113 protein-coding genes, 1 tRNA gene and 3 pseudogenes (1 of these 117 running past the window's edge) are annotated in these 112,207 nt (G+C 66.8%); 44 read left to right on the plus strand and 73 right to left on the minus strand.

Translation table 11 applies throughout. The annotated features are described in order from the left end of the window. The 18 genes from TX79_RS10630 to pstB (TX79_RS10715) all read right to left on the minus strand — a co-directional run. Positions 1 to 504: the 5' end (the start) of an ABC transporter permease gene (locus tag TX79_RS10630; protein WP_049927420.1), read on the minus strand. The gene continues 630 nt to the left of window position 1, outside the view; only the first 504 of its 1,134 coding nucleotides appear in the window; its start codon is at positions 502 to 504; the stop codon falls past the left edge of the window. Then, entirely contained in the window at positions 501 to 2,090 is a 1,590-nt protein-coding gene (locus TX79_RS10635; protein WP_049927421.1) for an ABC transporter ATP-binding protein, read from the minus strand. The genes TX79_RS10630 and TX79_RS10635 overlap by 4 nt, the downstream gene beginning before the upstream one ends. Positions 2,091 to 2,143: 53 nt before the next feature. Beyond that, positions 2,144 to 3,241 (minus strand): BMP family lipoprotein, encoded by a 1,098-nt coding sequence (locus TX79_RS10640; RefSeq protein ID WP_049927422.1) that lies wholly within the window; start codon positions 3,239 to 3,241, stop codon positions 2,144 to 2,146. Positions 3,242 to 3,599: 358 nt separating this feature from the next. Beyond that, entirely contained in the window at positions 3,600 to 4,967 is a 1,368-nt protein-coding gene (locus TX79_RS10645; protein ID WP_049927424.1) for a TIGR00366 family protein, read from the minus strand. Positions 4,968 to 4,971: 4 nt separating this feature from the next. Further along, the gene (locus TX79_RS10650) at positions 4,972 to 6,492 is read right to left on the minus strand and encodes a short-chain fatty acid transporter (protein WP_049927425.1); all 1,521 of its coding nucleotides are present in this window, start codon (positions 6,490 to 6,492) and stop codon (positions 4,972 to 4,974) included. A gap of 240 nt (positions 6,493 to 6,732) precedes the next feature. Next, positions 6,733 to 7,806, minus strand: a complete 1,074-nt coding sequence (locus tag TX79_RS10655; RefSeq protein ID WP_049927426.1) for a methionine synthase — start codon at positions 7,804 to 7,806, stop codon at positions 6,733 to 6,735. Next, positions 7,803 to 8,804 carry a 5-methyltetrahydropteroyltriglutamate--homocysteine methyltransferase gene (locus tag TX79_RS10660; RefSeq protein ID WP_049927427.1) on the minus strand — a complete coding sequence of 334 codons (1,002 nt, stop codon included), beginning with the start codon at positions 8,802 to 8,804 and terminating at the stop codon, positions 7,803 to 7,805. The genes TX79_RS10655 and TX79_RS10660 overlap by 4 nt, the downstream gene beginning before the upstream one ends. Positions 8,805 to 8,954: 150 nt before the next feature. Continuing rightward, positions 8,955 to 9,230 carry a DUF3006 family protein gene (locus tag TX79_RS10665; RefSeq protein WP_049927428.1) on the minus strand — a complete coding sequence of 92 codons (276 nt, stop codon included), beginning with the start codon at positions 9,228 to 9,230 and terminating at the stop codon, positions 8,955 to 8,957. A 26-nt stretch (positions 9,231 to 9,256) separates the two neighbouring features. Beyond that, positions 9,257 to 10,327, minus strand: coding sequence for a ComEC/Rec2 family competence protein (locus tag TX79_RS10670; RefSeq protein WP_049927429.1), 1,071 nt, complete (start codon positions 10,325 to 10,327; stop codon positions 9,257 to 9,259). A 237-nt stretch (positions 10,328 to 10,564) separates the two neighbouring features. Next, complete coding sequence (locus tag TX79_RS10675; protein ID WP_049927430.1) at positions 10,565 to 11,143, minus strand: HemK2/MTQ2 family protein methyltransferase; 579 nt, start codon at positions 11,141 to 11,143, stop codon at positions 10,565 to 10,567. After that, entirely contained in the window at positions 11,140 to 12,354 is a 1,215-nt protein-coding gene (locus TX79_RS10680; protein WP_049927431.1) for a mechanosensitive ion channel family protein, read from the minus strand. The genes TX79_RS10675 and TX79_RS10680 overlap by 4 nt, the downstream gene beginning before the upstream one ends. Positions 12,355 to 12,437: 83 nt before the next feature. Beyond that, positions 12,438 to 13,274, minus strand: coding sequence for a 16S ribosomal RNA methyltransferase A (locus TX79_RS10685; RefSeq protein WP_049927432.1), 837 nt, complete (start codon positions 13,272 to 13,274; stop codon positions 12,438 to 12,440). A gap of 46 nt (positions 13,275 to 13,320) precedes the next feature. After that, positions 13,321 to 13,854 carry a hypothetical protein gene (locus TX79_RS10690; RefSeq protein WP_049927433.1) on the minus strand — a complete coding sequence of 178 codons (534 nt, stop codon included), beginning with the start codon at positions 13,852 to 13,854 and terminating at the stop codon, positions 13,321 to 13,323. Between the two features lie 218 nt (positions 13,855 to 14,072). Beyond that, entirely contained in the window at positions 14,073 to 14,933 is an 861-nt protein-coding gene (gene pstB, locus TX79_RS10695; RefSeq protein ID WP_049927434.1) for a phosphate ABC transporter ATP-binding protein PstB, read from the minus strand. A 3-nt stretch (positions 14,934 to 14,936) separates the two neighbouring features. Then, the gene (pstA, locus tag TX79_RS10700) at positions 14,937 to 15,839 is read right to left on the minus strand and encodes a phosphate ABC transporter permease PstA (protein WP_049927435.1); all 903 of its coding nucleotides are present in this window, start codon (positions 15,837 to 15,839) and stop codon (positions 14,937 to 14,939) included. After that, the gene (pstC, locus tag TX79_RS10705) at positions 15,839 to 16,762 is read right to left on the minus strand and encodes a phosphate ABC transporter permease subunit PstC (protein ID WP_049927436.1); all 924 of its coding nucleotides are present in this window, start codon (positions 16,760 to 16,762) and stop codon (positions 15,839 to 15,841) included. The genes pstA and pstC overlap by 1 nt, the downstream gene beginning before the upstream one ends. Beyond that, positions 16,759 to 17,730: a PstS family phosphate ABC transporter substrate-binding protein gene (locus TX79_RS10710; protein WP_049927437.1), complete on the minus strand. Its 972-nt coding sequence runs from the start codon at positions 17,728 to 17,730 to the stop codon at positions 16,759 to 16,761. Before TX79_RS10710 ends, pstC begins: the two co-directional genes overlap by 4 nt. Positions 17,731 to 17,909: 179 nt before the next feature. After that, complete coding sequence (pstB, locus tag TX79_RS10715; protein ID WP_049927438.1) at positions 17,910 to 18,773, minus strand: phosphate ABC transporter ATP-binding protein PstB; 864 nt, start codon at positions 18,771 to 18,773, stop codon at positions 17,910 to 17,912. Positions 18,774 to 19,173: 400 nt separating this feature from the next. On the opposite strand from pstB (TX79_RS10715), the gene TX79_RS10720 reads away from it, so the two are divergent. Next, positions 19,174 to 20,169 carry a phosphate uptake regulator PhoU gene (locus TX79_RS10720; protein WP_049927439.1) on the plus strand — a complete coding sequence of 332 codons (996 nt, stop codon included), beginning with the start codon at positions 19,174 to 19,176 and terminating at the stop codon, positions 20,167 to 20,169. An 83-nt stretch (positions 20,170 to 20,252) separates the two neighbouring features. Here the strand turns inward: TX79_RS10720 and TX79_RS10725 are convergent, their stop codons facing one another. From TX79_RS10725 to TX79_RS10750, 6 genes are all read right to left on the minus strand, one after another. After that, a complete protein-coding gene (locus TX79_RS10725; protein ID WP_049928358.1) occupies positions 20,253 to 21,023 on the minus strand; it encodes a class I SAM-dependent methyltransferase in 771 nt (256 codons plus the stop codon). 254 nt (positions 21,024 to 21,277) lie between these two features. Beyond that, positions 21,278 to 22,177, minus strand: coding sequence for a phosphogluconate dehydrogenase (NAD(+)-dependent, decarboxylating) (gene gnd, locus TX79_RS10730; RefSeq protein ID WP_049927440.1), 900 nt, complete (start codon positions 22,175 to 22,177; stop codon positions 21,278 to 21,280). Positions 22,178 to 22,584: 407 nt separating this feature from the next. Beyond that, positions 22,585 to 23,019, minus strand: a complete 435-nt coding sequence (locus TX79_RS10735; protein WP_049927441.1) for a hypothetical protein — start codon at positions 23,017 to 23,019, stop codon at positions 22,585 to 22,587. A 107-nt stretch (positions 23,020 to 23,126) separates the two neighbouring features. Next, complete coding sequence (locus TX79_RS10740) at positions 23,127 to 23,591, minus strand: hypothetical protein (protein ID WP_049927442.1); 465 nt, start codon at positions 23,589 to 23,591, stop codon at positions 23,127 to 23,129. An 84-nt stretch (positions 23,592 to 23,675) separates the two neighbouring features. After that, entirely contained in the window at positions 23,676 to 24,230 is a 555-nt protein-coding gene (locus TX79_RS10745; protein WP_049927443.1) for a hypothetical protein, read from the minus strand. 100 nt (positions 24,231 to 24,330) lie between these two features. Beyond that, positions 24,331 to 24,813: a deoxyuridine 5'-triphosphate nucleotidohydrolase gene (locus TX79_RS10750; protein ID WP_049927444.1), complete on the minus strand. Its 483-nt coding sequence runs from the start codon at positions 24,811 to 24,813 to the stop codon at positions 24,331 to 24,333. 253 nt (positions 24,814 to 25,066) lie between these two features. Between TX79_RS10750 and TX79_RS10755 the strand changes: the two genes are divergently transcribed. After that, positions 25,067 to 27,043, plus strand: a complete 1,977-nt coding sequence (locus TX79_RS10755) for an aconitate hydratase (protein WP_049927445.1) — start codon at positions 25,067 to 25,069, stop codon at positions 27,041 to 27,043. A 134-nt stretch (positions 27,044 to 27,177) separates the two neighbouring features. Continuing rightward, positions 27,178 to 28,107, plus strand: a complete 930-nt coding sequence (locus tag TX79_RS10760; RefSeq protein ID WP_049927446.1) for an LLM class oxidoreductase — start codon at positions 27,178 to 27,180, stop codon at positions 28,105 to 28,107. Between the two features lie 106 nt (positions 28,108 to 28,213). Here the strand turns inward: TX79_RS10760 and TX79_RS10765 are convergent, their stop codons facing one another. The 4 genes from TX79_RS10765 to TX79_RS10780 all read right to left on the minus strand — a co-directional run bounded on the left by TX79_RS10765 (position 28,214) and on the right by TX79_RS10780 (position 31,100). After that, the gene (locus tag TX79_RS10765; RefSeq protein ID WP_049927447.1) at positions 28,214 to 28,861 is read right to left on the minus strand and encodes a DUF7344 domain-containing protein; all 648 of its coding nucleotides are present in this window, start codon (positions 28,859 to 28,861) and stop codon (positions 28,214 to 28,216) included. A gap of 154 nt (positions 28,862 to 29,015) precedes the next feature. After that, the gene (gene solA, locus TX79_RS10770) at positions 29,016 to 30,143 is read right to left on the minus strand and encodes an N-methyl-L-tryptophan oxidase (protein WP_049927448.1); all 1,128 of its coding nucleotides are present in this window, start codon (positions 30,141 to 30,143) and stop codon (positions 29,016 to 29,018) included. Between the two features lie 52 nt (positions 30,144 to 30,195). Further along, complete coding sequence (locus TX79_RS10775) at positions 30,196 to 30,600, minus strand: hypothetical protein (protein WP_049927449.1); 405 nt, start codon at positions 30,598 to 30,600, stop codon at positions 30,196 to 30,198. Between the two features lie 71 nt (positions 30,601 to 30,671). Then, entirely contained in the window at positions 30,672 to 31,100 is a 429-nt protein-coding gene (locus TX79_RS10780) for a DUF5807 family protein (protein ID WP_049928359.1), read from the minus strand. A gap of 316 nt (positions 31,101 to 31,416) precedes the next feature. Here TX79_RS10780 and TX79_RS10785 point away from each other — a divergent pair, with 316 nt between their 5' ends. Further along, positions 31,417 to 31,908 (plus strand): helix-turn-helix transcriptional regulator, encoded by a 492-nt coding sequence (locus TX79_RS10785; protein WP_049927450.1) that lies wholly within the window; start codon positions 31,417 to 31,419, stop codon positions 31,906 to 31,908. 113 nt (positions 31,909 to 32,021) lie between these two features. On the opposite strand, the gene TX79_RS10790 is transcribed toward TX79_RS10785, so the two are convergent. Both TX79_RS10790 and TX79_RS10795 read right to left on the minus strand, forming a co-directional pair. Then, positions 32,022 to 32,468: a DUF7112 family protein gene (locus tag TX79_RS10790; protein WP_049927451.1), complete on the minus strand. Its 447-nt coding sequence runs from the start codon at positions 32,466 to 32,468 to the stop codon at positions 32,022 to 32,024. A 16-nt stretch (positions 32,469 to 32,484) separates the two neighbouring features. Next, on the minus strand, positions 32,485 to 32,883 hold the full coding sequence (locus tag TX79_RS10795) for a 30S ribosomal protein S6e (RefSeq protein WP_049927452.1): 399 nt from the start codon (positions 32,881 to 32,883) through the stop codon (positions 32,485 to 32,487). A gap of 331 nt (positions 32,884 to 33,214) precedes the next feature. Here TX79_RS10795 and TX79_RS10800 point away from each other — a divergent pair, with 331 nt between their 5' ends. Further along, complete coding sequence (locus TX79_RS10800; protein WP_049927453.1) at positions 33,215 to 33,496, plus strand: hypothetical protein; 282 nt, start codon at positions 33,215 to 33,217, stop codon at positions 33,494 to 33,496. A gap of 48 nt (positions 33,497 to 33,544) precedes the next feature. Here the strand turns inward: TX79_RS10800 and TX79_RS10805 are convergent, their stop codons facing one another. After that, positions 33,545 to 34,606 carry a M48 family metalloprotease gene (locus TX79_RS10805; protein WP_230198567.1) on the minus strand — a complete coding sequence of 354 codons (1,062 nt, stop codon included), beginning with the start codon at positions 34,604 to 34,606 and terminating at the stop codon, positions 33,545 to 33,547. 142 nt (positions 34,607 to 34,748) lie between these two features. On the opposite strand from TX79_RS10805, the gene TX79_RS10810 reads away from it, so the two are divergent. The 12 genes and pseudogenes from TX79_RS10810 to TX79_RS10865 all read left to right on the plus strand — a co-directional run bounded on the left by TX79_RS10810 (position 34,749) and on the right by TX79_RS10865 (position 46,334). Continuing rightward, a complete protein-coding gene (locus tag TX79_RS10810; RefSeq protein WP_081655542.1) occupies positions 34,749 to 35,384 on the plus strand; it encodes a TetR/AcrR family transcriptional regulator in 636 nt (211 codons plus the stop codon). Positions 35,385 to 35,440: 56 nt separating this feature from the next. Further along, the gene (locus tag TX79_RS10815; protein WP_049927455.1) at positions 35,441 to 36,319 is read left to right on the plus strand and encodes a hypothetical protein; all 879 of its coding nucleotides are present in this window, start codon (positions 35,441 to 35,443) and stop codon (positions 36,317 to 36,319) included. Then, positions 36,312 to 36,650, plus strand: coding sequence for a hypothetical protein (locus TX79_RS10820; RefSeq protein ID WP_049927456.1), 339 nt, complete (start codon positions 36,312 to 36,314; stop codon positions 36,648 to 36,650). The genes TX79_RS10815 and TX79_RS10820 overlap by 8 nt, the downstream gene beginning before the upstream one ends. An 87-nt stretch (positions 36,651 to 36,737) precedes the next feature. Further along, complete coding sequence (locus TX79_RS10825) at positions 36,738 to 37,142, plus strand: hypothetical protein (protein ID WP_049927457.1); 405 nt, start codon at positions 36,738 to 36,740, stop codon at positions 37,140 to 37,142. 98 nt (positions 37,143 to 37,240) lie between these two features. Further along, positions 37,241 to 38,505, plus strand: a pseudogene (locus TX79_RS10830) (MBL fold metallo-hydrolase). A 51-nt stretch (positions 38,506 to 38,556) separates the two neighbouring features. Beyond that, complete coding sequence (locus TX79_RS10835) at positions 38,557 to 39,756, plus strand: ArsA family ATPase (RefSeq protein ID WP_049927458.1); 1,200 nt, start codon at positions 38,557 to 38,559, stop codon at positions 39,754 to 39,756. Between the two features lie 86 nt (positions 39,757 to 39,842). Further along, positions 39,843 to 40,733, plus strand: coding sequence for a helix-turn-helix transcriptional regulator (locus TX79_RS10840; protein WP_049927459.1), 891 nt, complete (start codon positions 39,843 to 39,845; stop codon positions 40,731 to 40,733). Between the two features lie 302 nt (positions 40,734 to 41,035). Beyond that, positions 41,036 to 42,226 carry an ABC transporter substrate-binding protein gene (locus TX79_RS10845; protein WP_049927460.1) on the plus strand — a complete coding sequence of 397 codons (1,191 nt, stop codon included), beginning with the start codon at positions 41,036 to 41,038 and terminating at the stop codon, positions 42,224 to 42,226. Between the two features lie 6 nt (positions 42,227 to 42,232). Beyond that, a complete protein-coding gene (locus tag TX79_RS10850) occupies positions 42,233 to 43,345 on the plus strand; it encodes a FecCD family ABC transporter permease (RefSeq protein ID WP_049927462.1) in 1,113 nt (370 codons plus the stop codon). Further along, the gene (locus TX79_RS10855) at positions 43,345 to 44,340 is read left to right on the plus strand and encodes an ABC transporter ATP-binding protein (protein WP_081655543.1); all 996 of its coding nucleotides are present in this window, start codon (positions 43,345 to 43,347) and stop codon (positions 44,338 to 44,340) included. Before TX79_RS10850 ends, TX79_RS10855 begins: the two co-directional genes overlap by 1 nt. A gap of 164 nt (positions 44,341 to 44,504) precedes the next feature. Beyond that, complete coding sequence (locus tag TX79_RS10860; protein WP_049927463.1) at positions 44,505 to 45,986, plus strand: MATE family efflux transporter; 1,482 nt, start codon at positions 44,505 to 44,507, stop codon at positions 45,984 to 45,986. Positions 45,987 to 46,103: 117 nt separating this feature from the next. Beyond that, positions 46,104 to 46,334, plus strand: a complete 231-nt coding sequence (locus TX79_RS10865) for a helix-turn-helix domain-containing protein (RefSeq protein WP_049927465.1) — start codon at positions 46,104 to 46,106, stop codon at positions 46,332 to 46,334. Positions 46,335 to 46,350: 16 nt separating this feature from the next. Here the strand turns inward: TX79_RS10865 and TX79_RS10870 are convergent, their stop codons facing one another. From TX79_RS10870 to TX79_RS10880, 3 genes are all read right to left on the minus strand, one after another. Further along, on the minus strand, positions 46,351 to 47,340 hold the full coding sequence (locus tag TX79_RS10870; RefSeq protein WP_049927466.1) for an SDR family oxidoreductase: 990 nt from the start codon (positions 47,338 to 47,340) through the stop codon (positions 46,351 to 46,353). 81 nt (positions 47,341 to 47,421) lie between these two features. Continuing rightward, on the minus strand, positions 47,422 to 48,255 hold the full coding sequence (locus tag TX79_RS10875; protein ID WP_049927467.1) for an endonuclease V: 834 nt from the start codon (positions 48,253 to 48,255) through the stop codon (positions 47,422 to 47,424). 44 nt (positions 48,256 to 48,299) lie between these two features. Then, positions 48,300 to 49,283, minus strand: coding sequence for a rhomboid family intramembrane serine protease (locus TX79_RS10880; protein WP_081655544.1), 984 nt, complete (start codon positions 49,281 to 49,283; stop codon positions 48,300 to 48,302). Between the two features lie 180 nt (positions 49,284 to 49,463). Between TX79_RS10880 and TX79_RS10885 the strand changes: the two genes are divergently transcribed. The 3 genes from TX79_RS10885 to TX79_RS10895 are packed head-to-tail and all read left to right on the plus strand — an operon-like array spanning position 49,464 to position 52,206. Further along, complete coding sequence (locus tag TX79_RS10885; RefSeq protein WP_049927469.1) at positions 49,464 to 49,904, plus strand: DUF5788 family protein; 441 nt, start codon at positions 49,464 to 49,466, stop codon at positions 49,902 to 49,904. After that, positions 49,905 to 51,656 carry a DNA polymerase/3'-5' exonuclease PolX gene (gene polX / locus TX79_RS10890; protein WP_049927470.1) on the plus strand — a complete coding sequence of 584 codons (1,752 nt, stop codon included), beginning with the start codon at positions 49,905 to 49,907 and terminating at the stop codon, positions 51,654 to 51,656. Positions 51,657 to 51,699: 43 nt separating this feature from the next. Then, positions 51,700 to 52,206, plus strand: coding sequence for a Mut7-C RNAse domain-containing protein (locus tag TX79_RS10895; RefSeq protein ID WP_049927471.1), 507 nt, complete (start codon positions 51,700 to 51,702; stop codon positions 52,204 to 52,206). Positions 52,207 to 52,254: 48 nt separating this feature from the next. On the opposite strand, the gene TX79_RS10900 is transcribed toward TX79_RS10895, so the two are convergent. From TX79_RS10900 to glpK, 5 genes are all read right to left on the minus strand, one after another. Beyond that, positions 52,255 to 52,461 carry a dodecin family protein gene (locus TX79_RS10900; RefSeq protein ID WP_049928362.1) on the minus strand — a complete coding sequence of 69 codons (207 nt, stop codon included), beginning with the start codon at positions 52,459 to 52,461 and terminating at the stop codon, positions 52,255 to 52,257. Between the two features lie 91 nt (positions 52,462 to 52,552). Continuing rightward, a complete protein-coding gene (locus tag TX79_RS10905) occupies positions 52,553 to 52,957 on the minus strand; it encodes a DUF7344 domain-containing protein (protein WP_049927472.1) in 405 nt (134 codons plus the stop codon). A 93-nt stretch (positions 52,958 to 53,050) separates the two neighbouring features. Continuing rightward, positions 53,051 to 53,734: an HAD-IIB family hydrolase gene (locus TX79_RS10910; RefSeq protein ID WP_049927474.1), complete on the minus strand. Its 684-nt coding sequence runs from the start codon at positions 53,732 to 53,734 to the stop codon at positions 53,051 to 53,053. A gap of 75 nt (positions 53,735 to 53,809) precedes the next feature. Continuing rightward, positions 53,810 to 54,910: a hypothetical protein gene (locus tag TX79_RS10915; RefSeq protein ID WP_081655601.1), complete on the minus strand. Its 1,101-nt coding sequence runs from the start codon at positions 54,908 to 54,910 to the stop codon at positions 53,810 to 53,812. 11 nt (positions 54,911 to 54,921) lie between these two features. Then, complete coding sequence (gene glpK, locus TX79_RS10920) at positions 54,922 to 56,466, minus strand: glycerol kinase GlpK (protein ID WP_049927476.1); 1,545 nt, start codon at positions 56,464 to 56,466, stop codon at positions 54,922 to 54,924. A gap of 332 nt (positions 56,467 to 56,798) precedes the next feature. On the opposite strand from glpK, the gene glpA reads away from it, so the two are divergent. The 5 genes from glpA (at position 56,799) to TX79_RS10945 (ending at position 64,652) form a co-directional block, all read left to right on the plus strand. Then, positions 56,799 to 58,529, plus strand: coding sequence for an anaerobic glycerol-3-phosphate dehydrogenase subunit GlpA (glpA, locus tag TX79_RS10925; protein WP_049927477.1), 1,731 nt, complete (start codon positions 56,799 to 56,801; stop codon positions 58,527 to 58,529). Position 58,530: 1 nt separating this feature from the next. Beyond that, complete coding sequence (gene glpB, locus TX79_RS10930) at positions 58,531 to 59,928, plus strand: glycerol-3-phosphate dehydrogenase subunit GlpB (RefSeq protein WP_049927478.1); 1,398 nt, start codon at positions 58,531 to 58,533, stop codon at positions 59,926 to 59,928. A gap of 91 nt (positions 59,929 to 60,019) precedes the next feature. After that, positions 60,020 to 61,354 (plus strand): anaerobic glycerol-3-phosphate dehydrogenase subunit C, encoded by a 1,335-nt coding sequence (locus tag TX79_RS10935; RefSeq protein WP_049927479.1) that lies wholly within the window; start codon positions 60,020 to 60,022, stop codon positions 61,352 to 61,354. Then, the gene (locus tag TX79_RS10940; RefSeq protein WP_049927480.1) at positions 61,351 to 62,511 is read left to right on the plus strand and encodes a Cdc6/Cdc18 family protein; all 1,161 of its coding nucleotides are present in this window, start codon (positions 61,351 to 61,353) and stop codon (positions 62,509 to 62,511) included. Before TX79_RS10935 ends, TX79_RS10940 begins: the two co-directional genes overlap by 4 nt. 65 nt (positions 62,512 to 62,576) lie before the next feature. Then, positions 62,577 to 64,652, plus strand: a complete 2,076-nt coding sequence (locus TX79_RS10945; RefSeq protein WP_049927481.1) for a hypothetical protein — start codon at positions 62,577 to 62,579, stop codon at positions 64,650 to 64,652. Between the two features lie 56 nt (positions 64,653 to 64,708). Here the strand turns inward: TX79_RS10945 and TX79_RS20010 are convergent, their stop codons facing one another. From TX79_RS20010 to TX79_RS10955, 3 genes are all read right to left on the minus strand, one after another. Continuing rightward, a complete protein-coding gene (locus TX79_RS20010; RefSeq protein ID WP_268257985.1) occupies positions 64,709 to 64,843 on the minus strand; it encodes a DUF7503 family protein in 135 nt (44 codons plus the stop codon). Between the two features lie 393 nt (positions 64,844 to 65,236). Continuing rightward, positions 65,237 to 65,521, minus strand: coding sequence for a translation initiation factor eIF-1A (locus tag TX79_RS10950; protein WP_081655545.1), 285 nt, complete (start codon positions 65,519 to 65,521; stop codon positions 65,237 to 65,239). 72 nt (positions 65,522 to 65,593) lie between these two features. Beyond that, entirely contained in the window at positions 65,594 to 66,388 is a 795-nt protein-coding gene (locus TX79_RS10955; RefSeq protein WP_049927483.1) for a helix-turn-helix transcriptional regulator, read from the minus strand. A 239-nt stretch (positions 66,389 to 66,627) separates the two neighbouring features. Here TX79_RS10955 and TX79_RS10960 point away from each other — a divergent pair, with 239 nt between their 5' ends. Beyond that, complete coding sequence (locus TX79_RS10960) at positions 66,628 to 67,611, plus strand: DMT family transporter (protein ID WP_049927484.1); 984 nt, start codon at positions 66,628 to 66,630, stop codon at positions 67,609 to 67,611. A 49-nt stretch (positions 67,612 to 67,660) separates the two neighbouring features. Here the strand turns inward: TX79_RS10960 and TX79_RS10965 are convergent, their stop codons facing one another. Both TX79_RS10965 and TX79_RS10970 read right to left on the minus strand, forming a co-directional pair. After that, on the minus strand, positions 67,661 to 68,053 hold the full coding sequence (locus TX79_RS10965) for a RidA family protein (protein WP_049927485.1): 393 nt from the start codon (positions 68,051 to 68,053) through the stop codon (positions 67,661 to 67,663). A 45-nt stretch (positions 68,054 to 68,098) separates the two neighbouring features. Further along, the gene (locus TX79_RS10970; protein ID WP_049927486.1) at positions 68,099 to 68,518 is read right to left on the minus strand and encodes a Rieske (2Fe-2S) protein; all 420 of its coding nucleotides are present in this window, start codon (positions 68,516 to 68,518) and stop codon (positions 68,099 to 68,101) included. A gap of 106 nt (positions 68,519 to 68,624) precedes the next feature. Here TX79_RS10970 and TX79_RS10975 point away from each other — a divergent pair, with 106 nt between their 5' ends. Together TX79_RS10975 and TX79_RS10980 are read left to right on the plus strand one after the other, a co-directional pair. Next, positions 68,625 to 69,608: a class I SAM-dependent methyltransferase gene (locus TX79_RS10975; protein WP_049927487.1), complete on the plus strand. Its 984-nt coding sequence runs from the start codon at positions 68,625 to 68,627 to the stop codon at positions 69,606 to 69,608. Positions 69,609 to 69,769: 161 nt separating this feature from the next. After that, a tRNA-Thr gene (locus tag TX79_RS10980) sits at positions 69,770 to 69,844 on the plus strand. A 446-nt stretch (positions 69,845 to 70,290) separates the two neighbouring features. On the opposite strand, the gene TX79_RS10985 is transcribed toward TX79_RS10980, so the two are convergent. Next, positions 70,291 to 71,145 (minus strand): hypothetical protein, encoded by an 855-nt coding sequence (locus TX79_RS10985; RefSeq protein ID WP_049927488.1) that lies wholly within the window; start codon positions 71,143 to 71,145, stop codon positions 70,291 to 70,293. A gap of 261 nt (positions 71,146 to 71,406) precedes the next feature. Further along, entirely contained in the window at positions 71,407 to 71,865 is a 459-nt protein-coding gene (locus tag TX79_RS10990) for a response regulator (protein WP_154660502.1), read from the minus strand. A gap of 844 nt (positions 71,866 to 72,709) precedes the next feature. Between TX79_RS10990 and TX79_RS10995 the strand changes: the two genes are divergently transcribed. Then, positions 72,710 to 73,468 (plus strand): DapH/DapD/GlmU-related protein, encoded by a 759-nt coding sequence (locus TX79_RS10995; RefSeq protein ID WP_049927490.1) that lies wholly within the window; start codon positions 72,710 to 72,712, stop codon positions 73,466 to 73,468. A gap of 9 nt (positions 73,469 to 73,477) precedes the next feature. On the opposite strand, the gene TX79_RS11000 is transcribed toward TX79_RS10995, so the two are convergent. Genes TX79_RS11000 through TX79_RS11010 form a run of 3 tightly spaced genes read right to left on the minus strand, consistent with a single transcriptional unit; the run spans position 73,478 to position 75,499 of the window. Further along, on the minus strand, positions 73,478 to 74,182 hold the full coding sequence (locus TX79_RS11000; protein ID WP_049927491.1) for an energy-coupling factor transporter transmembrane component T family protein: 705 nt from the start codon (positions 74,180 to 74,182) through the stop codon (positions 73,478 to 73,480). Positions 74,183 to 74,189: 7 nt separating this feature from the next. Beyond that, complete coding sequence (locus tag TX79_RS11005) at positions 74,190 to 74,906, minus strand: energy-coupling factor ABC transporter ATP-binding protein (protein WP_049927492.1); 717 nt, start codon at positions 74,904 to 74,906, stop codon at positions 74,190 to 74,192. Continuing rightward, complete coding sequence (locus TX79_RS11010; protein WP_049927493.1) at positions 74,906 to 75,499, minus strand: biotin transporter BioY; 594 nt, start codon at positions 75,497 to 75,499, stop codon at positions 74,906 to 74,908. Before TX79_RS11010 ends, TX79_RS11005 begins: the two co-directional genes overlap by 1 nt. A 342-nt stretch (positions 75,500 to 75,841) precedes the next feature. Between TX79_RS11010 and TX79_RS11020 the strand changes: the two genes are divergently transcribed. Continuing rightward, on the plus strand, positions 75,842 to 80,080 hold the full coding sequence (locus tag TX79_RS11020; RefSeq protein WP_154660503.1) for a DUF7282 domain-containing protein: 4,239 nt from the start codon (positions 75,842 to 75,844) through the stop codon (positions 80,078 to 80,080). A gap of 78 nt (positions 80,081 to 80,158) precedes the next feature. Here the strand turns inward: TX79_RS11020 and TX79_RS11025 are convergent, their stop codons facing one another. From TX79_RS11025 to TX79_RS11050, 6 genes are all read right to left on the minus strand, one after another. After that, entirely contained in the window at positions 80,159 to 80,449 is a 291-nt protein-coding gene (locus tag TX79_RS11025; RefSeq protein WP_049927495.1) for a DUF7545 family protein, read from the minus strand. A 130-nt stretch (positions 80,450 to 80,579) separates the two neighbouring features. Next, positions 80,580 to 81,047, minus strand: coding sequence for a DUF5799 family protein (locus TX79_RS11030; RefSeq protein WP_049927496.1), 468 nt, complete (start codon positions 81,045 to 81,047; stop codon positions 80,580 to 80,582). 218 nt (positions 81,048 to 81,265) lie between these two features. Beyond that, positions 81,266 to 81,541 (minus strand): hypothetical protein, encoded by a 276-nt coding sequence (locus TX79_RS11035; protein ID WP_049927497.1) that lies wholly within the window; start codon positions 81,539 to 81,541, stop codon positions 81,266 to 81,268. A gap of 163 nt (positions 81,542 to 81,704) precedes the next feature. After that, entirely contained in the window at positions 81,705 to 82,205 is a 501-nt protein-coding gene (locus TX79_RS11040) for a gamma carbonic anhydrase family protein (protein ID WP_049928364.1), read from the minus strand. Positions 82,206 to 82,467: 262 nt separating this feature from the next. Then, positions 82,468 to 82,863 carry an OsmC family protein gene (locus TX79_RS11045; protein ID WP_049927498.1) on the minus strand — a complete coding sequence of 132 codons (396 nt, stop codon included), beginning with the start codon at positions 82,861 to 82,863 and terminating at the stop codon, positions 82,468 to 82,470. Between the two features lie 95 nt (positions 82,864 to 82,958). After that, positions 82,959 to 83,660, minus strand: a complete 702-nt coding sequence (locus tag TX79_RS11050) for a metal-dependent hydrolase (RefSeq protein ID WP_049927499.1) — start codon at positions 83,658 to 83,660, stop codon at positions 82,959 to 82,961. A 507-nt stretch (positions 83,661 to 84,167) separates the two neighbouring features. Here TX79_RS11050 and TX79_RS11055 point away from each other — a divergent pair. Further along, complete coding sequence (locus tag TX79_RS11055) at positions 84,168 to 84,431, plus strand: hypothetical protein (protein WP_049927500.1); 264 nt, start codon at positions 84,168 to 84,170, stop codon at positions 84,429 to 84,431. A gap of 81 nt (positions 84,432 to 84,512) precedes the next feature. Beyond that, a complete protein-coding gene (locus TX79_RS11060; protein WP_049927501.1) occupies positions 84,513 to 86,660 on the plus strand; it encodes a DHH family phosphoesterase in 2,148 nt (715 codons plus the stop codon). 89 nt (positions 86,661 to 86,749) lie between these two features. On the opposite strand, the gene mnhG is transcribed toward TX79_RS11060, so the two are convergent. The 7 genes from mnhG to mbhE all read right to left on the minus strand — a co-directional run bounded on the left by mnhG (position 86,750) and on the right by mbhE (position 92,951). Beyond that, a complete protein-coding gene (gene mnhG, locus TX79_RS11065) occupies positions 86,750 to 87,112 on the minus strand; it encodes a monovalent cation/H(+) antiporter subunit G (protein WP_049927502.1) in 363 nt (120 codons plus the stop codon). After that, a complete protein-coding gene (locus TX79_RS11070) occupies positions 87,109 to 87,402 on the minus strand; it encodes a monovalent cation/H+ antiporter complex subunit F (RefSeq protein ID WP_049927503.1) in 294 nt (97 codons plus the stop codon). Before TX79_RS11070 ends, mnhG begins: the two co-directional genes overlap by 4 nt. Next, positions 87,395 to 88,018, minus strand: a complete 624-nt coding sequence (locus TX79_RS11075) for a Na+/H+ antiporter subunit E (protein WP_049927504.1) — start codon at positions 88,016 to 88,018, stop codon at positions 87,395 to 87,397. The genes TX79_RS11070 and TX79_RS11075 overlap by 8 nt, the downstream gene beginning before the upstream one ends. Continuing rightward, the gene (locus TX79_RS11080; protein WP_230198591.1) at positions 88,015 to 89,652 is read right to left on the minus strand and encodes a complex I subunit 5 family protein; all 1,638 of its coding nucleotides are present in this window, start codon (positions 89,650 to 89,652) and stop codon (positions 88,015 to 88,017) included. The genes TX79_RS11075 and TX79_RS11080 overlap by 4 nt, the downstream gene beginning before the upstream one ends. A gap of 62 nt (positions 89,653 to 89,714) precedes the next feature. Further along, positions 89,715 to 90,068 (minus strand): sodium:proton antiporter, encoded by a 354-nt coding sequence (locus tag TX79_RS11085; protein ID WP_049927506.1) that lies wholly within the window; start codon positions 90,066 to 90,068, stop codon positions 89,715 to 89,717. Then, positions 90,065 to 90,514 (minus strand): MnhB domain-containing protein, encoded by a 450-nt coding sequence (locus TX79_RS11090; RefSeq protein ID WP_049928365.1) that lies wholly within the window; start codon positions 90,512 to 90,514, stop codon positions 90,065 to 90,067. Before TX79_RS11090 ends, TX79_RS11085 begins: the two co-directional genes overlap by 4 nt. A 70-nt stretch (positions 90,515 to 90,584) precedes the next feature. Then, on the minus strand, positions 90,585 to 92,951 hold the full coding sequence (mbhE, locus tag TX79_RS11095; protein WP_049927507.1) for a hydrogen gas-evolving membrane-bound hydrogenase subunit E: 2,367 nt from the start codon (positions 92,949 to 92,951) through the stop codon (positions 90,585 to 90,587). Positions 92,952 to 93,149: 198 nt separating this feature from the next. Here mbhE and TX79_RS11100 point away from each other — a divergent pair, with 198 nt between their 5' ends. Beyond that, a complete protein-coding gene (locus TX79_RS11100) occupies positions 93,150 to 93,776 on the plus strand; it encodes a DUF411 domain-containing protein (RefSeq protein ID WP_049927508.1) in 627 nt (208 codons plus the stop codon). A 41-nt stretch (positions 93,777 to 93,817) separates the two neighbouring features. Here TX79_RS11100 and TX79_RS11105 read toward each other — a convergent pair whose 3' ends face one another. After that, complete coding sequence (locus TX79_RS11105) at positions 93,818 to 94,282, minus strand: hypothetical protein (RefSeq protein ID WP_049927509.1); 465 nt, start codon at positions 94,280 to 94,282, stop codon at positions 93,818 to 93,820. A gap of 167 nt (positions 94,283 to 94,449) precedes the next feature. Between TX79_RS11105 and TX79_RS11110 the strand changes: the two are divergent. The 3 genes and pseudogenes from TX79_RS11110 to TX79_RS19315 all read left to right on the plus strand — a co-directional run. Continuing rightward, positions 94,450 to 95,856: pseudogene (locus tag TX79_RS11110) on the plus strand (tRNA uridine(34) 5-carboxymethylaminomethyl modification radical SAM/GNAT enzyme Elp3); the annotation flags it as partial. A 108-nt stretch (positions 95,857 to 95,964) separates the two neighbouring features. Further along, positions 95,965 to 96,237 (plus strand): annotated as a pseudogene (locus TX79_RS20100) (GNAT family N-acetyltransferase); the annotation flags it as partial. 121 nt (positions 96,238 to 96,358) lie between these two features. Further along, on the plus strand, positions 96,359 to 96,688 hold the full coding sequence (locus TX79_RS19315) for a hypothetical protein (protein ID WP_154660504.1): 330 nt from the start codon (positions 96,359 to 96,361) through the stop codon (positions 96,686 to 96,688). 68 nt (positions 96,689 to 96,756) lie between these two features. Here the strand turns inward: TX79_RS19315 and TX79_RS11115 are convergent, their stop codons facing one another. After that, the gene (locus TX79_RS11115) at positions 96,757 to 96,978 is read right to left on the minus strand and encodes a hypothetical protein (protein ID WP_049927511.1); all 222 of its coding nucleotides are present in this window, start codon (positions 96,976 to 96,978) and stop codon (positions 96,757 to 96,759) included. A 79-nt stretch (positions 96,979 to 97,057) separates the two neighbouring features. Next, a complete protein-coding gene (locus TX79_RS11120; protein WP_049927512.1) occupies positions 97,058 to 97,723 on the minus strand; it encodes a lactate utilization protein in 666 nt (221 codons plus the stop codon). A 249-nt stretch (positions 97,724 to 97,972) separates the two neighbouring features. On the opposite strand from TX79_RS11120, the gene TX79_RS11125 reads away from it, so the two are divergent. Beyond that, positions 97,973 to 98,206 (plus strand): DUF2061 domain-containing protein, encoded by a 234-nt coding sequence (locus TX79_RS11125; protein WP_049927513.1) that lies wholly within the window; start codon positions 97,973 to 97,975, stop codon positions 98,204 to 98,206. Positions 98,207 to 98,321: 115 nt separating this feature from the next. Here the strand turns inward: TX79_RS11125 and TX79_RS11130 are convergent, their stop codons facing one another. Further along, a complete protein-coding gene (locus TX79_RS11130; RefSeq protein WP_049928366.1) occupies positions 98,322 to 99,170 on the minus strand; it encodes a ZIP family metal transporter in 849 nt (282 codons plus the stop codon). Between the two features lie 163 nt (positions 99,171 to 99,333). Further along, the gene (locus TX79_RS11135; RefSeq protein ID WP_049927514.1) at positions 99,334 to 99,903 is read right to left on the minus strand and encodes a hypothetical protein; all 570 of its coding nucleotides are present in this window, start codon (positions 99,901 to 99,903) and stop codon (positions 99,334 to 99,336) included. 144 nt (positions 99,904 to 100,047) lie between these two features. On the opposite strand from TX79_RS11135, the gene TX79_RS11140 reads away from it, so the two are divergent. From TX79_RS11140 to TX79_RS11150, 3 genes are all read left to right on the plus strand, one after another. Further along, a complete protein-coding gene (locus tag TX79_RS11140) occupies positions 100,048 to 100,422 on the plus strand; it encodes a translation initiation factor IF-5A (protein ID WP_049927515.1) in 375 nt (124 codons plus the stop codon). Continuing rightward, complete coding sequence (gene speB / locus TX79_RS11145; protein WP_049927516.1) at positions 100,422 to 101,276, plus strand: agmatinase; 855 nt, start codon at positions 100,422 to 100,424, stop codon at positions 101,274 to 101,276. Before TX79_RS11140 ends, speB begins: the two co-directional genes overlap by 1 nt. A gap of 206 nt (positions 101,277 to 101,482) precedes the next feature. Next, positions 101,483 to 103,414, plus strand: a complete 1,932-nt coding sequence (locus TX79_RS11150) for a hypothetical protein (protein ID WP_049927517.1) — start codon at positions 101,483 to 101,485, stop codon at positions 103,412 to 103,414. Between the two features lie 113 nt (positions 103,415 to 103,527). Here TX79_RS11150 and TX79_RS11155 read toward each other — a convergent pair whose 3' ends face one another. Beyond that, positions 103,528 to 104,445 (minus strand): acetamidase/formamidase family protein, encoded by a 918-nt coding sequence (locus TX79_RS11155; RefSeq protein ID WP_049927518.1) that lies wholly within the window; start codon positions 104,443 to 104,445, stop codon positions 103,528 to 103,530. 118 nt (positions 104,446 to 104,563) lie between these two features. On the opposite strand from TX79_RS11155, the gene TX79_RS11160 reads away from it, so the two are divergent. From TX79_RS11160 to TX79_RS11170, 3 genes are all read left to right on the plus strand, one after another. After that, entirely contained in the window at positions 104,564 to 105,553 is a 990-nt protein-coding gene (locus TX79_RS11160; RefSeq protein WP_049927519.1) for an arsenic resistance protein, read from the plus strand. A 72-nt stretch (positions 105,554 to 105,625) separates the two neighbouring features. Continuing rightward, positions 105,626 to 106,393: a Nif3-like dinuclear metal center hexameric protein gene (locus TX79_RS11165; protein ID WP_195892517.1), complete on the plus strand. Its 768-nt coding sequence runs from the start codon at positions 105,626 to 105,628 to the stop codon at positions 106,391 to 106,393. 61 nt (positions 106,394 to 106,454) lie between these two features. Next, positions 106,455 to 107,537 (plus strand): deoxyhypusine synthase, encoded by a 1,083-nt coding sequence (locus TX79_RS11170; RefSeq protein ID WP_049927521.1) that lies wholly within the window; start codon positions 106,455 to 106,457, stop codon positions 107,535 to 107,537. A gap of 46 nt (positions 107,538 to 107,583) precedes the next feature. On the opposite strand, the gene TX79_RS11175 is transcribed toward TX79_RS11170, so the two are convergent. The 3 genes from TX79_RS11175 to TX79_RS11185 all read right to left on the minus strand — a co-directional run bounded on the left by TX79_RS11175 (position 107,584) and on the right by TX79_RS11185 (position 109,453). Beyond that, positions 107,584 to 107,901: a nucleoside triphosphate pyrophosphohydrolase gene (locus tag TX79_RS11175; protein ID WP_049927522.1), complete on the minus strand. Its 318-nt coding sequence runs from the start codon at positions 107,899 to 107,901 to the stop codon at positions 107,584 to 107,586. A gap of 56 nt (positions 107,902 to 107,957) precedes the next feature. Beyond that, on the minus strand, positions 107,958 to 108,839 hold the full coding sequence (locus tag TX79_RS11180) for an MBL fold metallo-hydrolase (protein ID WP_049927523.1): 882 nt from the start codon (positions 108,837 to 108,839) through the stop codon (positions 107,958 to 107,960). A gap of 113 nt (positions 108,840 to 108,952) precedes the next feature. After that, positions 108,953 to 109,453 carry a small multi-drug export protein gene (locus TX79_RS11185; protein WP_049927524.1) on the minus strand — a complete coding sequence of 167 codons (501 nt, stop codon included), beginning with the start codon at positions 109,451 to 109,453 and terminating at the stop codon, positions 108,953 to 108,955. Positions 109,454 to 109,627: 174 nt separating this feature from the next. Between TX79_RS11185 and TX79_RS11190 the strand changes: the two genes are divergently transcribed. Continuing rightward, a complete protein-coding gene (locus tag TX79_RS11190; RefSeq protein ID WP_049927525.1) occupies positions 109,628 to 110,722 on the plus strand; it encodes an NAD(P)/FAD-dependent oxidoreductase in 1,095 nt (364 codons plus the stop codon). Between the two features lie 39 nt (positions 110,723 to 110,761). On the opposite strand, the gene TX79_RS11195 is transcribed toward TX79_RS11190, so the two are convergent. Next, complete coding sequence (locus TX79_RS11195) at positions 110,762 to 111,148, minus strand: pyridoxamine 5'-phosphate oxidase family protein (protein WP_049927526.1); 387 nt, start codon at positions 111,146 to 111,148, stop codon at positions 110,762 to 110,764. Positions 111,149 to 111,227: 79 nt separating this feature from the next. Continuing rightward, the gene (locus tag TX79_RS11200; protein ID WP_081655546.1) at positions 111,228 to 111,965 is read right to left on the minus strand and encodes a glycosyltransferase; all 738 of its coding nucleotides are present in this window, start codon (positions 111,963 to 111,965) and stop codon (positions 111,228 to 111,230) included. Positions 111,966 to 112,207: the final 242 nt, after the last annotated feature.

Here is a 112,207-nt window from a genome sequence, read left to right on the forward strand (position 1 = left end):
CGTCGTGATGATCTCGTTGGCACCGCCGTAGGCCTTCAAGACCCCTGGCAGTGCGGCGTAGAGTCCGCCGGCGACGACGGCCGCGAGCGTCCCGAGCAACAGTAACGCGAGGCCGCCGAGCGCGTTCTCGGGGAAATATGGTGAGAGTTCGACGATCGCCACGACGGTCGTAAATCCGCCGACGACGAACTGTCCCTGAACGCCGATGTTGAACACGCCGGCCCGGAACGCGACGGCGACGGCGACGCCTGTAAGCACGAACAACGTCGAGTACCGGAGCGTCCGAGCGATCGCCCGTCCGCTGCCGAACGAGCCGACGACGAGCTGGTTGGCGAACCGAAGCGGATTGTGGCCGGCAGCGGCGACGATCACGAGTCCGATGGCGAGCGCGAGTACCGTCGAGGCGAACGCGATCCCGATCCGCTCGAGCACCGTCGCCTCCAGGAGTTTCGCGGCGGCGGCGTCGAGCGCGCCGCGAGCGCGTCCCGGTCCGTCGTCCGTCACGTCGGGACACCTCCGTCAGTGTCGTCCAGTTCGGGCCGTTCCTCGGGATCGGCGTCCTCGGGACGCGTACCCGCCATCAGCAGCCCGAGTTTTTCCTCCGTGACCGTCTCCGGATCGACGACGTCGATGAACTCACCTTCGTACATGACCGCGATCCGGTCCGAGAGCTTTTGAATCTCCTCGAGTTTCGAGGAGACGACGAGAATCGCCAATCCTTCGTCGCGAAGTTCGATCAGGCGATTGTGGATGAACTCGATCGAGCCGATGTCGACACCCCGGGTCGGGTGGGCCGCGACCATCACGTCCGGATCGTGCCCGATCTCGCGGCCGACGATGAACTTCTGTTGGTTCCCGCCGGAGAGCGACCCCGCCGTCGTCTCGGGGTTCGGCGGATTGACGTCGAACTCCTCGATGATCTCCTCGGCGTGTTCCGTGACCGCCGCCCAGTCGACGACCCCACCGTTTGCGTACGGTTCGATCGTCTGGTTTCCAAGCAGCGCGTTCCGAGCGAGGGAGTACTCCTGAACGAGCCCCTCTGCTTGGCGGTCCTCCGGAATGTACGCGATCCCGTCCTCGATGCGCCGACGACGGCTCCGTCCGGTGATGTCGTCACCGTGGAGTCGCACTGTCCCGTCGTCGACGGACCGCAATCCGGTGATGCTCTCGACGAGTTCCGTCTGGCCGTTACCCTGCACGCCGGCGATGCCGAGGATCTCCCCCTCTCGAAGCGTAAACTCGACGTCGCTGACCTGTTCGCGACCGCGATCCCCGTCCACGCGAAGGTTCTCGACTTCGAGCACGGGATTGCCGGTCGTCGGCTCGCGCTCGATCCGGTCGAACAGCACCTCGCGTCCGACCATCAGTCGGGCTAGCTCCTGTTCGGTCGTCTCGGCGGCGTCGACGGTGCTGACCGCCGTCCCGTCGCGCAGGACGGTGATCCGGTCGGCGATCTCGAGGGCCTCGTCGAGTTTGTGTGAGATGAAGATCAGCGATCGGCCGTCGTCGCGGAGGTCCGCCATCACGTCCATCAAACTCTCGACTTCCTGGGGCGTCAGCACTGCCGTCGGCTCGTCGAGGATGAGTACCTCCGCGCCACGGTAGAGGCTCTTGACGATCTCGACGCGCTGTTGGGCACCGAGATCGAGTTCCTCGATCGGGGTGTCCAGATGCTGGTCGGTGTCGAACCCGTAGCGCGAGCAGATAGCTTCGATCTCCTCGCGGGCGGCCGACTCGTCGACGACCCCGTTGGTCGTGGGTTCGTGGCCGAGGATGACGTTCTGGAGTACCGTCATCGGTTCGACCAACTGGAAGTGCTGGTGGATCATGCCGATCCCGGCGTCCATCGCGTCCCGCGGCGAGTCGAACGCGCGCTCCTCGCCGTCGACGTAGATCGAGCCCCTGTCCTGATCGTACAGACCGTACAGGACGCTCATCAGGGTCGTCTTTCCGGACCCGTTCTCGCCGAGCAACGCGTGAATCGAGCCGCGCTCGAGCGTGAAATCGACGTCGTCGTTCGCAACGACGTCGCCGAACCGTTTCGTGATTCCCTCGAGACGGACGGCGGGTTGCGCGTCACGTGTTGTCATAGTGGTGTGAAATAACCGTTCTCATACATATCACCGAAGAAACGAGCGATCGCTCAGCAGCTGGTCGGGCCGCAGCTGAGTTCGATTTCGTCGTTCTCGAACGCCAACTTCGCCTCGTCGAGGCTCTCGTGGACCGCGTCGGGGAGTTCGTCTTCGAACGCCTGCCCGACCACGAAGTCGATACTGCCTTGCTCGATGCTGAGGTTCTGTTCGCCGACTACGCGCTCGAAGTCGTCGTCAACGACGGCCTCGGAGACCTCGTAGGTCGCTTCGTTGAGCGCTTTGACGGCCGATCCGAGGATGACGTCCTGGTACTGGTCCTCGGTGAGCGACTGGTCGACGTCGACGCCGAGGGCGAACCGGTCGTGGTCCTGTGCTGCGGAGAACACCCCTGCACCGGCAGCGGACGCAGCGTGCCAGACGACGTCGGCACCGTCGTCGATCTGTGATTCGGCGACGTCGTTTGCAGCACCCGTATCCGAGAAGCTCCCGCCGTATCCGGTTAGCACCTCCACGTCCTCGTTTACCCACTCGACACCCTCGATATACGACTCCTCAAAAGCCTTGATCAGCGGGATCTGTTCGCCGCCGACGAAGCCGACAGTGGACTCGCCGGGGTCGGTGCTGCTTCCCTCGTGCTCGAACTCCTCGTTCGTCATCACGCCGGCGACGACGCCCGCGAGGAACGACATCTCGTTGTTCATCTCGATCCAGCCGGAGACGTTGTCGGCACCGTCGATCATGTTGTTGATGAGCATCCAGTTCTGGTCCGGATACTGGTCGGCGTTCGTCTCCAGCGCGTCGGTGTGGTTGTCCCCGACGCAGACGATGAGATCGTAGCCGCTCTCGGCGGCGTCGGCCTGGGTCGACTCGTACTGGGCCTCCTCGGTCTCCTCGATGGTCGTGTAGGAGAGATCGAAGTCGTTCGAGGCCTCCTCCAGCCCCTCGACCGCGTTGTCGTTGAACGCGTTGTCGTCGAAGCCGGCCGGACTCGAGATGATCGCGACTTCCGTCCCGGCGCTTTCGCCGTCGTCACCGAGACACCCGGCGACGGCACCCGTGACGATCGCAGCTCCCGACGCGAGTACCGTTCGTCGGTCGATGGTCGCCCGTCCCCCGTACGTTCGTGCATCCGTGCGGTTTCCAGCCATGTGTCTATACAGGACGGTCATCCACCATATATTTACTCATATTATTAGTACTATTTTTCTTTGAGTATATTTAGGGTATCTATCACTAATCGGGATCGGATCGGCCAGAGGAGGACGCGTCCGATCACACAAACGGGTATCAACGTAGGTAACTACTTTCCGAGGTGAGTCGGCGAGTTCCGCATTATATGTAAGATATATTTTCCCAACCCCAGACAATAAATAAAACAACATACCGTACCCACCGCCGAAAGACAGAAACTGGAACAGGAACCGCAGACGAACTGCCGGAACGACGTCTCGGTGCGACTCCCGTTCAGGTCCCGGATCCACCGGAAATGACCCACGGGTAACCGTCTCAGACGACGACCAACAGCCCCACCACCACGACTGTCACGTAGACGGTGACGACGGCGGCGTACCGGACGAACTCGCGCCAGTCGAAGCCGCGAAGCGAGAGGACGCTCGCGAAGAGGAACGCGAGCCAGAGGTTCGAAACGCCGGCACCGTACATCGTCGCGATTAGCGAGGGGACCAGATCGACCTCCGCGGCGGCGACGGCCGGCCCCTGGAGCACCCACAGCGAGCCCGGATCGGGGACGAACAGGCCGAGGACGAACGCGACGACGTACGAGACCACCGCGGGAAGCCCGGTGCCGGCGATCGCGTCGCCGATCGTCCCGTACAGGTTCGCCTCCCCGAGCAGCGCCCAGACGGCCGCGTACAGCAGGAACGGGATTGCAACGTGGGTGGCCCACCGGGTCGACTCCTCGGTCTTCTGGCGGAAGGCCATCGGCGGCCCCTGGGTCAACAGCCCGAGAATCATCAGCGTAAACAGCAGCCACGGCAGGGTCAGATCGCCGCCCGTGGCGTAGTACCAGCCGAACGAGATCACGCCGATGACGACGGCGATCATCGTGATGACCTCTGAGTTTTCGAGGCGGTCGCCGAGTTCCCAGTCGGCACGCGGAACCGCGGGCGCGTAGTGATCGAACGTCTCCGCGATCGATCCCTCGAGGACGCTGTCCCGCCGCTCGAGCGGCCTGACGTCGTCGGACGACGGCGCGAGCAGGACGAGCACCAGCGGGAGCGTCACGAGCAACAGGGCGCTCGAGAGCAGGTTGACGGGGTGGAGGACGAACTCCCCCATCGCGATCGAGCCGACGTCGTCGACCAAGACGTTCGCCAGGCCGCTCTCGTCGGCCATCATCAGCCCGCCCGGGCTCGAGAGCCCCTGGTTCATCACCACGAGCGCGAGCAAGCCGCCCATCAGGACGGCGGGGTAGTGGACGGCCGTCCCGTTCTCGCCGGCGCGACGACAGAGCCGCTGGCCGATCAACACGCCGCCGATCAGGCCCAGCGCCCAGTTGAACCAGCCGAACAGCAACGAGACGAAGGCGGTCGTATAGACGATCCCCGCCTGGCTCGTCGGGACGAGGGCGGCGATCCGGTCGAAGATGACCCCGACGCGGGGCGATTCGACGACAGACGCGCCGAGCACCCAGTAGAGGATCAACAGCATCTGGACGGAAAAGAGGTCGAAGAAGCCGGTGCTCAGCAACTCGAGTTGGGTCATCGGCTCGAGGAACGGAATCGTGACGAGCAACGCGACGATCGCGAGCAGCAATGCGTTGACCAGCGACTCGGGGAAGTACCGGCCGAGCGCGGGGACGAACGACTCCTCGTCGCGGCGGGCGTCGGTCGGGGATGCGGGTTCGCCGGCCATGGGATCACCCCAGCACCCCGATCAGGAGCGCGCCGGTTCCGAGCACGATCCCGCTGAAGACGAACAGGACGCCGACGTAGCCCATCATGTCGCGGATCGAGAGGCCGGCGATGCCCAGCACCGGCAGCGCCCAGAACGGCTGGATCATGTTCGTCCACTGATCGCCCATCGCGAACGCGATGAGCATGTGGTTCATCTCCGTGCCGGCGATCTGCTGGGTCGCCGTCGCGTAGATCTCGCCCATGACGACCCACTGGCCGCCGCCGGAGGGGACGAAGAAGTTGACGATGCCGCCGGAGACGAACACGAACACGTACCACGTCGTGTCGGTCGCGTAGGCCGCGGCCGTCTGGGCGATCAGCTCGACCAGCCCGGAGAAGACCATGATCCCCATGATTCCGCCGTAGAACTGGAACTGGACGATGATCTGGCTGGCCCCCTCGATCGCGTCGTAGAACACCTCGGCGTAGCTCCGCAGCGTCGTGTGCGCCAGGAAGCCGAGACCGAACATCACCGTGATGAAGACGTTGATGTCGAAGACCTCCATGAACGGCTCCGTCGCGAACAGGTAGGCCAGGTAGATCCAGATGAGCAGTCCCGCGCCGATACAGACGAGCCGGCTGTCCAGCAGGAACTCCTTGTACAGCGACTCTCGAGCGCGGTGGGGATGGGCGACCTCACCGCCGTCGGAGCGAGGTTCCGACGAGTCTCGCGAACCCGCGGTTCGCTCACCGCCGTCGGAGCGAGGTTCCGACGAGTCTCGCGAACCCGCGGTTCGCTCACCGCCGTCGGTGGCCATCTCCGTGACGCCGGCCGAGCGGAGTTTCTCCTCGGGCACCGTCGTGATGTTCTCGGATTTCGGCGACATCAGCGGCATGATGATCACCGTGACGAGGACGACGCCCGCGACGATAACGAGGTTGTACGGGTGGAAGATCGTCTCGGAGACGGGGATGGTCCCCATCGTCTCCTCGGCGAAGTGACCCTCGGTCGCCGAGAGCAACAGCGACGCCCCGGACAGCCCCTGGTGCCAGGGCAACAATCCGGCGTAGGCGGCCGCGACCAGCAGCGGGTAGTGGACCTCGACGTCCTTCTCGGCCATCGCGATCCCCACCTCGCGGGCGAGGATCGCGCCGGCGATCAACACGACGCCCCAGTGGAACAACCCCAGCAGTTGCCCACAGAGCGCGACGACGAAAATCGCCTGGAGCTGGCTGGTCGGCACGTCGGCGATCCGCCGGAGGACCCGCTTCACCGGCGGCGAATCGGCGAGCGCCCAGCCGGTGAGCAACGCCAGCGACGCCTGCATCGAGAACTCGATGACCTCCCAGAAACCGGCACCCCAGTGGGTCGCGACGTCGGCCGGCCCCTCCGGTGTGACCGCCACGGCGATGATCATCGTCAGGAACGTCAACAGCAGGGCGAAGATGAACGCATCCGGAAGGTACCGCCGTACCAGTCGGCTCGAGAGGTCCCCCAGTGCCGTAAAGAAGGCGCGTAACGTTCCCGGATCGCTAGCGCTCATCGTACGTGTCGGTGCCGACGACGGACCCAGTCGTACGGCGAGTCTACGATCTGACGACTCCTGATACCCTCAGTCATTGTATTCGTACACGATAGTTCCATCCAGACAGAACGAAAAGGGCGGCCTTGTTGCACATTCAGGCCGTTTACACTGTCGGCGATCGCGCGATCGCTCGTTCGCTACTCCGAATTCGATCGACTCCGCGTCGAAGGTCGCGAGAAAGGAGGGGTGACGGCCCGATCAGTCGTCGGCCGGCGCGGGCGTCTCGCGTTCGACGTCGATGGTGCCCTCGTCCAGTTGCTCCTCGACGTTTCGGGCGGCCTCGACCATGTTGGCCATCTTGCCGTAGGCGACCTCGCGGGGCAACAGCTTCACGCCACAGTCCGGCGAGAGGACCAGTTGCTCGGGCGGAACGACCTCGAGTCCCCGCTTGATGTTCTCCTCGATCTGTTCGACCGATTCGGCCTCGGCGACGTGGACGTCCGTCACGCCCAGCGCGAGGTCCTTCGTAAACGCCGGATCCTTGAAGACGTCCAGCTGGTCGTAGTCGCCGTTGGCGAGTTCGAGGTCGAACTCGTCGACGGGGAACTCGAGGATCTCGGGATAGATGCGGGAGTAGTCGCCGTAACAGACGTGGAGGCCGATGCGGACGTCCTCCGGAATGTCGTCGACGATGTGCTCGAGCGCTTCGCCGACGATGGCGTGGTCGTCGGGCGTCGTCGCGAGGGCGGGTTCGTCGATCTGGATGTAGCGCGCGCCGGCCTCGACGAGCTTCTCGATCTCCTCGTTGACCAGATCGGCGAGGTCGTACGCCAACTGTTCGTCGTCCTCGTAGGCCTCGTTGAACGACCAGCTCGCCAGGGTGTACGGCCCGGTGATCGGCACCTTCACGGGACGGTCGGTCGCCGCGGCGGTGAACTCGTACTCGTCGACCAGCCAGGAGTCGGTGTACTCGACGTCGTCGACGACCGACGGCTTGTCGAAGTAGTTGTGTCCCCAGACCTTGACGGGCCCGTTGAACTCGTAGCCCTCGATGCGGTGGGCAAAGAACTCGACCATCTCGTTGCGCCGCATCTCGCCGTCGACGACGACGTCCAGGCCGGCGCGTTCGTGTTCCTGGGCGATCAGCCGCGCGGCGTCGTCTTTGGCTTCCCGCCAGTCGTCCTCGTCGAAGTCGTGGTCGGGGTCCTCGTAGAGTTCCTTCGCACGGTTGAGCCACTTGGGCTTGGGGTAGCTGCCGACGACGGTCGTCAGCAGGAAGTGGTCGTTCTCGTGGTCGTCCGGTCGGAACTGGTCTTTGTTCGCGTTCGTCATGCTGGAGTCACCTCCGCGAGTTCCGCGGCCTCGGCAAGGACCGCGAGTTTCTCCTCGAACTTGCTCGAGGGCAGGTAGAACGTCTCCGTGTTCGTGGTCAGGTAGACCGTCTCGAACTCGGTGACCTGTAGTTTGTCCTCGACCCAGTCGACGCGGTCGCGAATCGCCTCGGGGTCCTCGACGAGCGTGCTCTGGCCGTCCGCGAGCCCCAGCGCCACGTCGTCAGTCGTTCCGTACTCCTGGATGTTGTAGACGTTGTCGTCCTGCTCGGCGACGAAGTCGAAGCCGACGGCATCGACGTCAGCGTCGAGTAGGTGCGCGTAGACCTTCTCCTCGAGCGCGCCCCAGTAGGGCTGAACGACGACGTCCGCGTCCGTGGCGTTCGCGACGGTGTCGATCGCCTCGCTGGCGCGTTCGTCCGCGCCGTCCTCGGGAGCCGACTCGACCAGCGACGGTTCGAGCAGGAACAGCGTCTCGTGCTCGGGGAACGCCTCGAGTTCGCCGGCGAGGAACTCCGCGATCGCGCCGAGGAAGTCGGCCTCGTCGTCGTAGTACTCGTCGGTCGCGAGGTCGGCGAGCGAGTACGGACCCGGGAGGACGGCCTGCAGGTCGCCGTCTGTCAGTTCGGCCGCGGCCTCGAGTTCGTTCGCGACGTCGCCGGAGAAGTTCAGTTCGTCCTGGACGACGGGTTCGCGGTAGAAGTTGTTGTTGTCGTAGTAGCGGACGATGCCGCGGGTCTCGACGGCGTCGTGGACGGCGAGCGGGTGCGCGAGCATGTCGTCCCAGCGCAGTTGTCCCTCGACGATCCGGTCGAGGCCCGCCTCCCGTTGCAGGTCGATCACTTCCTCGCGAGCCTCGTCGTAGGCCGCCGCGATCTCCTCGCCCTCGTCGCCGCTGATGAGATCGTGTTTCTGGTGACCTTTGAGGTCCGACAACTCGTCTTTCGCCCAGTCCGGGAGCGGATACAGCCCCGGCGTGGTCGATACGTACTCGGTCATCGTAGCACTGGCTAGGCTATACCGACGCTTAATATTTTCCATACGGACAAATGCCCTGTAGTAATCCTAGCTAGTTTCCACCGGTGACGGCGAACGCGAGACGGTCGCCGTGAGTCCGCCATCCCTGCGGACGGGCCGCTGATCGATCGCTCAGGACGAATCCGACAGCCGTTCCGACAGCCGATCGTACCGTTCCCGGACCGCCTCCCGCCGCCGTTCGGTCTCCGCGGCCAGATATTCCGCGTCGACGTACGCCCCGTCCTCAAGGGTCACCCGCAGGACGCCACCGTCTTCGCGGGCCGGTTCCGGAAGCGCCGCCGCCTCGACCTCGAGTTGCTCGGCGACCTCACCGTCTTCCTCGAGCAGGAGGACCGCCGTCTCGCCGTCGACGATCCGATCGACCGTCGCCGTGTAGGTCTCGGTCATCGCGGGGACGTAGGCGGTCCAGCTACTTAGCCTGCCGCCGCGCCCGTCGCCACGGGGACGATCGACTGCGAGCCGACGACCGTGCTCGAGGGAGCGGCCGTCGGGACGTGCGGTGACGCGTCCGTATCGGGGTTCGCCTCGAGCAAGTCTTCGGGATCGCTCGAGTACGATTCGGCGGTTTCGACCTCGATCGTCTCGCCGTCGGTGACCAGTACCACGTCGCCGTGGACGGCCGTCCAGTAGGTCTCGATCCCGCGGTCGGCGAAGCGCTCGAGGACCTCCTCGTGGGGGTGGCCGTACTGGCTGTCCAGGGCGCTCGAGATCACCGCGAGGTCCGGATCGACGGCCTCGAGGAACGGCTTGCTCGAGGACGTCGAGGAGCCGTGGTGGCCGGCCTGCACGGCGTCGGCCGCAAGGTCCGCGCCGTGGTCGTCCACGAGACGGGATTCGACGTCGGTTTCGGCGTCGCCGGTCGTCAGGTAGCGAACGTCGCCGTACTCGATCGCGAGCGCGACGCTGGCCTCGTTCAGGTCCGTTGCGGATTCCCCCTCGGTTGGATTGAGTACCGTCGCCGAGACGGCGTCGTCGGCGAGCAGGAGTTCGTCCCCCGCGCGCACCTCGAAGAGGTCGACGTCGTGGGCCTCGATCGCGTCGAGGTAGTTCTCGAAGGTCGCCGAGTCGTGAACTACGCCGGGGTCGTAGGCTACACCGACGCCCTCGCCGTCGGTCTCGAAGTGCTCGATGACGGCCGCGTGGCCGCCGATGTGGTCCGCGTGGGGGTGGGTCGCGACCAGGTGGTCGATCCGGTCGATTCCCCGCTCCTCGAGGGAATCGATGACCCCCGCACCGTCCGCTCGCCAGTCGCCGGTGTCGATCAGGATGGACTCGCCCGCGGGCGTCACGATCAGCGTCGAATCCGCCTGTCCGACGTCGAGGTGGTGGATCTCGAGGTCGCCATCGGGGGCTAGCCCGGTGGATTCGTCCCCGCTCCCGTCGCCATCGCCGCCATCGATCGAATCGGTGAACCCGTTTCCCCCAACGCAACCCGCGAAAACGAGCATCGCGACGACCGCAACGACGAGCGTCGTGCGTCGCATAGAACCGACGTACGACGTCGCGCTGTATCAGGTTGTGGGCCACGACGGAAGGCAGTGTTCGGAGTGCAATCCTACACTATCGAAAGGAGTGTAACTACCACGAAAGCGCCACCCCCTTTCATTCCCACCCTTCGGTAGCTTGACCGGTCAGCCGATACGGGTGGGAATGAAAGGGGCTTTCGTGGTGTTTCGAACCACCGCAGAAAACTCACAGTAGCCTCTCCCGACGAAGACCACCTATCGGAACAACTCGAGGACGGAAAGCGTCTCGAACGGGAACGACTCGTCGGCGACGGCGACGGCACTGAAGCCGTGTTCGCCGGCCTCTTCGACCACGTCGTCGACGCCCGTGAGACTGCTGACCAGCAGGTAGACGGCACCGTCGGGTGCCAGCACCCGGCCGACGGCCGCGAGGAACGGATCGATCACGGCCCGACCGTCCTCGCCGCCCGAGAGGGCCCGTTCCATCCAGTCGTCCCACTCGTTCTCCGGATCGGTCGGGAGGTACGGCGGGTTGAAGACCACGGCGTCGAAGACGTCGTCCGCGAAGGGGGATACCAGATCGGCGCGGACGGTCTCGAGGCCCTCCTCGCGCGCCTGCCGGACGGCGTGGGGGTTCACGTCCGAGGCGATCACGCGGGCCGGCAGTTCCTCGGCCAGTCGTCCCGCGACGTAGCCCGACCCCGTCCCGACCTCGAGGAGGACGTCGTCCGATTCCGCCTCGAGGCGATCCACGACCGCCTCGGCAAGCAGGTACGAGTCCTCGGCCGGCTGGTAGACGTCGGTTTCCACGTCGCGTCGGTCTTCGAGCGTCATCGGTTATCGGTCGAGTGGCTGATCTCCTGTTCTCGGTGCGCTCCCGTCGGGGAGTCGTCGGTCGATGCCTCCTCGCTGTTCGGACGGGCATCGCTGCTACGCGTGGAGGCGTCCGGTTCGGGCGATCCGGCGACCCGAAGCCCGCCAGTCTCGGCGCGGCCGGCCAGTTCCCGCTGGGGGAACGGGATCTTGATCCCCTCGGCCTCGAAGGTCCGTTTGATCGCGTTGATCGCGGCCGTGCGTGCCTCCCAGCGGCGTCGGGCGGTCGGATCGTCGATCCAGAAGCGCACGCCCAGCACGACCGCCGAGTCGCCGAACTCCTTGGTGACGACCTGGGGCGAGGGGGCGGGCTCGGCGTGCTCGAGTTCCGAGACGGCCGATTCGGCCAGCGCCGAGGCGTGCTCGAGGTCGGTCTCGTAGTCGACGCCGACGTCGATTTCGACGCGCAGGCGGCCGCGCCGCGACCGGTTCGTCACCGTGCTCGAGGCGACGACGTCGTTGGGGATCATGATGTACTCGCCGTCGAACGACCGGATGCGCGTGTTGACGATCGAGATGTCCGTGACGATCCCCTGCTTGTCCTCGACGACGATCCAGTCGCCGATCTCGAACGGGCGGGCGAACATCATGACGAAGCCGGCGAGGACGGTCCCCAGCGTCTGTCGGGCGGCCATACCGACGACGATCCCGAGGAAGCCGGCCCCGACGAGCAGGCCGCCCAGGTCGTCGATCCAGAAGCCGAGGACGACCACGAGCGCCATCGACCAGACGATCACCTGCGCGATCCGGTGGGTGATCTCGCGCTGGTGGGCCGTCACGGCCGAGGCCGACCCGAGCACCTCGTCGATCACGCGTTTGATGACCCGCGTGACGATGAGCGCCCCGATCACGAGAACGACCGAGGCGACGGCGTTCGGGAGAAACTGGCCGTTGAGTTCGTGATCCGCGAAGACGCTCCAGATCGTCCCCGTCTGGCTCCAGACGCCGAGGACGACCGCGAGGGTCCCGACGCAAGTCACCACGAGCAGCGTCGCCGCGGTGAGGTCGCCGTACACCGGCCGGGTGTGCTCGCTGATCCAGGCCTGCAGCCGTCGATACGTGAGCGAAGCGGCCACCAGCAGGCCGATGGCCAGGCCGGAGATCATGAGCCGCAGTTCCGTCGACTCGACGACCCCCGCCAGCCAGTCGAGTCCAACCCCCGTCTCCGTCATGCGCGATCCTCTCGAGACGGATCGTCCGCGCAGCTTTGAGTATTCGTCGGTCGAGCCCCACCCGACGGTCAATCAGCAGGAGTTCAGCCGTCGGTCTCGGGACGGCCGACCCGCATCGCGAGTTGCGCGAGCGACGCGAACTCCGCCGGAGTCACCGAATCCGGCCGTTTCCCGAGCAAATCCTCCTCGGCCGCGTCGACGACCGCGTCTGGCTCCTCGAGCCCCGAGATGTGGGCCGTGTTCCGGATCGCGTTCCGGACGGTCTTCCGACGCTGGGTGAACAGCGCCTTCACGAACCGCAGGAAAAACGCCTCGTCGTCGACCGAATACGCCGGCTCCCGCGGGACGGCCCGGATCACCGCGCTTTCCACAGCGGGCGGCGGCGAGAACGCCTCCTTCGGCACCGTCTCGACGAGCGAGACGTCGGCGTAGTGCTGGCTCGAGACCGACAGCCGGCCGTACTCGGAGGTCCCGGGCTCGGCGACCATCCGCTCGGCGAACTCCCGCTGGAACATCAGCACGAGCGGGCGTTTCTCGGGAAACAGTCGGAACGCGATCTCGCTCGAGACGCCGTAGGGGAGGTTCGAGACCGACGCCGTGAACGCGGGGAACCCCACCTCGAGCGCGTCGCCCTCGATCACGGACAGGCGATCGGCCTCGATCTCCTCGCGGAACTCCTCGCGGAGGAACGCGGCCAGTTGCGGATCGCGCTCGACGACGGTCACCCGGTCGCCGACCGCGAGCAACCGATCGGTCAGCGCACCGGTCCCGCCGCCGATCTCGAGCAGGTGGCCGGTATCCGCGTCCTCTAGATAGGTCGGCAGTCGATCGAGGACGCGATCGTCGACGAGGAAGTGCTGGTCGCGATCGGGGTCGCCGCGGACGCCCGCTCGAGCGAGCAGCGCGTCTGGATCTCTCATTGGCGGCGATTCGGGGCGGCCGCGTTAAAACGCACCGTCTCGGCGGTTACAGGGGAGCCTCCCCCTCGGGAGCGGGGAACGGGGTCCGCGTGACGGCCTCGTGGGCTGGCGGCTCCCCGGCACCGCCGTGGATCTCGCGCACCTCGAGGTCGGTTCCGGCGACGCGGGCGTCGACGAGGTCGTCGAACTGGACGTCGTCGAACTGCTCCCGCGAGACGCTTCCGAAGGCGCTCGCTTTGCCGTCGCGTTCCTCGAGTGTGATCTCGTACGCGACCGTCTCGAACGCGTCCTCGAGTCGGTCCGCGACGGGGTCGTCGACGCGAACCGTCCGCGCCGAGCGGACGACCCCCTCGAGGTCGGTCACGACGACGCCGGCGAGGTCCCCGTCGTCCCTGTAGACGTTCGCCACGGCGGTGCGAACCGTCCGCCCGTCTTCGTCGGGGTGCCACTCGACGTCGATCCGTTTCGTCCGGAGGCGCGCGTCGGACAGCGACTCCGTCCCGCGACGCGCGACGAACCCGGCGGCGACGCTCGAGGCGACGATCGCCGAGCCCGCACCGAGAACCGTCCGACGGTTCATCGTTCATATCACTCGTCTAACCCGAGCGAGTTAATATTTCCGATTCGAATGGTCTCGAGTTATCGGTAGCAGTGACGCACGGCTTGTCGCCGGTTCTACAGGCGGGGCAGGCCGAGTGCCTCGGGGTCAAGCCCGAGGCGGTTCACCAGTGAGAACCCGGCTATCGAGAGGGAGAACGAGTCTCGAGCCGGCGGACGGGCCGGCGTCGGCGGGTCGGGCTATCCGAACTTACCGGTGATGTAGTCCTCGACGCGGTCGTGTTCGGGGTTCTCGAAGATCTTGTCCGTGTCGTCGAACTCGACGAGCCGACCGCCCGTGAGGAAGACGGCGGTCTTGTCGGAGATGCGGGCGGCCTGCTGCATGTTGTGGGTGACGATCACGACCGTGTACTCCTCGGCCAGTTCCTCGACCAGATCCTCGATCTTCGAGGTTGCGACGGGATCCAGCGCGGAGGCTGGTTCGTCCATCAAGATGACCTCCGGATCCGGCGCGATCGCCCGGGCGATACAGAGGCGCTGTTGCTGGCCGCCCGAGAGGTCCAGCCCGCTGGTGTCCAGCTGGCCTTCGACCTCGTCGAGCAGTGCCGCACGCTCGAGGGCGGTGTGGACTTTCTCGTCGAGGTCGCCGTCGTCTTTCCCCTGGACGCGGAGACCGTACGCGACGTTGTCGTAGATCGACTTCGGGAACGGGTTCGGCTTCTGGAAGACCATGCCGATCTTCCGCCGAAGGGCAACGGGGTCGACGTCCTCGTCGTAGACGTTCTTCCCGCGGAAGTAGAGGTCGCCCTTGACCCGGGCGACGTCGATCAGGTCGTTCATCCGGTTGATCGAGCGCAGGAACGTCGACTTCCCACAGCCGGAGGGACCGATCAGCGCCGTTACCCCCTGTTCGGGGATCCCCATGGAGATGCTCCGGAGCGCCTGATCGTCGCCGTAGTAGACATCCAGGTCGCGGGCTTCGATCACCGGATCGGCGACCGAACTGACGGCCGCCGACTCGGCGTCCATCGACCGGTCGCGGGTGGGCTGTTCGTCGTCGGTGCGGTTCGTCGTGGTCGTTGGGGTCGGTTGCTGGGTCATGGGTCAGTCGCGTTTGGTCTGGTAGCGGTTGCGGATAACGATCGCGATCGAGTTGATCGACAGCAAGATCACGAGCAGCGTCACGACGCCGGCCGCGACGACGCCGTACTGGAACTCCGTCTCGGGGAGGTCCGCCCACGTGTAGATCTGCATGGGCATCGCGCTGATCTTGCTGAACAGGCTATCGGGGACGCCGAAGACGGCCGTCGGCGCACCGATCATGATCAGCGGCGCGGTCTCGCCGATCGCTCGCCCGAGCGCGAGGATCGTCCCGGTGAGGATGCCGGGCATCGCCCGCGGGAGGACGACGTTGCGGATCGTCTGCCACTTCGTCGCGCCCATCCCGTAGCTGGCCTGGCGCTGGGAGTCAGGGACGGAGCGGATCGCCTCCTGGGCCGAGATGATGACGATCGGCAGGATGAGCAAGGAGACGGTGAACCCGGCCACCAGCAGCGTCCCGAAGCCCAGATCCAGCAGGCTCACGAACAGCCCCAGCCCGAGCAGTCCGTAGACGACCGAGGGGACGCCCGCGAGGTTCGCGATGTTCAGCTGGATGAACCGGGTCAGCGGGCCGTCGCTCGCGTACTCCTCGAGGTAGATCGCCGCGCCGACGCCCAGCGGGAAGGTGATCAGCGCGATCAACAGCATCAGCGCGATCGAGCCGACGATCGCCGGGAAGAAGCCGGCGTCGTAGGGGTTGCTGAAACTGGGCATCCCGGTGAGGAAGTCCCAGGTCAGCCAGCCGACGGCGTCGACGGCGACGTTCGCCAGCAGCGCGGCGAGCGCCACGATGCCGACCAGTGCCGCCGCGAGCGTGAGCCAGCGGAAGGCGACGTCCTTGGCCCGACTCACTCGGCCGAACTCCGGTTCGGCCGGCTCCGTCAGCTCCGATTGTTCCGAGGCCATCAGCGGTACACCTCCCGGTAGCGCGAGGAGACCCACTCGCTGAAGAGGTTCATCGCGAACGTGATGACGAACAGCGTCAGTCCGACCGCGAAGAGGCTCTTGTACTCGGTCGACTGGCCGACGACGTCGCTGGCCCCGATCTGGACCATCGCCGCGGTCATCGTCTGGACCGACTCGAGGAACATCCCGCCGGGATCGGTCAGATCCATCATGCGCGGGGTCATCCCCGCGGCGATGGCGACGATCATCGTCTCGCCGATGGCCCGCGAGAGCGCGAGGATGTACGACGAGAGGATCCCCGACAGCGCCGCCGGCACCACCACGGAGGTGGAGACGGTGAACTTCGTCGCGCCGAGGCCGTAGGAGGCCTGCCGGAGCGAGTCGGGGACGGAACTCATCGCGTCCTCGCTGATCGAGGAGACCATCGGGATGATCATGATCCCGACCATGATCGAGGCCGACAGCGCGTTGAACGTGCCGATCGGGAAGATCCGGTCGAGCGCCGGCGTCACGTAGACCAGCGCGAAGTAGCCGTAGACGACCGTCGGGACGCCGGCCAGCACCTCGAGCGCGGGTTTGAGGACGGCTCGTCGGCGCTCGGAGGCGTACTCGGAGAGGTAGATGGCGGTCAGCAGGCCGATCGGCAGGGCGATGGCCGCCGAGCCGAAGGTGATGACGAGCGTGCCGGAGATCAGCGGCCAGACGCCGTAGACGTGGTTCGCGGGCGTCCACTCGGTGCCGGTGAAGAATTCCAGCGGCGAGACGGCCGCGAAGAAGTCGACGGCGTCGTACAGCAGCGTCGCGACGATGGCGAGCGTCGTGAGAATCGAGAGGAACGCACAGATCGCGAAAAACGTCTTGAACGCGACGCCGCGGACGGTTCGAGCGCCGTCGTTCGTGAGGTCCGGTGCGCCGGTGCTCATGCGTCGGTCACCTCCGCGACGGCCTCCTCGAACCGCTCGAGGCTCTCCTCGCGCTGGGCGTCCGAGACCGGGACGTAGCCGACTTCGTTGACGAGGTCGGTCGAACTCCGCTCGAGGTAGAAGCGAACGAACTCCCGCACGTCCTCCCGACGGAGCGCCTCCCTGGCGACGTAGATGTACAGCGGCCGTGACAGCGGCGTGTACTCGCCTTCCCGTGCCGTCTCGAGGGAGGGTTCGACGCAGCCGTCGCCGTCGTCGATCGCGACGGCCTTGACCTGCTCGGGATTCTCGTCGTAGTAGGCGAAGCCGAAGTAGCCGATCGCGTACCGGTTGCCCTGGATGCCCTGCACGATCGTCCGGTCGCGCTCTGTGGCGTGGTAATCGGTCCGGTGGGAGTCCGATTCGTCGAGGATCGTATCGGCGAAGTAGTCGAAGGTACCGGAGGTCGTGTCGGCACCGAAGAACTCGATCTCCTCGTCCGGCCAGTCGTCGCGCACGTCGCTCCAGGTGTCAGCGCCCCCCTCACGCCAGAGTTCCCGGAGTTCTTCGACGGTGAGACAGTCGATCCAGGACGCCTCCGGGCTGACGACGACCGTCAGCGCGTCGGTTGCGACGGTGAACTCGATCGGGTCGATCCCGTTCTCGCCGCACTGTTCGCGCTCGACGTCGGCGATCTCCCGACTCGCGTTGTTGATATCGGTCATTCCCGGACAGAAGAAGTTCGAGAAGCCGCCGCCGGTCCCAGTCTGGCTGATCGAGACGGTGGCCCGATGCTCCTCCGAGAAGGCCGACGCGACCACCTCGGTGATGGGGAACACCGTCGAACTACCGGCGACGTTCACTTCTCGTGCCCGGTCCGCAGCGCCGATACAGCCGGAAACGCCGATCCCGGCTGAGACGGCGGCCGCGGCCAAAAAGTGCCGCCGTCCGACTCCGGACGACGGTTCTCCGCTGGCGTCTCTCGACATCACTAGTGGATCGCCGACTGCCGGATAAGTACCATGCTATGATGAATATATAGAGAAACGTTGGCATGGATACGAGCACGGGTTCGCCCGTCGACACGTCCCTGCCGCTCGTTCCACTCGTGGGCACTCGTCGGCTCGAGAGTAGCCGACGGATCGGAGTCGATCGAAGACGAAGCGGCCTAGCCGAACTTGCCGGTGATGTAGTCCTCGACGCGGTCGTGTTCGGGGTTCTCGAAGATCTTGTCCGTGTCGTCGAACTCGACGAGTTCGCCCCCGGTAAGGAAGACGGCGGTCTTGTCGGAGATGCGGGCGGCCTGCTGCATGTTGTGGGTGACGATGACGACCGTATACTCCTCGGCCAGTTCCTCGACCAGGTCCTCGATCTTCGAGGTCGCGACGGGATCCAGCGCCGACGCTGGCTCGTCCATGAGGATCACTTCGGGGTCGGTCGCGATCGCTCGAGCGATACAGAGGCGCTGTTGCTGGCCACCCGAGAGGTCCAGGCCGCTCGAGTCGAGTTGGTCCTCGACTTCGTCCAGGAGTGCCGCCCGCTCGAGGGCGGTGTGGACCTGTTCGTCGAGGTCGCCGTCGTCTTTCCCCTGGACGCGCAGGCCGTAGGCGACGTTGTCGTAGATGGATTTGGGGAAGGGATTGGGCTTCTGGAAGACCATGCCGATCTTCCGTCGGAGGGCAACGGGGTCGACGTTCTCGTCGTAGACGTTCTTCCCGCGGAAGAAGAGCTCACCTTCGACCCGGGCAACGTCGATGAGGTCGTTCATCCGATTGATCGACCGCAGGAACGTCGACTTTCCGCAGCCAGAGGGGCCGATCAGCGCCGTCACCTGCTGTTCGGGAATGGCCATCGAGATACCGCGCAGCGCCTGATCGTCGCCGTAGTAGACGTCCAGATCGCGGGACTCGATGATCGGCTCCGACGCGTCGGGACCGTCCAGCGCCGGTTCGCGCCGTACCTCGGTGCTCGACTCGGCTCGACCGGACTCGGACGTCGACACGGATCGTGAGCCGCTGCCGTTCGCGGTCATTGGAGACACGTAGGCCACGCTCCGGCGACGGTTACTTGTTCCGGGTCGCTCACAGGCTGTCCGGAGACGGTGTCCGAAGTCGATCGACGGATATCTGCCATCGGATGCCCGATCGAGCGTCCCGGACAAAGATCCCACTATGACAGCTACGTCTTCCCACCGAGAGATACGTATCCCTACGTAGCACACCTGGACGAGAATCACCGTCGCTCGAGCCAGACCGGTTCCGCAACCGTCGCCGAACGGAAGCGGGTACGTACCGGCAGACCAATCGATATGGCGGGACGACGCGGACGGCTGACAGTCCCGCGTTCGGCCCCATCGCCTGGCGAGCGTCGTCTGGGTCCGGGCGAGTCTATAGATGGGAGCGAATTTACGTTCGGCCTCCCAACCCCGGCGTATGGAGACGCGCAAGGTCCAGGTGACGGGTGGGTCGACGTATACGGTCTCGCTCCCGAAGGAGTGGGCGACCGACAACGACGTGAGTTCGGGGTCGACCGTCGAACTCTACCCCGAGGACGACGCGTTGCTGTTGACGCCTCGAAGCGAGTCCGAACGCCAGGAAGGGACCCTCGACGTCTCGGACCTCGAGGGCGAGCGACTCACCCGCGCGGTGATGACGATGTACGTCAGCGGCTTCGACATCATCCGCCTCGAGGCCGCCCGGATCACGACGGACCAGCGACGGGCGATCCGCGACGCGACCCAGAGCCTCGTCGGCGTCGAAATCCTGGAGGAGACGAACGACAGCGTCGTCATTCAGGATCTGCTGGACTCCTCGGAGCTGTCGATCGTCAACGCCGTCTCCCGGATGCGGCTGATCGCTACCTCGATGCTCGCCGACGCCGTCACCGCGCTGATCGAGAACGACGACGACATCGCCTACGACGTCATCGAACGCGACGACGACGTCGACCGCCTCTGGCTGGTCGTCTCGCGGATCTTCCGCGCGACGCTGCGCTCGCCCCGCGCCGCGGAGGAACTCGGCGTCCCGCGCGAGGACTGTTTCGACTATCACTCGAGCGCCCGCCAACTCGAGCGGGTCGCCGACCACGCCGCCAAGATCAGTAACCTCGCACTGAAACTCGACGAGATTCCCGGCGACGTCGCCGACGCGCTCGCAGCGCTGCGCGAGGACGCCTCGGACGTGCTCGAGAAGGCCATGGACGCGCTGTACGCCGCGGACGCCGACGAGGCGAACCGACTGGGCCACGCCGCCCGGGAGGCCGTCCTCGAGATCGACGAGCACACGCGCCACATCGACGACATGCTGCGGGACCTCGAGCCAGTCCAGGCCCAGTCGCTCGGGCTGATCGTCGACTCGCTCTCTCGGAGCGCCGACTACGGCGGAAACATCGCCGAGACGGCGTTGCAGAAGGCAGCACCGCGTCCCTGACCCTGGAGCTGGCAGCCAGCGGTCCGGACGAGGAGGGGACAGCGACCCGGTGCCGTGTTACCGGCGATCGTCCTCGAACCGAATCAGGGTTTCTCGGCGATCAGTGCGATCGCGTTCATGTGCCGTTCGTGAGCGGTGAACGCGCGACGGAGGTCCCGAACCCGTCGCCGCGCGCCGGGGTGGGTCAGGACGTTCACCCCGAACCGAACCGCTCCGACCAACCCCTCGTCGTCGAGTACGCGCCGTGGACGCAGGAGATGCATCGGTGCCGTCGCCTTCCACACGACGTCGAAACCGGCGTCCTCGAGCAACGAGATCCACTCGGAACTCGTCTGCGGCCGAGCGTTTACCTTCGTCGCCGCCGCGAGGTCCCGCCGAATCGTCGCTTTCGTTTCGTCGTCGAGATCGTTCGGTTCCAGGGCGAGTTCGTGGACCCCGTACCGGCCGCCCGACCGCAGCAGCCGATGGGCCTCCTCGACGATCGACGCCTTTCCGTCGTCGGGATGCATCGTCAACATCGCCTCCCCGTAGACGACGTCCGCAACGCCGTCGTCCAGTTCCGTGTTCGCCGCGTTTCCGACGACGATCTCCCGATTAGGACCGTCGAATCGACGCTCGAGATCGGCGGCAGCGTCCCGATCTAACTCGATCGCGGTGTACGACTGCGGGGTTCGCTCGAGCACTCGCTCCGCAGTGAACCCGACTCCGGGGGCGAACTCGACGACGTCGTCCGCCGGCCCGGCGTCGAGCGCGTCGAGTAGTTCGAGGGTGAGTTCCTTCCCACCGGGACGCAACACCCGTTTTCCCATCTCCGCGAGCAGCCAGTGGGCCGGCTGTTCGGTCACGTCGGTCATCCGGACCACACCCGTTTCGATCGCCGTTTTGTGGCTCGCTTCGGACCGGTAACGCCTCCGTTCGAGCATGTCAGGATCGATCCGCCGCTCGGCCGTCGAACGCGGTGAACGTAGCGACACATGCTTTAGGCCTACCTAAACCAAGCTCGAGTTCCGAACGGAAACGTATCCCAGTTGTGCCGAATATGTTTGCTTACCGAAAAACGACCGAAGGGAGAACCCCGGCGGCATAGGCGTCCCGCGACTCGGTTCGCTCACTCCCGTCGAGGGACCTCGTGGCGACCGAACCCGTACCGCAGGCGATTGGCGAGCCGTCGCGAGAACCGGCCGTCGTCGGCCCGTGAGCCGAACCGCTCGGCCAGTGCGGTGTAGATCAACGGCAGCGGTACCTCCTGCTCGAGGGCTTCCTGGACGGTCCAGGTGCCGGTCGAGCCGCCCTCGACTCGGTCCGCGACGGTGCCGAGGTCGGTGCCCTCCTCGCGGAACGCCTCCTCGCAGAGTTCGAGCAGCCAGGAACGGATGACCGCGCCGTTGTTCCAGACGGAGGCGACCGCCTCGAGGTCGAGGTCGTACCGCCCCTCGTGAAGCAGTTCGAACCCCTCGCCGTAGGCCTGCATCAGCGCGTACTCGACGCCGTTGTGGATCATCTTGACGTAGTGGCCCGAGCCCGACGGCCCCATGCGCTCGTGGCCGTCGGGTCCGGTCGCGACGGCGTCGAACACCGGCTCGAGTTCCGCGTAGGCCCACTCCGGGCCGCCGACCATCAGGGAGAAGCCCAGTTCCGCGCCGGCGGGGCCGCCGGAAGTGCCGCAGTCGAGGTAGGCCGCCGGACAGGACTCGGCGCGGCGCACGGAATCCTCGAAGTAGGAGTTGCCCCCGTCGACGACGACGTCGTCGGCATCGAGGTGTGGCTCGAGTTCCTCCAGGGTGGCGTCGACCGCGTCGCCGGCGGGGACCATCAGCCAGATGCGCTTGTCCTCGCCGAGGCGGTCGGTCAGATCCTCGATCGAGTCCGCGGGTTCGGCCCCCGCGTCGGCCGCCGTCGCGACCGCCTCCGGCTCGAGGTCGAAGGCGACGACGTCGTGGCCCGCCTCGAGGGTGCGGTCGACGACGATCTGTCCCATGCGTCCCAGTCCGATTACGCCCAGTTGCATAGCCGTCCCTCGGCGGGCCCGGGAGGTAGTGGTTGTGATTCCGCGCTGGCTCCGTTCTCCGATGGATCGCGATCGAGACAACCGCGTATTGATCGGGGCATTCGTTGGGACTTCCGGTGAAACGATGCGTTCTGCTATCGTGGACACGAGGAGCAGCCACGCCCTCCCCAGCCGATTCGCTCCCGTTGGTCGCTCATCCCTCGCACGGTTTCGGTCGAGCGGCCTCCCATTCGGTCGGCCGCTCGACAGCGCGCGCCACCGCACGTGGTTGGCCAGATGCGGAACGGTAACTTCACAACCTGGAGTTATCGTAGAGATGCGACCACGAGACGTTCGTATCGGGTGCAGAATCAGTAGCTATCGACGGGTCGGTGGGCACTCCTAGGTGGTGGTCGCCGTGATCGCGATCAGTACAGCGGGTCCTCGAGTCGCGCCCAGCCGATCGCGTCGAGAACGACGATCCGATCGTTACACCTGACGAAGACGCCGTTGTACTCGTCGTCCTCGCCGTCGTAGTACGGTAGCGAGTCGCGGATCGCGTCGACGACCGACCAGGCACCGTCGCGATCGAGGGTCACGTGTTCCCACTCCTCACGGGCGTCGTTCCGGACGGCTCGCTTGATCGCCCGGCGAGCACCCGGAATCTCGGCGAGTCGGCTCGAGGAGGCGTCGACGACCGTCGCGTCGATTGGCACCTCGTCCCGGCCGACGATGCGTGCACCGAGGTCGGCCTTCGAGCGTCCGGTTCCCTCGCTCCCGCGGCGTGACCGAAGGACGTAGCCGGCGGCTGCAGCCGCCCCGACCACGAACAGCGACACCGCCAGGTCGTTCCGCCTGAGCATAGTGGAGTACGTTACAGTAACCGACTAAGTATCTTTCGCAAGAACGTTCGATTCCGAACGAGTCACCGCCGCAAAACGCGAATTTGTGGGATCAGTGACGAGACCGTTCACAGGCTCGCCGCGAGCCCGGTCGTGATCGCCCCGCCGACGACGAGCAACGCGATACCGACGACGGCTGCAACCCGGTACAGTCCGAGGACGTTCGCCGCCGGTTCCCGGAGTTTCTTGCCGTTGAGTCCCGACTCGAGTCGTTTCGCGCCGATCTCGACGAGCGCGGCGAGGAGCAGCCACAGCGCGACCATCGTGAGGACGAGGTGGCCGTTCGCCGATCCGAGTAGGCTGTCGACGGTGTAGCCCGTCTGCGCCAGGCGAGCGCCGGTGAGCAACAAGACGAGAGCGCTGACGCGGGAAATGGTCGTCAGTTTCCCGGAGATCGCTTCGAGCGGTTTCGTCGTGTTGAACTCGCCGTCTCGAGCCAGCGGGAGAACGACGAACGCAACGTAGAAGACGCTGCCAGCCCAGATTGCGGCGAATAGCAGGTGGGTCGTCCGGACGACGAATTCCTCGACCATACCGAACGTCCGGATGCCGATGATATCAGCGTTCCGACTCGGCCCGGCAATCGCAAGCCAGCCGGGTATTCGAGCGGGATCAGCTCACTCGAGCCAGTCGGGGAGCCAGGCGACCAGCCGCCGACGGAGGGAGGCATACCCGAGCGAGACCGCGAGTCCGACGAGCACGATAGCCCGGATCCAACCGTCGAAGACCAGCAGCGTCGGCACCGCGAGGACGACGGCGAGGGCTGCGTCTTCGGGCGCGCCGTCGTACCTGATCCACCGACGGGGACGGACCCACCGACCACGGACGTGGTCGTAGACGGCCCGCTCGCTGCGGTCGTTCCAGGGATCCATCTCCGGGCCGCCACCGATGGCGTCGCTCACGGCGTGGAGCCAGGCTGCGACGGCGAACGCGGCGACACCGACCGTGAGCTGTGAGGGGACGGCGACGCCGAGGGCAACCCCGGCCCCCGCAACCACGGCTCCAGCCACGGGAAAGTGGAAACTCCGACGGTGCTCGAGGACGAGGTCGAAATCGGGGGCGAGCCCGCCGAGGATCGCTCCGGCAACAAGCGGCGACGCCAGTTCCGGGACGGCGTACGCGACGGGGGCGACCACGGCGAGGCCCGCGAAGACGTGGGTGGTCGCCATCATCGGTTCGACTCACCGATCATGGTACGTCCTCGGGACAGGTGCCTAAAAGTTCGCCTGAAGCGGCTCCGGTCCCTAGCCGTCGCCGCACGTTCAGTGCTGCTCACTCGAGGTTCTCGCCCTGGTAGCTGCCCTCGTAAACGTCCTCGTGGTTGGCTTCGGCGAAGACGAGTTGCGCGATGCGGGCCCCCCGTTCGATTTCGACGTCGTGGTGGACCTGCAGGAGTCCCTCGCCGCGGCCCTCGTAGCCGGCGTCCCAGACGGCCGTGTTGAGCATGCAGGAGTTGCGCATCAGCGACGAACGCGGATAGACGAAGCCGACGTGGCCCTCCGGGATGCGGATGCGCTCGCCGTACCGGGCGACGTAGGCCCCCTCGGGCAGGTAGTACGTATCGGGGTCTTTCTGCTCGAGTTCCTCCAGCGGTCGGGCGACTCGTTCGCCGATCGTCTTCCCGTCGCGACCGATCCGGCCGGGCTCGAGTTGCTCGAAGACGACGTCCAGCGTGAGGTCGACGCCGTTGGGCTGGACCTGCTCGTCGGTCGTCGGCGAGACGTGCTCGGCGACGAACGCACCGGAACGGAACATACCAACCTCTGGAGAGAGGATCGAAAAAAGGGTATCGCTTGGGGGTATTACTCGATCATCCGACACGTCTCGGAGACGGCATCGAACGGGATCCGACCAACTGGTCGACATCATCCCACGACACGGAGTGTACGATCGTTCAATTGTCCGGCAAGAGTTGCCCGTTCAATGCTACAGTGTCCGAAAGTGGAACTACCAATCCACATGGGAACACGCTGGATTTATCACGCCGGGAAGCCGAGTTGCGCGTGCTATGGGACAAACTCTCACCGAGAAGATTCTCGACGATCACCTCGTCGAGGGCGACCTCGAGACCGGCGAGGAAATCGGGATCGAGATCGACCAGGTACTGACCCAGGACACGACTGGGACGATGGTCTGGCTCCAGTTCGAGGCGATGGGACTGGACGAGGTCCAGACCGAGATCGCCGCCCAGTACTGTGACCACCAGACCTACCAGTTCGACTTCAAGAACACCGACGACCACCGCTTCCTCCGTTCTGCAGCCGGCAAATACGGCGCGTACTTCTCCCGTCCCGGCAACGGCATCTGTCACAACGTCCACCGCGAGAACTTCGCCGCCCCCGGCAAGACGCTGCTCGGGTCGGACAGCCACACCCCGACTCCCGGCGGGCTCGGTCAGCTGGCCATCGGCGCGGGTGGTATCGACGTCACCGTCGCCATGGGCGGCGCACCCTACTACATCGAGATGCCCGAAGTCGTCAACGTCCGCCTCGAGGGCGAACTCCCCGAGTGGGCCACGGCGAAGGACGTCATCCTCGAACTCCTGCGACGCCTGAGCGTCAAGGGCGGCGTCGGCAAGATCCTCGAGTACACCGGTCCCGGCGTCGAGTCGCTGACCGCGCCCGAGCGGATGACCATCACCAACATGGGCACCGAACTCGGCGCGACCTCGTCGATCTTCCCGACGGACGAGCAGACCAAAGACTACCTCGAACGGCTCGACCGCGGCGACGAGTACGTCGAACTCCAGCCCGACGACGACGCCGAGTACGACGACGAGATCGTCGTCGACCTCTCGGAGCTGGAGCCGCTGATCGCCCAGCCCTCGATGCCCGACAACGTCGTCCCCGTCCGCGAGGTCGCGGGCCAGGACGTCGACCAGGTCATCGTCGGTTCCTGTACCAATGGCGGCTACGAGGACATCCTCCCCGCCGCCAAGATGCTCGAGGGACGCCAGGTCAACCCCACCACGGAAATGATCGTCGCGCCTGGTAGCAAGCAGGCCTCCGAGATGCTCGCCCGCGAGGGCTGGGTCGCGGAGATGATGGCCGCCGGCGTCAACTTCTCCGAGGCCACCTGCGGTGCCTGTATCGGCATCGGTCACGTGCCGTCCTCGGACTCGGTCTCGCTGCGGACCTTCAACCGCAACTTCGAGGGCCGCTCCGGCATCGAAGACGACAACGTCTTCCTCTGCTCGCCGGAGGTCGCCGCCGCCGCGGCGATCAAGGGCGAAATCGTCGACCCGCGCGACCTCGCCGACGAACTCGGCGACCTCGAGGCACCGGGCATCGAACTCCCCGACGAGTACGACGGCTCGAAGGCGGACCTCATCACGCCCGACGAAGCCCCCGACGACGAACTCGTCAAGGGGCCAAACATCGGCGACGTGCCGCTGAAGGATCAGCTCGACGCCGACATCGAGGGTGAAGCCCTCCTGAAGATGGAGGATAACATCACGACCGACCACATCATCCCTGCGACCCAGGACATCCTGATGTACCGGTCGAACATCGAGAAACTCTCGGAGTTCACCCTCTCCCGCGTCGACGACACGTTCGCCGAGCGCGCCAAGGAAGCCGACGGCGGCGTCCTCGTGGCCGGCGAGAACTACGGCCAGGGCTCCTCGCGCGAACACGCCGCGATGTGCCCGATGTACCTCGGCATCGAGGCCGTCCTCGCCCAGAGCTTCGCCCGGATCCACCGCGCGAACCTCTTCAACTTCGGCATCGTCCCCCTGACGATCGACGAGGAGACCTACGAGGACATCGATCAGGGCGACGAGATCGAGATCGTCGACGACGTCTACGAGGCCGTCACGAGCGGTCAGGAAGAGTTCACCATCCGCGTCAACGGCGACGAAGAGTACACCGCCACGCTGGACGCCTCCGAACGCGAGCGCGACATCCTCGCGGCCGGCGGCAAACTCTCCTGGACCAAGGAACAGGCCGAAGAGAGCGGCTCCGGTGCCGCGCCCGCCGACGACTGATCGACGTCGTCACAGCCGACCCGGTCGACTACTGACGATTCGGTTTTCTTCGCGTTCCCGACCGATCAGCCGCTCGAGTAGCGTCACGATTCGGACCATCACCGTCATCCGGGAGGAGGCAAAAGCGCGAACGAATGTCGACCGGTGACCGCGGCCACGAGAACGAGGGGTTTCGACGCCTGTTCGAACCCGACGGGTTGACGTTCGGTCTCGGCTTCCCGTTGACGAGCACACGGCGCTCGCGGCCCGACGTAGAGCGGGAACTCGAACTGGCTCGCCGCGCCGAGACCCTCGGTTTCGACGGGCTCTGGGCGCGTGACGTCCCCACCTACTGGCCGACGTTCGGGGACGCGGGCCAGACGTTCGACACCTGGCCGTGGCTCTCCCACGTCGCGGCTCACACCGACGCGATCGCGTTGGGAACCTCGAGCGTCGTCCTGACGCTCCGCCATCCGCTCCACGTTGCCAAAGCGGCCGCGACCGTCGATCGCCTCTCGGACGGCCGCCTCGTCATGGGCGTCGCCTCCGGTGACCGCGACCCCGAGTACCCCGCCTTCGACGTCGATCCGGCGGACCGCGGCCGACTGTTCCGCGAGGCGGTCCACGCGATCCGGACCGCCTGGCGCGAGGAGTTTCCCGAACTCGAGGGCGAGTGGGGTCGCCTCGAGGGAGATATCGACGTCGTCCCCAAACCGACCGCGGAGACGGTGCCGCTCTTGCCGACCGGTCACGCCCGCCAGCGCCGCGAGTGGATCGCCGACCACGGCGACGGCTGGCTCTTCTATCACCTGCCCGAGCGGACCCTCGAGGACTATCTCACGAACTGGCGGGCCGACGCGGGCGGGAAGCCGTTTACCATCGCGGTCCGTGTGGAGTTCACGGACGATCCCGAAGCCGATCCCGAACCCCTGCATCTGGGCTTTCGGGCCGGCGTCGAGTGGTTCCGGGAGTACTTTCGGCGACTCGACGAGTACGGCCTCGATCACGTCATCGTGGGGCTGGCAAACGACGACGAGGAGCGGGCGCTGGAGACGTTCGCCGAGGAGATCCTGACGGCCCCCTGATCAGGACTCGAGTACTCAGGAGGGAGCGTCTCGCTGGTGGGCAGATCGAGGCCGGGCAGTCAGGTGAAACGGTGGAACGATCGGCGGTGGCTATTCGAGAGGGACGTCAGCGATCACCGCCGAGACCGTCGTACTCGAGTTCGACGGCTGGCGAGTCGTCCTCGATTCCGAGTCGGTTCCGACGGGCGTAGTAGCGGTGTACGAGCGCGAAGGTGCCGAACGTGACGATGGCGAAGACGCCCCAGGCCTCGAGCGAGAGGGCTGCGAACGGTCCGGGACCCGTCACCGCGAGGACGAACGAGAGGGCGATCAGCGCCGTCACGCCGAGGTAGTAGTCGCTCCAGGGGATCCCGCGTCCGTGCACGAGGTCCATGTAGATCTCGACGTCCTCGAGCGTCGCCGTCGGTTCGACCGTGCCGCGGTCCCGATCGAACTCCACGAGTCCCGTCTCGTCGAGCTTCGGTAGATGAGACTGGTGAAGGGCCGTGTAGACGCGTTTGCGATCGCTGCTCGAGACCTCGTGGAGTTCGAGGCCGTCCTCGTAGGCGGCGATCTGCTGTGACAGCGTGCCGATGTCGATCCGGTCTCCCTCGCGGATGAGTTCCTGTAATACGTATCGACGACGACGGTTCGACAGGACGGTAAACAGTTCGTCCTCACTCAACGCGTTCCGCGTTGTCCCGTCGCTCTCGCCGTCCGCATTCACCACCGACGTCTCGTTCCCCCCGGACGGTTGAACGTTCGTTCCCCCCATTTCGACTAACGCGTACGACTACTTTCATTAAAAACGTTTGGTGTGGACAAATACGAGGCCGGCGTCGGCTTCACTCGACGACCAGTGCGAGGGGCGTGGACGACGTGGAACGCGAGTGGGATCTCGAGTCGCTTGCCGGGGCGACGACCGAGAATCAGAAGCGATCAAGCGAGAACGGGTCGACGTCGTACTCGGTCGTCCCCTCGAGTGCGAGGTCTGCGAGTACCTCACCGATCGCAGGTGCGAACGCGAACGCGGAGTCGGAACAGCCGGTGCCGACGACCACCTCGGGGCGGTCCGGGAGGGTATCGAGGACGAACCGGTCGTCGGCCGTCGTCGCGGAGAGGGAGGTCGACAGGCGCATTGTCGGCCCAGCAGCGGTCGGGACGTACTCCTCGACGATCGATCGAAGGAGCCGTTCGTCGGCCTGTGTCGGCTCGCGCTCGAAAGCGTCTGGGTCGACGGACTCCTCGCGGGTGCGACGACGGCCAACTGTACAACCCGGTACGTCGTGGACCGGCGTCCCGAAGTAGCGGCCCTCGTCGGTCCAGAGGGTCCAGACTGGGAACCGATCGGGACCGAACCGGTCGGGGTTCCCGGGCTGGAACCAGCCGAGGAGTTGCCGTTCGGGGACGACGACCCCCTCGAGTGGTTCGACCAACTGCGGGATCCAGGGACCCGCGGTAACGACGAGCGCCTCGCTTTCGTAGGCACCGTGGTCGGTTTCGACCCGGACGCCATCGCTCACGGAGCGCCAGTCGACGACGCGTTCGCGAGCGCGGATCGTCGCGCCCGCGCGGTGGGCTTGCGTTACCTGGGCGACGATCCCGACGTCGGGCACGAGAACCCCGCCTTCGGGCTGGTAGATCCCGGCGTACGTTTCGGGGACCGCGAACGCCGGGAACCGCTCGGACAGGTCCGCGGACGAAAGGCGGTCGTACTCGAGGCCGGTGGCCTCGCAGATGCGTCGCGCGTCCTCGAGCGCGTCGCCGTCGGCCGGCCCGACGTCGATCGATCCGGTTCGGTACAGCAGTTGCCGGTCGACGTCGGCCTCGAGGTCGCGCCATCGCTCCAGGCCACGCTCGAGCAACGTCGCGGACGCCCGGTCCGTGGCGTCCGGACGCCGAACGATCCGGCTGGTACCGTGTGCGGAGCCGTAGTCGTGGGGGACGTCGTAGCGCTCGAGACCCAGCACGTCGACGCCACGGGCGGCGAGTTCGGCGACCGCCGCACTGCCCATCCCGCCGATCCCGACGACGATGACGTCGTACCGGTCACGCATAGACGGCGCTACGATCCCGCCGTCGAAAAGGTTGGGTCTCGCGGCTCGCGGGCTACTCCTCCTCCCCGCGTGCCCGCTCGCGGAGGTGTCGGTGATAGCGGCGTTCGGTGACGTGACCGGTGCCGTCGGCGAGGTCGTCGCGAACCGCCGCCTCGAAGCCGGTCAGATCCGCGAGAAAGCCGTCCTCGAACTCCTCGACGAGTTCGTACGACCACTGATCCTCGATGGCACCCGCGGGGAGGTGATCGTCACGCAGTTCGTTCGCCCAGCGCTCGTGTCCGGCCTCCCGGAGGGCGCTCTCGGCGTCGGCCATCCGGTTCATCGCCCGCCCGAGGTGGTGGTGGAAGGCGAGCAACGAGCCGTAGGCCCGATTGACGTACTCGATACCGAGTTGGCACTCGTGCAGTGCCGCCCGTTCGGCCTCGCTCAACTCGAGGTCGTCGGAATCGGTCGGCATACCGCTCCACCCAACGAACGAACGGAAAGGCGTTGGGGGCCACTGCCGGACGACCGCTTCCACAGCGCGGATCAGGATTCGGTGACGACCCACCGATCGGAGTAGGCGGTGCCGCAGGTACACTGGGCGTAGGCGTGGATCACGTCGCCGTCGGCGTAGATCCCGCCGACGTCCTCGTTTTGCTCCTCGGCGAAGGCGAAGACGAACTGGACCGCGTGGTCCTCGTCGGTCGATGCCTCCGGACACTGTCCGCCGGTGAGGTCGTCCTCGATGACGCCCTCGAGGCCCATGGCGTTCTTGGCGAACGCCATCGCGTCGGTCCCGGTAGCCGCCTGGAAGGCGTTGCGACCGCGTTCGCCGTCGACGACGATCAACACGCCGTTCTCGACGGCGTCGCCGAACTCCGCGAGTCGGTCGTCCGAGACGTACGAGTCGGCGAGAAACAGCGCCACGTCCTCCGGTCGCTCGCCCGCCAGAAACTCCTCGCGTGGATCGCTCATGTCACTGGTTCGCGGTCGAAACGGAAAAAGCGCGTCGTTCGAGACCGACGCGAACGATCCGGGACACCGCTTCCCCATCGCTCACATACCGATCCGGAACAGCGGGGCCGTGGACGGCCCTTCGGCACAAGTAGGTAATATTTACACTCACAGGTGTTGATTTATCCGATTTCGGTTCGGTCGGTTCCCTGTCGTTTAATAGCCGGTAGTTCCAGCACTTGACTAGCCGTGACTGGGGCCGGCTACGAGACGCCGACGGCGGAGCGCCGTCGGTCGGGGCGGGACCCCACTCACGTAACCCCCACAGTGATCGGCAATGCGTGATAACGCGACTAACACCGAGTCCGTGCTGGACGAACTCTCGAAGGCGGCATCGGGCGACGCGTCGGACTCCCACGAACCGGGCGGAACTGATCGAACGACCGACGACGTCGAACGGGAACTCGAGTCACTCCTGGAGCACGTCGCCGAAACGCTCCCCGTCGAGGACGTAACGCTCGACGAACGACTCGTCAAGGAGAACCTCGACGAACTCCTCCTCGTGCTGATCGCCATGCACGAGGGGACCCACGGCGACGAACTCCTGACGACGATCGAACGGGCCTTCGAAACCCGACTGAGCCCCGGGACGGTCTATCCACGTCTCCACGACCTCGAGGAAGCGGACGTGCTCTCGATGCACGCGAAGGTACGAACCAAGGAGTACTCGATCGACGACCCCGAATACGTCCAGGACCGTCTCGAGGAGACGATGATCCAGCATCTCGCGTTCGGGATGTTGCTCTACGCGCTACACCATCGGCTCTGACCGTCGCCGTCCGGGTCGAACGCCACACCTTCCCCGCCCAGTCACGCCGTTCCCGCTCGCTTCTCGCCGCATCGCTCCCTACTCGAGCAGCGCCTGCCGGTGCTGAGGGGCCGTCAGCGATCCTCGTCGTTCTCGAGCGACCGTGCGATGTCCTGCAGGCCCTCGTTCGGCGGTTCGGTGGCGTCGTAGTAGACCGTCGACCCCGGTTCGCGGAGCCCGTAGAGGAAGTCGGGTTCGACGACGTCGACGAGGACGGAGCCGCCGACGCGCACGTCGCTTTCCGCGACCCAGGACGAGAGACGATCGGTCGCTCCGCTGGGATCGCGCGCCGCGTCGGGCGTCTCGTAGACGCCCCGGATCCAGCGGCCTTCGCCGGTCATCGCGCGTTCGACGCGCGCGAACAACTTGTCGCCGTCCACGACGACGCGGATCACGTCCTCGAGCGGAACGGCGTCGTGGTCGTCCGGCGGCACCTCGAGTCTGACGCCGGTCGTCGTCTCCGCACAGGTCGCGCGGATCGTCCGGACCGACGGATGATCGCTGGAGATTCGGTCTGCCATCGAACGGAGAAGGGTGTTACTCGTCGCCGTCGTCCTCGCCGAGCAGTTCCTCGACGTCGGCGTCGCCCCGATCGACGATCGAGGCGTTGATCTGTGCGACGGCGTCGGAGATCTCGCTGCCACGGACCGTGATGCGGCGGCGCTCGCCGTCACGCGAGGGCTTGTAGCCGACCTGTCGACCCTCCATCAGGACCTCTTTCAGGTTCGGTCCCTGGACGTCCGGGTTCAGCGGTCGGCCGGCGTCGTCCGAGCCGCCCGTGATCTCGAGCGTGTAGCCGTCCAGCCCCACCGCGGAGCCGTCGACTTCCTCGCCGATCGACTTGCCGATGAACCGGTTCGCGTCCTGTTCCTCCGCCTCGAGCTGGTGGGTCGACCCGGACTCCGGGTCGCCGACGACGACAGTGAAACTTGCCATGCCCGACGGAAGACGGTGCCCGGTCAAAAGAACATCGTTTCAGCACGACCTTTTTTCCGTTCGGGTCGGCCTTCGGCCGACCGCTCACGCAAAAAATCTCGACCAAAAAAGGCCGCTCACGGTTCCACCGTTCGCGGTGCCGAGACGGAACGGCACCTCGCTTCGCTCGGCGAGTAGCGGGTGGCGGGCCTGCCCTCCCCCGGGTCGCCTGCGCGGCGGATTCCACCGCGCACGCTCCCGGCCGTCGACCGACGGTCAGCCCACCGGACGGTTCGTCACTGCTGGAACCCGGCGACGAACAGTCAAGTGGGTTGCCCGCGTACCGGCACCCGTGTTCATCGATCCCGAGCGGCTCGAGACGCGACTGTGCGAGGAGTTCGGCGGCTCGAGCGACGAGGCGCGCGTCGTGGTCCGCCAGGCCGTCGACCTCGCGGATTCGGGGCACTACGAAGCGACCGCCGGGACGCCGCTGACGACCGACCTCGTGCTCTCCGAACTCGGGGACGCGCCCGACGGCACGCCCGCGGACCGCTGGAACTGGTGGATCGGCTCGCTCGAGATCGCGTACGGCGAGTACGAACGGTTCGGCATCCGACAGTACCGCGCGGAGTGATCGGCGTATCGCGGCCCTCGGTCGGCCACGCGTCAGTTCGTCCCTCGCTCAGGCCGACGCGACCGTCCGCTCGCGTTGCATGGCCCGCAACCGCTCGATGCGCTCGGCGGTGTCGGGGTGGGTTTCCGGGAAGAGATCCTTGCTCAACAGCCCGTCGTCGCCCTCGTCGGTGAACTGGGCGAAATCCAGCGGGGCGACGTACAGCGCCTCGACGCCGCCGTCCAACTCGCGGAGGTCGCGATCCGGCGTCCGGGTGAGTTCCTCGTCGATCGTTGCCAACGCACTCGCGAGCGCGGCCGGATCGCCCGTCAGCCGGGCCGCCCCCCGATCGGCGGCGTGTTCGCGGTATCGACAGAGCAGCCGGTAGAGGAGGAAACTCCCGATCCAGAACAGCGCCGAAACGGCGATCGTCACGAGCGTCGTGGTGACGACGACGACGATCACGGCCGCCAGTGCACGCGCGTCGTCGTCGTGGGACGTCCCGAGGTACTCGAGCGAGCGAAAGACCGTCCGAAGGATGGTGTACGCGCCCGTCGCGACGAGGTACGTCAGCGTCGGCAACAGGTACGCGATCGTCATGACCGTCACGTCGCGGTTCTTGAGGTGGGCGATCTCGTGGGCCAGCACCGCCTCGAGTTCGGCCTCGTCGAGGCGCTCGAGCAGGCCATCGGTGACGACGATCGTCGCGGACCCCTGGGAGCGACCGGTCGCGAACGCGTTCGGCGCGTCGGTCTCGATCACGGCGACGTCGGGCCGCGGCAGATCCGCCTGTTGGGCGAGTCGGGCGACGGTCGCCTGCAGCGCCGGTCGCTCCTCGCGCTCGAGCGTCCGCGCGCCGACGCTCGAGAGCGCGAGCCGATCGCCGACGGCGAACTGGGCGACGAGCCCGATCCCGACCGCCGCCGCGAGCAGTCGGCGATCGATCGCGAACGAGACGTCGAGTTCGACGCCGGTCAGCGCGGCGGTCACGGCGGGAACGATCGTCGACAGCGCCCACTCGAGCGCCACGGCGAATGCGAACGGGAAGACGACGACCAGGAACAGTCCACCCGCCATCCGGGCCTGGAGCCCCCGGTCGATCTCCCAGTCGGCCGATCCTGTCGACGACATCGCTACGGTGTGGAAGCGGTATCGGAGAGCCGACCGATAACTCTTCTCAATCGCCGACGGAGTCGGCAGCCGACTCGCACTGAAAGTGACAAGTGGTGATAACGAAACGCCTTTTACCCGCTCCTGACCAAGTGGTCAGGTAGTGACCGACCCAGACGTCCGCGAATCGATCATGAACGCGACCTACGAAGCCCTCTGTGAGCACGGCTACACCGAGCTCACGGCCCAGGACATCGCCGACCGGACCGACCGGAGCAAGTCGGCGCTGTTCTACCACTACGACTCGAAAGAGGAGTTGACGGTCGACTTCCTCGAGTACCTGCTCACGTGGCTCGACGATCGGGTCGAGGAGACGGCGTCCCTGCCGCCGGCCGAGCGGCTGCTCCGGGTCGTCGACTGGTTCCTCTACGGCGAGGATACGGACCAACACGAGTCGTTTCACACCGCTATGCTGGAGCTTCGAGCACAGGCACCCTACAACGAACAGTACCGCGAGAAGCTCCGCAAGAGCGACGAACGACTCCGCACGACGTTCGAACGCATCCTCGAGGACGGCATCGACGAGGACCAGTTCGTCGCTCACGACACCGAACGGATGGCGGCGCTGTTGATCGCGGCGCTCGACGGCGCTCGCACCCGCCAGCTGACCTTCGACAACGACCGGTATCCCGAGGACGTCCGCGCCGGCATCGTCGGAGCTATCTTCGAGCAACTGCTCACCGACGAGGTCGCGACCGATCGACGTCTGGAGACGGCAGGTGAGACGGATGACGACTGAACGTCCACGGAACGCGTCCGATCGACGCTACTCGCCCATTACCTACCCTATCCGACATGAGTGAACGAACCACTACCTACGATCAGCCAGGAGCCACCGACCGACAGTTCCCGGGACTCTCCCCGACCGTTCGAGGCATCGTCACGGATTCGATCCGCTCCCGGGATCGGTCCTTCGCGGTGGCGTGTTGTACTGTCGCCGGCGAAATCGCCGCCGCATCGGCGGACGAAAATCGACGCCAGTCGATCGACAGCACCCTCGCGGACCTCGGCGACGCCGTCGCCTGTTTCGAGGCGTACGTCTCGATTCGCCGCGCGCTGCTGACCGGCGACCGGTTCGACCGCCCGGTCGACCGTGACGCCGCCATTCTAGGCAGCGACTACCTCCACGCCGCCGCCTACGCCGGGGTCGCGGCTGCCGTGGAGTCGGTCGAGCGGACCCTCGAACTGTACAGCGTCCTGGCAGAGGCCTCGACCACGCTCGCGACCGAGTTCCTGGCGGCGGCGAGCGACGAAGCGACGCCGGGGTCCGACGATCGATATCCACCGGAAGCGATCCTGGCGGGCACGGCAGCGACGGTCGGGGCGACCGCCGCCGGCGCGACCGACGAGGTCCGCGCCGCGTGTGATCGGTACGCTCGATCGCTTCGCGGAGCCATCGCCGCAGCAACGCCGTCCGCCGAGGAACCGCTCGAGACGGCGACGCTGATCCTCACGGGCGAACACACCCGCGATACGATCGCGGGGGAGGTCGACTGGGCCGACGACCACTCCGACGCGGTCGCCAGCCACCTCGAGCGCGCCAGGGACGCGATCGCGACCCTCGAAGGCGAACTCGAGGGCCACGTCGACGCGGGAACCGACCGAACGCCGCTGGCCCGACTCGAGAGGGCAACACGGATTCCGTTCCAGCACGTAGAGTCGGGCAATGAGTGAACGCAGTCGACCGATCTGGCCATCGTACGTGCTTACGATCCTTCTCGCCGGCCTGGGGCACTGGTATCTCGGCCGGTGGAAACGCGGCGGCGCGTGGCTCGGCCTGTTCGTCGTCGCGCTCGCGTTCCTGAGCGCCCGGACGCTGCAGGACGTGGTCGAGGCCGGCGAACCGTTCGTCGTGACGGCCCTGCAGTTCGACGCCGTCAACTACGTCGACGTGGCCGTGCCGCTGGCCGTGCTGGTCGTCTGTCTGCTCGACGTCTACCTCATCGGCCTGACCGAGCGAACCGACTCGTCACCGGCGGCCGGTCTCCAGTCGAACGGCTCCTGAGTCGGTACGTCGACCGAAATCCCGGCGTGGGCCGCGAAGCGCCCGCCGCCGCGATCCATTTTTGTGTCTGCTCGTACAAGTTCGACTATGGGTCGTCTCGGCACACTCGCCCTCAAAAGCCTCGGCCTGCTCGTCCTCGCGTTCGTCGCGTTTAGCGTGATCGCCACCATCGTCGGCATCGTTCTGGGAATCGTAACCGCCGTCGTCTCGCTCGTCGTGTCGGTCGCCGTCCTCGGACTGTTGATCCTCGGCGGCATCAAACTCGCGTCGATGCTCGGCGACGACGATCCCACTCCCGAGACGTTCGGCACTCCCACGGGAACCGAACGTAGCCGCGATCCGAAGTCACAGCTTCGCGATCAGTACGTCTCAGGGGAACTGAGCGAAGCCGAGTTCGAGCGCGAACTGGATCGACTGATGGACTCGAGCGACCGGCCCGGGAGCCGTTCCGGGTCCACTCGCTCCTCGGACCTCGAGCGGGATCGTCGGTAACGGCTCTCGACCGACGACGCTCGACCGATCGTCTCGGTGGGAGAGCCCAGCGAGCCGAACCGACGAACGCAAGCCGCTCGAGTCGATACTCTCCCCGCATGGAGGTCGCGTTTCTCGGCGGCGTACGCGAGATCGGGCGGAGTGCGCTGCTGATCGACGATCGGTTGCTCGTCGATTTCGGGATGGATTCGGGCAACCCGCCGTCGTTCCCCATCGAAGACGTCGACCCGGAGGCGGTGGTCGTCAGCCACGGCCACCTCGACCACGTCGGCACCGTCCCCGCGTTGCTCTCCGGGGACGCGCGGCCGACGGTCCACTGGACGCCCCCGACGTACGACCTCGCGATGACCCTCGCGCGCGACACGCTCGACCTCCACGGCGGGAGCTACGACTGTCCGTTCACCGAGGCCGAACTCGCCCGCCTGACGCAGGTCTCCGAAACCCACGGCTACCGCGAGCCGTTCGAGGCGGCGGCTACGAGATCACCTTCTACGACGCCGGACACGTCCCCGGGAGCGCACACGTCCTCGTCGACGACGGCGAGACGCGCCTGCTCTACACCGGCGACTTCCACACCGAGGACCAGCGCCTCGTCTCCGGCACCGACGCACGGCCCGACGCCGACGTCGTCGTCTGTGAGAGCACGTACGCCGACACGAGCCGTCCGCCTCGCGAGGAGATCGAGGCCGCCTTCGTCGAGAGCCTCCGGACGACTATCTGGGAGGGCGGCACCGTCGTCGTCCCCGCCTTCGCCATCGGCCGCACCCAGGAGGTGCTCTGTCTCTGCGAGCGACACGACCTCGAGTGTTACGTCGACGGGATGGGCAAACGCGTGACGGAACTCCTGTTGCGCGAGCGGAATCGGCCGTTCCTGCGAGACCCCGACGAGTTGCGGCGAGCGAAGGGCAATGCCCGCTTCGTCGACGGTCGAGACGGCCACCGCCGACGGATTGCCGAGCAAAATACGGTCATCGTGACCACCAGCGGGATGCTCCACGGCGGCCCGGCGATGACCTACGTGCCCGCGATCCGGTCCCACCCGGCGAACAAGATCGCGCTAACGGGCTACCAGGTCGAGGGCACGCCCGGTCGGGACCTGCTCGAGACGGGAAGCGCCGAAATCGACGGCCGCGTGATGCCCGTCAGCGCGCAGGTCGAACAGTACGACTTCTCGGCCCACGCCGATCGGGAGGGGTTGTGCGACTTTCTCGACGCGTACCGGGACAGCGAGGTGCTGATCGTCCACGGCGATCGCTGTGAGGCCTTCGCCGGGGAGTTGCGCGCCGACGGCTTCGACGCGAGCGTGCCCGAACTTGGCGAGCGCCGCCGACTCGGGGAAGAGCCGGACGACGGGGCCGCCTGATCGCCGCCGGCAACCGACGAATACTCGTGTCGGGGCGGGCAACGGCCGGGCATGAGCGGACTCGACGTCGAGCCGGCCGACGACGGCGACGGCACGGCGACCGACGACAACACGATCGAGGTAACCCCGACCGACTCCGTCGGCGACGAGCGCGAAACGATCGACGTCGAGCCCTCCGACGAACCGCTCGAGGGGCCCGACTACGTGCTCTACGGCGGCAAAGGCGGCGTCGGCAAGACGACGATGGCCGCGGCGACGGCGCTGGACAGCGCCCGCGGTGGTACCCGGACGCTGGTCGTCTCGACCGATCCGGCACACTCCCTGTCCGACACCTTCGAGCGACCGATCCCCTCGGAACCCGAGCGCATTCGGGAGGACGTCCCGCTGTACGCCGTCGAGATCGATCCCGAGGCGGCGATCGAACGCGGCCAGGCGACGCTCGTGGGCGAACCCGGCGGCGAGGAACCGGGCGACGGCGTCGGACTCGGCGAAGGCTCGGCCGACCTCGGCGGACTCGGCGAGGGCGACGCCGCTGGCGGTCTCGGCGAGATGCTCGGCGGCGGCAACCCGATGGACGCGCTGTTCGGCGGCGGCGCGATGCCGGGCGCGGACGAGGCCGCCGCCATGCAACTCCTGCTCGAGTACCTGGACGACCCGCGATTCGAGCGCGTGGTCGTCGACACCGCACCGACGGGCCATACCCTCCGTCTGTTGCAGCTTCCGGAGGTCATGGACTCGATGGTCGGGCGCATCCTCCAGTTCCGTCAGCGGATCAGCGGGATGTTCGAGAGCGTGAAAGGGATGTTCGGCGGCGACGACGCCCCCGAAGACCCCGAGGCCGGTCTCGAGGACCTGGAGGAACTGCGCGACCGGATCGAGCGCCTCCGCGCGGCGCTGCAGGACCCCGCGCGGACGGACTTTCGGATCGTGATGGTGCCCGAGGAGATGAGCGTCCTCGAGTCCCGACGGCTGCGGGAGCAACTCCAGGAATTCGACATCCCGGTCGGAACGGTCGTCGTCAACCGCGTGATGGAGCCGCTGTCGGACGTCACCGACGACGTGGAGGGCGAGTTCCTCCAGCCGAACCTCGACGACTGCGCGTTTTGTCAACGACGGTGGGACGTCCAGCAGTCGGCGCTGACGGAGGCCCAGGAACTCTTCCGCGGCACCGACGTTCGCCGCGTCCCACTGTTTGCCGAGGAGGTCCGCGGCGAGGGAATGCTCGAGGTCGTCGCCGCCTGTCTGCGCTGACGCGTCGACCGGCCGACGGCGTCGGCACTCGAGCGTTCGTCGACGATGTAGAAACTGTTTTAGGCCGCCCTAAACTAATCCGAGTAATGACGCTCGTGGAACCAGAGGACGGACTCGAGACCGACGAGAACGTCTCCAGGGGAGCGATCGAGTCGGTCGCGTTTCTCGCCCGCTCGGAACATCGAGTCCGCGTGCTGTCCCTCTTGGACGGCGGCGCGCGCACTCGAGACGAGATCAGCGACGCCGTCGGGGCGACCCGGGTCACGTTGAGTCGAATCCTCGGCGATCTCGAGGATCGGGGGCTGATCGCCCGCCGGCCGTCGGAGAACGCGTACGAGTTGACGCGGTACGGCGAACTCGTGCATCGTGATTTCTCCCGATTACTCGGGACGGTCTCGATCGGGCAGGAGTGTCCCGACGTGGTGGAGCGGTTACCGGCGGATTGGCTGGGATTCGATCTCCGATATCTCGCCGACGCCGAACTGGTCTCCGACGACGGTGCCGACCTGATGTCCGCCGCCCGGGTCGTCGCCAACGCCATCCAGCACTCGTCGTCACGCAACGCGCTGCTCGGAACGTTCCTTTCCGTGCCGCTGTACACCTTCGAAGAGGCCCTCCGGGAGGGAAAGGCACCCGATGGTGCCGTCGTGTTCGATCCGGACGTCGCCGAGACGATACTTACCGATCCGGATCTCCGGGAGCGGTGGCGAACGATCGAGTCGATCGCCGACTCCCCGGTGTACTACCGGACCGACGAGCGCGTCCCCTGTGCGGTCAGCGTCCTTGACGACGAGGAGGTGTTCCTGACGGTCGAAGGAGAGCGAAACGGTGACTTCGACGTCATCAGGTGTACACATCCCGAAGTCGTCGACTGGGTAGACGGCGTCGTCGAGGCGCATCTGGAAACGGCGACGCCGCTCCGACAGTACGTCGACGAACAGCGTGATCGAACCGTGGCTGAACGCGACCCGACGTGACCGAACCGGTCGAATCCTACCCAGTGGAACGCTCCCGATTCGTTTTCGATCCCTGCCGAATCGTGGGGATGATCGATCCGTCCGAGCCAGCGTGTCGCGGTAGCCGCGTGGTTCCCGCGAGGCGACTCGCCGAGTCCTATTCCGCTCTTGTGCCGTCCCTCCGGGTTCGGCGTCCGTTTTGTCTCGTCACCCTCTCCCGAAGGTACCGAGCGTGATATCCGTAACACGGTCTGAACATCTAACAGGGCGTGTTACGAAGAAAGGGAGGAATTACTACATTGTTTTAGGCGAGCCTAATTCGTATGCCACAGAGACGACGTGTGCTCGCAACTACAGCGGGTGTACTCGCAACCAGTCTCGCAGGATGCACGAACAGCGGATCCGAACCGTCGGACGACGGTTCGACCTCGGCCGACGACGACTCGTCGAGTTCCGACGGTTCCGAATCGAGCGACCCCACGCCCTACACGGTTGAGATCGCACCCCACGGCGAATTTACGTTCGACGAAGTCCCCGAAGAGTATGCAGTCATTCCGAGCGTTTTCCTGGACATCGGGATGGCGCTCGGGAAACAGCCCGTCGCGGCGACTACCCTCGAGCGGGCCCCGACGAAACTGTACGACATCCTCGATCTCGAGTTCGACGAGGACGAGATCATGGCGCTCGCGAACGAGGCCGAGTCGGGATACGACAAGGAGAGCTTCTACGCTCCCGGCCAGGACGTCAACCTCATCGATCGGCGCGACCTGGGACGGTTCGCCGACTGGGACGACTCGGACATCCAGGAGATCGAAGACGCGACCGGCCCGTTCGTGGGGTCGGGAATCCGGTTCGGACCGACCCACCCGTTCGGACCCGACCAGGACACCTACTACGAACTCTACGACGTCTTCGAGAAGATCGCGACGGTCTTCCAGGAGCAGGAGCGCTATCAGCAGTGGGAGTCGCTCCACGACGAGTTCATGGAGACCATCGAGTCCGAACTGCCGCCCGAGGACGAGCGTCCCTCGGTCATCCCGCTGTGGCGCGGCGTCGATCCGACGACCGGAGAGTTCTACATCTCGGACATCCACCAGTACCACAACCAGACCAAGCCGCTCGAGCGACTCGGGCTCACGAACGCGTACGACGAGGAGCTCCCCGGCGGCGGCTTCATCGGCTACGAGGAACTGCTCGAGTACGATCCCGACTACATCTCCATTGGCGGCTCGCTGGTCTCGAGCACCCACGAAGAGTTCGTCAACAACGTCGTCGAACCGTTCGAGAACGATTCGAACGGGCAGCAGCTCACCGCCGTCCAGGAGCGGAACCTCCTCCGTATCGGCGATCAGTATCAGGGCCCGATCGTCGACCTCTTCGCCACGGAGGCAGTCGCCAAGATGATCTGGCCCGACCGCTTCGGCGAGTGGCCTGGTCCGGTCGACGAGGTCCCCGAAGACGAGCAGCTCTTCGACCGGCAGCGGGTCCGCGACATCATCACCGGCGACTTCTGACGATCGATGGCAAAGGTATTCGATCGGACCGAGGAGCGGCGCGCCGCCGAGAGCCGCTGGTACACCGACCCGAACCTCGCCCTCGTCGTCGTCGGCAGTCTCGCCATCCTGCTCGTCTCGGCGATTCTGCAGGTGAGTTTCGGCGCGTATCCGCTGACCGTCGGGGAGGCGTGGCGGCTGGTCTTCGACGCGGACGTGCTGTTCAGCCCCGAGGTCTGGAACTGGTGGTTCCTGGGTGCCGACATTCCGGACTGGTTCACCCAGGAACAGGTCATCGTGTGGAACATTCGGCTGCCGCGGATCTTCGTCGGCGCGATCGTCGGCGCGAACCTCGCCGTCTCGGGGGCGCTCTTCCAGGTCATTACGCGCAACGAGCTCGCGAGCCCGTACATCCTCGGCGTGAGCGACGGCGCTGGACTGGTCGTGCTCCTCACGCTGACGATGTTCACCGGGCTCACTTCGTTCCTCCCGCTCTTCGCGGCGGTGGGCGGCGCGATCGCGTTCCTGATCGTCTACGCCATCGCGTGGAAGAACGGGACGAGTCCCATCCGACTCGTCCTCGCCGGCGTCGTCGTCGGGACCGTTTTCGGCTCCGTCCAGCGGGGACTGTTCTTCTTCATCGACGATCTCGGCGTCGCGATGTCAGCACAGGCGTGGCTGTCGGGGTCGCTCCTCAACACGGGGTGGGAAGAGTTACGGATCGCGCTCCCGTTTACGGTGCTCGCGCTGATCCTCATGTTCTTCCTCACCGAGGAGTTGGACGTCCTGCTCCTGGGCGGGGATACGGCGGATTCGCTCGGGATGCCGGTGGAGAAAGTGCGATTCGCGATCGCCGGAATCGGCGTTCTCTCGACGGCCGCCGCGATCGCCGTCGCGGGGCTGATCGGATTCGTCGGGCTGATCGTGCCGCACATGGCCCGCAACGTCGTCGGGAGCGATTCGAAGGTGTTGCTGATCGCCTGTCTCTTCATGGGGCCTGCACTCCTGGTCAGCGCGGACGTCGGCGCGCGGCTCGCGTTCAACCCCGTCCAGCTGCCGGTCGGCGTCATCACCGGCATCGTCGGCGGGCCGTACTTCCTCTACCTGATGCGGCGCAAGGAGAACCTGGGTGAGGTCTGATGACAGGAAGAGAATCAGCGCAGCCCGGACGGACCGAACGCGAAGCGGCCGACGACCGCCGCGAGCGCGATCCCGCCGTCGATCGTGACGGCGACCGCGGTTCGACCGACGGCGCGGTGCTGACCGATCCGTCGGGTGCCGCGTTCAGCGGGGCCGACCTCGTCCTCGGCTATCCAGGGATGGACGACCCCGTCATCGACGGGGAATCGATCGCGGTCCCCCCGGACGAAGTGACGGCACTGATCGGTCCCAACGGGAGCGGCAAGAGCACGCTGCTGAAGGGGCTCGCGGACAAGATCGAGCCCGACCGGGGGATGGTCGTCGTCGACGGGCAGGAACTCGAGGAGTTCGGATCGAAGGAACTCGCTCGGAAACTCGGCCTGCTCTCCCAGGAACACGTCTCGCCCGAGGGGATCACGGTCGAGGACCTCGTCGAGCGCGGTCGGTACCCACACATCGGGTTCTTCGAATCGCCCGGCGAGGAGGATCGGGCGGCCGTCGACGAGGCGATCGAACTGGCCGGAATCGAGCACCTCCGCGAGCGCGAAGTCGGGAGTCTCAGCGGCGGCCAGAAACAACTGGTCTGGATCGCGATGGCGCTCGCCCAGGACACCGACATCCTGCTGCTGGACGAGCCGACCACGTTCCTCGACCCGCACCACCAGCTCGAGGTAATGGGAATCGTGGAGACGCTGCGCGATCGGAGCGAGATAACCGTCGTGCTCGTGCTCCACGACATCGGGCAGGCGGCACGGTACGCCGATAACGTGGTCGCGCTCAAGAACGGGTCTGTGCACGCGTACGGCCCGCCCGAGGAGGTCATCACCGAGGAACTACTCGCCGAGGTCTTCGAGATCGAGGCGGCGGTACTGGACACGGAGTACGGGATCCAGATCGCCCCGCTGGAGCCGCTCGAGGAGCCACGGGACGATCGGTCGGATTCGCGAGGAGCCTACGCGAACCGGACGACGGGTTCGGACGGCTCGTCGCCGTGAGGGATCGTTCCTGCTATGCGCGACGAACGACACCCGTCTCGAGGCGTCGGCCGGTATCGCCGCGGTAGCGACCGCCTGGGCGGCGATCGTCGATTCGCCGCCGACCCCGCGGCGAGCGATCGCTTCGCGAGAACTGACGACCTCGACGGGAGGGAGAGCCGACGATGACGGAGGCAGACGGGGGTCTTCGCGGGCGCGCTCGAGCCGTCCTGTTTCGGTTTCCGGCGGCCCTGGGCCGACTCGGCCTCGTCGATCGCGAGCGCGGAACGGACGCGTTCGACCTGGCGCTGCCGGTGATGGTCACCGGGACCGTTCGGACGGTCCTGCGGACCGCCGACTTCTTCATGGTCGGGCTGGCGCTGTCGTCCGCGGCGGTCGCCGGCCTCGAGTTCGCCTTCCAGTACTACTTCGTCGGCTTCGGTCTGGCGCTGGCGCTCTCGAGCGGGACGATCAGCGTCGTCTCACGGGCGAAAGGGGCAGGGCGACACGACCGCGCCGATTTGGCGATCAAACAGTCCCTGTGGCTGGCGGTGATACTCTCGGCACCGCTCGTCGTCGTCGCACAGTTCCGCTCGGAGTTCCTCGTGGGCGTTCTCACGAACGACCCCGTCGCCATCGAGCAGGGGGCGACGTATCTCCGGATCGTCACCTACGCGTTGCTCGCCCGGTTCTGGTCGATGATCGCCGCTCGAGCGCTCCAGGGCAGCGGCGACACCCGAACGCCGATGTACGTCAACTTGCTGACGATCCCGACCAACATCGGGCTGAACGCGGCCCTGATCTTCGGACTGGGACCGTTCCCCGAGTTGGGTATCGCCGGCGCTGCCTGGGGGACGACCGTTGCGGAGACCCTCTCGGCGGTCATTTTCGCGGGCCTGCTGCTCTCCGGCAGGTACGACGTTCGCCTGCGACTCGGCGGGAAACAGTGGGACGCGACGATCGCCGGAGACATCGTCCGCGTCGGGACGCCGCTTGCCGGAAGTCGCCTCGTCGGCACGTTCGGACGGTTTCCCTTCCTGTTCGTGCTCGGCGTGCTGGGAACGCCCGTCGTCGCGGCGTTCGCCATCGGTCGGCGCGTCATCATGCTCGCGATGATGCCGGCGTGGGGGTACTCGACCGCCGCGAGCACCCTCGTCGGGCAGGCGCTGGGCGCTGGCGACGAGACGGACGCGACCGCGTACGGCTGGGACACGACCCGCATCGCGCTCGTCACCCAGTTGCTGATCGCCGCGGTGATGGTGGCGATCGCCCGTCCCATCGCGACGATCTTCAACCCCGAGGCGGCCGCGATCACCGCGTCGTTCGTCCGCGTGTTCGCGCTCGCCGTCGGCGGCTTCAGCGTCGCGCGAACGTTGCGCGGTGCGCTCCGGGGGGCCGGCGATACGGCCTGGCCCTTCTACGGGAAAGTCCTCGGGCTGGCGGCCCGGCTGTCGCTCGTCGCGCTCGCGCTCCCGGCCGGTACGGCGGTCGGCATCGGCGGCGTCTCGATCGCACCGGGGCTGGGACTCGGTATCGGTGCGGTGTACGCCGCGATCGTCGTCGACTACTACGTACAGGCGGCCGTCAACGCCGTCCGGTTCCGGAGCGGGAAGTGGCGACTCGTCGCCCGCCGCCCGAGCGCCGGCGGCGTCTCCGGCGACGACTAACCCCGCCGCGGGCGGTGAGCACGCTCCGGGGACGAACCCCGACGACCGTTCTCACGAACTGGGAACGCGCGACGCTGTTGATACCGGCCCGTGTGATTTCTCCACACGGATCTGGGGATGTCCGATCACGACGCGTCGACCCGAGACGAGGACCGTGCGGTGCTCGAGACGCTCGCCGAAACGGGACCGCTGACGGTGCCCCAGCTCGCAGCCCGGCTACGGAGCCATCCCGTGACGGTCGAACGACGGTGTCTCGAACTCCAGCGGCGAGGATATCTGCGCCAGGGTACCGGCGGCAAACTCACGCTCACCGAACCCGGCGAGATCGATCGAGCCGTCGGCGAGTGACCGGAACCGACGGCGCTCAGACGAGCTTTCGGAGGAAGGCGTAGCCGGCGTCGCGGAGTTTGTCCGGAAGAAAGCGAGCGTAGACGCCGAACTGGGCCAGCGGCCCGACCGGATACCGCGCCGGCGGCTCGGGCGTCGTCGCCGCCTCGAGGATGGCCGCCGCGACGTCTTCGGGGTCGGAGGCGAAGGGACCGCCCGAGCCGCCGCCGACCAGTTGCATCTCGTCGTACAGTTCGTACAGCGTCTCGTAGGCCGGCGTCTGCTCGGCCTCGGGAAGTTCGTCGTCCACGCGGTCGGCGAAGTTCGTGTCGACCGGCCCCGGTTCGACGACGACGACGTCGATACCGAACTCCTCGGTTTCGGCGCGCAGGGAGTCGCTCATCGCCTCGAGGGCGTGTTTCGAGCCGGCGTACGCGCCGGAGCCGGGTACCGAGATGCGCCCGATGACGCTCGAGAGGTTGACGATCCGCCCCTCGCCCTGGGCGCGCATGTGTGGCAAGGCGGCGCGGACGAGCCGGTGAGGCCCGTAGACGTTGACGTCGAACTGCCGGTGGAGGTCGGCCGTCGAGACGTCCTCGAGCGGTCCCATCTGGGCGTAGCCGGCGTTGTTGACCAGACAGTCGATCGCACCGCCTTCCTCGACGGTCTCCTCGACTGCCCGCGAGACCTGATCGGGGTCGGTGACGTCGAGCGCGAGCGTGTGACAGCCCGCTTCGGCGAGGTCCTCGACGTCGTCGGGGTTGCGCGCCGTCGCGACGACGAACCAGTCGGCCTCGAGGAACGCTTCGGCGGTCGCCCGCCCGATACCCGACGAGCAGCCGGTGATCAGGACGGTCTTCTTGCGGGTGTAGCGGTCTTCGCTCGACGATCGGGTCGTCTCACGGTCGCCGTCCGGTCCGGGATCGGTCTCCGGCCCCGGCTCCGAGTTTGTCCCGGGGTCGTCCTCCACGACGGTGCGGTCGGCCCCGTCGTCGGCGGTCTCCTCGACGTCCTCAGCGGTAGCCATGTGTGACCGCTACGGGCGAGGGTCCCTAAGTTTCGATGGTTTGTCTCGGCGATTGGAACGTCTCGAACGCCAACGTGTCGGTCACTCCACGACCTCGGCTTTCGCCGCCGTCGCGTAGCTGTCGGCCAGTCGCACCGGCTCCGGGAGTTTGTACCCCGACGCGAGCGCGAGGACGACGTCCGCGGCCGTTTCGGGACCGACGCGGTGACCGGGGCTGACGTACAGCGGGTTGATGTAGCGGTTCGGCGAGTCGTACTGGCGGGTCTGGACGGCGTAGCCGAGCAGCGTTCCGTCGGGAGCCTCCACGTTCGAGTCGGCCTCGATCGGTATCCGCGACCCCGCCGGGAGCTCCGACGTGCGCTCGGTCGGCTGGCCACACAGCAGGCTCTTGGCCACGCCCACGCTCGGCACGTCGAGCACGACACCCATGTGCGTCGCGATGCCGGCCTCCCGGAAGTGAATGCGGCCGCTGCCGTCGAACAGCAACAGGTCGGGATCGACCGACAGCGCCTCGAGCGCCGCCAGAATCGGCTTCCCCTCACGGAAGGAGAGCAGTCCGGGGATGTAGGGGATCTCGAGCGGGGTCACCGCGTGTGCACGTTCGATTACCTCGCCGCCGCGCGTGGCGACGACGGCAGAGAGCGCCCGATCCTGGTCGCCCTCGTCGTTGGTGAGAAACGACTGGTCGACGCCGACGACGATCGGTTCGTCGCTCGAGTCAGAGGGTGCCGCCGTCGAGTCCGAGAGCGTCGTCTGTGCGGGGTCGTCGCCGTCGTCCCCTCGGACGATAGCCTCGAGATCGAAGGGGTAATCGTCTTCGAAGACCGCGGCGTCGGCGATCTCGCGCTGGAGGGTTTCCATCTCCTCCCGGGAGCGGTCGGCATCCGGCTCGAGGTCGGGGCGTGGCTCGGTCATACGTCGAAGCTACGCGGGGAGAGGGATCAGTCGTGTGATCGTGATCAGAACCGTCGGCGTCCGCCCGGCCCACCCGGACCGCCCGGGCCGCCGGGTCCACCGGGGCCGCCACCGCCCAGCTGGAGTTGGCTGGGCGCGCGGACGTTCTGGGTGCGCTTGACGTACTCGCCGTACGCGAGGCCGACGAGCAACCCGACCAGGTGGGCGGCGTGGGCGATCTGGAACGCGCCGGCCCCGCCGCCGCCGATGAAGGCCAGGCTGATAAGCGCGAAGCCGCCGGTCAGCACCCACAGCGGCATCGGGATCATGAAGAAGAGGTAGACCCGCAGGTTCGGGTTCAGGATCGTCATCACGCCGAGGATCGCCAGCCCAGCGCCGCTGGCTCCCAGAACACCCGGTGTGGCCAGCGTCACACCGCCTTCGAGCAGGCGCACACCGATCTGTCCCAGGCCGGCGAGCGCACCGCTGACGAGGAACAGGCCAAGGAACTCCTTCGAGCCGACGTACCGCTCCACGAGCGGCCCGAAGAAGAAGATCACGACGCTGTTGAAGAAGATGTGCATGAGGTCGCCGTGGGCAAAGATAGACGTCACCCAGGTCCAGACGTACTCGGGGTTGTACGGCGTCAGGACGAAGATAGATTCGTACAGCAACTGCGAATCGAGCGTCATGCGAAGACTGCCGACGGGTTCCAGCAGGAAGCTTGTGAGTTGCTGGAGGAAAAACGTCACCCACATCAGCGCCAACAGCGTGTAGGTCACGTTCCCGCGGAAGTACGCCAGCGGGCCGCCCGGCCCGGTGTCGACGGGAAGCTTCTCGAGCAGGCTCGAGCTGGCCGATTTCGAGGTCTGCGTGTTGACACTGTCGTCGAAGCCACTGTCGAAGACGCCGCTGGGATCGTTCCAGTTCTGGAGGCCGGAACAGTCGTGGTTTTCGGGAAGCCGATGTTCGGCACAGTAGGTGCCGCCACAGTGCCGACAGTTGTACGGCATGTTTTCGTCTTTCCCACACACGTCGCAGGTGGCCATTGCCCGGAGGTAAGAGTGGAACCGCTAAGGGGTTTGGGGTTCGTTGCTCGTATCGAACGGCGGTCCGCGGCCGGGAACGGGAGTCCGTGACCACCTCGAGTCGGTGCGCTCGGTCCCCGACGGGGTGTGAGCGTTCGACGGAGCTGTACATTTTTGCTCCCGCGACCCCCACATCCGGACGTGCAAGCATACGAGCGCAAGCAACTGCTCGAGCGCGTCGAGCGGGAGGGGGCGACCGTCGGCGCGGACATCCCGGACACCATCGAGGTCCAGGGCGAGGAGATCGACCTCCAGCAGTTCGTCTTCGAGATCAAGCGCCGCGAGACGGTCCCGCCCGGCGAGCGCGACCGCGTCGAGCAGGCCAAACGGAACCTCCGTCGCGAACGCCTCGAGCGCCTCGAGCTGATCGAGGAGGGCGACATCACGCGCGAGGAGGGCGAGGAACTGGCCCAGAGCATCATCGGCATCGATCGGGCGCTGAACGCCCTCGAGAGCCTGGGGCCGACCGACTTGGAGCGCGAACAGCAGGCCCAGCAGGCCCAGGATCGCAAGCGCTGGATGTCGTTCCTCAAGAAGGCGCTAGGCCAGGACGACGACGGCGCAGCACGGAGGGGTCGGTAGATGGCGACCAACGCCGAACTCGCCGGCCGGTTCGAGGAGTTCGCCGACCTGCTCGAGGCCGACGGGGTCGACTACAAACCACGGGCCTACCGCCGTGCGGCCGAGAACATCCGCGCCCATCCGGTTCCGATCGCCGACCGCGTCGAGGCCGGCGACGAGGACGTTCTCGAGGAGATCGACGGCGTCGGGGACGCCATCGCCTCGAAGATCGTCGAGTACGTCGAGACCGGCACGATCGAGGAACTCGAGGAGCTACGGGCCGAGTTGCCGATCGACGTCGCCGACATCACCCGCATCGAGGGCGTCGGTCCGAAGACGGCGGGCAAACTCTACCGCGAACTCGGGATCGAGACGCTCGACGACCTCGAGGCGGCCGCCGAGAACGGCGAGATCCAGGAGGTCAAGGGGTTCGGCTCGAAGACCGAACAGAACATCCGCGAGAACCTCGAGTTCGCCCGCCAGGTCGGCCAGCGACACCTCCTGGGCGAGGCCCGACCGCTCGCGGACGACGTGCTCGCGTACCTCGAGTCGCTCGAGGCCGTCGAACGGTGCGAGGTCGCGGGGTCGATCCGGCGCTGGCGCGAGACGATCGGCGACGTGGACGTGCTCGTCGGGACCGACGCCGGCGAGGAGGTGATCGAGGCGTTCGTGAACTGGGACTCCGTCGACAGGGAGATCGAGTCCGGCCCCGAGAAGGCGAGCGTCCGGGTCGGCGAGATTCGCGTCGACCTGCGCGTGGTCGTCCCCGAGGAGTTCGGCTCCGCGCTGCAGTATTTCACGGGGTGCAAGGACCACAACGTCCGTCTTCGAAACTACGCGATCGACCGGGGGATGAAGCTGAACGAGTACGGCGCGTTCGACGTCAGCGACCTCGACGACGAGGCGTCGGGCCAGCGCGTCGGCGACCGCGTCGCCGGCGCAACCGAGGCAGGGATGTACGAGGCCCTCGGCCTGCCCTGGATTCCACCCGAGTTGCGCGAGGACCGCGGCGAACTCGAGGCCGCCGAGCGCGGCGCGTTGCCCGACCTCGTGGAGCGCGAGGAGATCCGCGGCGACCTCCACACCCACACCGAGTGGTCCGACGGCAACACCTCGATCGAGGCGATGGTCGAGGCCGCGGAGGCCCGAGGCTACGACTACTACGCCGTCGCCGACCACGCCGAGGGGCCAGGCATCGTCGGCGACGTCGGCCTCTCGGACACCGAGATCCTCGAGCAGGTCGAGGCGATCCGCGAGGTCGACGCCGCGAGCGAGGTCGACGTCTTCGCGGGGATCGAGGCCAACGTCGACGCCGACGGCGAGATCGGCCTCTCCGCGGAGGTGATCGACGCGCTAGACCTGATCGTCGCCTCGCCCCACAGCGGCCTGAGCCAAGACGCCGAGACGGCGACCGAACGGCTCGTTCGGGCCGTCGAGAACCCCGCCGTCGACGTGCTGGGCCACCCGAGCGGCCGGCTACTCAACGAGCGCTCGGGGCTGGACTTCGACGCCACCGCGCTCGGCGAGGCGGCCGCCGAACACGACACGGCGCTCGAGATCAACGCCAATCCCCGACGGCTGGACCTGTGGGGCAGCGCCGTCCAGGCCGCGGTCGAGGAGGGCGCTCCCATCGCCGTCAATACGGACGCCCACCAGCCGGCAACGCTCGAGTACGTCCGCTGGGGCGTCCACACCGCCCGACGAGGGTGGGCCGAGGCCGACGACGTGATCAACACCTGGGACGTCGACGACCTCCGGGCGTTCCTGCACTAACCGGGACCCGGAATCGCTCGACACGCGACGCGTTCGACCCACTATGCGACTCCTCCTCGACGTCATGTGCGGCGGTCTCGTCTCCTACCTCCGGATGTGCGACCACGACACCGTCTACGCCGGCGACCGCGGGGTCGAGGCCGACGATCGGCTGCTCGAGGTCGCTCGCGAGGAGTCCCGGACGCTCGTGACCCGGGACGTCCACCTCTCGAACCGTGCCGACGCAGCGATTTTACTCGAGTCCCGCGACGTCGAGGCGCAGTTGGCCGAACTCGCCGCGGCAGGGGTCGATCTCACGCTGACGACCGACCCCAGCTACTGCGGGCGGTGTAACGGGCCGCTCGAGACGGTCGAGGAATCGGCCTCGACGCCCGACTACGCGCCCGATCCCGCGACGACGGCCGTCTGGCGTTGTCGCGCCTGTGGCCAGCACTTCTGGCGCGGGAGCCACTGGGACCGGGTCCGGAAGACGCTCGAGCGAGTGACTCGAGTCGTCGAAGACGAACGCGGGAGCGACGGCGGCGGTCGCGAACGGGGGCGACGAGAGTGAAGAAGAGGCCGACGATCGATAGGGGGCTATCGGCCGGACCGCGGACGTTCAGCGGTTCAGGACGAACGAGACGTGTAGCGTCGTGCGATACTGCTCGATCGATCCGCCGTCGACCTCCGCGGTCTGTGACATGACTTCGATCCCGCTGATGTTCTCGAGCGTCTCCTCGGCGTCCTCGAGCGCGTTCTCCGCGGCGTCCTCCCAGGACTCGCTCGAGTTGCCGGTCAGTTCGATGACCTTGACTGTTTCGGGCATGACCACTGGGGAATGCACCGCTGGCGTGGATAGGGGTTCGGCGTGAGAATGCCACCCACGACGACGAACGCGAACACTGGCGGTCGATTCGTCAGTCCGAAACGCCGTCGAACTGCAGTTTCGTGGGGGTGTCACCCGTCACGTCGGTGACGAGAATGCCGCCCTCGCTGGCCCGGGCGCGCTCGACGAACGGCCGGATTTCGTCGAAGCCGTCGGCGACCGCGATGGTTCGCCGGTCGACGTCGTACTCGATGATGCCGTATTCCTCGAGGCGCGGCAGGTGGTCGTGATGCAGGGAGATGGCGAGGCGTCGGCGCGCGTCCTCGTCCTCGGCGTCGGTGGAGTCCTCGCTCTCGACGACGGCGAGACGATGCGCGACGTTCTCGACGGACCGTCGGTCCGTCTCCAGCAGCAGGTACAGGAGCCGTCGGCGTCGACGATGCGACAACAGGTCGTAGACGCGATCCACCGTCTCTGACCGCATCTCTTCGTTCATGCTACGGTCACCGTCTACCACTATTACTGATAGAAACCTTCCTCCAAAGTTATTTGGGTCCGGTCGCTGACCGCGGGGGGACGGCACCGCCACCTATTCTCCGGCACGAACGCGCTCGAGGACGGCCAGCGTCCCGTCGGCGTGGGCGTCCTCGAGCACCTCGTCGGCCGCCCGCTTCGCGTGGTCGTCCGCGTTGGCGACGGCGAAGCTCCGGCCCGTCCGCTCGAACGTCGAGACGTCGTTGATCGAGTCGCCGACCGCGACGCAGTCGGCCGGGTCGAAGCCGACGTGGGCGGCGACCGTCTCGAGCCCGTCGCCCTTGTTCGGCTCGGGGTCTTTGACGTGGTAGGCGTAACCCGTGTCGACGACCTCGAGGCCGTGTTCCGCGGCGATTTCGCGGAGCGGTTCGAGCGGTTGCTCGAGGTTGACGGCCACCTCGGTCTCGCGCCAGCGGTTGACCGTCTCCTCGCGACCCCAGCCCAGATCGTAGCCAGCCGCACGGTACGCCTCGACGACGGCCTCTGCGGCCTCGCGATCCGCCCGATAGAAGACGTCCTCGCCCGTGTAGACGACGCCGCCGTTCTCGGCGACGACGAGCTCCGGGATTCCGGCGAAGTGACAGAGCGCAACGGGGTAGGGGAACGCCTTCCCGGTGGCGATCACGACGGGAGCCTCCCACTCGCGCAGCGGGTCGAAGACCCGCGGATCGATGCCCCATCCCTCGAGGCGGGTCAGCGTCCCGTCGACGTCGAGCACAAGCGGCGGATCGGCTGTCATACCGGCACCTGCGGCGCTGTCGCCAAAAGTCGTCCGATCACGATCTCGAGACGTCGAAAACGGTCCGTCGGGCCCCTAGAAAGTCGGGACCCAGGACGCGTCGGGGAAGACTCCCGCGAAATACATGATTGCGACGAGGAACGTCCCGAAGACGATCGCGGCCGCCGGGGGGTCTACGTGCGTGTCGCCGTGGGCGTAGAAGACGCGCTGGAACAGTTCACCGAACAGCGCGCAGATCACGCCGAAGACGAGCGCGACGAGCAACGCGGGGCCTTCGCCGAGACCGGCGACGACGGCGTCGCCGTCGGCCATCACGGCGAGCGCGGCCGTCCCTGCTGGGAGCGTGATGTGGTGCGTAACGGGCACCTTCTCGATGCCGAGGTTGAGGAACAGCAGCGACGCCGCGCTGATCCCGAATCCGAGGAACGCCCTCCCAGTCACGATCGAGACCCAGCCGCCGAGAATCCCGACGAACGCGCCGAGCGTGGCGACGTGGGCCCACTTGTACTGGTGGCCGAGCCACGGTTCGACTTTGAGGCGAGCGGACGCCGACGAGTCGGCAGTCTCCTCCTGCTCCGGAACGATGGCGTCCCCGCCTTTCGGCGTCTCCGAATCGGTCACGCGCTCCCCGCCGTCCGTCGCTGGTCGACGCTCCTCGCGCTCGAACGGCGACATGTCCAGGATGCCGCTGCCCCGAACCTTGCCGATGATGCTGTAGCCGAGGATCAGGCGATGGAAGATCGCGGACAGGACGACGCCCATCGCGATCGGATCGTACGGCAGGGCGAGGGTATCGAAGGCGACCTGCATCCACCAGCCGAGCAGGCCGAAGCCAGCGCCGACGAAGAGCACGTCGGGTTTCGTCCCGAGCGCCTGCGCGATGTTCTTCGCCTGGTGGTAATCGTACTCGAAGCCGTCCATGTATCCTTTCTTCGCGGCGTAGGCGGTCGCGGCCACGCCGCCGCCGAAGCTGACCGCCGGGGAGAACGCCGGGCCGAACGCGATCGCGTTCGTGATCTGGGCGTAGTCCGGGCCGCCGACGAGTATCGCGGCTTCACCGGCGATCACCATGAATCCGGTAAAGACGAACGCCGGCAACGGGCCGAACGCCGCGCCGAACGCGCCGCCCCCCAGCGAGGCGACGATCTCCGGGAGGCTCGTAAGGGCGTCGATCAGAGCGTTGACCGTCATTCACCACCACCGTCCCTGGCCCAGTCACGCGACCGCTCGATGGCATCGATCCAGCGGTCGTAGCGTGCGTCGGCCGTCTCGCGGTCCATCGCGGGATCGAACTGGCGGTCGACCTGCCAGTTGTCACGCAGTTCCTCGAGGTCGTCCCAGTAGCCGACGGCCAGTCCGGCGGCGTAAGCCGACCCGAGCGCCGTCGTCTCGTCGACGACGGGGCGAACGATCTCCGAGCCGATGATATCGGACTGGAGCTGACAGAGGAAGTTGTTCTTGACCGCGCCGCCGTCGACCTTCAGCGTGGTCATCTCGATGCCCGAATCGGCCTCCATCGCCTCGGCGACGTCGCGGGTCTGGTAGGCGATCGACTCGAGCGTCGCCCGGACGATGTGTTCCTTCCGGGTACCGCGGGTCATGCCGACGATGGTGCCGCGGGCGCGCTGGTCCCAGTGGGGCGCGCCCAGTCCCGTGAAGGCGGGGACGACGTAGACGCCGTCCGTCGAGTCGACGCTGCGGGCCAGTTCCGCCGTTTCCGAGGGATCGTCGATCAGGTCGACGTCCTCGAGCCACTCGATAGCCGCGCCGGTGACGAAGATCGAGCCCTCGAGGGCGTACTGGACCGGCTCGCCGGAACGCTGGAAGCCGATCGTCGTCAGCAGGCCGTGATCGCTCTCGACGGCCTCGTCACCGGTGTTCATCAGGAAAAAGGAGCCGGTGCCGTAGGTGTTCTTCGCGTCGCCCGCGTCGAAGCAGGTCTGGCCGAACAGCGCGGCCTGCTGGTCGCCCAGCGCGCCCGCGACGGGGATCTCGGCCTCGAGGAAGCCGTCGGGATCGGTCGTCCCGTAGGTGGCCTCGTCGCTGGACGGGCGCACTTCGGGGAGCATCTCGCGCGGGATCGAGAACTCCGCGAGGAGGTCGTCATCCCACTCGAGGTCGTGGATGTTGTACAGCATCGTCCGCGAGGCGTTCGTGACCTCGGTGACGTGGTTGCCCGTGAGGTTGTAGATCAGCCACGTGTCGATCGTACCAAAGAGGATCTCACCCTGCTCGGCGCGATCGCGGACGTCCTCCGGCCGCGCGCGTTCCATCTTGATCGGGTCGGCCTCCTCGAGCAACCACTCGGCTTTCGTCGCCGAGAAGTAGGCGTCGGCCTCGAGCCCCGTCTTCTCGCGGATCTCCTCGACCTTGCCTTCGTCCTCGAGTTGCTCGACCCGTTCGGTCGTCCGCCGATCCTGCCAGACGATGGCGTTGTGGACCGGGTTCCCGGAGTCGGCGTCCCAGAGCAGCGTCGTCTCGCGCTGGTTGGTGACGCCGATCGCCTCGAGCTGGTCGGGGGCGATCCCCGCGCGCCCGAGGGCGTCCGTGATGACCTGTTTGGTGTTCTCCCAGATCTCGATCGGGTCGTGTTCGACCCAGCCTGGTTCCGGGTAGATCTGTTCGTGTTTCTCGTAAGCGTTCGCGACGACTTGGCCTTCGTGATCGAACACGAGGAATCGCGTGCCAGTCGTCCCCTGGTCAACTGCGCCGACGTACGTATCCACTGTCACTGGTGTCACCCCGCCGTGCGACGCCGTTCGTTTATCGACGATCGCATGGCACTGATAAACAATCACGACTATCATTATAAATGTTTCCTCGTTACGACGGGCGTATCGAACGTACCGAAGAGGGCAGGTCGGACGGCAGTCGCGGCCGAAGTGGCTTCTCCGTCCAGTACGTGGCGATCGTTCCGTATCAACGTACCGAAACGATCGACGACCGAACTGGAAGGGGCCTCGTCCAACGGGACGTCCGGTGGCCCACTCGCATCGATCCTTACCGACGTTGACGGGAACGCCGATAAAATAAAGGCCGACGCCACCGAGGTTCGAGTAACGGAATGGCACGTGACACCGACGTACTCGTTCTCGGCGGCGGATCGACAGGCTGTGGCATCGCCCGAGATCTGGCGATGCGCGGCCTCGAGGTCACCCTCGTCGAGCGCGGGAATCTGACCCACGGGACGACCGGGCGGATGCACGGCCTGCTCCACAGCGGGGGTCGCTACGCGGTCTCCGACAGGGCGAGCGCCCGAGAGTGCATCGAGGAAAACCGGGTTCTCCGGGAGATCGCCGGCCACTGCGTCGAGGAGACCGGCGGGCTGTTCGTCCAGCGACCCGAGGACTCCGACGAGTACTTCCAGGAGAAACTCGAGGGGTGTCGCGCCTGTGACATCCCGGCGCGAGTGCTCTCGGCCCGCGAGGCCCGCGAGATCGAACCCTACCTCGCCGAGGACATCACGCGCGCGATCGAAGTCCCCGACGGAGCGGTCGACCCGTTTCGACTGTGTGTCGCGAACGCCATCGACGCCGAGAGGCACGGCGCACGGATCGAGACCCACGCCGAAGTGGTCGACCTCCTGCGGGAGGGCGACGACGTCTACGGCGTGAAGGTGCGCCACGAGTCGGGGCCGGGCAAGCGCACGCACGCGACCCCGGGGACGACCGAGGAGATCACCGCCGAGTACGTCGTCAACGCGACGGGCGCGTGGGCCGGGCAGATCGGCGCGATGGCCGACTTAGCGATCGAGGTCCGGCCCTCGAAGGGCGTGATGACGATCATGAACGTCCGGCAGGTCGACACCGTGATCAACCGCTGTCGACCGAAAGGCGACGCCGACATCGTCGTCCCTCACGAGACGACTGCGATTCTCGGTACAACGGACGAGGAGGTCGACGACCCGGACGACTACCCCGAAGAGCAGTGGGAGGTCGATCAGATGATCGACACCCTTTCAGAACTGGTGCCGATCCTCTCGGAGGCCCGGACGATCCGGTCGTTCTGGGGCGTCCGTCCGCTCTACGAGCCCCCGGGGACCGGCACCGACGATCCGACGGACATCACCCGCGACTTCTTCCTGCTCGATCACGCCGAGCGCGACGGCGTCGCCGGCATCTCGAGCATCGTGGGCGGCAAGTTCACCACCTACCGGGCGATGGCCGAGGAGATCTCCGATCACGTCTGCGAGCGGTTGGGCGTCGACGCCCGGTGTGCGACCGCCGACGAACCCTTACCCGGCAGCGAGGACCTCGCGGTGCTCGAGGAAGGGATGGACGACTTCGGCCTCCGCTCGCCCGTCGCCCGCCGGAGCAAGCAACGGTTGGGCAGTCGCGCGAAGGAAGTGCTCGAGACCGACGAACCGAATCCGGTGCTCTGCCAGTGCGAGGGCGTCACCCGCGCGGAGGTGCAGGACGCGATCGAGGGGTCGGGCTCGGATCTGAACGCCGTCCGCATCCGCACCCGGGCCTCGATGGGTAACTGTCAGGGCGGCTTCTGCTGTCAGAACCTGGCCAACGAACTCCACCCCGAGTACGACGAGGAGACGGTCCGCGAGGCGCTTTCCGAACTCTTCCAGGAACGGTGGAAGGGTCAGCGCCACGCGCTCTGGGGCGAACAGCTCTCGCAGGCCATGCTCAACTACGCGCTGCACGCGACGACGATGAACCGGGACCGCGATCCGGCGAGCGACGCGCGGGACCTCGAGTACGACGCCTTCGACGGCGGGCGACGGGCGGAGCCACGCGCCGACGGGAGCGGCCAGCCGATGGCCGACGACCGAGGTGACCGCTGAGATGGCCATCGAGGACGACGTCCTCGTCATCGGCGGCGGCCTGGCGGGGGCGATGGCGGCGCTGTCGGCCGCAGACGCGAACGAAGACGCGCGCGTCCGGCTGGTAACCTACAAACAGAGCACGCTGCGTCACGCCAGCGGGCTGATCGACGTGCTGGGCTACGCGCCGGACGGCGTCTCCGCGAGCAACGCGAGCGGCGGTTCGTCGGACTCGTCCGACGTAAATGGACCGCTGACCGATCCCTTCGACGTGCTCGACGATATGCCCGAGGGCCACCCCTACGAACGCGTCGGGAGCGAGGCGGTCCGCGAGGGACTGGCGCTCTTCGACGAGGTCGTCGGCGACGCCTACGCGGGCGCACACACGGAGACGAACGCCTTGGTCCCCACTCACGGCGGCACGGTCAAGCCGACCGCGCGCTACCCCGTCTCGACGGCTGCGGGACTGGCTAGCGACGACCGCGACGCCCTGCTGGTCGGCTTCGAGACGCTGCCGGACTTCGACGCCCCGCTGGCCGCCGCGCACCTCGAGGCCGCGGGCGTGCCGTTCTCGGCGCGGGGCGTCACGATTCCCTTCCCCGGAATCGTGCGCGACGACGCGAAGGTGACCCGGTACGCCCACCTGCTCGACCGGGACGAACCCGTGACGACGGGTGCCGGCGAGACCGGCGCGCGCGAGGCGCTCGCGACGACGGTGGCCGACCACCTCGCCGGCGAGTCCCGCGTCGGCCTCCCCGCCGTGCTGGGCGACGAGCACGCCGCGGCGGTGCGGGCCGACCTCGCTGACGCCCTCGGCGTCGACGTCTTCGAGGTCCCGATGGGGCCGCCGAGTCTCCCAGGTATACGACTCGAGGATCGGCTGTTCGAGGCGCTCGAGGACGCCGACGTCCGGGTGACCTCGGGCGTGCCGGTGATCGATTACGAGACCGCCGACGCGTCGAGGAGCGCCACCGGCACGGGTGCGACGGCTACCGACGGCGGGACGGCCGGCGACGACCGGATCGATCACGTCGTCGTCGACCGCAACGGCACCGAGATCCCCCACCGGGCCGAGCAGTACGTCCTCGCGACCGGCGGACTGGTCGGCAAGGGCGTTCGCTCGGAACGCGACCGAGTGTTCGAACCGATCTTCGACTGCTACGTCCCCCACGCCGCGGACCGCTACGACTGGTTCGTCGACGACGTCTTCGGCGAACAGCCCTACGCGCGGTTCGGCCTCGCGCCGGACCGCGAGCTACGGCCGCTCGACGCCGACGACGAGCCCGAGTTCTCGAACCTCCGGGCGGCGGGGGCCGTCCTGGGCGGTTACGACTTCGCGGCCGAGAAGTCCGGCGCTGGCGTCTCGATCGCGACGGGCTACGTCGCGGGGCGACGGGCGGCCGAGGAGGTGGGGCGATGAGCGAACCAACCGACGCGCGAACCGAGCGTAGACCGGCCCGCTCGAGTGAGGGGGCCGACGCCGAGCGACAGATGCGGACACAGGTGATCTCATGAGCGACGCAGAACGACCGATCGACGATCACGTACCGGGCGCGGAAGACGAGGAGTTCGAACCGGTCCAGGTGTTCCCCGAGGCCGAGGAGATGGATCTCCGGCCGGGCGCGGACAACTGTTACAAGTGCTCGACCTGCGACACGAACTGTCCCGTCGCCGAGGTCGACGACGAGTTCCCCGGCCCGAAGTTCCAGGGGCCGGAACAGTGGCGGCTCAAGCGCCAGGAGGACCACGACATCGACGACTCCGTGATGAAGTGTTCGAACTGCATGCGCTGTGACGCGGCCTGTCCCTCGGAGGTGCCGCTGTCGCAGATGCACAACACCGCCCGTGCGGAGTACGTCGAAGAGAACATGAGCAAGCTTTCCCGGGAGTACTGGCGCAACCGGATGCTCGCGAACTACCGCCGGTTGGCACCGCTCGGCGCGGCCTTTCCCCGGACGGCGAACTTCGTGACCGGGCTGTCGATCACGAAGTGGCTCGGCGAGAAACTGCTCGGGATCACGAGCGAGCGCGAACTGCCGGAGTTCGCCACCGAAACCTTCCGCGAGTGGTGGGCGAAACGAGGCGGCGCACAGGTCACAAATCCGGACAAGCGCGTCGCCTACTTCCACGGCTGTTACGCCAACTACAACACCCCCGAGGTGGCGAAGGCGCTAGTGCGGGTCTACGAACACTTCGGTTACGAGATCCTGCTTCCCGACCAGGACTGTTCCGGCACGCCGATGTTCGCCAACGGCATGCTCGAGGACGCCCGCCGGGCCGCCGAGACCAACGTCGAGGAACTCGCCGCGGCCATCCGGGACGGCGCGGACGTCGTCGCCTCCTGCAGTTCGTGTTCGATGTCGCTGCGCCAGGAGTACCCCGAACTGTTCGACTTCGAGGACACCGAGTCGGTCGCCGAGAACACCTGGGACGCCCTCGAGTACCTCCGGGTCCACGAGGACCTCGAGCGCGAACTGGAGGGTACCGAAGTCGAGGGGTTCGACGACTTCGCCTATCACGCACCGTGTCATTCACGTAATCAGGGCCTCGATAGACAGACGATCGAACTGATGGACGCGATCGACGGCATCGAGGCCCACGACGTGGGGGACTCCTGTTCGGGCATCTCGGGCACCTACGGCTGGAAGGCCGAGAACTACGAGACGTCGATGGCCATCGGGGAAGAGATGTTCGAACACATGGAGGACGCCCCCGCCGAAACCGGGCTGACGGAGTGTCCCACCTGCTCGATGCAGATGGGCCACGGCACCGGCTACGAGATCAAACACACCCTCGAGGTGCTCGAGGCGGCCCTCGTCGGGCCGGAGGCCGGCGGCAGCGAATGAACCTGCAGGAGCGCATCGACCGACGACGATCCGCCCACGGGAACGGAACGATCGTCGTCGACAGAACCCATCTCGCGCCGGTCGTCCACCGGCCGGAGCCGGTCGGTCGTGGCTCGGTGATCGAACAGTTGCTGGACGCCCTCGAGCCGGTGTTCGGCGGCGACCTCCCGGACCCCGTCGCGGTCGTCGGCCCACAGGGAGCGGGGAAATCCGCTGTCGTAACGGCGACGTTCGACGCCCTGAACGATCGACTCGGGACACCGGATCGGTCGATCGAGACGACGACTCGAGCGGGTCCTGCCGAACCGGTGACGTGGTTCGTCACCGTCGACGCGCGCGGCATCGACAGCGAGTTCGCGTTCTACCGGGCGCTCCTCTCGGGGATCACGTCCGAGCCGGTTCCGAGCGGCGGGATCGGAACCGAGGAGGTACGCGACCGGCTCCGAAGCCGTCTCGATCGATCCGACCGACGCGCCGTCGTCGCCGTCGATCACCACGACGAACCCGGCAGTCTCGGCTTCGATCGCGTCCGTGACCTCCTCGAGCCGATGGCAGACAGCCTCTCGCTGGTCGCCGTCGGCCAGGAGCCCCCCGACGGGTGGCACGAGGCGCGGATCACCGTGCCGGCCTACCGCCAGCACGAACTCGTCGACGTCCTTACCGCCAGAGCCTCGACCGGCCTCGCACCGGGCGTGCTGGAACACGAGGCGATCCGCGACCTCGCGGACTGGGCCGACGGCGACGCCCACGACGCGTTCGCGGCGCTCTTTACCGCGGCCGTGTTCGCCGGCGACGACGGCGGGCCGATCACCGACGCCCACCTCGAGCGCGCGAAGGCGGACGTCCCTGCGGATAGTGTCCACGTCGGACGCGCGCTGGCCGTCCCACGCACCCGACAGCGGGTGTTGCTGGAACTGGTGCGGACGGAGGACACGCGGGCGGCGATCCGAGACCTGGCCGAGGTCATCGCCGACCGGACGGACCTGACGGCCGGTACGGTCGAGCGATTCCTGTACGAACTCGCCGACCGGGGCGTCTTAGAGCGAACGCCGTTGCCAGGGGAGGGAAGCGGCCGCAGTCCGAGTTCCGTCGAGCCACGGTTCCCACTGACGGTCTTCCGGACGCTGACGACTGCGGAGGGAGCGGACTCGACGTGACGTATGCCCAGTAGAAACTTTTAGTGATACGGCCAGAAACTAGGTCGATATTCGATCACGGAGATATGACGATCACGTTCGAGGAAACGGCGGCACCGCCCGGGATCACGATACACGATTCGATCGAGCAGCGGCGACTCCACCTCGAGACGAGCGATCCCGTGGCGCTCGAGTCCGTCGACACCGAGGCCTTCGAGTTCCCGCTCGATCGGGCCTGCCGGTTCGAGGCCGAGGAGGTCACCCTCGATCAGACCCCGTCCGTGACGATCCACGGCGCGACCGGCGAGAGCGAACGGAGCCTCACCGCGGGCGAGACCGCCCGACTCACCGACGGCGTCCAGTACATCGGGCTGAGCGGGGCGATCAAACTCTACTGTCGGGTCGAGGGTCCCGGAACGATCGAACTCGGGATGACGTCGGTCCGGATCGCGGTCGACCGGCCGCGGACGATCACGCTCGGCGCGCGGTCCCTCCACGACAGGCCAGCCGCGACGGTCGTGACCGACTCGAGCGTCGACTCGATGATGGAGGCCGTCTCCGTCCTCTCCTCGGCGCTGAAGACCACGTCGCCGGAACGGACGTGGCCGACCCTCAGGGGCCACCCGCCGCTGGTCGAACTGGGCGATCGCCTGTCGATCCCGGACGAACTCGAGCGACCCACCGGCGAGGTCGAACTCGTCGTCCCCGCGGAGTACGGGGCCGTGTTCACGGCTGCGCCGCTCGCGTTCTTCCTCGAGGCGCGCGTCCGTTCCGGCGAGTGCCCGCGGCTCCGGACGCCACGGTTCGAGTACTCCCTGGGACGGAAGCGGCCGCTCGCCGACGACGTCGGACGCCTGCTGAAGCGGTCGTTCTTCCTCGACTGTCTCGCCCGCACTGAGGGGGTCTACCAGTACGACCTCCACGAGCGGTCCGTCCTCGAGGACGACCTGCCGTTCGACCTGGCCGAGACGTACGAGCGGTCGCTACCTGAACGGCTGGAGCGATACCTCGAGGTGCCGTACGATCGGCTCGAACCACATATGCCGCGGTGGCCGCTGACCGCCCACGTCCCGGCGGACCCCGAGGGGGTCGAACTCCTCCCGTTCATCGCCAACGAACTCGGGATCGTCCGGGAAGCGAACGGCCGGACGCCCGACTCGGTCCCCGGTCCGGAGCCGGCGAACGCGCAACTGGTCAGATCGGCCGCCCAGTACCGATCTTCGCCGTCGAGTGGCGAGGAGTCCACGTTCGTCACGCCCACCGGTGCCGACGAGTCGGTCGAGCAAGCCTGGTTCGGCGACGGGATCCCCACCGGGGCGTCGAAGGCCACGATCGAGGCCTACCGGAATCAACTCGACCGCGATCCGCGCAGCGAGTCGATCGAGATCCTGCTCGTGTGTAACGACGCTCGGATGATCGAAGAACACGACCTCCTCGACGAGGCCTACGGCAACCGGGAGGAACTCCCCTTCGAGATCCACTCCGAGTTCGGCGTCGATACCGATCGGATGGCCACGTTGCTCGCCGACGGCGGCTACGACTTCCTCCACTACATCGGTCACGCGACCGAGGACGGACTCGAGTGTCCCGACGGCGACCTCGACATCCGGTCGCTCGAGTCGGTCGATCTCGGGGTGTTCTTCCTCAACGCTTGCCGGTCGTACGAACAGGGACTTGCGTTGACTCGCCGCGGCGCTTACGGCGGCGTGAGTACCTACAGCGACGTGATCAACGACGACGCGGTCGAAGCCGGGGAGACGCTGGCGCGCCTGCTCAACCGCGGCTTTCCGCTGAGAGGAGCGCTCGAGATCGCCCGTGAGTACAGCACGCTCGGCGATCAGTATCTCATCGTCGGTGACGGGTCGGCCGACATCGCCCAGTCGGATGGTGGTGCGCCGGCGATCATCGAACTCACGTCCGAAACCGAAACAAAGTACGAATTCAGCAGTCGATCGTACTCGACGAAGGAGTACAAACTGGGGACGGCGACGGCGACGACGTTCGAATCGGTTCTCGATCGCCACCTCACGCCGGGGCGAGTACCACCGTCTCGAGTGAGTCGTCACTCACTGCTCGATTACTTGACGTGGACGGAGTACCCGATCCGCTTCGAGGAGCAACTGTACTGGAACGATGGAATCGGAATCGACGTACTCGACTAACGGTCGGTCTTCGCTTCGGTACTCCACCTGAGGAATAGCGCCTTTCGATCGATCGGTTAGGGGCCGACTTCGCTCGTCGTCCCAGCGATCACCGTCCCCGACTGACTGAGAAGGACGAACAGCGTGAACAGCACACCGATCATTCGTGGGTTCTGTGCCAGGTAATCTTTCATCGTGTCTGTGGCGGACATTACGGCCTAACGGTTGTCACCATTGGAAATAAAATTATCTTATAATTCCATACCCATTTGACACAATAAATACAGCTGGTGGACCTCGTGTCGCTCGATCACAAGGTTGTAAATCACCCCTGATCGGGCTCGAGACTGGATATTCACTCGTACCCCAGCCTGGTAGCGCGTCGTATCGATCGCGGTCAGTTCGTCGACACGCTATCGGCGGCGCGAGGAAACGGTCGGATCGATGCCCACGGTCGCCGCAAACCGCAGTCCTCGTAAGCAGACGGGTCGCGCTCGCAGTAACCTGCCACTCGAGTGGATGCGCTCCGAAGGCTTGCTATCGATACGGAAGTTCCGGCGAGAATCGGTCGCGTTCGATCGCCCGACGACTCGGTCGGTGGGGAATTACTCGATGTGACCTTCGCGGCGCAGCTGGTCGGCGTCCTGGCTGGTGTATCGCCACTCGATGGTGGCCTTCTCGTCCTGCCAGTCCCACGGCTCGGCGACGACGATGTCGTCCTGTTCGATCCAGGTTCGGTACTTCATCCGACCGGGGATGCGGCCGAGCCGCTCCTTTCCGTCGGCACACTGGAGTTGCACGTGGTTGCCACCGAGGTGTTCGGTGACTACGGCGAATACTTCGTCGCTGTTGGGCATACGGAGGTTCCGTCGCCCCGAGTTTTCTGTCACAGTAGCCCTACGAGGGGAAGCGGTTTAAATGATTGGAGGTTCGTGGTAGCACGGACCGTGGTCGGTCGACCCTCACGCCGACTCGAGGTCGTCCGCCTCGAGGACGGCGGCTTCCGACCAGTACCGCTCGACCGTCTCCTCGGCCCACGACCGCACTTCGGGGTCGTCGGTATCGACCGATGCACGCAGAATGCCCTGATCGTCCCGAAGTAACAGGTAGACGACGTCGTCGACGACCATCACGGCGAGGGGAACCCGATCGACGACCGCGACGGTCGCGTTGTCGCTCCCGAGGACGGATCCGAGTCGACGACGGAGATCCGCTGCCTCCGTCAGTGCGTCGATCGCCGACCGTGAAAAACACCCCTCGAACGCCTGTTCACCGCTGGTCGTCCGTTTCTCGATCACACGCAGGGTCTGTTCGTTAAAGGCGTGTGACGCCGTCCGGACCTCGTCGGCCCCCTCGAGCAACTCGAGCAACCGTGTGAGGGGTGCGTTCGGTCGGGTTCGACTCGGCGTGGTGATCGTCGCATCCGAGAGTCGCCGCAGATCGAAGCCGAGGTGGTCCGTCGGCAGGTACGAGACGATGTCGCGAAGCCGGTGTTCGGTCTCCAGTATCTCCTGAAGGTCCGCAAAGCCCTCGGCGACGAGCCTGCCGGTCGCGGTCGTCGTATACTCGCTGTCCTCCCGGACGATCCAGGATCGGTCGGCGAAGTCCCCGAGAATCCGCCCCAGCGTCGCCTGCGACGCGCCGGTCTCGTCGGCCAACTCTCGGCGCGTGTACCGCCCGTCCGCGAGCAGTTCGAGCACCCTGACCCGATTGGGCGAGAGCGCGAGAAACTCGATCTCCTCGAGCGCCGATTCCATACGCCCCGCAACGCACCCCCGTCGGATAAGGGTTCGCACTGTGAAATACTTGCACGGCATGAAAGCCACGTACGTTCCGGACCCGATAGCGTCCCGTGTCCGCCGATTCTTCCCGTGAAACGTTTTCTGAACGAAACTATACGTCCGCAACGCCTACGCCCATGTACGATGATTCCGGATACCGTCACTCTAATCGGTCGCCGTTCTCCGTCTCCGGTGACCGTTCGTGAGGTGATCGCGTGATCGATCGCCGCAGCGCCTTCCTCTTCGCTCTCTCGAGCCTCTGTTTCGGTGGGACGTTCGTCGCCGCCAAGGCGGGGCTGGCGTACTTCCCGCCGCTGTTGTTCGTCGCGTTGCGGTTCGACGTCGCGGCGCTCGTCCTGGGATCCTACGTGCTACTGTCGTCTTCGCGATCGGCGTTGCTCCCCTCGAGTCGCGACGACGTACTGGGGATCGTCGCGACCGGCGTGCTCGTCATAGGGCTGTCGAACGCCCTGTTGTTCGTCGGCCAGCAGTACGCGACCAGCGCGGTCGGGGCGATCGTGTTCAGTCTCAACCCGATCCTGACGCCCGTCTTCGCGGCGGCGTTGCTCTCGTCGGACCGGCTGTCGGCCCGCGGCGCTGTCGGGATGGTACTGGGGCTGGTCGGCGTCGCGCTCGTCGTCAGCCCGGATCCGGCCGCACTCGTCGGCGGTGACGCCCTCGGCCGTGCGATCCTCTTCGCCGGGGCCGTCAGCGCCGCCCTCGGGGCCGTCCTCATCCGTCGCGCCGACGCCTCCCTCTCGAGTACGGTTCGAATCGCGTGGGGGCTCCCCCTCGCCGCGGGACTCTCGCACGTCCTCTCGTTCGGAGCCGGCGAGTCGGCAGCGTCGATCTCCTGGACCACGGGCGCGATCCTCGCGCTGGCCTACGTGAGTCTCGTCGCGGGCGTCGTCGCGTACATCGCGTACTTCGCCTTGCTCGACTCGGCGGGTCCGATCCGGGCGAACCTGGTGTTCTACGCCGTCCCCGCCGTTTCGACGGTCGGGGGCGCGGCCCTGCTCGGCGAGTCGATCACCGCGACCGCGATCGCCGGCTTCGTGACGATCTTCCTCGGCTTCGCGGTAATCGGCAGCGAGTCGATCGACCTCCGGTCGTCCCTGGCGTCGCTCTCCGCCGCGGACGGCCGCTCGAGCGAGGAGCCGACCCCGACCGACGAGCCGCGTGGCTACCGGTCGGATTGAATCTCGCGCGGCTCGTCTAGGGGACGATACGCGAGACGACCATACCCGCTCACTCGTTCCCGACGACCGCGACCGCTTCGATCTCCACCACCAGCTCCGGATCGATCAGTCGGTCGACCTCGACCATGGTAGCCGCCGGGCGCACGTCGCCGAAGACCTCGCCGTGAGCCCGGCCGATTGCCTCCCAGTCCTCGACGTCCGTCACGTAGAGCCGGGTCCGAACCACGTCCTCGAGACTCGCCCCGACCTCCGCGAGCGCGTCCGCGACGATCTCGAGCGCCCGTTCCGTCTGGGCGTACGGATCGCCCGGGGCGACGACCGCGCCGTTCTCGTCGGTCGCCGTCGTCCCCGCGACGTGGACCTGCGAGCCGGTACGGACGGCCCGCGAGTAGCCGACCGTCGATTCCCACTCGGTGCCGCTCGAAACGGTAGTCCGTTCCATGCGCGACCGTCACGCGACTGTCACTAAAACGGGTCGGTGCCTGCCTCAGAACGAGATGTGCGAGGTCGACGCGGGACCGTCGTCGTCCTCGTCGCCGGTGATCTGTCCGTCGTGGAGGTACTCGACGTCGTCGTCGGTCAGGTAGACGACGCCGTCGTCGACGGCGACCGCCACCGAAGGGAGCGTGGTATCGGCCGCTTCGCCGTTGTCGCAGTAGCCCGAGCAGCTATCGAACATCGACCCGTGTCGCGGACAGATGATCTGTCCGTTGCGCATCGCCGCGCCGCGGCCCACGTCGAGTCGCTGCGCTTCGTGCGTACACCGGTTGATCCAGCCCTCCACGCCGTCCTCGCAGGGGACGAGGATCGCTTCGTCCGGTTCGCCGTACTCGTCGCGGATCGTGAACAGCCACGAGCCCTCCTCGTGGACCGTCTCGACGGTCGTGAGTCGCCGCTTCGTGCCCATTCGTCACCGCGACTAGGGGTTCGAGGGTGAAAACCGTTCGTGATTCCGCCACCACGAGGCCCCAACGAAACGTCAGCGTTACGGCGGCCCGCCGGCGACTACCGGTATGGACGTGCCGTGTGTCCGGGTCGCGCGCGAAGAGGGGGAAGCGACGCGTCGACGACTGGCCGACGCGGACCTGATCGCCGACGGCTACGAGATCACCGTCGCCGACGGACGGCTGTACATCCCCGTCGTCGATCCGGACGCCGTGCCCGACGACCTCGAGGTCGTCACCCGCGACGTCCCCACGCGGGAGACTCAGACGACGCCCGCGGACCTGCTCGGATTCGAACCCTCCTACGAGCGCCTCGGGCGTGCCGCCCTGCTGGACGAGGACGACCCCGAGCGCGCGCGGACCATCGCCGACGCCATCGTCGAGTCGGACCTGCCGCTCGAGACGGTGCTGAACAAGGCCTCGAAGATCAAAGGCGAGACCCGGGTCCGTGACTGGGAGCTGCTGGCCGGCGAGGACACCGAGGTGGTCCACCGCGAGTACGGCTGCGAGTTCGCGCTCGACCTCGCCGCGGTCTACTTCTCGCCGCGGCTGGCGACCGAGCGCCACCGCGTCGCAGAACAGGTGACCGCGGACGAACAGGCGGTCGACATGTTCGCCGGCGTCGGTCCGTTCGTCGTCCCCTTCGCGAAACGCGGTGCCGAGACCGTCGGCGTCGACATCAACGAGACGGCCGTCGCATACCTGCGAGAGAACGCACGCAGAAACGACGTCGCCGACCGCGTCACCGCGATTCACGGCGACGTCCGCGAGGTCGCCGACGAGTACGTGGGCTGGGCCGACCGCCTCGTGATGAACCTCCCCCACAGCGCCGACGAGTTCCTCGAGACGGCCGTCTCGCTGGCCGGCGACGACTGTACGATCCACTACTACGACATCCAGCACGAGGACGACCCGTTCGGCCCCGGGGAGCGAGCGATCCGCGAGGCCGCCGAACCCCAGTACGACGTGGCCGTCGAGACGGAGCGCGTCGTTCGCTCCTACGCCCCGCACGAACTCAACGTCTGTCTGGACGTCCGACTCGAGCGACCGTGATAGGCTCGAGACGAACGACAGTGTCCCACGGAACTCCGTGACACGACCGCAACGATTCGCAACCCTTATGGCCGGTATCCGCCCTACGATTAGGTGCACAGCACTGCCCCGGTGTTGAGACGACGGACGTCGTCGATGCACGGGACGAACAGCGTGAGCGTGCCGGTGTAGCTCAGACTGGCTAGAGCGAATCCTTCGTAAGGATTAGGTCGAGGGTTCAAATCCCTCCACCGGCTTCCTTTCTGCGACGAACAGTTCGTGAGGAGCGAACCAAGCCGAGGGATTGGTATCAAGGAGGAATTTGCTCCGATCGTGGTTTACGATCGCTCCACCGGCTCTTTCCTTCAGAACGTTCCAAACGGACAGACAGCGGACTGTATATGTTCCCACGGTCCAAAAACACCTAATCGAATATCTCTGATGTATTCGCGTCTCCGTTCTGCCTGTTCTCCACCGATCTCTTTATCATAATGACGGTTAAGTACGCGACCGGTCATATTCACTCGTTCACTTCTCACGTCCTTCGGGTGGCCTGCGTTCCGAGCACCGACACGTATCCACACTCGACGACGAAGCCGAGGAAGTCGTTCGTGAGCTAACTGTTCGTCTCAAACGAACTCGTGTAGGTGAAACCTTCGACGTGTGGGTCCCTTCGGTATCGAATCGCGCAAACGAGGAGACGCTACGATTCGATCTCGAGCCGCCACGCTCCGCTGGCGTCGACGTCGATCCAGCAGACGCCGTCGTACTCGATTCGCGTTTCACCCTCGTACTCGCCGATCTCGTTGAACACGAGTTCTCCGTCGAGGAACGTAGCGGAGTCGTCTTCGGCGAACGCGTTGACGATGAAGTTGTTCTCGCCCTCGTGCTCACCGGAGACGGTCACGCCGCCCTCGAGTTCGATCGGACCGACGACAGCAGGGCCGTCACCGCTCGCCGTGACGTCCGGCGTGCGGATCTCCGCCGGCGGAGCCTCTGGCTGGCCGACGTGGAGTTCCCAGTCGGCCGGTGCCGTAACGTCGAACAGGTACTCGCCGCTCTGAGTTGGGAGAGCCACGGCACCCGAGACGGGCTCGAGGGCGTTGACCAGCAGTTCGTCCGTCGGTCCGCCGACGAGCTCGAGCTGGTAGTTTTCGAAGCTCCCGCCGTCATCGTAGTCGAACGCGACGACCGTCAGCCCGCTGTCGAGATCGAACTCGTCGGTGACGCTGTCACCGGAGCCGTCGAAGGCCGCCGTTCCGGAATCGAACAACGGTTCGTCACCGTCGAGAGTGTCGGTGATCGAGAGGAGTTCGTCGGCGTCGGACCGTTCCGATTCGCCGTCGTCGGTCTCCGGTTCGTCGTCGGTCTCCGCATTCGTCTCCGGCTCAGGTTCGTCGCTTTCGGATTCGTCGGTGCTATCACCGTTCCCGCTCCCAGTTCCGTTTCCGTCCCCATTCCCGGTGCCGTTGCCGTTACCGTCTTCACCGCCGGCACAGCCCGCGAGGACACTCGTGAGTGCAACGCCGCTACCGAGCAGTAGCGTTCGACGATTCATACCAGAAGATTGTCCGTTTTTGTGATAAGACTGCCGGTACGAGTGATCAGTGACGGCTCCCAACAGCCCGACTCTGGGTGAACTGCGAGTTACTGGGGTGGCTCGAGCGATCCGAGTTCGGAGTCGATTACACGGCCGGCCGAGCGGAGGCCAGCACAGGCGGACAGTTCAGGTGCGATCCGCGGAAGTCAACGGCAAAGCGCGACGCGTGTGGCAGTCAGTAGGTCGCCTCACCGTCCAAAGTACCGGTTACTCGCACGACTATTCGCTTTTGACGATCGCGAACCAGAAGTCCTCGACGTCCTGGACGAACTGGATGAAATCCTCGGTCTCGACGGGTTTCTGGATGTAAGCGTCGGCTTCGAACCCGTTCGATTTCACGATGTCCTCGCCGGCGTCGGAACTGGTCAGCACGATCACGGGAATGTCGCTCAGTGCGTCAGTGTGTTTCAGTTCTGCGAGAACGTCGTCGCTGCTCGTACCGGGGAGCTGCGGCTCGAGCAGGACGAGATCCACCGCCGGAGCGGACTCGTATGGACTGCGCTGGTGGACGAAATCCAGGGCTGCCTCGCCGTCGGAGACGGTGTGGACCGCGTTCGCGAGTTTCGCGTCCTGAAACGTCTCCTCGAAGAGTCGCGTGTCGCCGGGATTCGGTTCGACGAGGAGAACGTCGATCACCTCGCCGACGTCGTCGTCACCCCCGTTTTCCATGGAAGCCATAGTTGTGCCTGAAGCCGCAAGGCTAAAAGCCCAACTTTCACGATCCTGATATTGTCGTATACGGAGATAGCAATTCCTCGATTGATCGCAAGTAGAAGTGGCGGTGAGACGTAGTGCGGCATCGACGTAACGAATACGCTAGCTGATTCGTTTTGGGTGCCGTGAGTGACAAACTTCGAGGATTACAACGTACGGCGGACCCGACTGCCGGCCGCCGGTTGGCGATGATACGTCGCTCCACTACCGAAATAATTTTCAGAGTACGAGCAAAATAAAAGCCCGACGGAAGCGGGATGACGGGGTTGGATTCACTACAGCACTCCGGTCGTTCGTCCTTTCGGGATGCCGTTCCTGCTCGGCGGCAGTGAGTCCCGACACCCCGAATGACATTCCCGATCGAAACAATTAATAGTAATAGTCAGTAATAATCGAGTGCCCATCCAGACGAGTTCGTCTGGAGGCATCCCCCACCCGCTTGTCATCCCATCCCCGCCCCAGCGAACGTCTGTGGCTGGGACCGACAGATGGCGAGGCTCCCCCCACCCCTCGTCATCGGATCGCAGTGCCAATGTGATCGAGCCACGAACGGAACGCGGACTCATCGATCGTCGATCGTTCCGCGCCGCCGGTTCTGATACCGTACCGCCAGCAAGCGACCGGACGCGATGTCCGGCGGCAGCGGAGTTCGATCGGAACGATCGCTATCGTCACTGTCATACCGGTATCGCTGTCCGTTCGGACCGCCTAAATCCCCTCTTCCGCCGCTTGAACTGCGTGAACAGTAATTGTTGTTGACGGACGTGGGTGAACTATTTGGTGACCGGTGGTGGGGTGACCAACACGCGTGACGGTCGCTACGCTCGTCGAACGCTGTCTCTCCGTGCTGGGTTATCCAGCGGTGACACGCCATCTCCTCAACCGGTTCGGCGACCGGACGACGCTCGAGGTCGCGTCCTCGGCCCGACTCGCGAGAGGGTGTCTGTTGCGCGGCCGGGTCGACCTCGCGCCGCGAACGCGAGTGAGCCGCGGCTGTGTACTCAACGGCGACGTGACGGTCGGTCGCGGGACGAACCTCGAGCCCGATTGCGAGGTCGTCGGCGACGTGTCGTTCGGCAACTACTGTGCGATCGCACGGGAGAGCACCTTCCAGGAGCACAACCACCCGACTGACCGGGCGTCGCTGCAGTATCGGTTCTACGACGAGGTGCTCGACAGCGACCTCGAGTCCTCCTCCAAGGGGCCGATCGAGGTCGGCAGCGACGTCTGGATCGGCGCTCGAGCGACGATCCTCTCGGGGGTCACGGTCGGCCACGGCGCGGTCGTCGGGGCCGGTGCCGTCGTCACGGACGACGTCGAACCGTACGCGGTCGTCGCCGGCGTTCCGGCCGAACGGGTCAGGTGGCGGTTTCCGCCGGCGATACGCGAGCGATTGCTCGAGGTGGCGTGGTGGGAGCGGGACGAGGAGACGCTCCGAGCCCACCGGGACTTTTTCGAACGGGAACTGACCGATCCCGCGGACGTGCCAGCGTTCGATCGGCGTTCCGGGCGATCAACCGAGGGCGCTGATCACCGGACTCGCGCTCCAGGCGAAGTTCCCTCGTGACGCCGATCCTCAGTACAGCGCGGAGAGTCCCAGCAGAACCGCGACGCCGAGAACGACCCAGTCGACCCCTGCGAACGAGAGGCGGGGCAGCGTCGGGTTCCACGCGAAACACCGTGCCTGGAGGGCGAGAGAGAGCCGATCCGCGCGATCGAACGTTCGCGAGAGGGCGAGGAGGCCGACCGTCGTCGTCCGATCGACGACGCTGCGTTCGGAGCCGAGTCGGGCAGCCAACGCCTCGCGGATGCGTCGGACGTCCGCCCAGAGAACGGGGAGAAAACGGAAGACGAGTGCGATGCCGATCCCCAGGGCCTGTCCCGGCTTCCCTGGAATCGTTCGCTGGATGGCGGCCCGGGACGCCCGAACGGGCGTCGAGCGGACGTAGGCAGCGCTGACCAGCAGAACGAGGAGCACCCGGTAGCTCGCGCGGGTGGAAGCGAGTCCGTCGGCGACGTCGATCCACGGCGGTCCCAGCGTGAGGGCCGCGACGATCGGCGCAACCGCGAGGATCGCGATCGCGTACCGGTACGCGTACAGCGCCGACAGCGGCGGAACCCGTGCCGCGGCGAGCAACGCGGCTGCGATCCCCGTGAGCGCGAGCAACGCTCGCGGACTCGTGTGGGCCAGCGCCGTGGCTGCGAACCCGATCTGCACTGCGAGTTTCGACCGGGGATCGAGGCGGTGAGCGAGCGTGTCGTCGGGTTCGTAGGCGAGCATCGGCAGATCAGGTAGGTCGGGTATCCCGGGGAACGCGAACCGCCAGTTCCTCGAGTTCCTCGAGCGCCCGGTCGGGCGCGTCGTCGAGCACGACGCGGCCATCCGCCATCGCGATCACGCGATCGGCCAGCCCCAGCACGTCCCGGAGGTCGTGAGTCGCGAGGACGATGCCGGTCCCGTCGGCTGCGAGCGCCTCGAGGCGCGAGAGCACCGACCGACGCGCCGGGTCGTCCAGCCCGGTGAACGGTTCGTCGAGCACGAGGTGCGAGGGGTCCATCGCGAGCGCGCCCGCGATGGCCACCCGGGCCTGCTCCCCGCCCGAGAGGCGGTCGATGCGATCGTCCGCGCGGCCCTCCATGTTGACTGCCGCGAGCGCCTCCGCGACGCGCCGGTCGATCGTCTCACGTTCGAGGCCGAGGTTCTCGGGACCGAACGCGACGTCCTCGCCCACCGTGGCCGCGACGAACTGGTCGCGCGGGTGCTGAAAGACCATGCCGACGGCCGAGCGCGCGGCGACCAGATCCTCGGCGGCGGGCGTGTCGTCGACCAGAACGGTCCCCTCGTCTGGCGTCAGCAGGCCGTTGCAGTGGCGCAACAGCGTGGTCTTGCCGCTGCCGTTCGCGCCCGCGAGCAACACGACTTCGCCGTCGTCGATCGTCAGGGAGACGTCCTCGAGGACGGGCACGTCGTCGAACGCGTAGGAAACCGACCGGAACTCGATCATCAGCCCGATTCGTCGACGCCGACCGGTTGGATTCGGGCCGTCCGGACGATGGCGACGGCTGCGACCATCTTCAGCAGATCGCCGGGGATGAGCGGTGCGGCGACGACCGTGAACGCCTCGGTGAGGGTCGTCTCGGTCACCACCGCGAACCAGGTGAAGCCGGCGAGGTAGACGACGATGGTCGCCATCACCAGTCCCGCGAGAACGACGGGAACGGACACGTTCGCGGGGTCGCGGAGGTCCGTCCCGCGGTGGACGGCCACGCCGACGTGCAACGCGCCGACCGGGAACGACCAGAGGAACCCGCCGGTCTGTCCTAGCAGCACGCCGATACCGGTTTCAGTACCGGAGAACACCGGCGCACCGGCCGCTCCGGCGGCCAGGTAGATCACCATCGAGATCGGTCCCCAGACCGGGCCGAGGTAGAGCCCGGCCAGGAAGACGACGAGCATCTGTAGCGTCCCGGGAACCGCGGAGATCGGAATCTCGATCGGCGCTGTCGCCCCCATCAGCGCCGCGACCAGCGCCGCGCGAGCGAACTGCCGGACGACGGCGTCGTCGACGAGTTCCACGTCGGACCGTTCGGTTGCCATGCGTTCGGCTGGTCCGTAAACCCGATTCAAAACTTCGGTTTTCGAATGCGCGACTCGAGCGACCGGATGCCCGACGCGCGACCACCGCGTGGAAAGCGATCGATTCCTCCCAGCACGACTGGCTTTCGGTCGATCCGAATCGAACGGGCCGGTAATCGATCGATATCCGAGTTCGTCGACGGACACCGTTTCAGACGGCCGTACACGAGGCGGTAATCCCGGCTTGTATCCGACAGCTAACCGTAACGACCGGCGCGCTTAAGCGTCGATTCGGTCCGGTGATGAGAGACGTATGCGAGCCAGGAGCACGTCGGACGGATCACCGGGGGACTGGAGAATCGCGTGGCAGGGCGCTACGATCGGCGGTCGCCAGCGCTGGAACTCGCCGATTGTGAACCACCGAACGAGGGCGAGACGATGAGCCGCGGGTGGTTCGGCACAGCGGTCGTCGCTGCAGTGATCGTTACGAGCGTCGTCGCCCTCCCGCTTCTCGGGGGCGGATTCTCCGGGATCGGCGACGGCGACGCCGGGACCGTCGAGGCCGACGGGGGCCTCGGGAGCGGCTTCCAAGAGGCTGCAAGCGAGCGGGCCAATGACGCCGTCGAACCGACGGCGGTCGTACCGGCGGAGCTGGTCTCGCTCGAGGCTCCGGAGCGGACGGGCCGTGAGACCGCGGTCGGTGCGGGACAGGACGACGGTTCCCAAACCGACGCTCACGCATCACTCGCCCAGGAGGACCCCGACCTCGCTGATGCGATCGAGGCGGGCGTCAACGACGGGATCGACGTCCTCCAGTCCCAGGGCGTCGAGGTGAGCCAGGAACAGCGCGCCGCGGCGCTCGAGGGAGCGAGCGAGTCGGTCGTCCAGCACCAGGCGGCGTCGGTCGAACAGGTGCAGTCGGCGACTGCGGGCGCGGTACAGGGGACGCTGCTCCAGGAGCAACGCGTCGACGTCGAGCAGGTGCAGGCTGCGGTCGGCGGTGCGACCGACGGCGCGCTCGGGCAACACCAGGTGGCCGACGCGACCCACCTGCAACACGCCGCGAAGGGTGCGGCGTACGGCGCGCTCGAGCAGGAACAGCGCGTGACCGTCGAACAGATTCAGGTCGCGACGAGAGGGGCGGCAGCTGGTGCCGCGTCGCAAGCCGGCCAGGCCGGCGTCGAGCACAAGTCGGCGATCAGGGAAGCGGCCACGGGCGCGGCCTACGGCGCGCTCGAGGGCGAAATGGCGCTGACGGGAGAACAGCGCCAGCGCGTGACCGTCGAGCAGGTCCAGCACGCAGCGGCCGGCGGCGCGGCCGGGACGCTCGCGGAGAAAGGCAGTGACGCTGACTCCGAGGCTGACCAGCGACAGGACGCAGACGCCAAACAGATCCAGCTGGCCGCGAAGGGCGCGGCCAAGGGGTCGCTCGACCAGCGCCAGGGGGTGACGGTCGAGCAGACCCAGTCCGCGGCCTGGGGCGCGGGAGCCGGCGTCGTCAAGGGGATCCAGTCGGTCGAGATCGAACAGGAACAGCGCGTCTCGAGCGGCGTCGTCACGGCGGCCGCCCACGGCGGCGCGAAGGGGGCGATCACCGCGGGGCAGAGCCAGGAGGCGAGCGTCGAGCAGATCCAAGGGGCCGCCGACGGGGCTGCCTTCGGCTCGCTCGTCCAGCACCAGGAGGTTTCGATCACCCAGGTCCAGCACGCGGCGATCGGCTCCGCGAAGGGGGCCGTGGAGACGGCGGTCCAGGAACAGGTCGTCGAGATCGAACAGATTCAGGCCGCCTCGGCGGGTGCCGGCCAGGGGACCGTCACCCAGACGCAGGTCGTCGACGTGACGCAGGTCCAGTCCCTCGCCCGCGGCGGTGCGAGCGGGGCGCTGACCCAGCACCAGACGGCGACGGTCGAACAGATCCAGACGGCCGCACTGAGCGCCTGCCAGGAGACCGCCCGCGTCGTGCAGGACCAGCGGATCAGCGTCACGCAGCTCCAGACCGTGACCAGCGGGACGGCCGCCGACGCGGCCGGCTACGCCGCGGCCGAGGGCGTCACCGATCGGACGGAGATCGTCCAGCGGGTCGAGATCGAAATCGTCCAGCGCATCGAGGAGATCGACGAGCGCGAGGGGACGGCGTCGATCACGTTCTCCGATCAGGAGAGCGACGGCGAGACGGTCGTCGTCGACGACGTCGAACTCTCCGAGGGCGGCTTCGTCGCAATCTACGACGGCGTCGCGGCCGCGCTCGAGCCGACCGACGTCAGGGGCGTCTCGAGCTACCTCGAGCCCGGCGACCGCGCCGATCTCGAGATCGAACTCGACGAGCCGCTCGAAGAGAGCGGGCCACTCGTGGCCGCCGTCCACCACGATACGACCGGCGACGAGACGTTCCAGTACGTCGAGACTAACGGCCTCGAGGACGACCCCTACGTGACCGAGCGCGGTACGCCCGTAGCCGATAGCGCCGTCGTCACCCTCGACGCCGAACCAGCCGAACCGGAAGCGACGCTGACCGTCAGCGATCAGACCGGTGATGGCGAGACCCTGCTCGTCGAGGAGGCGAGCGCGACGACCCAGTACGTCCTCTCGGCCGAATACGACGGCGACCGCAGCGACAGCGAGCCGTTCGACGCGAACGAATCCGTCGACGCGTTCGAACTCGATCTCGACCCGCCGCTCGAGGAGGACGCAACCGTCGACGTCTCGGTCCGCGACGCGGGCACGGACGAGGTGCTCGAGAACGAGTCGCTCGAGTACGCCCTCGAGCAAGCACCGACCGATCCCGAGGCGACGCTGACCGTCAGCGACCAGACGGGTACCGGCGAGTCGGTCCTCGTCGACGAGGCCAGCGCGACGGTTCCCTACGCCGTCGTCGTCCAGGCCCCGGACGGGGAGCTGATCGGTGAGAGCGTCCCCTTCGAAGCCGACGAGACGGTCGAAAACGTCTCGGTCGGGCTCGATCCCGCGCTCGAGGAGAACGCCACGCTCGAGGTCTCCGTCATCTCGATGGGCGACGGCGACGCACCCGATGGAGACGAGGCTCTGCCGGTCGCGGACGGCCAGATCGACGCTGACGACGATGCGGCGGCCGGGGACGGAGAGGTGCCGCCCGAGGGAACGGTCCTGGCCAGCGAGACGATCGAGTACGCGGTCGAGGGAGACACGTTCGAGGTCGCGTTCCCCACCTGCCAGCGCGGGGAGATCAGCGGCACCTTCGGGGACGGCGACTCGGTGATCGTCGGCACCGGCTTCTACGAATCCGGCGGCTACGGCAACACGATGGGCGAGTACGGGATGACCGTCGGCGACGACGTCTCGGCTCCGCTCGAGGGGACCATCGTCTTCGAGGTCGGCGAGGCGTTCGACGTCGAGGAGACCGACGAGGGCGCGTTCGTCGAGGTGCCGCCCGGCGACTTCGGCGCGGCGATCACCGGCATCGTCTCGCCCGAGGCGACGCCCGGATCGATGGACTACCCGAACCCCAACACCAGCGACTGTCTCGAGGAGGTCCGGCCCGAACTACCGACGATCGACGTCGAGGAGATCGAACCGCTCGAGAACGGCGTCGAGGGCGCGACCGACGACGCCATCGACGTCACGTTCGGCTACGAGAACCCCAACGACGCCGAACTGCTCGTCGACAGCCAGTTCGTCGAGGGCACGGTCGACGCGGAACCGATCGACGCCCTCGAACCCGGCGAGGGCGAGTTCACCGTCACCTGGACGCCCGAAACTGGCGACGAGCGACTCGTCTGGGCGGTCGATATGGACCAGTACGACTACGACGAGGTGCTGACGGCCGCGACGCCACCCGCCGAAGAGATCGATCCCACGGAACCCGCGGAGTTCACCGCCGAGATCCTCGAGACGAACAGCCCCGTCACGCAGGGCGACGCACTGACTGTCGAGACCGAGATCGCGAACGTCGGCGGCGAGGCGGACACCCAGTCCGTCGAGTTGGCGATCGACGGCGACGTGCGCGACGCGACCGACGTGACGCTCGAGCCCGAGGAGAGCGAAACGGTGGAGATGACCGCCGAGACCGACGATCTCGAGCCCGGCGAGTACCCGATCGCGGTCGCGACGGCGAACGTCACCGCCGAGACGACAGCGACGATCGAACCGCTCGAGGAGGACGGCGAGTTCGCCATCGTCGACCTCTCCGGGCCGCCGACCGCCATCGCCGGCCAGGAGGTGACCCTCGCCGTCACCCTCACGAACGAGGGCGGCGCGGACGAACAACCAGTCACCTACAGCGTCGACGGCGAGGTGCTCGCAGAGGAGTCCGTCGCGCTCGAACCCGGCGCGTTCACGACGCTCACCTTCTCCTCGACGCTGCCGCCCGGCGAGTCGACCCACACCGTCGCGACCGACGCCGACGAAGCGTCGACGACGATCACCGGACTCGAGGTGCCCGGGACGGACGCGGCCGACGACGGAGACGGAGCTACCGACGACGGCGAAACCGAGACGGGAGTCGGTAGCGACGACTCGAGCGCAGGAAACGCCGCCGACACGAGCGACGGCACCGACGATGGCGTCGCGGCCGGATCGACCGACGAGACGGACAGCCAGGGCGACGCGAACGCCACCGCTGGCTGAGCGGCGAGTTACGGAAGAAGTCGGTACGCTCGAGACGAGCGATCGAAAACGGTCGATCCACTCCTCTGTGGACGAGTCTTAGTGCTGGTGACCGGTCGCTTCGCCGAAGGTGACGCCGAAGCGCTCCTCGAAGAGGTCCATGACTAGTTCCTCCTGTGCCTCGAGGTCGTCGTCGGCCCCCTCGCCGTGGTGGACGAGGTGGTGAGCGCGGCTGGCGAAGGAGAGCAACACGACGTCGCCCACGGTTTCGGCCGTCCCCTGGTCACCTTCGGCGACGATATCGACGAGTCCGGCCGGTACTTCGACCTCGTCGGTCGTGTCGTCGTCGGCGCTGATCGAGAGCGTCACTGTCTCTACGTCGTCGGACATACCCCAACCGTCGGGAAGCGTCCCTAAAGATGCTGTGGCTTGCATCGCGTTCCCGACGGGACGGGGCCGGAGCGCGCTCGTCGAGCAGTCGCCGATCGGTCGCCGTTCAGTGGTCGCCGATCTGTCGTCGTCAGTCGTCGGCCTCCGCTGCTGCCGTTCGGACCGACTCCCACTTGCCCTGCGACTCGAGGTGGGCCTGGAGTTCGTCGGCGTACTCCTGGGTGAGCCGTTCGGCGGCTCGGCGCTGTTCCTCCTCGGAGGAGCCGCCCCCATCCCCACCGAGTCCGAGCGCGCCCTTGAGCGAATCGAGGACGCCCCCGGAGGAACCCCCCTGTTGGCGACCGCCGCCGGGACCCATCGCACCCATCCCGGCGTCGACGTTCTCGAGTTCCGGGATGATCTGCTCGAGGTTGTCGGTGTTGGCGACGATGCGCGCCCGGTCCGGGTCCTCGGGGTGTTCGATCTCGAACTCCGTCGCGGTCATGATCAGACTCCACTGCTGGTTCGAAAACCGGGAGTTCGTGATCCGCGAGGCGAACTCCTGATCGACGGTCATCCGATCGCCGACGATCCGATCGGTCCACGGCGAGTCGCTCATGGCCGTTGGTTTGGCCAGTACGGGTATCAGCGTTTCCCTCCCTCGTGGCGGGGCGAGACCGCGCTCGAGTGAGCGGCGTCGCTGCCGGCGTACCGAGTGGGTTCGGCCGTCCCATAGAGGGTGGCATCCGGGTCGGCCGACAGACGGCAGCCACCACGACGTGGGGCCCGTGGACCTTCGATTCGCATCGGGGTCCGACGGAGGAGAAGACGGGACGGTCAAATCGGCTCGTCGGGGTCGTGGATTTCGGCCATTCGAGTCGTCTCGGTCGCGTACTGTTCTCGCCTGTCCTCGTCGTCGACGGTTCCCAGGTTCTCGGGATCGACGTCCAGCGCGGCGGTCGTCTCGCGGACGTCGGTGAAACTCGTCAGCGCGCGTTCTTTCCTGAAGTACCGTTCGCCATCGGGCGTCGCGTAGACGAGGATAATCAGGTTCTGTTCGTCGTCGGAGTACGTCCGCTCGACGAGCCAGACGCGGACCGTCTCGTCTCCCATAGCGCGGTGTTGGAGTGGAAGCGTGAAAGGCGTTCAGTTGGTGTGCTCCAAATCCGAGGGTAGCCCCTGGTCCTATCCGTACTGATCGATCTCGAGCGAGAGTAAGGGGCGGCGACCCGGTGGAGGACGGCCGTTTTCCTCGCGTCGACGGGTCGAGCGGGGATCAATCCAGTCGTCGCGACGTCTCGGCGTACCGCCGCGAGAGTTCGACGTAGCGATCGGCCGTCGCCTCGAGGTGAGGGTCGTCGATCTCGGTCTTGGGTTCGGCCGGCGCGCCCGCGACGAGCGTCCCGGACGGCACGTCCGTGCCCTCGGTGACGACGCTGCCCGCCGCGACGACGGCCCCCTCGCCGACCGTCGCCCCGTCGAGGACGGTCGCGTTCATCCCGACCAGGGCGCGCTCCTCGACCGTCGCGTCGTGAACGATCGCGCTGTGGCCGACCGTCGCGCAGGGCGCGAGCGTCGCGTCTTCGTGGAGCACGGCGTTGTCCTGGACGTTCGCCCCCTCGCCGACGACGATCCGGCCGTGATCGCCCCGGAGGGTGGTGTTGGGCCAGACGCTGGCCTCGGCCTCGATCACGACGTCGCCGATGACGACCGCCGCTTCGTCGACGTAGGCCGACTCGGCGACCCGCGGTTCCGTTCCGTCGAACGAACGAAGCATACGGATCGGTGGCTCGAGCATCCCCTTGAACGTGGCCATCCGGGCCGCTCGCGGGTGGCAACGCATACCGCTTGCGGGTACCAATGTGTGTTGGCAGTAGTAATACGGATCGAGCCGTCGGACGATAATCTGCAGCGGATCACCAGGCTCACCCCGGCCACCGGTCCGCTGCCGCGTCATCCCCACCGCTTCCCACCGCTGTCGCAACCCCCACATCGTCTCCCCTTCCTCCCCCGTTTCCGGTCGTTCTTCGGGCCCTCGATCAGACCGCGTCGCCCTCGAGCGTCGTCTCCGCGTGGAGCTCCGGCTTCAGGGCGTCGTGGACCTTGCAGAGTTCGTTCGCGCGCTCGACGATCTCCGCGGCCGTCTCGTCGTCGACCTCGGCCTCGACGCGGACGTCGAAGGAGATGGACGCGAGTTTGTCGTCGTCGTTGAGTTCACCGGTCGTCTCGATCTCGACCGTGCCGAGGTCCTCGACGCCGCGCTGCTGGCCGCCGACCCGAAGGGCGGGGACGTAACAGGAGCCGTAGGCGGCGAGCAAGGTCTCGAGGGTGTCCGGCGATTCTTCGCCCTGGGCGTCGATCGTCTGCTCGAACTCGCGGATCTCGTTCGTGGCGCTGTACCCCTCCTCGGAGACGGTGGTGACTTCCTTCGCCATAGCAGTCGGGACGACGACAGCCGGCGGTGTAAACGTTGTTCTCGCGGCAGCGACGGTCACCGAAACCGAGGCGACGATCTGAAAAATCGGCGGCGTTACTCGAGTTCGAACGGCTCGTCGGCCTCGAGGACGTGGACGTCGGCGTCGGTCGCGCCGGCGAACTCCTCGGGATCCTGCTCGATCGGCGGGAAGGTGTCGTAGTGCTGCGGGAACGCGTGGTCAGCGCCGGTCCAGTCGACGGCGACGCCGGCCTGCTGGGGTCCCATCGTGAAGTGGTCGCCGATCGGGACGATGGCCGCGTCGGGCTGGAGGTAGTCGCCGATGACGTCGCGCATCTCGGACATCAGCGAGGTGTCGCCCGCGTTGTACAGCGTCGTCGCGTCGGCGTCGGTCGGTTCGCCGTCCGAGATCACGAAGCCCGCTGGCATGCCGCCACTCGCGTCGTTCTCGGTCATGATCCCGTTGGTGTGGTCGGCCCGGACCATCGTGACGGTCGCGTCGCCGGCCTCGACTGTCCCGCCGAGGTTCATCCCCATACCGCCGACGGCGTCTTCGAACCCGAACTCGTCCTCGCAGTAGGAGACCAGTTCCGGCGTGGCGACCAGCGTCGCGTCCGAGAACGCCCCCGCGTCGGCGATGTGGTCGGCGTGGCCGTGGGTCAGCAGGACGTAGTCCGGCGTGTCGACGTCCGACGGCTCGAGATCCGTCTTCGGGTTGTCGAAGAACGGATCGATCAACAGCTCGGTTCCCCCGACGGTGACGTGCCACGTCGAGTGGCCATGCCAGGTGAGTTCCATGGCATGCGAACCGTTGGGTGGTAGATACCTTAAATGTGGGTGAGAGCTCCCTCACGCCGTAACACTGGAGATTCACCGGGTTCGAGAACGGTGCCGTTCGTGAAGCCGTGGCTACCCACTCGTCCACCACGGACGTCGCTCCGATCCGCTGGTCCGTGGGATGGCCATCCGACCACCGAATCACTTTGTAACAAACCATTGATTTGGAATTTGTTCGTCCGCCCGTCGATCCTGCGTTTTCGAGGCCGATCTCGAGACGGATGACGGTTGGACGATCACCACCATTTATGTGTCCGGTTTGGCAATCGATTCCTGCCGCAGGCGGACTGACACACCACGCATGCGGTCGATCGCACTCCGCGATCGTACTGGTCGAGCGAACGGTACGACCGGCCCCCCGGTCGGTCCCTCCGGCCATCGCCTTCGGGGCCCACGGCAGAGGGTGCACCCTCGCAGCCCTCGCTTCGATGCCGTGGCGTTTTTTAGACGGGACGCGTAGGCCGGGCTATGCTCGCGCTGACGCTCGAGGAGTTCATGATGGAGTTGAACGAGGGATCGATCAAGAACGTCGGGCCGGCCAACAAGTCCGCGACTGTCAAACTGTTCGACGTCGAGTCGGCCGAAGCACGGGAGTTCGGCGACAAACGGCTCAAACTCGTCTTCGAGGACGACGACGGCAACGAGGTGCAGGTCTCGCTGTTCCCCGAGGACGTCCGCGACATCGTCGACCAGGTGGAGGCCCTCGAGGACGACTCGCCGGTCTTCGAGTGAGTTGCCCGAGTGATACGTTACTGCGGTGAGTCGATCGCATTTCGACAACCGTTTTAGGACGAACCTGCTTGAAGCGAGTAGATGGGTAACTGTATCATCTGCGGCACGCCCGTCGACGGCGAGATCTGCGAGAGCCACGAGGAAGACGCTGTCTTCGAATTCCGTGGCACTGCTCCCTCGCAGCTCACCCCCGGCCGATACTACCGGGGTACCGTCGACGGCTACGCCGACTTCGGCGTCTTCGTCGACGTCGGAGACCACGTGACCGGTCTGTTGCACAGAAGCGAACTGGATCAACGACTCGAGAGTCTCGACTGGGAGCCCGGCGACGACGTCTTCGTCCAGGTCCTGGACGTCCGGGACAACGGCAACGTCGATCTGGGCTGGTCGATCCGCCAGCGCGAACGCGAGTTCCGCGGCAAACTGATCGAGACGCCCGACGGCGAGGTCCGTCCCGAGGAGTTCGAGGACGAGACCGACGACGCCGAACCCGCCGTCGAGTCCGACGCCGAGGACGAACCGACGCCCGAGGAGCCGACTGTCGACGAGACCGCCCCGGCAGACGAGTCCGGGACCAGCGGCTCGGCCGAGGCCGTCGCCGCCGGCAGCGCCGCCGTCGCGACCGAATCGACAACGGCGACGGCGGGGACGGCGACCGACGACGCGGCCGACGCTACGCCCGAGTCGGAACCGGCGCTCAAGCGCACGACGATCGACGCGATCGATACACAGGTCGGCTCCGTCGTCCGCCTCGAGGGCGAGATCACCGGGATCCGACAGACCAGCGGCCCGACGGTGTTCGAACTCCGCGACGAGACCGGCACCGTCGAGTGTGCGGCCTTCGAGGAGGCCGGCGTCCGCGCCTACCCCGCGGTCGAGGTCGACGACGTCGTCGCCCTCGAGGGCGAGGTCGAACGCCACCACGGCGACCTCCAGATCGAGACCGAGTCCCTGGAGGTGCTCGAGGGCGAGGACCGCGAGTCGGTCCTCGACCGACTCGAGAGCGCCATCGAACAGCAGGCCCGCCCGACCGAGGTGTCGACCCTGGCCGAACACGGTGCGGTCACGTCGGTCGTCGGCCACCTCGCCGACGCGGCGACCGCGATTCGCCGCGCCGTCATGGAGGCGCGACCGGTCGTCGTCCGCCACGGCGCGACGGCCGACGGCTACGTCGCCGGCGCTGCCATCGAGCGGGCCGTCCTGCCGCTGATCCGCGAGAAGCACACCCGCGAGGATGCGGAGTACCACTACTTCGAGCGCCGACCGCTCGACAGCCGCGTCTACGGTATGGACGCCGCCACGGACGACGTCACCTCGATGCTCGAGGCCCGCGACCGCCACGGCGAACAGCTGCCGCTTGTCGTGCTCGTCGACGCCGGCTCGACCGAGGAGTCGATCGACGGCTACGAACTGCTCTCGCTGTACGGTGCCGAGGCCGTCGTCATCGACGACAGCCGCGCCGACGAGGCGGTCGCCGACGCGGTCTCGGTCGCCGTCGCACCGTCGCTCGAGGGGGCCGACGTCGCGGATCTCACCTCGACCGCGCTGGCCGCGAACGTCGCCGCCCACGTCAACGAGGACGTCCGCGACGACCTCCGGCACCTCCCGGCGGTCAGCTACTGGGAGAACACCCCCGAGGCCTACAGCGAACTGGCCACCGAGGCCGGCTACGACGAGACCGCGATCAGCGAGCGGCGCGAAGCCGTCGCGCTCGAGGCCTACTACCAGTCCTACAAGGACAAGCGCAAGCTGGTTGCGGACCTGCTGTTCGACGGCGAGGCCGCCGCGACCGACGACCAGCCCGGCAACCTCGCGGCCCACGTCTCCGAACAGTTCCGCGCGAAACTCGAGACCGAACTCGAGACGGCCCGGGAGAACAGCACGATCCAGGGTCGGGACGGCGTCTCGATCACCATCCTCGATACGGACGCCTTTACCCACCGCTACAACTTCCCGACGACGGTGTTGTTGCTCGACGAACTCCACCGACGCGAACGCGACCACGCCGACGATCCCTACGTGACGCTGGGCGTCGGCGACGACGATCTGCACGTCCGAACGACCGACGACGTCGACGTCCGGGAGATCGGCGACGCGATCGCCGAACGCGTCCCGGACGCCGGCGTTCGCGTGGTCGGCGGTGCCGACGGCCACGTCGAGTTCCTCCCCGGCCAGCGCGAGGCCGTCCGGGAGGCCGCGATCGACGCACTCGTCGACGCACTCGCGTAAGCTCCGTTCTCCTCCCCGCAGTCACCGCGCCTCGAGAGCGGCAGCGCTGTCGGTCGGCGCGGTACGCTCGACCCACGAGAGTGGGAGTGCTAGTCGTCGGACCGTTCGGCGTCGTCGTCCCGGTCCTCGATCAGCGCGGACTCGTCGGGCCAGGTGACGCTCCCGAGGAAGGGGACGCCGATCTTCTCGGCGGCGCGGGCGATCATGTGCGCGCCCGTCGGCACGGTCAGAAAGAGGAAGACCATCCCGATCAGCGCCGTCAACCCCTCGCTGCCCGGCCCGAAGTAGGCGAAGCCGGCGAGGAAGATCGCCGCCGTTCCCAGCGTCGTGGGCTTGCTCGTGGCGTGCATCCGGTTGTAGACGTTCGGGAGGCGGAGCATGCCGATCGTGCCGACCGTCAGGAAGAACACCCCGACGACGATCAGCGCGATCACGAGGGCGTCGCGGATCATTCGATCACCTCCCCCTCGGTGACGAACTTGGCGACCGCGACGGTCGCGATGAAGCCGATGATCGCGAGGACGAGGCTGACGGTGATGAACAGCCCGCGGTCGGTCTGGATGGCGAAGAGGACGGCGATGGCGACGACGTTGGTCGCGATGGCGTCGAGCGCCACCACCCGGTCGGGGTTCGTCGGCCCCCGGATCACCCGGTAGCTACAAAAGACACAGAGCGCACTGACGACGATCACCGCCGCAGCGACGACGGCGTCGAGGGTGACGAGCCCGACGAGGTCACTCATCGTCGACACCTCCGCTGTCGCCGTCCGTCCGGGTTTCGCTTTCCAACCGCTCCTCGTGGTCGCCGCCGGAGACGACGATCGGTCGCGGTTCGTCCGCCGGCGAGGCCTCCTCGTCGAACATCTCGAGGGCGTACCCCTCCCAGGTTCGGATCGGCTCGACGATGGCCTCCGGATCGCGGCCGTCGACCGCGTGGACGTACAGCGCGTTGGCCTCCTCGACGTAGTCGAGCGTGACCGTCCCGGGCGTGAGCGTGACGCTGTTGGCGATGGTCGTGATCGCGAGGTCGGTCTCGACCCGCAGCGGCACCAGGATGACTTCCGGTTCGATCGGCATCCCGGGCGCGAGCACCCGATACACCATGTCCACGTTGGCGCGGAGGACCTCCCAGACGAACGTCGCGAGGTACAGCGCCGCGTAGGGCAGCGCGCGGACGTCCCTGCGGACGTTGATGTACTTCGCGTAGAGTCGCCGGAAGAGGAACGCGGTCGGCAAGCCGACGACCAGCCCGAAGAGGAACTGCCCGAACAGCGCCGACGCCGTGAGTTCGACCCCGCGGACGAAGATCCACAGGACGGCGAAGACCACGCCGGCGATCGGCCAGGTGCGGGTCGTCACTGGCCATCACCTCCCGGCAGTTCGTCGGCGGGGGTCGGATCCACGGCGTCGACGTACGCCTCGGCGTCCAGCGCGGCCGACGCCGCCGCGTCGGCGAACTCGTAGACCGGCTGGAAGCCGACGCCGACCACGACGATGGCCGCCGCGAGCGCGACGACGACGCCAACCTGCACGTGATCGAGCGTCGCGTCCTCGACCGCGGGGGTCCGGGCACCCCAGAAGCTGTTGTTCCACGTTCGCGTCGCGTACGCGATGGTCAACAGCGACCCCACCAACAGGAGGGCGATCACCGCCCACGCCTGGGCTCGAGCCGCGGCGTCGAAGACGAGGAACTTGCCGAAAAAGCCCGACAGCGGCGGGATGCCGACGAGTGCGAGCGCGCCGACGAAGAAGGCACCCCCGAGCGCCGGCGAGCGGCCCGCCAGTCCCCCGAGGTCGGCCAGTCGGCTCGTTCCGGTCGCCGAACGGATCGTCCCGACCGCCAGGAACAACAGCCCCTTCGCCAGCGTGTGGTTGAGCGCGTAGACGAGCGCGGCGACGATCGCGAACTGGCGCACCGCGGGCGTCGTCGCCGCGATGGCCACCGGCAGCGCGATGAAGCCGACCTGGCCGATGCTCGAGTACGCGAGCACGCCCTCGATGGAGTCCCGACCCACGGCCCCGAGGCCGCCGACGACGATGCTCGCGGCGGCCATCACGAACAGCGCCGCGCCGACGTACGCGAGCGGGGAGTCGCCGGCGATCGCCAGCTCCGTCCCCGGTACGGCGAGTTCGACGGGCACCTCGGCGTCGGCGAAGACGGTAAAGGAGAGCCGGATGATCGCGTAGATGCCGACCTTCTTGGTCGCGCCGGCGAGCAAGGCGGCGATCTGGGGCGGCGCGGCCCGGTAGGCCGTCGGGATCCAGAACTGGAACGGGACGAGCCCGGCCTTGATCGCGAACACCGACAGCAGCATGGCGAAGAGGCCGACGACCGGTGCCGGCTCGAGGCCGTAGGCCGCCGGGTCGGCGAGTCGTTGCGAGAGGTCGGCCATGTTGAGCGTCCCGGTCGTCGCGTAGATGCCACCGACGCCCAGCAGGAAGACCGCGCTCGCGAGCAGGTTGAGCGCGACGTACCAGAAGGCGGCGCGGGTGTGCTGGGGGCCGCCGTAGTAGGCGACGAAGATGTAACTCGCCATCAACATCACCTCGAACCAGACGAAGAGGTTGAACAGGTCGCCGGTGAGGAACGCGCCGGTGACGCCAAGCGCCAGGAAGTGAAACAGCGGGAAGTAGTAGCTCCGTCGGTCGATCTCGGGCAGCACGCGCGTCGAGTAGACCAGCGACGCGATTCCCAAGATAGCGACCATCGTGAGCATGAACGCCGAGAGACCGTCGGCGACGAGCGTGATGCCGAACGGCGCGGGGAGGCCGCCGACCTGGTAGGTCGCGGCCCCCGGCGCGTCGGGCGCGAGCACGACGTACCAGTCGATGGCGGCGACGGCGACCGCGTAGGCCGCCCCGCCCGCGAGGCTCACGCCGATGCGGGCCCGCGGCCAGCGGCCGAGCAGGAGGCTCAGGACCGCCGCCACGAGGACCACGAGCATCGGCGCGATCACCAGTTGGGATTCGGTGCCGACCGCCGTTGCGGACAGCGGCGTCAGGGTCGCCTCGAGCGAACTCGTCAGCGTCGGAACGATCTGTTGCGTCGGAATCGTCATTCGCGATCACCCAGGTCGGAGACGTCGAGCGTGTCGTGTTCCTCGTAGACCCGATACGACAGCACGAGCGCGAAGGCGGTCATGCCGAAGCCGATGACGATGGCGGTAAGCACGAGCGCCTGCACGAGCGGATCGGCCGTCTCCGGCACGTGGTCGCCGTGGCCCGCGAGGACCGGCACGGCGTCGGCGGTACTCTCGGCGATTCCCGCCATCGACAACAGGTAGACGTTGGCCGCCTGGCTGATGATCGCCAGCCCCCAGACGACTCGGACCAGGTCCCGCCGGAGCAACAGGAAAGTCCCGAGGGCGAACAGCGCGCCGATCACCGCGGCGAGGACGACGGCCGTCATTCTGCACCCACCACCGAGAGGATCGTCAGTAGTCCCCCGACCACCACGCAGTAGACGCCGAGGTCGAACGCCAGCGCGCTGGCGATCTCGACGTGATGGTAGATCGGGACGCCCTCGAATTCCCAGTAGTCCTGGGTGAGGAAGGGCAGGTCGAACAGCAGTGGGACGAGGCCGCTGGCGACGGCGATCGCCAGGCCGTACTCGAAGACCCGCCGGTAGGCCGGGACGACGCGGTCTCTCGAGGGCTCCTTGCCCGGTTCGACGTCTCGGGCGAGGACGGCCCGCTCGAGGAAGTCGAGCCCGAACGCCAGGTAGATGATCGCGAACGCGGTCGTCGTCAGGACGCCGCCGATGAAGCCGCCGCCCGGGAGGTTGTGGCCCTCTACGAATAGCGAGATCGAGACCACCAGGATGATCGGGACGATCACGCGGGCGGTCGTCCGCATGATGACGCTGGTCGTCACCGCGGCTCACCTCCCGTTCGGGGGCGTGCTCGAGGTCGAATCGCGTCGACGATCACTCCTCGTCACCTCCGGAACGCATGACGATCAGAGTCAGGATCGAGATGGCGGCCATCGCGACCACCGCGAGTTCGCCGAGCGTATCGAAGCCCCGGAAGTCCACGAGGATCACGTTGACGATGTTCGTCCCGCCGCCCTCGGGAACGGCCATCCTGGCGTACTCGCTGGCGATCTCCGTAGGGCCGTCCGGTCGGGCGTCGGTCGAGGCCAGCACCGCCACGAAGACGGTCGCGCCCACGGTCAGCGAGACGGCGGCGTCGCGGGCGTACTTGCCGAGGCTGACCTCGTAGTACTCGGGAATTTCCTCGATCACCAGCAGGAAGATCAACAGGACGAGCGTCTCGACGACCAGCTGGGTCAGCGCCAGGTCGGGCGCGCTCGCGAGGATGTAGAAGATGGCGACCATGAATCCCAGAATCGAGAGCGTGAGCACGCCGGCGATGTGCGTCCGCGAGAGCGCGACCGCCAGGCCCGCGATCACGGCGACGAGCAGGACCAGCGCGACCGCCGGCGGCGCGTCGATCCCGAACAGTTCGTGAGGAACGATGGCCCGTGCCGCTGCGAACCCCGCGAGCGCAAGCGCTGCCGTGGCGAGCAACGTCCACGTCGCGTACGTCCGGAGCAACCCGTTGTGGACGCGCGCGCCGAACCAGGCACCGGCGCTCGTCAGGTTACCGACGACCGCGTCGTACCACCAGTTCGCCGCGAGCGGCGGTGCAGTTCGCGGAATCGCCCGGATCCCCCGATGGAGCCGATCGTAGACGGGGAACGCCAGCACCCCGACCCCGATCGTGACCGCGCTCATCGCCGCGGCGGGGGAAAGCGACGTCGGAACCCCGACGTGCATCTCGTGGGTCTCGAGGGCGGTCGCGTCGACGCCCGACTGGACGATGGCGTCGATCGCTACCTGGGGCCTGACGCTGACGACGAGGGCGAGCGCGGCGAGGACGGCCGGCGAGAGCACGAGCGTGGTCGCGGGCCGATGGACGTGACCGAGACCGTCCGGCCGGTCGCCGAAGAACAGCGAGAGGAACTTCAGCGAGTACAGCACGGTGAAGATGCTCCCGAAGACGGCGACGGCGGGGTAGAGCCACCCTAGCACGCCGATGTCGTGGTAGTGGCTCGCCTCGACGGCCGCCTCGAAGAGCAACTCTTTCGAGTAGAAGCCGTTGAACGGCGGAATGCCCGCCATGCTGAGCGCGACGACGACGGTGATCAACGCCGTGATCGGGAGGTCGCGGCGGAGGCCGCCGAGTTCGCGGACGTCTCTGGTGCCGGCCTCGTGGGCGACGATCCCGGCGACGAGAAACAGCGTCGCTTTGAATAGCGCGTGGTTCAGCAGGTGGAAGACGCCCGTCTCAGCGCCGTAGACGGACGTGAACCCGAATCCGGCGACCATCAGGCCGAGATGGCTGGCCGTCGAGTAGGCCAGCAGTTCCTTGATGTCCGTCGCGGCGACGGCCATGATCGCACAGACGGTCATCGTCGTCAGCCCCAGCGTCGCGAACAGGAACAGCCACTCCTCGCCGACGAGAATGGGGCGCACGCGGCCGATAAAGTAGACCCCGACCTTCACCATCGTCGCGGAGTGTAAGAACGCGGAGACGGGCGTCGGCGCGGCCATCGCGTTCGGTAACCAGAAGTGGAGGGGGACCTGCGCCGACTTCGTTCCCGCACCGATCGCGAACAGCGCGAGCACGGGAACGAACAGTCCCTGTTCCCGGAGTCCCGCAGCCATGGCGTCGGCGTTCTCGAGCATCGCGGCCAGATCGAAGGTGAAGGCGGCCTCGGTCGCGAGGACGTCGCCTGCGACCAGCGACAGGAGGAGCAGTCCGACCAGCAGGAAGAGGCCGCCGCCGACGGTGACGAACATCGCCATCCGGGCGGCGTACTGCGAGGAGTCGTCGGCCGTGTAGTGACCGATCAGGACGAACGAGCAGAGGCTGGTCAGTTCCCAGAAGAGGAAGATCGCGATCAGGTCCGCCGCCAGCGCGACGCCGACGATCGATCCCATGAACGCGAGCAGAGCGGCGTAGAAGCGCGGCAGGTTCGACTCGCCGTGCATGTACGCCGGCGAGTAGCAGAAGATGAGCGTCCCGATGCCACAGGCCAGCATCGCGAACAACAAGGCCCAGCCGTCGACGTAGAAGCGCAGCGCGATCTCGAGCGAGGGGATCCACGGGAGGTCGACGACGCCCTCGGCTCCGTACTGGGTGGCCAGCAGGAGGAAACTCGCGAGCGCGACCGCGGCCCCGGCGTAGCCGGTCCGCTCGCCGAGGAGCCGATACAGGATCGGCGTCGCCGCGGCGGCGAGGAACGGCAGGGCGACGGCAGCCAACACGACCGGCAACTCGGGCGGCATCTAGTTTCGATAAGCTTCCGAGACAGTGTACTTAAATCGTGGCCTTTCGGTTCCAGCTACGTGCCGCCGGCGGGGAGATAGAGCGGATTTCGGTCCGTCCCGGCGCGACTCGCCTCGCACCGGGTTCGCGGCACGGCGTCCTCGATCGCGGACGAACGGAAACGAGAGTATATGTCGCTCGAGCCGGTACGATCGACCATGGTGACGACGCGGCGACGACTGTGTTCCGCGGTCGGGGCGGCCGTCCTCGCGGGATTCGCGGGGTGTATCGGCGATTCGGGCGACGACTCCGAGACCGGGTCCGAAGCCGACCCCGACGACTCCGAGACCGGGTCCGAAGCCGACCCCGACGACTCCGAGACCGGGTCCGAAGCCGACCCCGACGACTCCGAGACCGGGTCCGAAGCCGACCCCGAAACCGACGCGGCGGGGTGGGCCTGGTCCGGCACGCTCCCCGTCGAAACCGTCGTCCAGCACTACGATCCCTCCTGTAGCTGCTGTTCGCGGTACGCCAGCTATCTCGAGGACCACGGGCTCGCGGTCGAACGCGAAGAGACCGACGACCGCGGCGCGGTCCTGAACGAACTCGGCGTCCCGGACGACGCCGCCAGCTGTCACACCGTCGAGGTCGGTTCGTACCTGGTAGAGGGCCACGTCCCGCTCGAGGCCGTCGAGGAGTTGCTCGCCGAGGAGCCGGACGTCGACGGGATCGCCGCCCCGGGCATGCCGCGCAACTCGCCGGGAATGGGGCCGCCGGGCGACGAACCGCTTTCGATCTACAGCTTCGACGAATCGGGCACGGTTTCGGAGTTCACGACCGTCTGAGGTCCGTCGGTTGCGTCCACGACGCCGCTGGTTCGCGAGCGTTACTCGTCGCGCTCGTCGGTTCGATCGTCGTCCGGGCCGACCGCGTTGCCCTCGGCTTCGGCGACGGCCGCGACCATGTTGCCGACCGTCTGCTCGAGTTCGGTCGTGACCGTTCCTGCCGCCAGTCGATCGAGGACGAACGACCAGAACGAGTCGAAGGTGTACCGCGTCGTCACGTCGACGGTCGCTTCGTCGCCGTCGTCGACGGTGATCGTCGTCTCCCGGTGGGCGAACATCTCGCCGCCGTCGACGAACGTGTACGCGTAGCCGCGCTCGAGTTCGTCGAACGCGATCCGCATCTCGGTGTCCTCGAAGGCGACGGTGAACTCCTCGCCGTGGCCCGTCGTCTCGTGGGAGCGGATCTCGTAGATCTCGGCGGCCTCGAGGATCCGCCGCGGCGACATGTACTCGAGGAGAGCCGAAGACGAGGGCTCGATCACGTACGAGGTCTCGATCTCTCGCATCGGTTTCCGTTTCGATCCAGCGAGTGAAAACCACACGCGTTCGTCCGCGTGTCGCTCTGGACGAAACGAACGTCGATCCAACGGGAGCCAGGACGACCGGAATCCGCGTCGGCCCGGCAGAGCGATGTCCGACACGCTTATTCGCGACCGGCGACCAGTCCCGTGTAGTGAGTACCGAGACGCCCGATTCCGACGCGGACCCGACGGAGACCGAGGCGTTCCAGCAGGTCTGTGAGACGCTCGTCGAGCGGATCCTCGCGGGCGAGATCGACCGCGACGAGGTCGAGAAGGCCAAACTCGAGGCCTGCTCGGAGCACTCGGCCCCGAAGGTACCCAAGAACTCCGAACTGCTGGACTACGCACCCCAGGAGCACCGCGAGGACTTGGAGGCGGTGCTCCAGCGCAAACCCGTCCGCACCGCATCGGGCGTCTCGCCGGTCGCGATCATGACCTCGCCCGAGCGGTGTCCCCACGGGAAGTGTCTGTACTGTCCCGGCGGTCCCGACTCCGAGTTCTCCTCCTCGCAGAGCTACACGGGCGAGGAGCCGGCGGCGGCCCGCGGGGTCCAGAACGATTACGATCCGTACGGGCAGGTCACGCTCCGGCTGGAGCAACTCCGGGAGATCGGCCACCCCGTCGACAAGGTCGAACTCATCCTGATGGGCGGCACGATGACCGCCCGCTCGCACGACTACCAGGAGTGGTTCGTCAAGCGCGCGCTCGAGGCGATGAACGACTACGACGTCGAGAAGGAGCCCGAACCGGCCGAGGGCGAGAGCTTCGCGCAGGACCCCGAGGAGTACGAGTTCCGGTATCTGGAGGACGTGATCGCCGAGAACGAGACCGCGGACGTCCGCAACATCGGGACGACCTTCGAGACCAAACCCGACTGGTGCGACCCCGAGCAGATAGATCGCATGCTCGATCTGGGTGGGACGAAGGTCGAGGTCGGCGTCCAGACGACCTACGAGCGGATCAACCGCGAGATGCACCGCGGCCACGGCGTCCAGGAGTCGATGGACGCCAACCGCCGCCTGCGTGACTCGGCGTTCAAGGTCGGCTTCCACATGATGCCCGGCCAGCCCGGAATGTCCAAGGAGATGTGCCTCGAGGACTTCCGGCGCATCTTCGAAGAGGAGGAGTGGAAGCCCGATTATTTGAAAATCTACCCGATGCTGATCGTCCGGGACACGGCGACCTACGACTGGTGGCACCGGGGCGAGTTCGAGCCGCTGGGCAACGAGGAGGCCGCCGAGCTGATCGCCGAGATCAAGGACATGATCCCCCGGTACACGCGCCTGCAGCGCGTCCAGCGGGACATCCCCGCCGACTTCATCGACGCCGGCGTCTGGAAATCCAACCTCCGGCAACTCGCCCGCCAGCGCATGGAGGAACACGGCTGGTCTTGCGACTGCATCCGCTGTCGCGAGGTCGGGATGAACGACGAGGAGCCCGAGAGCGTCGACCTCGACGTGATGACCTACGACGCCTGCGGCGGCACGGAACACTTCATCTCGTTCGAGGACTTCGACAAGGACCTTCTGGTCGGATTCTGCCGACTGCGGTTCCCGAGCGGTGAGCCGAGCGGAGTCGATCGAAAGCCGGGAAGCGGCTTTCGTGATGACGAGAGAGCTTCGCTCTCTCGAACCACGAGGCGATCCTCGTCGGACCCGTCCAACGTAGATCCCGTTCGGCCGGAACTCGAGAACGCCGCCCTGGTGCGCGAACTCCACGTCTACGGCTCCGAGGTCGCGATGGGCGACGAGGGCGAAGACGAGACGGGCCAACACCAGCACCAGGGCTACGGTCGCCGACTGATGGAGCGAGCCGAGGAACTCGCTGCCGACGCCGGCTACGACAAGGTCAGCGTCATCTCCGGCATCGGTGCCCGCGAGTACTACCGCGAGAAACTCGGCTACCACCAGGACGGGCCGTACGTGAGCAAGCGGCTCTGACGGCCGGTAAGCGACTTTTCGGAGTCCGAGGGCGGGAGTCGCCGACCGCGAGATGGTGGCAGGTAAAACAGCTCTTGTAGTTCACTCAGGGGTTTTCCTATTCCGGTCCGATCGTTCCCGTATGTCCGCTCATCGATTCGGTATTCGTCCCCCGGAACGCCGGGACGCCGGCTTCGCCGGTTCCTGGCTCCTCGCGCTCGTCCTGCTCGTTCCAGTGCAGGTCGTTTCGCTGGTCAGCTTCGACGAGTCCGGCCTCGATACGCACGTTCCCGACCTCGTCTTCATGGCAGTCGTCCCCGCAGTAGTACTCGCTGGCGTTCCAACCCTGGTCGCAGCACGGATCTATAGCCGTCGAACTGCCTTTGCAGTCGCCGTCGTCTCCCTCGTCGTCTTTACCCCTCTCGCTGCAGTTACGATGGGGTTCTATCGGTTGTGTGGGCCGGGCTGCTGACGAACGTTACCCGACGCCCGGTCGTCAGACGGTTCTTGCGACCGACCGCGTCTCCCGCAGAACGCTCGCTAACAGCGTTCGCCCCAGTCCCGCCAGTCGAGGTCGTCGTGCAGTCGCACCTCCACCTCGAGGCTACAGTCCGGACAGTAGAACGCGACCGAACGGCGGCCGGGTTCGAACTCCTCCCACTCGTCGTGGGCCTCACAGCCGACGCGGAGCCCGCGCTCCTCGCCCTCGAGGTCCTCGATCCGGTACGGTCCCACCGTCCCGAGCGCGTCGGTACCGGTCATGTCGTCGGGTACGACGTCGGGTGCCGTAACTCCTCGCCCGACTGTGGACCGTTGGTGGCGACCCCGATCCCCGAACGGCTCAAAAGCCCAGGTCCTCGTCGATCAACACGAGTTGCGTCCGATCGTCGACCCGCTCGTACTCGAGCGAGACGAGTTTGCCGACGACGCTGCCCTGTCCGTACACCTCCTGTGCGCGGGCGTCCTCGAGCGGGAGGGCGTACTCGCGGACGCGCTCGACGGCCGCCTCCCAATCGGCTTCGATCTTGTTCGTCCCCGCGACGAGGACGAGCGAGTCGGCACCGAAAGGCCACGCGCCGACGGCATTACCCAGTGCGTTCGCTCCCAGAATCTCGCCGCTCTCGGCGATGGCGTTGACGCCGTCGAAGAAGACGTCGGCGGTGGTGGCCTCGCGCCGTCGATCGAACCGCTCGGCGTCGTCGTCGATCTCCTCGAGCGCGTTCCCCACGTAGTCGAAGCCCTCGGCGGCGGCGAGGTGGTCGGTGAAGCCGATCTCCTCGAGCGTCGTCGAGTGGCCGTCCATCACTTCCGCACCCTCGGGAATCCGGTCGGCGAGGTGGTCGTGAGCCGCGTCCCCGTCGTCGAAGACGTGGACGTCGATGTTCCGCTCTTCGACGTTGGAGACGACCGTCTCGAGCGTCTCCTCATCGGGTCGGTCGTCGAACCGTTCGGGGTCGACCTCGAGGTCGTCGACGAAGTCCGCTTTCGTGTAGTAGTCGGGAGCCATCCGTCGAGCGATAGTACGTCGTCGGCCAGGGTCAATGACGGGCCTGAATACTCCTGAATGCTTACGGGTAGTGACAGGGTCCCACGATCCGGCTCCACCGTGAGACGAACTACTGGCCCCAATACCGGCGTGTGGGCGTTATCCACCGCAATGGATCGAACCAGCGTGAAGAAACCAGTATTGGTTTCTATCCGGCAATAGTGTGTCCTTTATCAGTTACTAACGGAACTCCCCCCGAAACGGAACGATATGGGTCACGGCGTGATTTCTCGGTCTACCCTCCAGGCTCGAAAGCGGGCTATCGTCAAAACCCTCTGTTATCGGCTGTTTATGCTGCTGATTACAGTGACTGTCGCGTGGGTGGTCACCGGAGACGTAGGTGACGCGCTCAATATCGGTCTCGTCACGAACCTGTTGAAAACGGGAACCTACTACGTGTACGAACGAACGTGGGACCACATCACCTGGGGTGTGACAGCCTGACGGGTGAGGGGCCACACCTCGCCGTCCACCAGCGCGAGTGAAATCCCTCTGTTGACACGCGAATCCTCGCTCGAGACACGGGCTATCGAACGACCAAGCGTTGCCCGCACGGCCATCACACCGCGAGCACCGTATCCACGACCAGCATCAGCGCGAATCCGGCGACGAACGCCGCAGTCGAGGTGTCGGCGTAGCCGTGACCGTGGCTCGAGGGAACGAGTTCCCGGAAAACGACGGCGATCATCGCGCCCGCGGCGAAGCCGGCGGCGAACGGGAAGAGGCCGGCGACGACGGCGACGGCCCCGAACCCGACTCCGGCGGCGATCGGTTCGGGAACGGCACCCGACAGCGTCGTATACAACAGCGTCCGCGGCCCGGAGACCCCCGCGCGGACGGCGGGGACGGCCATCGCGAAGCCGTCGGGGACGTTCTGGACGGCGATGGCCGTCGCGATGGCGAACCCGAGGGCCGTCTCCCCACTGGCGAAGGCGATGCCGACCGCCAGTCCTTCGGGGACGTTGTGGATTGTGACCGTCGCGCCGACCAGCGCGGCCCGCCGGAGGTCGTCCCCGACGGGGTCGGACGGGTTCGGATCGTCGCTTTTCGTGCGCTCGAGGCGCCCGGCGAGCGTCGGCAGGTCACCCGCGGGATCGCGCACCCGGGTCCCCTCGACCTGTTCACCCCGAAACAGCAGGTGGACGTGCGGAAAGAGCGCGTTGGCCCCGAGCAGGAAGCCGCCGCCGACGACGATGCCGCCGACGACCTCGAACGGCGACCCCAGTTCGAGGCCCGGAAGCACGAGCGCGAACACGGCCGCGCCGACCATGATCCCCGCGGCCAGGCCCAGCGACCCGTCGTAGACGCGATGGCTCACGCGGTTCGTCACTAGCAGCGGCACCGCTCCGATTCCGGTGGCCGCACCGGCCGCCAGCGCAACCAACAGGACCGTCTCGATCGTCGTCACGAGCGGCACTACGGCCGGCCGAGGGAAAAAGTTCGTCAACCTTGACCGTTCGACCGGTGGTCCGGAGGAGGGTTGCCACGTCGATCGGAGTCGGCACGTCGAAGGCGCTCGAGCCGACTCAGTGCCCGTCAGGGTCCTGCAGGACGCCCGTGAAATCCCGACGTCACGCGTCCCGACAGGGTTCCCACAGCGACGGCGGCCCCGTCGTGGCGTCGCCCCGCTTGAGGTCCCTCCGGAGGTCGTACGCCCGGTACCCGTCGTCGTCGACGAGGCGGTCCGCGAACTCCGGCGGGACCGTCACTCGTCGACACTCGCCCGACACGAGCAGGCCGTCCGGACCGAACGTGAACTCCACGTCGTAGTATCGAACGCCAGCGTCGCGCTCGCGGAGCGTGGGATGGATCGCAGCGAGGACGTCTGCGACGTACTCGAGCGCGAACTCCGTCCCCGGCGCGTCGACCGTCTCGAGGTCCACCCTGACGACCGGCGCGTAGACGGGACTCGACGTCTCGCCATCGTCGACGCGCTCTACGACGGCGAGACGACGGACGGTCGGGGCCGTCTCGAGGTGCGACCCTCTGCCGGGCGGCAGTGCCGCGGCGAGTCGCTCGTCGAGGGTGGACCGGAGGGCGCGGTCCTCGCCGGGGCGGTTACGGACCCGACGGCGATGGACGAGGACCGCGACGAGGGCGACCACGGCGAGGAGTCCGACCGCGACGAGTGTGACGCGCATCCGGCGGTGGTTGCCGGGCCACGACGATTGAAGTTTTCCCCGTGCTCGGAGACCGGGATCCGGCGCGTGTGACGTGTTAGCTGGGCGGAATCGAAGACGAGCGATTCCAAACGGTTTATGGCCGTCGGTTGATTACCCCGGGACATGGCGAAACAGCAGACCGAAGTTCGCGACCTCCAGGAAGGCAGCTACGTAATGATCGACGACGCCGCGTGCAAGATCAACTCCTACTCGACGGCGAAGCCCGGGAAACACGGCAGCGCCAAGGCCCGCATCGAGGCCGAGGGCGTCTTCGACGGCAAGAAGCGATCGCTCTCCCAGCCGGTCGACGCGAAGATATGGGTGCCGATCATCGACCGGAAACAGGGACAGGTCGTCTCGGTCGACGGCGACGACATGCAGGTCATGGACTTAGAGACCTACGAGACGATCACGATGCGCGTCCCCGAGGACGCCGACGTCTCGCCCGACGACGAGATCGAGTACCTCGAGCTCGAGGACCAGCGCAAGATCGTCTGATGTTTCCCGGGGCGACCGACTACCGGACGAACGGGTCCGACGCCGGCCACGCGGCCGATTCGGAGGACGCGAACTTCGTGGTCGTCGGTGCGCCCCTGGACGCCTCGACGACCTTTCAGCCGGGGACCCGCTTCGGTCCCCGACGGATCAGGACGTTTGCGGAACCGTTCGACGACTACGATCGTCGAACGGGGCTTCACTTTTCGGAACTGGGCGTCGCCGACCACGGTGACGTCCGCGCGTGGGACGACGTGGCCGACTACCTCGAGTGGCTCGAGGGCACCCTGCGCGACGTCGTCCGTGACGATGCCGTCCCCCTCCTGCTGGGCGGTGAACACACCGTCTCGCTGGCGGGCGTCCGCGCCGTCGACCCCGACGTCGTGGTCTGTCTGGACGCCCACCTCGACCTGTACGACGCCTACGACGGCAACGAACTCTCCCACGCCGCCGTCACCAGACGGATCCTCGAGGTCGAGGGCGTCGAGGAGGCCGTCCTCCTCGGGGTCCGGACGGGCAGCGAGGCCGAGTGGGAACGAGCAGCGGCCGACGACGTGACCGTCGTCCCACCCGAGGACGTGCGCGACTGGTCGCTCCCCGACGACCTCGCCGCCCGGAACTGTTACCTGACCGTCGATATCGACGCCGCGGACCCTGCCTACGCCCCTGGAACCGGGACGACGGAACCGTTCGGCCTCGAGCCACGCGAACTGCGGGACGTGGTCCGACAGGTCGCCTCCCACGCCAACGGGTTCGACGTGGTCGAGGTCAACGACCGGGACGACGGGCAGGCGGCCGCCCTCGCCGGAAAACTCCTGCGCGAGTTCGTCTTCGAACACGCCAGCGTCTCGTTCTGACGGCCCCCGTGCCGTCACCGGGGAATCCACCCTGTGACAGAACCTAGTCCAACGAGGGTTCTCGACGAAGCACGTAGCGTTTCGATTTTTATGTCAGCGATAGGTACGCTATCGATGACTGATGAGCGAGGAGCAGACATGGCTACAGCACCCGACCGATCGTCCGTCGAGACGACGAATCGAAGACGGTACCCCGTATCGACCGTATGTCTGACCGGACGGCAGCGGCCACCGATCGGGCGACGCGGATCGACGAGCTACGAGAGCAGACCGCGTTGACCGCCGACGAACGCCAGGAACTGGCGGAGTTACTCGTCGAAGCCGCGGACGAAGCGGGTTCCGACGGGGCGATAGAGACGGAACGCGACCACATCGCGACGCTCCAGGAGCTCTCGGACGATGGTGCCGATTCCGACCTCAGGCCGGCGGTCGCTCGAGCGCTCGCCAACGCGACGGACTGGGCCGGTCGCGGCGAACAGTTCAGAGAGCGATGTTCGGCCGAACGGGTTCGAGCGGACGTCCGTCGGCTCGAAACGCTCCACGAGACGTACGGTGACGTTGCAGAACAGTACGGCCGCGGCCTCAGTCACGCGGTGGCGATGGAGGGTGACGAGGGGGATCTGAACGCCGCAGCGGAGGCGCTTTCGCGGCTCGAAGCGCTCTACGACGGGTCCTCGGCGGTAATCGCCCGTCACGTAGCTGCCGGGCACGTGGCGGACGCCCGGAACCACGTCGTCAGCCGACTCGACGAGGACGGGGGCCTGGCAGGGAGAGAGCACGACGCCCTCGACCGTATCGAGGAGCTCTACGAAGCCCACGAAACCGACGGCGTCGCAGCCGAGTTGAGCTGGATCGTGGCCCTCTCGTCGATTACGTACCGGATGGACGACGACTGGGAGGCCCAGGAACGACAGATCGACCGCCTGAGATCGCTTTACGGCCGCCACCCCGTCGACGAGATCGCCGAGGCGTTCATCACCGCAGTCGCGGCGATCGCCGAGGACGCGGACGAACACGAGCGGATCGACGCGATGGAACGCTACTCGGAGGAAGCCAAACGACGATACGAGGATCACCCGACCGACGACGTCGCCTCGAGACTGGCGGAGTTGCACAAGGAGCGGGTCAGGTCCTACTGTGGCGTCGACCGACTCGATCCGGCGGCGTCGGTCTGCGATCGACTGGATACGCTCCACGAGACACATTCCGACGCGGTGGCGACCCCGTATTCGTGGGCGTTACTGTCCCTCGTCCACGCCCAGGTCGACGACGGGCGCATTCAGCGCGCGGAGAAGACGCTCTCGACGTTCGAGTCGCTCTACGAGGCACATCCCGACGTCGATCGCGTTACGACGAACTTCTCGAGGGCGTTGATCGACGAACTGTACGAACAGTACGTCGAAACCGATCAGTACGAACTCGCTCGACAGAAGTTCGAGCATCCGGCTGCGACGGAACGACTCGAAACGCGACGACCGTCCGACGTGACCTGGCCGGAGTACGACGGTGACGAACGGTTTGCGATCCAGACGCTGGCGGAGAAGCTGCCGTCGATGGACGACGTCGATGTCGACGACCGCGCCCCGAATGGCGTTCGATCCGTGTCGGCGACCGTGATCCTGCTCCTGTGTACGGGGCCGTTGCTGGGAGCGTTCGTCGCGTTCGACCAGTCACTTGGGCTCATCGAATCCCTCGGCCCGTACGTCCCGTCCGGATTCTGGTGGTGGGTCCTCCTGATCGGTGTCTCTGTCGTCGTCGGCGGACTGTTCTCCGCGGCGAAGGTCGCACCGAGTAAATCGGTCGCGTTCCCGATGTTCGTCGCAATCGGGCCGCTCGAGTTCGTCGTTCGGCCGGCGACTCCCCGTGAAGGAGTCACGTCCTCGGTGCTAGAAGGCGCACTGATCGGTGTCATCGCGTGTGCCCTCCTGTGGGTGCCGCTGTGGGGCGGATACCTGGTCGTCGGACTGCTCATCTGGGTCCTCGTCGCGGTGGGACTGATCGGTGCCTCCGCCTTCCTGCTGAAGCTCGACGCCGTCAGCCCGGCGGTCAGCACGCTCGTTCCACCGCAAACCGTCGAGTCCCTCGACGTCACCCCGATAGAGGCCGAACGACTCACCCGCGAACTCACCCGCCTCTGATCCGATTCGTCCTCACGATCTACGGCGGCGATCACGGACGCGTGGCAGTTTTGCCGGCACTGAGTAGGACCCGTCTGGACTCGCGATCGAAACCAGACCCGACCGCTGTGGATTCAGAACGGATCGGAGAGGTACGCCTTCGGAACGGCGTTGCGGACGGTCACCAGCGGATCGACCACCTGGCTGATCTCCAGGCCGCCGACGAGGCTCGAGAACATGTACGCGTCGGTGGTGTCGAAGCCGTGCTCGGCCGACAACAGGTCGATCGCGTCCCGGTTCGCCAGTTGGCAGGCTTCCTCGAGCGTCTCCGCGCTGGCGACCGGCTTCCAGGCGTCGGGCGTCTCGATCAGCGGTCGCTCGAGGTCGATCCCGGGGTCCTCGAGCACCTCGACCGTGGCGTCGATCTCGCAGGCGATCTCCGACCCCGTCCCGCACATCTCGCCGTCGGCCATGGCGGCCTTGCAGTCGCCCATCGCGAGCAGCGCACCCGCCTGGAAGACCGGGAAGTAGACGACGTTGCCGCCGGTCAGATCCGTCGTATCGAGGTTGCCCCCGTGGTCGTGGGGAACGAGCGTCGTGTACGACTCCGCGTCGGGTGCCACGCCGATCGTTCCGATGACGGGATCGATCGGGACCTCGCAGTCCTCGAACGTGATCGTCGGATCGCCGTCCCCGTCCTCAACGGGCGTGATCCGGCTCCTCGGGGCTTCGATCTCGTCGTCCCCGTCGAGCAAGCCGAAGCCGTCGATGGTGATGACCCGCCCGCGGTCCTCGGCGACGCGCATCGCCTCGATCTCGACCCGCAGGACGTCGCCGGGTTCGGCCCCCTCGACCGCGATCGGTCCCGTGGCGGCGTTGACCTCTTCCGGCACGGAGTCGATCAGGTCCGACTCCGCCTGGACCGAGCCGTCCAAGCTGTCCCGGGTCTCGATCGTCACCTGCGCGCCCGATTCGACGGTCTCGATCGGCTCGAGATCGGGCGTGAACTCGTAGATCGCACCGTCCTCGTGGGAGATCGTCTCGCGCGACATACTCGAGCGAACGGTCGCGGAGACGGTAAAACGACGGCTCGCCGACGGCCATGCCGGAATCCTCACAGGAAGGCGCGAGAACCACGTTCCGTAAGGCACGCGAGCCGTAATCACGGGTGTGGATCTCGTCGAACGATACCAGTCGGCGCTCGTCCTCGTCGCCGTCGTCGGCGGCCTGGCGCTCGGGCAGGTACCCGGCGTTCCCGCCGTCGCCGATCGGCTGATCCTGCCGTTCCTGATGGTGATGCTGTTCGCGGCGTTCACCGGCATCGCCCTCTCCCGACTCCGGGCGGCGTTCGGGAATCGCCGCGTGCTCGGCTCGAGCCTGCTGATCAACTTCCTCTGGAATCCGCTTGTGGCCGTCGCTCTCGGGGCCGCCTTCCTTCGCGACCAGCCGGCGCTGTGGGTCGGGCTCGTCATGCTGCTGGTGACGCCGTGTACGGACTGGTATCTCGTCTTCACCGATCTCGCGGACGGCGACGTCCCGCTGGCGACGTCGCTTCTGCCCTACAACCTCGTGTTGCAACTCGTCTTGCTGCCGGTGTACCTGTACGTCTTCGCGGGCGAACTCGTCGTGGTGCCCCTGGACGTGTTGGTAGAGAGCGTCGTCTTCGTCCTCGTCGTCCCGCTCGTCGTGGGTGCGGCGGTTCGCGTCGCTCTGATCCGTCTTCGGGGAAAACGGTGGTTCACGCGGCAGTTCGTTCCGTTCCTCGGGCCGGTCCAGATCGTCTTCCTGAGCCTCGCCATCGGCGCGATGTTCGCCTCGCAGGGGGCCGTCATCCGCGAGAACCCCGGGTTGCTCGCGTTGCTCGCGCTGCCCGTGATCGCGTTCTACGCGATCACGCTCGGCGTCGGCTTCAGCGTCGGTCGCCTGCTGTCGTTCTCCTACGGGGAGCAGGTCTGTCTGAACAACACGATCCTCTCGCGGAACTCCCCCACGGCCCTCGCCATCGCGGTCGTCGCGTTCCCCCACGAACCGCTCGTCCCGCTCGCGCTGGTCATCGGGCCGCTGCTCGAGTTACCGCTCCTGGGGGTCGTCGCTCGCATCCACCTCTCGATGCGGGATCGGGAGTGGTGGCCCGTCGATCCCGCCGCGGCGGGTGACTGACAGCGAGGTCTTGACCGGCAGTCCGCGATCGCAAGGATACAAACGACGGCGGCCGTACGTGCGCCCATGACGATGGACCTCTCGGCGATCGTCGACCGACTCGACGACCGACTGCGGACCGACGACTTCGCGGACCTCGACGCCAGCGCCAACGGCCTGCAGGTCGGCCCCGACGAGAAACAGGTCGAACGCGTCGCCGTCGCCGTCGACGGCGTCGCGGAGACCTTCGAGCGCGCCATCGAGGCCGACGCCGACCTGCTCGTCACCCACCACGGGGTCTCCTGGGGCGGCTTCGATCGCGTCACCGGCCGCACCTACGACCGTCTCGAGCCCCTGCTCGCGAACGACCTCGCGCTGTACGTCTCGCACCTCCCGCTCGACGGCCACCAGGAACTCGGCAACGCCGCCGGCGTGGCCGACGTGCTCGGCCTCGAGGACCGCTCGCCGTTCGGCGAACTCGGCCCCGAGTATATCGGACAGCGGGGGACTGCCCCCGAACCCTACAGCCGCGAGCAGTTGTGCGACGAACTCGAGGACGAACTCCGGACGGGCGACAGACCCGTTCGGTGTCTCGAGTTCGGTCCGGACGAGGTCGAGGACGTGGCGATCGTCACCGGCAGCGGCACCGACTGGCTCGACGAGGCCGTCGCCGCCGGCGCGGACGCGCTCGTGACCGGCGAGGGCAAACACCAGGTCTACCACGAGGCCCGCGAAGCGGGCATCAACGTCGTGCTCGCCGGTCACTACGCGACCGAGACGTTCGGCGTGCGGGCGCTACAGGACCTCGTCGAGGACTGGGGTCTCGAGACGACCTACCTGGAGTCGCCGACCGGCCTGTAAGAAAGACGGGCATCGATACCGGATCGCGGCGTTCAAACGGCTGGCTCGCCGAGGAGAAGGCATGACCGACGATCACGACAGCGGCAGTGACGCCGCGGCTGACGGCAACAGCGAGGACGAGGGCCACCACGATCCCGAGCGGGAGACGTTCTCGCACGACCCTGTCGCTCACGCCGAAGTCCGTGCCGGGATGACCGTCGGCGAACTCGCCGACGAGTACGGCAACGCAGGGGTCGGCGCGGCGGACCTCCACGAAGCCGTCCACGTGACCGAGTCGATGTTCGCCGACGACGTGACCGTCTTCTTCTCGCTCGCGGGCGCGATGGTCCCCGCGGGGATGCGCCGGATCGTCGCTGACCTCATCCGGGACGGTTACGTCGACGTGCTGGTCACGACCGGCGCGAACCTCACCCACGATGCTATCGAGGCCATCGGCGGCAAACACCACCACGGGGAGGTCACCGCCGAGGGCAAGACCGAACGCGAGCACGACGAGACCTTGCGCGACGAGGGCGTCGACCGCATCTACAACGTCTACCTCCCACAGGAGTACTTCGCGACGTTCGAGTCGCACCTCCGCGAGGAAGTTTTCCCCGTGCTCGAGGGAGAGTGTGAGGCGGACGGTCCCGTCTCGATCCAGCGGCTCACCGAAGAACTCGGTCGCGCGAACGCGGCGGTGAACGAACGCGACGACGTCGACGAGGACCCCGGCATCGCCGCGGCGGCCTACGAGTCGGACGTGCCGATCTACTGTCCCGCCGTCCAGGACTCCGTCCTCGGCCTCCAGGCGTGGATGTACTCCCAGACCTCGCCGTTCTCGCTGGACGCGCTCGCGGACATGACGCCGCTGACCGACATCGCGTTCGAGGCCGACGAGGCCGGCGCGTTCGTCGTCGGCGGCGGCGTCCCGAAGAACTTCACCCTCCAGACGATGCTCGTCACCCCCCGCGCGTACGACTACGCCGTCCAGTTGACGATGGATCCCAAACAGACCGGCGGCCTCTCCGGCGCGACGCTGGACGAGGCCCGCTCGTGGGGCAAACTCGAGAAAGACGCCGAGAACGTCTCGGTCTACGGCGACGCGACGATCTCGCTGCCGCTGGTGGTGGCCGCCGTCCGCGAACGACTCGAGGGGGACGACTGAGACGCGGTGGACTCCGGAGAGGGAGCGATCGACCACCGAGTCGACGTTACGACTCGACGCGCTCGAGGACGATGCGTTCCTGGAAGCCGCCTCGTTCCGCAGCCTTCTCCGCTCGGAGCGCCTCGAGTTCGTCCGCGGTGAGGCCCTCGAACTCCCGGATCGCGCGGACGACCTCGAGGATATCCGCCAGCTCCTCGGGGGATCGATCCTCGGCGTACTCTGTGACTTCCTCGCGGAGCTTCTCGACGAGGTAGGCTGCGTACTCGTCGTCATCGCTCGCGGTCCGGACGACCGGGGTCTCGCCGTTTTCCTCGATGATTGCCGGAATCTCGTCTCGAACGAGTTTGTCGTATTCACGGGCCATAACCGACGATATCGCGCCGGTGCCGTGAACGTTCAGTGTCGGTCGCTGCCGGGGTCCTACTCGCGGCGATCCGACGGCTCGAACTCGTAGCTCTCCCCGTGCTCGAGGTACTCGACGCGGTCCTCGAGTCCGGCCTTCTCGACGGCAGCCTTGAAGTTCGACAGCGGGGAGCGGAACACCTCGTAGTCGTTGTAGTGGATCAGGATCGCGACGTCCGGATCGATCAGGTCGACGGCCTCGACGCCCTGTGCGGCGTCCATCGTCAGGAGGACGCCGAGGATCCGCGTCCCGCCGAGGTGGAAGAGTCCGAGGTCGATGTCGGGGTAGCGCTCCGGGATCTCCTCGAGCGCGTCGTACACGAGGGTGTCTCCCGAGACGTAGAGGCGAAGCAGCGGCGGGTCCTCCGGCGAGGCGTCGGCGGGGTGGAACTCGAGCATGCTGCCCATCACCGGCGGCAGCCCCTTCGAGACCACCGGCGGGCCGTGGCGACCGGGCAGCGCCGTGATCGAGAGCCGGGCGTCGCCCTTCCGAACGCGACACTCCTCCCAGGTCTCGAGCGGGTGGGTCTCGCGAAAGCCCTTCGCGGCCAGTTCCGCCGCGGCGTGGGGCGTCGTCACGATCGGCAGTTCGGGGTCCAGTTTCTCCTCGGCGACCCGGTCGAAGTGATCACCGTGGTAGTGCGACAGGAGGACGAAATCGATCGCCGGGAGCTCCTCGATCTCGAGGGCCGGATCGGTTCGCCGCCGGGAGGTGATCCCGTAGCCCAGGTGGACGTGATCACCGCTGTGGAGGAAGTTCGGGTCCGTGAGAAGCGTGAATCCGGCGTACTCGAGGATCACCGTCGCGGTTCCGACGAAGAAGATCGATCCCTGCTCGAGGTCGGCCTCCTCGGCGTCGGTCGTCGGTAACTCGAGGTCCACGGCGTGGTCCAGACTCATGGACGGTCCTCCACCGCCGCCCCGTTTCAACCCCATTCGGACTGCGCCGGACACTCCGTCCCGTTGACCGAACGGGGACCGTATCGACCCGTTCGTGGGTCTGCAGCGACCGATCAGACCACGCCCAGCAGCGAGAAGCCGAACACCGAGCCGGCGGTCAGCAGGACCGTCCAGACCGCGATGCCGACGGTCATCCACGCCGCCGTTCGCCGGACGGGACTACCCGCGAGCAACGCGACGAGCGTGGCGACGTGGACCCCGGTGAGAACCGGCGAACCGAGGGCGAGACCGGGCAGTCCGTAGGCGTTCCACAGCCGCCGGGCTCGCGCGTATCTGTCGCTCGAGTCCGGGTCCGGGTCGGAGCGACGCGACCGCCACCAGGCCCGAAGCCGCTGGTGGACGACGACGAGCGCGTACACCGACGCGACGTTGCCGACGAACGCGACCACGGCCGTCGTCACGGGGTCGAGTCCCAGGCCGATCGCGATCGGCACGACGACGAGAATCTCGACGACCGGGATCGCCGCGAGGACGAACACCAGCGCGTACTGGAAGAGACCGCCCGACTCCTCGAGTAGCGATCCCACGTCGATGGCCGCCTGTACTACCGTCATGTGTTTCGGGGACGCGTCGGTGGAGTTCCGTCACACCGTAGGCACCAATGCCGCCAAATAGGTGCCGTTCCGAAATCTGGCGAGAGCCACGGGGTCGAATCCGGACGGCCTCGGCGTTCGAGGGGGCATACGCACCCCACAGCGTCAACTCCCTCCGGAGTGGAGGGCCGGGCGATGAGTGACCGTTCGATTCCGAGCTACGAGGTCGTCGTGATCGGCGGGGGACCTGCCGGGCTGACGACCGCGCTCTACACGACCCGTCTGGGCCATCCCACGGCCGTCTTCGAGAAGGAGGGCGGTCGCCACGCGATGGTCGATCACGTCCACAACCTGCTGGGCGTCTCGGAGGACGTCTCCGGCCAGCAGCTCGCCACCCACGCCGTCGACCAGCTCGAGCACTACGGCGGCGACTTCTACCCCGACGCCGTCGAGTCGGTCTCGATGCCCGACGACGAGGAGCCGCGGTTCCGTCTCGAGTCGACCCACGCCACCGTCGACGCCGATCGGGTCGTCTTCGCAACGGGCTTTCGGGACCGAAGTCCGGACGTCCCCGAACTCGAGCGGTTCACGGGTCGGGGCCTGCACTACTGTCTGCACTGTGACGCCTACACCCTCGGGGACGGCCCCGTCTTCGTGCTCGGACACGACGAACACGCGGCCCACGTCGTGATGACGATGCTGAACTTCACCGCCGACGTGGACCTGCTGCTGGACGACCGGGAACCTGTGTGGGACGACGAGACCGCCACCCAACTCGAGGCTCATCCCGTCGACCTCGTCGACACGGCCGTCGTCTCGGCCTACGCGGACGAGAGCCTCGAGGCGCACGAACCGCCGTGGCTGGGCGGCCTCGCGTTCGCCGACGGAACCGAACACGACTACCTGGGTGGCTTCGCCATGTACGGCAGCGCCTACAACGCCGACCTGGCGGCCGATCTGGGCTGTGACCTGCGCGACGACGGCGCGATCGCCGTCAACGAGAACCGCGAAACCAGCGTCGACGGCGTCTACGCCGTCGGTGACGTCACCCACGGGCAGAACCAGACCACCATCGCCATCGGCGACGGCGCGTACGCCGGCCTGGCGATCCACAAGGACCTCCGGACGTTCCCGAAATCGGTCGAGGCGCTCGATGAGGTGGATTCGGACGGCGATGGGGTACCCCTCGAGGCACCGGGGAGTCCGCCCGACCTCCGCGCACAGATGCGCTGCGTGCGGGACCTCGAGACGCATCCGGGACTGCGGGAGCCGTCTCCCGGTCGGGACTGAGCGTCGTGGAGCGACTCGAGACTCGATTCGAGCGAGTCGTTAGTACGTTCGATACGTGGTCGAGCCGACGTCGATCCGGACCAGCGTGTTCTCGCTGTAGGCCTCCGGCTCGGCGTCGTACTTCGCGTTGATCCGCTCGCGGGCCCGCTCGGTCGCCGCCTCGTCCTCGACGACCGTCGCCGTTCCGAGCAGCGTCACCATCCAGCGCGCCTGGCCGGCCTCGTCGGCCTGAATCGAGAGCGCGACCCGCGGGTTCTTCCGAACGTTCGCCAGTTTCCGGCCCGTCGTGACGATCTCCACGGTACCCTCGGCGTACCGGTACCAGACCGGTGCGACGTGCGGTCGCCCCTCGAGACACGTCCCGAGGTGGGCCATCACCGGTTCGTCCTCTAAGAGTTGCTCCGCTTCCGGTGGGACGTTCGACACGAACCAAGTGTGGGTAGCCACGGCGAAAAGGGATCGGCATGCCGATTCCGCCCCATCTACTCCGTGCGAGGCCGGCCGATCAGCCCGTCGCCCGGAGTCGGTCGACGTCGAGTCGCGCGTAGTGCCACACGGTTCCGGTCAGGCCGCTGTCGGCGATCCGTCGGCCCGAACTGTCGACCAGTACCTCGCGGCGGTAGGCCGTCGGATACCGCCGGGCGAGCCGTCGGCTGAACGCCGTGTCCTCGTTGGAAACGTCGGGAAATCCGCCGACTTCCTCGAAGGCCCGGCGATGGACCAGCGTGTTGAACCCCGGCAGAATCGGCCGCTCGAGCCGCGAGAAGAGGTGGTTGATCGTCGCCTCCATCAGCTTCGCCCGGTACGGCCCCGTGATCCGGCAGTAGGAACTCGCCGCCGCGAGTCCCTCCCGTTCGGTGAAGCCGACCAGTTCGGTGAGGTAGTCGGGTCGGACGCGCGTGTCGGCGTCGACGAACGCCAGCCACTCACCGTCCGCACTGTCGGCACCGAGGTTCCGCGCGGCGGCGATGCTCGAGCCACCCTCCTGGCGGACGGTCGCCCCGTACTCGCGGGCGATGGCGGGCGTGGCGTCGCTCGAGTCGCCGTCGACGACGAGCACCTCGTAGACGTAGTCGGTGTCGAGGGCGACGAGGCTCTCGAGCGTCTCCCGGAGGTAGTCGGCCTCGTTGCGCGCAGGGACGACGAAACTGACGTCAGGATCACGGTCGTCGGGAATCGAGGGGAGCGTTGTCGCGGTCCCCGTCGCGCCCGTCCGCCCCGTCGTCGACGACTCGTCGCTCATCGTCGCCCTCTCCGGTCGCTGACTCCTTAATTCGTCACGGTTTCGCCCGCTCGAGTGGGGAATACCGTCTCGAGAGTCTCTGGACGTATCGTGCGTGTTATTCTCACCCACTATCGCACGTCCGGATGATATATCATGAACGTTTATGTACGAGGAGCGTATAGACGGAGGTACACAGATGTCGGTCGTACACGTAGGAGCCTGATTCGTTCTCGACGAGTACCGTTTGCCGACCGCGCGAC

The sequence above is a fragment of the Halopiger goleimassiliensis genome, from assembly GCF_000455345.1.
Lineage (GTDB): Archaea > Halobacteriota > Halobacteria > Halobacteriales > Natrialbaceae > Halopiger_A > Halopiger_A goleimassiliensis.

Coding starts and splice junctions, on each gene's coding strand:
- TX79_RS10785 (WP_049927450.1), top strand. CDS start 31,417: ATGCGTGATAACGCGACTAACACCGAGTCCGTGCTGGACGAACTCTCG.
- TX79_RS11050 (WP_049927499.1), bottom strand. CDS start 83,660: ATGGAACTCACCTGGCATGGCCACTCGACGTGGCACGTCACCGTCGGG.
- TX79_RS10900 (WP_049928362.1), bottom strand. CDS start 52,461: ATGCCCGAAACAGTCAAGGTCATCGAACTGACCGGCAACTCGAGCGAG.
- TX79_RS10865 (WP_049927465.1), top strand. CDS start 46,104: ATGTCCGATCACGACGCGTCGACCCGAGACGAGGACCGTGCGGTGCTC.
- glpB (WP_049927478.1), top strand. CDS start 58,531: ATGGCCATCGAGGACGACGTCCTCGTCATCGGCGGCGGCCTGGCGGGG.
- TX79_RS11180 (WP_049927523.1), bottom strand. CDS start 108,839: ATGAGTCTGGACCACGCCGTGGACCTCGAGTTACCGACGACCGACGCC.
- TX79_RS10760 (WP_049927446.1), top strand. CDS start 27,178: ATGTCGACCGGTGACCGCGGCCACGAGAACGAGGGGTTTCGACGCCTG.
- TX79_RS10855 (WP_081655543.1), top strand. CDS start 43,345: ATGACAGGAAGAGAATCAGCGCAGCCCGGACGGACCGAACGCGAAGCG.
- TX79_RS10725 (WP_049928358.1), bottom strand. CDS start 21,023: ATGACCGACGTGACCGAACAGCCGGCCCACTGGCTGCTCGCGGAGATG.
- TX79_RS10640 (WP_049927422.1), bottom strand. CDS start 3,241: ATGGCTGGAAACCGCACGGATGCACGAACGTACGGGGGACGGGCGACC.
- TX79_RS10870 (WP_049927466.1), bottom strand. CDS start 47,340: ATGGCTACCGCTGAGGACGTCGAGGAGACCGCCGACGACGGGGCCGAC.
- pstA (WP_049927435.1), bottom strand. CDS start 15,839: ATGGCCTCGGAACAATCGGAGCTGACGGAGCCGGCCGAACCGGAGTTC.
- TX79_RS10745 (WP_049927443.1), bottom strand. CDS start 24,230: ATGATGGCGACCACCCACGTCTTCGCGGGCCTCGCCGTGGTCGCCCCC.
- speB (WP_049927516.1), top strand. CDS start 100,422: ATGTTTCCCGGGGCGACCGACTACCGGACGAACGGGTCCGACGCCGGC.
- TX79_RS10795 (WP_049927452.1), bottom strand. CDS start 32,883: ATGGCAAGTTTCACTGTCGTCGTCGGCGACCCGGAGTCCGGGTCGACC.
- TX79_RS10940 (WP_049927480.1), top strand. CDS start 61,351: ATGAACCTGCAGGAGCGCATCGACCGACGACGATCCGCCCACGGGAAC.
- TX79_RS10735 (WP_049927441.1), bottom strand. CDS start 23,019: ATGCTCAGGCGGAACGACCTGGCGGTGTCGCTGTTCGTGGTCGGGGCG.
- TX79_RS10840 (WP_049927459.1), top strand. CDS start 39,843: ATGACGCTCGTGGAACCAGAGGACGGACTCGAGACCGACGAGAACGTC.
- TX79_RS10680 (WP_049927431.1), bottom strand. CDS start 12,354: ATGACGGAGACGGGGGTTGGACTCGACTGGCTGGCGGGGGTCGTCGAG.
- TX79_RS10985 (WP_049927488.1), bottom strand. CDS start 71,145: ATGAATCGTCGAACGCTACTGCTCGGTAGCGGCGTTGCACTCACGAGT.
- TX79_RS10765 (WP_049927447.1), bottom strand. CDS start 28,861: ATGGGGGGAACGAACGTTCAACCGTCCGGGGGGAACGAGACGTCGGTG.
- TX79_RS11155 (WP_049927518.1), bottom strand. CDS start 104,445: ATGTCGCGCGAGACGATCTCCCACGAGGACGGTGCGATCTACGAGTTC.
- TX79_RS10875 (WP_049927467.1), bottom strand. CDS start 48,255: ATGACCGAGCCACGCCCCGACCTCGAGCCGGATGCCGACCGCTCCCGG.
- TX79_RS10845 (WP_049927460.1), top strand. CDS start 41,036: ATGCCACAGAGACGACGTGTGCTCGCAACTACAGCGGGTGTACTCGCA.
- polX (WP_049927470.1), top strand. CDS start 49,905: ATGGCGACCAACGCCGAACTCGCCGGCCGGTTCGAGGAGTTCGCCGAC.
- TX79_RS11120 (WP_049927512.1), bottom strand. CDS start 97,723: ATGGCTCCCGACTACTACACGAAAGCGGACTTCGTCGACGACCTCGAG.
- TX79_RS11175 (WP_049927522.1), bottom strand. CDS start 107,901: ATGGCCCGTGAATACGACAAACTCGTTCGAGACGAGATTCCGGCAATC.
- pstB (WP_049927434.1), bottom strand. CDS start 14,933: ATGACCCAGCAACCGACCCCAACGACCACGACGAACCGCACCGACGAC.
- TX79_RS10945 (WP_049927481.1), top strand. CDS start 62,577: ATGACGATCACGTTCGAGGAAACGGCGGCACCGCCCGGGATCACGATA.
- TX79_RS11100 (WP_049927508.1), top strand. CDS start 93,150: ATGGTGACGACGCGGCGACGACTGTGTTCCGCGGTCGGGGCGGCCGTC.
- TX79_RS11105 (WP_049927509.1), bottom strand. CDS start 94,282: ATGCGAGAGATCGAGACCTCGTACGTGATCGAGCCCTCGTCTTCGGCT.
- TX79_RS10910 (WP_049927474.1), bottom strand. CDS start 53,734: ATGACAGCCGATCCGCCGCTTGTGCTCGACGTCGACGGGACGCTGACC.
- TX79_RS10905 (WP_049927472.1), bottom strand. CDS start 52,957: ATGAACGAAGAGATGCGGTCAGAGACGGTGGATCGCGTCTACGACCTG.
- TX79_RS10660 (WP_049927427.1), bottom strand. CDS start 8,804: ATGACCGAGTACGTATCGACCACGCCGGGGCTGTATCCGCTCCCGGAC.
- TX79_RS11115 (WP_049927511.1), bottom strand. CDS start 96,978: ATGACCGGTACCGACGCGCTCGGGACGGTGGGACCGTACCGGATCGAG.
- TX79_RS10655 (WP_049927426.1), bottom strand. CDS start 7,806: ATGACGAACGCGAACAAAGACCAGTTCCGACCGGACGACCACGAGAAC.
- TX79_RS11070 (WP_049927503.1), bottom strand. CDS start 87,402: ATGAGTGACCTCGTCGGGCTCGTCACCCTCGACGCCGTCGTCGCTGCG.
- TX79_RS10740 (WP_049927442.1), bottom strand. CDS start 23,591: ATGGTCGAGGAATTCGTCGTCCGGACGACCCACCTGCTATTCGCCGCA.
- TX79_RS10685 (WP_049927432.1), bottom strand. CDS start 13,274: ATGAGAGATCCAGACGCGCTGCTCGCTCGAGCGGGCGTCCGCGGCGAC.
- TX79_RS10650 (WP_049927425.1), bottom strand. CDS start 6,492: ATGAGCGCTAGCGATCCGGGAACGTTACGCGCCTTCTTTACGGCACTG.
- TX79_RS10750 (WP_049927444.1), bottom strand. CDS start 24,813: ATGTTCCGTTCCGGTGCGTTCGTCGCCGAGCACGTCTCGCCGACGACC.
- TX79_RS10965 (WP_049927485.1), bottom strand. CDS start 68,053: ATGGAACGGACTACCGTTTCGAGCGGCACCGAGTGGGAATCGACGGTC.
- TX79_RS10710 (WP_049927437.1), bottom strand. CDS start 17,730: ATGTCGAGAGACGCCAGCGGAGAACCGTCGTCCGGAGTCGGACGGCGG.
- TX79_RS11040 (WP_049928364.1), bottom strand. CDS start 82,205: ATGCTTCGTTCGTTCGACGGAACGGAACCGCGGGTCGCCGAGTCGGCC.
- TX79_RS11165 (WP_195892517.1), top strand. CDS start 105,626: ATGGACCTCTCGGCGATCGTCGACCGACTCGACGACCGACTGCGGACC.
- TX79_RS10825 (WP_049927457.1), top strand. CDS start 36,738: ATGGGTCGTCTCGGCACACTCGCCCTCAAAAGCCTCGGCCTGCTCGTC.
- TX79_RS10955 (WP_049927483.1), bottom strand. CDS start 66,388: ATGGAATCGGCGCTCGAGGAGATCGAGTTTCTCGCGCTCTCGCCCAAT.
- pstC (WP_049927436.1), bottom strand. CDS start 16,762: ATGAGCACCGGCGCACCGGACCTCACGAACGACGGCGCTCGAACCGTC.
- TX79_RS10775 (WP_049927449.1), bottom strand. CDS start 30,600: ATGCCGACCGATTCCGACGACCTCGAGTTGAGCGAGGCCGAACGGGCG.
- glpA (WP_049927477.1), top strand. CDS start 56,799: ATGGCACGTGACACCGACGTACTCGTTCTCGGCGGCGGATCGACAGGC.
- TX79_RS10805 (WP_230198567.1), bottom strand. CDS start 34,606: ATGTCGTCGACAGGATCGGCCGACTGGGAGATCGACCGGGGGCTCCAG.
- TX79_RS10850 (WP_049927462.1), top strand. CDS start 42,233: ATGGCAAAGGTATTCGATCGGACCGAGGAGCGGCGCGCCGCCGAGAGC.
- TX79_RS10645 (WP_049927424.1), bottom strand. CDS start 4,967: ATGGCCGGCGAACCCGCATCCCCGACCGACGCCCGCCGCGACGAGGAG.
- pstB (WP_049927438.1), bottom strand. CDS start 18,773: ATGACCGCGAACGGCAGCGGCTCACGATCCGTGTCGACGTCCGAGTCC.
- TX79_RS10720 (WP_049927439.1), top strand. CDS start 19,174: ATGGAGACGCGCAAGGTCCAGGTGACGGGTGGGTCGACGTATACGGTC.
- TX79_RS10665 (WP_049927428.1), bottom strand. CDS start 9,230: ATGACCGAGACCTACACGGCGACGGTCGATCGGATCGTCGACGGCGAG.
- mnhG (WP_049927502.1), bottom strand. CDS start 87,112: ATGATCCGCGACGCCCTCGTGATCGCGCTGATCGTCGTCGGGGTGTTC.
- TX79_RS10635 (WP_049927421.1), bottom strand. CDS start 2,090: ATGACAACACGTGACGCGCAACCCGCCGTCCGTCTCGAGGGAATCACG.
- TX79_RS11000 (WP_049927491.1), bottom strand. CDS start 74,182: ATGCTCGCCTACGAACCCGACGACACGCTCGCTCACCGCCTCGATCCC.
- TX79_RS10675 (WP_049927430.1), bottom strand. CDS start 11,143: ATGACGCTCGAAGACCGACGCGACGTGGAAACCGACGTCTACCAGCCG.
- TX79_RS20010 (WP_268257985.1), bottom strand. CDS start 64,843: ATGTCCGCCACAGACACGATGAAAGATTACCTGGCACAGAACCCACGA.
- TX79_RS11090 (WP_049928365.1), bottom strand. CDS start 90,514: ATGCGGACGACCGCCCGCGTGATCGTCCCGATCATCCTGGTGGTCTCG.
- TX79_RS11025 (WP_049927495.1), bottom strand. CDS start 80,449: ATGTCCGACGACGTAGAGACAGTGACGCTCTCGATCAGCGCCGACGAC.
- TX79_RS10970 (WP_049927486.1), bottom strand. CDS start 68,518: ATGGGCACGAAGCGGCGACTCACGACCGTCGAGACGGTCCACGAGGAG.
- TX79_RS11135 (WP_049927514.1), bottom strand. CDS start 99,903: ATGCGCGTCACACTCGTCGCGGTCGGACTCCTCGCCGTGGTCGCCCTC.
- TX79_RS11030 (WP_049927496.1), bottom strand. CDS start 81,047: ATGAGCGACTCGCCGTGGACCGATCGGATCGTCGGCGATCGGATGACC.
- TX79_RS10815 (WP_049927455.1), top strand. CDS start 35,441: ATGAGTGAACGAACCACTACCTACGATCAGCCAGGAGCCACCGACCGA.
- TX79_RS10790 (WP_049927451.1), bottom strand. CDS start 32,468: ATGGCAGACCGAATCTCCAGCGATCATCCGTCGGTCCGGACGATCCGC.
- TX79_RS19315 (WP_154660504.1), top strand. CDS start 96,359: ATGTCCGCTCATCGATTCGGTATTCGTCCCCCGGAACGCCGGGACGCC.
- TX79_RS11010 (WP_049927493.1), bottom strand. CDS start 75,499: ATGGCAACCGAACGGTCCGACGTGGAACTCGTCGACGACGCCGTCGTC.
- TX79_RS10975 (WP_049927487.1), top strand. CDS start 68,625: ATGGACGTGCCGTGTGTCCGGGTCGCGCGCGAAGAGGGGGAAGCGACG.
- TX79_RS11140 (WP_049927515.1), top strand. CDS start 100,048: ATGGCGAAACAGCAGACCGAAGTTCGCGACCTCCAGGAAGGCAGCTAC.
- TX79_RS10860 (WP_049927463.1), top strand. CDS start 44,505: ATGACGGAGGCAGACGGGGGTCTTCGCGGGCGCGCTCGAGCCGTCCTG.
- TX79_RS10755 (WP_049927445.1), top strand. CDS start 25,067: ATGGGACAAACTCTCACCGAGAAGATTCTCGACGATCACCTCGTCGAG.
- TX79_RS10670 (WP_049927429.1), bottom strand. CDS start 10,327: ATGCGACGCACGACGCTCGTCGTTGCGGTCGTCGCGATGCTCGTTTTC.
- TX79_RS11170 (WP_049927521.1), top strand. CDS start 106,455: ATGACCGACGATCACGACAGCGGCAGTGACGCCGCGGCTGACGGCAAC.
- TX79_RS11150 (WP_049927517.1), top strand. CDS start 101,483: ATGTCTGACCGGACGGCAGCGGCCACCGATCGGGCGACGCGGATCGAC.
- TX79_RS11060 (WP_049927501.1), top strand. CDS start 84,513: ATGGGTAACTGTATCATCTGCGGCACGCCCGTCGACGGCGAGATCTGC.
- TX79_RS11200 (WP_081655546.1), bottom strand. CDS start 111,965: ATGAGCGACGAGTCGTCGACGACGGGGCGGACGGGCGCGACGGGGACC.
- TX79_RS10820 (WP_049927456.1), top strand. CDS start 36,312: ATGAGTGAACGCAGTCGACCGATCTGGCCATCGTACGTGCTTACGATC.
- TX79_RS11005 (WP_049927492.1), bottom strand. CDS start 74,906: ATGATCGAGTTCCGGTCGGTTTCCTACGCGTTCGACGACGTGCCCGTC.
- TX79_RS10780 (WP_049928359.1), bottom strand. CDS start 31,100: ATGAGCGATCCACGCGAGGAGTTTCTGGCGGGCGAGCGACCGGAGGAC.
- TX79_RS11190 (WP_049927525.1), top strand. CDS start 109,628: ATGAGTGACCGTTCGATTCCGAGCTACGAGGTCGTCGTGATCGGCGGG.
- TX79_RS11035 (WP_049927497.1), bottom strand. CDS start 81,541: ATGGGAGACGAGACGGTCCGCGTCTGGCTCGTCGAGCGGACGTACTCC.
- gnd (WP_049927440.1), bottom strand. CDS start 22,177: ATGCAACTGGGCGTAATCGGACTGGGACGCATGGGACAGATCGTCGTC.
- solA (WP_049927448.1), bottom strand. CDS start 30,143: ATGCGTGACCGGTACGACGTCATCGTCGTCGGGATCGGCGGGATGGGC.
- TX79_RS11045 (WP_049927498.1), bottom strand. CDS start 82,863: ATGGCGAAGGAAGTCACCACCGTCTCCGAGGAGGGGTACAGCGCCACG.
- TX79_RS10990 (WP_154660502.1), bottom strand. CDS start 71,865: ATGGCTTCCATGGAAAACGGGGGTGACGACGACGTCGGCGAGGTGATC.
- TX79_RS11055 (WP_049927500.1), top strand. CDS start 84,168: ATGCTCGCGCTGACGCTCGAGGAGTTCATGATGGAGTTGAACGAGGGA.
- mbhE (WP_049927507.1), bottom strand. CDS start 92,951: ATGCCGCCCGAGTTGCCGGTCGTGTTGGCTGCCGTCGCCCTGCCGTTC.
- TX79_RS10935 (WP_049927479.1), top strand. CDS start 60,020: ATGAGCGACGCAGAACGACCGATCGACGATCACGTACCGGGCGCGGAA.
- TX79_RS10690 (WP_049927433.1), bottom strand. CDS start 13,854: ATGAACCGTCGGACGGTTCTCGGTGCGGGCTCGGCGATCGTCGCCTCG.
- TX79_RS11125 (WP_049927513.1), top strand. CDS start 97,973: ATGGGTCACGGCGTGATTTCTCGGTCTACCCTCCAGGCTCGAAAGCGG.
- TX79_RS10880 (WP_081655544.1), bottom strand. CDS start 49,283: ATGGCCACCTGCGACGTGTGTGGGAAAGACGAAAACATGCCGTACAAC.
- TX79_RS10835 (WP_049927458.1), top strand. CDS start 38,557: ATGAGCGGACTCGACGTCGAGCCGGCCGACGACGGCGACGGCACGGCG.
- TX79_RS11185 (WP_049927524.1), bottom strand. CDS start 109,453: ATGACGGTAGTACAGGCGGCCATCGACGTGGGATCGCTACTCGAGGAG.
- TX79_RS10895 (WP_049927471.1), top strand. CDS start 51,700: ATGCGACTCCTCCTCGACGTCATGTGCGGCGGTCTCGTCTCCTACCTC.
- TX79_RS11085 (WP_049927506.1), bottom strand. CDS start 90,068: ATGACGGCCGTCGTCCTCGCCGCGGTGATCGGCGCGCTGTTCGCCCTC.